Below are 115,343 nucleotides of genomic sequence, written 5' to 3'. Positions count from 1 at the left end.
GGTAACCGGCCAGCACACCGGCGACCGGGCTCAGGTCGGCCGCCTTGGCCAGCCGACCGGCCAGTGCGCACAGGCAGTCGAACACCGGACCGTACGGGAACGGCTCGCGCAGCGGCTGGCAACGACCGACCGTGAACCGGTACTTGCTCGGATTGGTGGCCCGCATGAGCTCGGCCACCAGCCTCGTCTTGCCGATTCCGGCCTCGCCCGCCACGAACAGCACCGAGGGCGGACGGGCCAGGACGGCCACCATCGTGCGCAGTTCCGCAGCCCTGCCGACCAGTGCCGTTGCGCGGTCGCGAATCGAAACAACGCTTCGACTATCCGGCGCCATGACATTCCGTGTCTTTCGTGCGGAGAATTTCCAGCATAGCGCCGGAAACCCGGACACGGCACCACTATTCAATTGCCGAATCGCCGTACCTATCGCAACGAACAAGCACCCGCATCGTTCGCGGGGCAGCCCGGACCTTTCGCCTGGGTTGTGGTCTGACGCCTAGTCGGCCACGTCGACGAAGATCGGGTTCGTGTAGAACCACAGGTCGCTCCAGGGGTCGCCCTGGCCGGGACCGTGCCGCTGCGGCCCGCAGGGGTCGATCGCGGCACCCAACGGTCCAACACCGGTGCGGTTGCCGTCGCTGCCTCGTAGCCGCACGTAGAACGGCGCGTCCACCCGCCCCAACGGGATCCGCAGCGTGAAGGTGCCGCGCCGGTGCGAGACGTCGATGTGTTCGACCACTCGGGTGTTCGGCGCGCGCCACGAGTCGCGGTCGGCGACCGGACCGGTCACCGCGCCTCGGATCACGTCCACGGTGGCCAGTTTGGGCAGGTCGCCGCGCGGGTTGCGGCGGGAGGCCAGCGTGATCGTCACCTCCAGGCTGACGTGGCGCCCGCGCCGGACGCGCAGCCGTTGCCCCAGCGTCACCCCCGACGGGTCGACACCGTCGCGGCGCAGCCGAACCTCGATGCCGTCGAGCAGGTGCCCGTGGTCCACCCACACCCGGCCCGCCCGCAGCCCGGCCATCACCTCCCGATAGCCGAAGTGGGTCACGCCGACGTGGGTGCGGCTGAACTGGCCGGGCCAGAAGTCGCTGCCGTTCTGCGGAGTCCCGGTGTCGTACGGATCGGGCTTGTGCCCCACCGAGTCGAAGTCCGTCCCTGGCGGGAAGTCGCCGTCGTGCCAGGTGTCCCGCACCGTGCGGTGGTTGTCTGAGTTGGAGGTGATCCAGAACGGCTTGCCCTCGGCCAGCATCGCGTCCCACATGCCGCCGACGGTGGCCGTCATCCAGTCGAACCCGCCGAAGGTCCGGTACGCCTCGGCCGGGTAACCCGGCCAGGACTGGTCCGAAGGCGAGTTCTGGTACTCGCCCCGGACGCTGTCCGGGGTGCTGTTGGTGGCGATCGCGGCGGCCTGCGCCCCGGGCGCGCCCTCCATCCCGATGAAGATCTCCGGCGCGGCGTCGCGCCAGGCGCGCAGCTCGTGCGGGGAGTCGATGCCCAGCCGTGACGGGTGGTTGGCCAGCACCAGCACGTCGGGCACGGAGCCGTCGCGGCGCTGCCGGGCCAGCCACTGGATGGCGGCGATGGCGGCCCGTTCGTTGTCCGGGGTGGACTTGTCGCGCTTGGTGAGCTTGCCGTCGTGAGCCAGTTCGAAGCGGGTGAGCAGATCCACCTCGTGCCTGCCGGGTGGGGACATCACCGTGGCGTGTTCCGCGGCCGGGATGTACCACTCCAGGCCCTGGAAGACCAGCAGTCGCGGCTGGGCGGCGCGCACCCGCAGGATCTCCTCGTGCTCCCGCGCGGCACCACCGGCGGTGGCGTGCCCGAAGTTCGAGTGCTCGGTCAGCACCATCCAGTCCAGACCGAACTGAACAGCGTGCTCGGTCTGTTGCAGCAGCCGGTACTTCGCGTCGTGGCTGTAGAGGCTGTGCACGTGGTGGTCGCCGACGAGGTAGCCGTACCGCCGTGCGCCGCCGCAGTCCGCGGTCGATTCGGCAGCCCTCGCGGTGCCGGCGCCCAGCGTCGTGGTGGCCAGGAAGCCAGCACCGAACAGGCCCGCCCCACGCAGCAACGCCCGCCGGGAGACACCCTGCGCGTCCAGCCTGTCCTGTGCGACCTCTGGGTCGGCCCACCGGGGAAGCATTCTCTCGTCGTCAGCCACGGGGCCGGACGCTACGACGCGTAGCAAGCGGGTTTACGACAAACGGGTGACAACTGCCTGTACGGCACGTTACAGGTCCGACCAATGACCGACGGCGCCCACCGCGGCCAAGCAATGCCGCGGTGGGCGCCGTCAGGTCCGCTACCAGGGCACGACCTGCCCCTGGTAGTCGAGGAAGTGCAGACCCCGCTTGCCGCTGTGGCCTTCGATCGTGCGCGCCACACCGGGGATGCTCTGGTCGATACTGAGGTCGGCGTCCGGCCCGCCCAGTTCGGTCCGCACCCAGCCGGGGTCGATGAGCAGCAGCGTCCGCGTGTCCTCGACGTACCGAGCGGCGTAGCAGCGCATCAGCTGGTTCAGGGCGGACTTGCTGGCGCGGTAGGTGTCCTGGCCGCCATCGGTGTTCAGGGAGACGCTGCCCTGGCTCGAGGACATGACCCCGATGGTCCCGGTCGGCGCGACCAGCGACCGGAAGGACTCGACCACGCGCATCGGACTGAGCGCGTTCGTGACCATGACCTCGACGAACATCTCGGTCGGAACCTCACCGATCGGGATGTCGCCCTTCGCGATGGCTGCGTTGACGAACAGCAGGTCCAGAGTGCGCCCCGCCAGTCGTTCGCGCAGTGCCGAGACCTCCTCGGGCTTGGTCATGTCCACCGACTCGACGAGGAGTCGGCCTTCGGCGGATTCGGCCAGCTCGTGCAGGCCCGTGCGTTGGCTACCGCGAACAGTCGCGATGACCTCCCACCCGCGCTGCACGTACTCGGCGGCGAGGGCGAGCCCCAGGGCGCGGGACGCACCGATGATGAGGGCGGTCTTGCGAGTGCTGCCGGTCATGTTGCTCCTATTGTGGATCAAGCTTCGAGAGAGGCCGCCAGGCGACTGACCGCCGTCTGGCGACGCTGGGCTACTTGTGTTCAGGCGAGCACGGCAGGCTTGAGCACCTGCTCGCACCACTGGCCGAAGGTCGTCGGGCTCGCGGTCTGCGCGGTGCGCGGCACACCGTCGTCCAGGCCCTCGTCCTTGGCCCGCTTCATGTCGACCATGCCCTGCACGAACGCCGCACCGATGCCGTGGCCGGTGAGCGCGGCGCCGAGGTCCTCGAGCGACTGCCGTTCGTAGCGCACCGGCCGGTCGAGCACCTCGGACATGATGCGCGCCATGTCGTTCGGCGAGAGGTCCTCGGGGCCCAGCACCGGGACGCTGCCCGTCCCCGTCCAGGACCGGTCGAGCAGCAGGCCGGCCGCGGTCGCGGCGATGTCCCGGGTGGCGGCCGACGGCGCCTTCCGGTCGGCGGCCACGGAGTCGGTGAACACGCCGTTGTCGCGGATCGAGCCCACCTCGCGCAGCAGGTTGTCCATGAACGACGGGAGGGCGAGCGCCCGGTAGGCCACGCCCGTGCCCGCGATGAGGTCGTCCATGGCCAGCGAGGCCGTGACGAGCCCGGCGCGGTCGGCGAGGGCGGTGCCGCGGCCGAGCGCGGAGACACCGACCACGTGTCCGACGCCGTGGGCCGTGAACGCCTGCGCGACGGCGCGGGTGAACCCGGAGTACGCGATCTCCAGGCTCGGCGCCTGGGCGTCCAGCGGGACGACCCAGAAGACGGCGTCCGCACCGGCGAAGGCCCGGTCGACGATCTCGGGGTCACCGTGCGAGCCGGACACGACCTCGACGCGCTCGCGGACCGAGTCGGCGAGCTTGGCGGGGTCGCGCACGACGACGCGGAGTTCCTCGCCGTGTTGAGGGGCCCCCTCGAGCAGGACACGCAGCACCTGGCTGCCGATGTTGCCCGTGGGTGTCGTGATGACGATCATGATTCGAGTCTCCGGGGCGGCCCGGCTGGACGTCCAATACCCTTCCCCGAGGATTGATACCCTGAGGGCATGGATCTCGATCTGCGCAAGCTCCGCTACTTCGTCGCGGTGGCCGATCACCGGCACTTCGGTCGGGCGGCGGAACAGCTCTACATCGCGCAGCCGGTCCTCAGTCGACAGATCCGGGCTTTCGAGCAGGAGCTGGGGTGCGCGCTCCTGCTCCGGACCACCCGCAGCGTGGAGCTGACCCCCGCGGGCAAGCAGCTCCACGAGGAGGCGCAGGGGATCCTCAAGGCCGTGGACGCGGCGGTTCGGCGGGTGCACGACGTCGATCAGAGCGTCGAACGGCTCGTCGTCGCCTTCTCCCCCGGTCTGCACGTGTCGGAGGCGATCCGCGCGTTCACGGCGCGCCACCCGGAGGTGGAGATCGACCTCGTCCCGTTGCACTGGTGGGAGCGGGACGCTCCGCTGCGAGACGGGCGGATCCAGGTCGGATACCTCCGGCGACCGTTCAACGACTCGGGGCTGCGGACCATCCACATCGGCCACGAGCCCAAGGTCGTGTGCCTGTCGGTGACCCACCCGCTGGCTCGCCGTCACGCGCTCACGTTGGCCGACCTCGACGGTGAGCCGCTCCTCGACGCGCAGGCGCGGCGGACCTCCTCGATCGAGGAGAAACTCGAACTCGTCGCCTCCGGGCACAACATCGCGCTCGTCCCGCAGAGTGTTGCGCGGTCCTACTCCCGCCCCGACATCGTCTACCTCCACGTCACGGACGCGATGCCCGTCGAGACCTGCCTGGTCGTGGCCGAGGACAGGCGCGAAAGGCGACTGCTCGACTTCCTGGAGATCGCCACCACCACGCTGCTCCAGCACTCGGCGAGGACAACAGCCGTCAACTGAACCGGTCCCGCTTCACCGCCGAGCGCCGCTCGGTTGCGGCGACTTCTTCGGGGTGATCACTCCTCACAATCCCGCATGCGCGATCGTGGATGCCTTGGAGCACAACGATCCCCGTCGCGCGCGCCCGCAGACCGCCCTCTTCGAACTCTTGAGAGTCAACCCCCCGATCGTCGGGTGACGCGCACCCGCGCCCTCGCTATATTCCGGTATATCCGAGGTTAAAACCAAGTGAGGTAAACAGTTTTCCCTTCTCCTCGGACAAGTCCACTGTGGATCATCCCTGTCATCGCAGTCCTGCCATCCCTGCACAGGAGGACAGCTCATGATCAGCAAGAAGGCACTCGTCGGCGTCGCGGCACTGGCCGTCTCGGCGCTCGGCGTCCCCGCCGCCAACGCCGCCCAGCCCGGCACGGCCGAGTTCGCCCAGGCCCAGAACTCCGCGATCGCCCAAGCCGAGCAGGTCTCGGGAACGCTCGGTGCGGCCACCGGCGGCTACTACCTCGACGGCACCACCGCGGTGGTCACCGTGCTGGACTCGGCCGCGGCCAAGGTCGTGCGGTCCCACGGCCTGGTCGCCCGGACCGTCAAGCACAGCTTCGCCGCGCTGACCAGCGCCAAGAACAGCATGGACTCGGTCACCGGCGTGCCGCAGACCACCTGGGGCATCGACACCGCGAGCAACCAGGTGGTCGTCACGATCTACGACGCCGCCAGCAAGTCCAGCAGCGACAAGGTGACCGCCGCGGCCCAGCGCCTGGGCGACGCCGCGCGCATCGAGCACAAGGCGGGGCGGCTGGACCTGCACATCGCCGACGGGGACGCCATCCGCAACGGCGGGAGCCGCTGCTCGCTGGGCTTCAACGTCGAGCAGAACGGCACCCCGTACATGCTCACCGCAGGGCACTGCACCAATTTGGGCGGCACCTGGTCCGGTGGGGACGTCAGCGGGGCGGAGGTCGTGCACAGCGACTGCCCCGGGGCCGACTCCGGGGTGCTGACCCGGCCCAACGGCACCGGCCCCGGCCAGATCAACACCGGCCAGGCGATCACCAGCGCCGGCTCGCCCACCGTGGGCCAGCGCATGCAGAAGCAGGGCTCGACCACCGGCGGCGGCAGCGGCCAGATCACCTCGGTGGACCAGACGGTCAACTTCGACGTGGGCGTGCTGGAGCACGAGTTCGGCACCACGGCGCACACCGACCACGGTGACTCCGGCGGCCCGGCCTACAGCGGCTCGGTCGGCCTGGGCACGCTTTCCGGCGGGGACACCCAGACCAGCTACTTCTACCCGCTCGAGTTGGAGTTGCAGTCCTACGGCCTGACCCTGGCCTGATCCACAAGACGACGAGACCGCCCCGTTCGGCCGACTCAGGCCGGGCGGGGCGGTCTCGTCGTAAACAACTGGACCTGTTGGCTCCGATGGAAATGCCCGCACCCGAGCGGACGCGACCACTACTCCGGCCGTATTGCAGTCGCCACAGATGTGCAACAGTGCTTTCCGGTATTCGTCACCCCCTCTGACGACTGCTGTTAGTCACTTTTTCCGAGTACTTCTCACTCGACTGGACGCCAGCCGGAACGGCTATTGACGGCACGAAGAGCGCTTGCTTACATACGATCAGATTACTTTCTTTGCAAACATCTGGTTAATCCTTTGCATTGTGCTGTTCGCACCGAGGAGGGTCCGTGTTCACTGGGGGAACCGGCCGCGAGCGTGTGGCTGTGGTCGGAATGGGCGCCACCGGCGTCATGACAACCATTCACCTGATCAACGAACTGCTGCGGCGAGGCATGCCCGAGGCGGTGGAACTGCACCTGATCGAACGCGACACACGCTTGGGCGCGGGGGTCGCCTACGGCACGACGCTGCCCGAGCATCTCCTGAACATGCAGGCCGGGACGATGAGCCTGGTGCCGGAGCGGCCCGATCACTTCGTCGACTGGCTCGGGGGCTGCCGATCCGCCTACGTGTCGCGTTCGGACTACAGCCACTACCTGTCGCACTGCCTGGAGGACAAGCTCGCCGAGGCCGCGCGGTCCGGTGTCGAGGTGGTGCGCACCCGCACCGAGGTGGCCGACTGCGAGGTCGACGAGACCCACCTCGAACTGGTCGCCGACACCGCACTACCCCGGTTCGACCGGGTGGTGCTGTGCCTGGGCGATCTGACTTCCACCTCCTACCAAGGGTTTCGGGGACACCCCAGCTACGTCCACTCGCCGTGGCGAGCGGCCGGGCTGTCCTCGATCTCCACGGGGGCACGGGTCGGTGTGCTGGGTACCAGTCTCACCGCGATCGACGTACTGCTGTCGCTGCGGGCACAGGGACACCAGGGCGAGATCGTCTGCCTTGCCCGGCAACGGGGTCTGCCCGCCGTGCAACCGGAAGTGCTGCAACCGCACCGACTGCGGCACCTCACCCACGACGCGGTGCGCGCGATGACCCACGACCACCGCAGGAAACTGAGTCTGCGCGAGGTCGCGGGGCTGTTCGCGCGCGAGTTGGACGGGCTGGGCGCGGTCGACCTGGCCACCGCGCACGCGCACGGTGCGACCGACGCGCTGGAGCTGCTGGCCGAGGACGTCCACCGCGCACGGACCGGGCAGGTGCGCTGGTACTCGGCGCTGGACGCGACCTCCGAGCTGACGCCCACGCTGTGGCGGCACCTGGATGACGAGGCCAAGGCGGAGTTCCTGGACAAGCACATGTCGGTGTGGAGCCGGTTCCGCCACCCCATGCCGCTGGTCAACGCGCAACGGGTGGCCGCCATCGCCGAGACCGGTCGCCTGGCGGTGCTCACCGGACTGCGCGCCATCCACGCCACCACCTCCGGCGGTTTCGACGTGCAGCACGGCAGCGCCTCGGCCCCGTCGGTGCGCACCGTGGACCACTTGGTCAACGCCACCGGAACGGGCGCGAACCCGTGGCTGGTGGACTCCCCGCTGCTGCGTTCGCTGTTGCGCCGCAACCACCTCAGCGCGCATCCCTTCGGCGGCGTGGACGTCGACTTCGACACCATGGCCGCGCGCGGACCGGACGGCACCTGCTCGAACCGGTTGTTCTTCATCGGCCCGCTGACCAGGGGCGTGCACTTCTACACCAACTCGATCGAGACGAACCTGGCCAACTCGGTGCGGCTGAGCGCGCACCTGGCCGACCGGATCGCCGAACCGGCGCAGCTGGTGGCCGGAGGCGCCCGGTGACCGCGACCCGGGCCGGGCAGACCACCGAGACGGCCCAGTCGGTGGCGCGCTGGGTCACCGTGCTTCTCGCGACCGCCAGCGCGATCGTCTCGTCCAACATCTACTGCAACCAACCCCTGCTGGGCACGGCCGCGGCGGCGCTGGGGGTGCCCCCGGGCGTGCTCGGCCTGGTGCCGACGGCCGTGCAGTTCGGGTGTGCCGCCGGAATCCTGGTGTGGGTCCCGGCCGGGGACCTGCTGTCGCGCCGTCGGCTGATCCTCGCACTGACCTCGGTGTCCGCGCTGGCGCTGGTCGCCGCCGGACTCGCCCAGAACGTGCCGTGGCTGGTGGCCGCCAGCTTCGCGATTGGCGCGCTGTCACCGATCCCGCAACTGGTCGTGCCGCTGGCGGTCGCGCTGGACGGCGGGGTCCGGCGAGGTCGGGTCGTGGGCACCATCCAGGCCGGGCTGCTGGTGGGTGTGCTGGTCTCGCGCACCGGATCGGGCTGGCTGGCGGAATGGGCCGGGTGGCACACGGTGTACTGGGTTTCCTGCGTGCTGACGATCGCGCTGGCCGTGGTCCTGTGGCGGTCGCTGCCCGACGATCCGGCCCCCAAGGGCGCGCCGGGTGGGTACCGGGCGGTGATGGCTTCGCTGCCCCGGTTGCTGGCCAGGCCGCTGGTGTGGCGGATCACGGTGTCCGGTGCGCTGGTGGGCATCTCGCTGGGCGCGTTCTGGACCACGCTGACGTTCCTGCTCGAACAGGACTACGGCCTCGGCGCGGGCGTGGTCGGTCTGTTCGGCCTGGTCTCGGCGGTCACGGCGGTGGCCTCCCCGGCGTCAGGGCGACTGGCCGACCGGGTCGGACACCGGCGCGCACTGGCCGCGCTGGTCGGGCTGGTGCTGGCCGGGTGGCTGGTGTTGTGGCCGGGCGGGCAGGTGCTGCCCTGGCTGCTGGTGGGTGTGGTGCTGTTGGACGTGGGGATGTGGGGCAGCCAGGTGATCTGCCAGGCGGCGCTGTTCACCCTGGAACGGGCCACGCACAACCGCTTGAACGCGCTGTACTTCGTGCTGCGCTTCTCCGGCATCGCGGCCGGTTCCTCGATCGGGTCACTGGCCTGGAGCACCGGTGGCTGGACGGCGGTGGTGCTGACCGGCCTGCTCACCGGTGTGGCCGCACTGGTGATCGGGGTCAGTGCGCGCACGGGTGCGGCGCCGTCCGGGACTCAGCTGGCGGTGGCCGCCGGGCGGGACTGATCGGCGCGCGGTGGTGGGAGCAGGACCGCCTGCTCCCACCACCACGCCGCAGATCACGGCCAGATTGTGCTACAAAGTTGCCGCCCTGCGTTCCGCACTGGGAGGATGCGGCCCAGGCAGACAGGGGGCGCGAGCATCAGATGGCACTGGCACCGTCGCGAACGAACGGACTGTCGACCGCGCCCGAGCGGGTCGCCGCCGCCCTGCGGGACGAACTGCTCGACGGTGCCCACCCGGTGGGCACCCGGCTGCGCGAGGAGGAACTGGCCGAACGCTTCGACGTCGGCCGACACACCATCCGCGCGGCGCTGCGACTGCTCGTCGAGAACAGCCTTGTCGTGCACGAACGCCACCGAGGGGCCGTCGTCGCGCCACTGACCAAACGCCGCATCGACGAGGTGTTCGACTACCGCAAGATCCTCGAACTGGGCGCGCTCCGCGTGGCACTGGCAGCGGGAGCGGACCTGACCCCGGTGCGCGCGGCGGTGCAGCGCTTGGAAGAGCTGGCACGGCGGTCGCCAAACCCCTCGTGGCGTGACCTCACGGCAGCGCACAGCGCCGTCCACCGCGCGATCGTCGCCGCAGCGGGCAACTCCCACGTGCTCAGCGCCTACCACCGCTGCGAGGACGAGGTTCGGCTGCTACTCACCTTCGTCCGGCCGGACTTCGACGCCGTGCGCCTGGCAGCCCTGCACCGCGAGCTCGTCGAACGCCTTGAACTGGGCGGTGAGGCCGCGGTCGAGGCGCTGGACGAGGACATCGAACACGGGGGACGCGCGGCCCTGCTGGCAGCCCTGCGCCGCGCCGAGGACGCCGCACGCATGTTGGGGCGGTGATCCGCTCCTCACCCCACGCAGTTGTCCGCGACCGTGCTGTTCGTGCTCGGCACAAGCGCCGGGCCAACCGGGTTGCCCACCCAGGACACCTCCGGCAGGACCGGCATGACGTCGGCCCCGTCCGACTCCGCAAGTGCGGAACGGGCGGCGACCATCCCGGACTCCGCTGACACAGACCCGGGCCAACACGGGCCACGACCACCACGCACCACGGAGGAACACAGTGCAGCGCATCGGCATCATCGGGGTAGGCGAGATCGGCCGGGCCATCGTGGCCGGTCTGTGCGAGGGAGACGACCAGTCGACCGAGGTGTTCCTCTCCCCACGGGGAGCCCGCATTGCCTCAGAGCTGTCCGAGCGCTACGAGGGTGTGCAGGTGTGCGCCGACAACCAGGAGGTGGTGGACCGCTCCGAGCTGGTGATCATCGCCGTGCGCCGCCAGGACCGGCACGATGCCCTGGCCAGCTTGCGGGTGGACGATGACAAGATCGTGGTCAACGTCATGGCCGGCGTCGGCAACGACGACCTGCGTCAGACACTGGCCACCGACGCCCCGCTGGTCCGGGCCATCCCCCTGCCGGCCGTACGCGAACGCCGCTCCGTCACGGTGGTGTACCCGTCGCAACCGGCGGTGAACTCCCTCTTCGAGCACCTGGGCGGGGTGCTGCCGGTCGCGGACGAGGCGGCCTTCAACGTCTTCTCCGCGCTGACGGGGACGCTGACCGCCCACTACTGGTATCTCGCCACGCTCACCTCGTGGGCCGCCGGCCAGGGCATCGCCTTCCAGGACGCCGACCGCTACGTCCGCAGCCTCTTCCAGGGCCTCGGCCGCTCCCTGAACGACGAGACCCGCAGTCTGCGTCAACTCGCGGCCGACCACGAGACCCCCAACGGAAGCAACGAACGCATCCGCACCACCTGGTTCGACCAGGCCAACTCCGAAGCTCTCCAGAAGGCGCTCGACGACCTCCTCGCCGATCTCCAGTAGCCCGGGTCAAGGGCTCGCGCCCGAAGCCGCCCCGTGAGCTGACCGCGGACCCACGGGGCGATTCCGCCGTGCTCAGGTCTCGGACCGCTTGTCCCGCAAGCACTGGAGGGTCCGGTCGACCTGCTCATGCGGACAATCCGTCCGGATGTTCACACGCCGGAACAGCCGTCGCTCGCCGCTTGCTGAGCGCCCCCACTACTCTGTGATACCGTATAGTGGTACTCGGTGCCACAGAGTACTAGCACAGCCAGGAGGGCCGGGATGGACGACCTGACGGAGATGCTGAAGGGCACGCTCGAGGGCTGTGTGCTTGAGATCATCGGCAGCGAGGAGATCTACGGGTACGCCATCACGCGTCGACTGAACGAACTCGGCTTCGTCGACGTCATCGAGGGCACGGTGTACACCATCCTGCTGCGATTGGAGAAGAACGGGCTCGTCCAGGTCACGAAACGACCGTCCGAGGTAGGGCCGCCGCGCAAGTTCTATGCACTCAATGACGCGGGGCGCGCAGAACTCGCGACGTTCTGGGCGAAATGGGAGTACATCTCATCACGGATCAACAAGCTCAGGGAGGGCGGGGAATGAACTTCTGGGAGACCATCACGGGCAGCGATATCACCAGGGAATGGAAGACGTTCGAAGCCCGGGCCGCGGCATTACCGGCCGACTACCAGGCGGCGTGGGAGAAGATCAAGGTTCATCTTTCCTCCTACTCGGACTTCACTGGCCGCAACCTGGTGCCGATTCTCGACGGCGCTCTGGGACTACTCCAAGAGACGGCGTCCGAGGGGCAGAGCGTTCACGAGGTGCTGGGTGACGACATCGAGGGCTTCTGCGCGGCGCTGGCCGGCGGCGAAGGAGCCCCGAGCTATCGCGACCGGTGGCGCGAGCAGTTGAACAGGAACGTCGCAAGAAAACTGGGCCAGCTAGGAGGTTGACGTGGGTATCCAGGACATCATCGAGGGCAAGAAGCAGTGGCGGGCGCACATGGCCCGGGTCAAGGCGCTCCCGCGGGACTACCAGATCGTCTACAGGGAGATGCAGAGGTACTTCTTCAAGGTCGGGCCGGTCGGGCTGGCTGACGGGTCCCTGCTCTCGGGGATCCTCGATTTCTTCGAGGAGGGCGTTGTGGCCGGCAAGGGAGTCCTGGAGCTCATTGGCAACGACGTCGCGGCCTTCTGCGACGACCTGGTGAAAGACTCGCGCACCTACGCGGACATCTATCAGGAATCCATCAGCGGGGAACCCGGCACGGCCGAGAAGTAGCACCTGTCGACCCAAGGCACTGGCGGGCGCTCCCTAACCACCGGGTTGCCCCTTTCTCCCGCATCCCGGCCGGGCCCGTTGATCGGGTGCACGCTCATACCGCTCACCAGCAGGAACTGGTGCAGTCAACCGAACAGCGGCACCGGGGCTCCGGTACCGACCTCTTCGCGTGTCCCGCCTTGGCTTTCTGGGACAATCGCCGTCATGGTCATCCATCGCGAGGTGTCAGTCAACGGACTCACCATGCACATCGCCGAGCAGGGCACGGGCCCGTTGGTCCTGCTGCTGCACGGCTTCCCGGAGAGCTGGTACTCCTGGCGGCACCAGTTCCAGCCGCTGGTCGAGGCGGGCTACCGCGTGGTCGCCCCCGACCAGCGCGGCTACGGCGGTACCGACGCGCCGAGCGCGGTTGATCAGTACACGATCATGCACCTGGTCGGCGACGTGATCGGGCTGATCGACGCCCTGGGCGAACAGCAGGCGGTCGTCGTCGGGCACGACTGGGGTGCGCCCATCGCGTGGAACACCGCACTGATGCGGCCGGACCTCGTGCGCGGCGTGGTCGGCCTGAGCGTGCCGCCCGCTCGTCGTGCTCCCGCGCCGCCGCTGGGACTGCTGGAGAAGCGGTTCGGGCCGGATTTCTACCAGATCTACTTCCAGCGTACCGGGGTCGCCGACGCCGAACTGGAACGGGACCGGCACGACACCTTCCGCCGTTTCCTCGTCGCCGCCTCCGGTACCGGTCAGGTCTCGGCGTCGGCCGCGGCGGGCGGCGGGTTCCTGGATCGGATGCCGAAGGTGGAGACGCTGCCGAGCTGGCTGACCGAACAGGACATCGACACCTTCGCGGAGCAGTACGCGCGCAACGGCTTCACCGGTCCGCTGAACTGGTACCGCAACATCGACCGGAACTGGGAGCTGACCGCGCCCTGGGCGACCGCGAAGATCACCGTGCCCTCGTACTACATCACCGGTGAGCGGGACGTGGTGCGTACCTTCGGCGCCCCCGACTTCCTGGATCACCTGCCCTCGATGCTCACCGATCTGCGCGGTGTGCGCGACATCGCGGGCAGCGGGCACTGGATGCAGCAGGAGTACCCGGCCGAGGTGAACGCGGGTCTGCTGGAGTTCCTCAAGGGGCTCTGAACTGATCGCCGGTGCAGGTGGGTTCCGCCTCGGTGCGGGCGGAACCCACCTGTCGGTAATCCAGGTGTGCCAGGCGGATCAGGCCGCCAGCCAGGACTCCACCAGTTCCACGGCGCGCGGCACGCCACCGGCCTGTGCGATGTGGTCGCGCATGGTCTCGGCCGAGTTCCGGTACCGCGCGTCGGAGGCCACCTCGGAGATCTCCGCGCGAATGGTCTCGGCACCAGCCCGCGACCGGTCCACCATGCGACCAAGGCCCAGGCGGACCACCTGCTCGGCGGCGACGACCTGATCAGCGTGGTGCGGGACGCACATCATCGGGACGCCCGCGCTCAGCGACTCCATCACGCTCCCGATCCCGCAGTGCGTCACGAACACGCTGGCGTGCCGGAGGACGGACGAGTTCGGCAACCAGCGGTGGACCTCCACGTTCTCCGGAAGCTCCCCCAGGACCTCCGCGTCGAGCCGGTCCCCCAACGTGATCACCACGTGCCACGGGGTGTCGGCCAGGGCCTCGACGCAGCGGGCGAGGAACTCAACCCGGTCGGGGCTGTGCGAGGTGCCGAGCGAAACCAGCGCCACCTGGTCCTTGCCCTGCGGGGGCGACCACTCCGGGGACGAGGTCGGCGCGGCACAGGGCCCGACGAACCCGAAGCGCTCCGGGAACTGTTCGCCATTGACCTGGAACTGTCGGGGCAGGAACACGAGATTGGGCGCGCTGTTGCCCCCGAACCCCTCGATGTCGACCTCGGCCAGGCCCAGTTCCTCGATCAACCTGGTCTGCGCGGCGAAGAATTCCAGCACCTCGGGGTCGGACACCTCGATGTGCGCATGGGGCTGCTCGGCCTGGGACTCGTTGAGCGAGAAGGTGTCGCTCGACGCCAGGTTCGGACAGCTCTGCGCGATTGGCCTGTCCCAGTGCTTGGCGAGTATTCGAGCCGTCTCCGAGGCGGCCAGGTCGTGCACGAAGAGGTCCGGGACGTCGTCCGCGAAGTGGGCCAGCGCCTTTTCCAGCGGTGCGAGCCCCTCGCGCACGAAGCTGAAGACCGTCTGCTTCATCCCCTGCTGCGTCTGCCCGGACGGCAGGCCGTCCTCCCACCGCACGGCGGATTCGTAGGCCAGGACCTCGGCACCGGTCCGGGCCACCGCCGCGGCGTGGTGGTCGGCGACGACGTAGGTCACCCGGTGACCTCGTTCGACCAAGCCGGTGACCACAGGCAGCGTCGGCGCGATGTGCGAGTAAACAGGGAAACTGAAGAACGCGATGTGACCAGTCAATCGAACCACCCCAGTGTCAATCACACTCCGCTCCCCGCACGCCCCGGGCACCAGCAAGCCCGCGGAGTGGAGGAGCAACAATTTCTCAGGTTCTGACGATTGCTCACATGTGATCACAACACGCGTTCCCAACCAGCACAAGCGGCGTAGTCGAGTTCTGCCTGTGATCTGCGCCGCCCGCCATGCATCCCATACCACCACACCGAAGTCCCATTACCAACCCGCACAAGTACTCCTGCGTGAGCGGTCGACCTCCGCGCCAAAGATCAAGCCGAAGGAAACTCAGGGGCAGACTTTCGGACCGCGCCGTTTCCGATCAACGGTCCGATGGGCTATCCATTCCGGAAACCGATTCCGGACCCGCGCCCTCCTCGGTTCCCGACCGTCCAGTCGACTCGCCGGAACGAGCGGAGCCCGGCGCCTCAGGATTGTGACACAAAGTATCTACCTATTGTGTACCATGACCGCACGCGGGTGAGAGGGGACGTTGTGCCAGTGTCAGAGCCGAGCGCGAACTGGACGAAGAAGCCGTCGACGACCCGGCGGCGGCTGCCCCGGTGGTCGGAGATCAGTCCCCTGCTCAACCCCAGACTGCCCGAGACCAACCCGGTGCGGCGGCGGCTGAACAACGCCCACACCATCGCCGACCTGCGGCTGATCGCACGCCAACGCACCCCGCGATCGGTGTTCGACTACGTGGACGGCGCCGCCGAGGGTGAGGACAGCCTCCGGGCGGCGCGCAAGGCGTTCCGCGAGTTGGTGTTCCACCCCCGTGCACTGCGCGACGTGTCCACTGTGGACATGCAACGGCGGATCCTGGGCCGCCCGGCCCAGCTGCCGCTGGTGCTGGCGCCCACCGGGTTCACGCGGTTGATGCACCACGAGGGCGAAGCCGCCGTCGCGCGCGCCGCGGCCCGGGCGGGTATCCCCTACACGCTGTCCACGATGGGGACCACCTCGATCGAGGACCTCGCCGCGGCCGCGCCGCAGGGCCGCCGCTGGTTCCAGCTCTACCTGTGGCGGGATCGCGCGGCCGGTCAGGACCTGATCGACCGTGCCCGTGCGGCCGGGTACGACACGCTGGTGCTCACCGTGGACACGCCGGTCGCGGGCGCCCGGCTGCGCGACGCCCGCAACGGCCTGACCATTCCGCCGAAGCTGGGCCTGCGCACCCTGGCCGACATGGCACGCCACCCGGCGTGGTGGATGAACCTGCTGACCACCGAGCCACTCGAGTTCGCCTCACTCAGGCACTGGCAAGGCACCGTCGCCGAGCTGGTCAACCACATGTTCGACCCCTCGGTCACGCTGGCGGACCTGCGGCGGCTGCGGGAGAACTGGGAGGGCAACCTGGTCGTGAAGGGGATCCAGCACGTCGAGGACGCGCGGGCCGTGGTGGCTGCGGGCGCGGACGGTGTAGTGGTGTCCAACCACGGTGGCCGCCAACTCGACCGGGCCCCCTTGCCACTCGCGCTGCTGCCCGAGGTCCTCGACGCCGTCGGCGACCGGGCCGAGGTGTTCCTGGACACCGGGGTGCTCAGCGGGGCCGACGTGGTGGCCGCCGTCGCACTGGGCGCCAGCGCCGTGCTGGTCGGGCGCTGCTACCTGTACGGGCTCATGGCGGGCGGTGAGCGCGGCGTGGACCACGCGCTGGGCATCCTCGCGGCCGAGACCAGGCGCACCCTGCAACTGCTCGGCGTGCCCTCGGTGAACGATCTCGGCCCCGAGCACGTGACGCGGGCGCCCAGCAGGTAGGCGCGCCTGGTCACGGCCTTGGCCGCCCGGTCGTGACCCGGATGACGCCCCGCATCGGTGCCAGAATGGGCTATGTGACCGACGCCGCGATCACGGCCCGCCGCCTCCGGGCGCTGCGCGAGGCGCGCGGCTGGTCCCCTGCCGCGGCCGTTGAGCAGTTGCGCGCACACGTGGCCGAGGAGCTGCCCGCCGCGGCCGAACTGCTTGGTGCCTGGCAGGCCTGGGAGTCCGGCGGCACCCGACCACCCAGCCACTACCAGTCGGCCATCGCCACCGCGCTGGGCACCGTCACGGCCGCCCTGTTCCCACCGGACCGACCGGAGCACGAACTCACCTCCGCCGACCTCGACCAGGTGCGGGCCCGGCTGGCCCGGCGCGCGGTCGACGAGGCCACCCTGGACGGCGTGCGGCTGGTCGTGGAGCGGCTGTGCACCGACTACGGCCGTGCGCCCGCCGAACAGCTGATCGGCCCGAGCAGGCAGTGGCTGCACCGGGTGCTGGCAGCCCGGGACACGGCCCGCCGGGTCGAGGTGCTCGACCTGGCGGGGCGACTGGCACTGCTGGTCGGCTGCCTGGAGTACGACCTCGGCGATCGGGTGTCGGCCGAGGCGAGCCGCCGGGCAGCTGCGGACATCGGCCGCGAGATCGGCAGCGGCGAGATCCAGGGGTGGGCCTACGAGATGCTGGCGTGGTTCGCGCTGACCTCGGGCGACCACCTGGGCGTGCTGGCCGCCACCGAGGCGGGGCAGGCCGTGGCCGGACAGCACTCGGTCGCGGCACAGTTGCTCGCGCAGCGGGCGAAGGCGCTGGCCCGGCTGGGCCGCGGGCGGGACATGGAGACGGCGCTGGAACAGGGTCGGCGGTTGCTGGACCACCTGCCGTACCCGGCGAACCCCCGCAACCACTTCGTGGTCGATCCGGCGAAGTACGACTTCTTCGTGATGGACTGCTACCGGCGGGTCGGCGTCGACCGGCGGGCGGCCGCGCTGGCCGGTGAGGTGATCGCCACCGACGCCGGGGCGGGGCGGTCACCGATGCGGCTGGCCGAGGCACACCTCACGCTCGGCGTGGCCGCGGCACGGGCCGGTGACCTGGAGCAGGCGCTCGCCCACGGCCGAACCGCCCTCGGGTTCGAGCGCAGGTCACTGCCCTCGCTGTCGATGGTCGCCCAGGACCTGGTCGCCGTGCTGGCTCAGCGCTACCCCGGAGAAGAGGCGGCCGCCGCGTACCTGGCCGAACTCTCCAGGTGCACGGCGGCCGGTGCCTAGGCGCCGCTCAGCTGTGCTCCGCCATCCCCTCGGTGGCGGAGCTCTCCAACGCCTTGGCGCGCAACACGGCCCGCAGCCGGCCGACGCCCTCCAGTGGGTCGAGCTCGTAGAGCTCCCCGGTGGGCAGCCGCAGGGTGACGCGCCCGCCCCCGGTCGCGTGCACCTCGATCTGCGTGCGCCTGCCCTGTTCGTCCCGGCACGCCACCTGTTCCGGACCGGTGTCGCGCCTGGTCAACCGCCACCACCTGTTCACGAACAGATCCGCCGTGCCTGGTGCTGGGTGAAGGAGAAGGCCCGCACCGTGTCGTCACCGTGCCGCGAGCTGGCGGCACGCACCAGCACGGGCAGCAGGGTCAACGCGTCGGGCAGTTCGCGCAGGGCCAGGTCCGGTTCGACCACCCAGCGCACGCTCTGGTCGGGCAGCATGGACGGCGGCGCGACCAGCAGGTCCCCGAGGCCCAGGTAGCGCAGCTTGAGCTGGGGCGCGGACTGGCCCAACGCCTTGAGCGCGCCGTACACCGAGATCGACGCCCCCGGCTTGACCAGGAACTGGTAGCGGTCGGCCAGGCCCAGCACCGGCCCCAGCGCGACACCCTCGGTCCGCAGGGAACGCAGCACGGCGGCGCCGGCCTCCGCGGAGACCTCCAGCGCGTCCACGAACTGGCCGGTGGGCAGGCCGAGGTTGTACGGGGCTCTGGACCACCACTCCGACAGGGTGTCGGCCTCTCTGCTGGCTCCGACGTCGACCGGGTGGCTGCTGGGCCGCGCGCACGTGATCTGACCGCACGAGCACCCGGTTACCAGGGAGTGCCGCAGCACGAGGTGGGTCAGCGGGATCACCGGCCACCCCATACCGCGGGCGTAGAACAGCGCCGCACCCAGGAGGGTGGACCGGCTGTACTCAGGCCGCTGGAGCATTGCCCCAGGTTGGCCCTTGTGCCCGAATCGGCAAACCTCCAGTTCCCCGCCCCGGATTCCCACCGTCACCCCAGCTCTGAACTGCGCAAATGCCCTTCGGTGCGCGCTGGATTACCCCAGCTGTCCACGCTGGGTAACCCAACCTGGCGTGTCCGGGCGACTACGGAGGAGAATGTCCGCAGCCCGTAGGACAGTCCGAATCAGTTGGGGGCAGTACCGGATGGCCACAGATGGCCACAGCGGCGACGCGGCATGGTGCCACAACCGGGCGCGCGAGCTCCGCGCGAAGGGGTTCACCTGGGCTCAGGTCGTGGACGTGCTCGCACTGGACCGCAAGGCCAGCCCGCTGCGGCTGCACCGGCTCGCGCACAACCGCAGCGGCACCGACGTGGTGGACGAGATCAACCAGCGCGATCCGGCCAACACCGCGGCCCTGCGCGTGCAGCGCCTCTACGACTACGAGATGTGGCCGGACGGCGGGCGCAGGCCCTCGGTGTGGACCCTGCCGGTGCTGGCCAGGATCTACCAGACCTCGGCCCGCAGGCTGATCACCGACGCCGTCTACGCCAGCTACGGCCCCGCCGACCAGGGCAACCTGGACGCCGCCGACTTCAGCCACCTCGACGCCAACCACCCGCGCCGGGCCGCCGCCCCGCCCGCGGAGCCCGCCAGGCAGGGCGGCGAGGACGAGTCGGCCCGGCGGCCGTGGCTGGGCCCGGGGCAGGCGGCCGAGTCCGACGAGGTCACCCGGCTGGCCAGCTCGACCAGCGAGGACTCGGTCGCACTGTTCCGCGCGGTCGTCCAGCTGGAGACCGAGCCGCAGCGGCAGGAGACGCTGTTCCGGCTCGCCCTGGGCATGGGCGGCGTCTCGGGGCTGCCGCTGGTGCACAAGCTCAGCCCGGAGGAACGGGACCGGCTGGCCGGGGTGACCCTGGATCCGAGGCGGGCCGACGCGAGCACCGTGCAGATCTTCAAGAAGCTCACCGAGATGTGCCGCCACCTCGACGACGCGCGCGGGCCGGAGACGGTGATCAGGGCCATGCTGCACTACCGGGCGCTGGTCGCGGAGATGCTGCGTGACGCGGCCCGCACCAGCCTGTGGCAGAGCCTGGTGCGGGTCTACGCGGAGCTGTCCCAGTTCACCGGGTGGCTGCTCTACGACGTCGGGCACTACGCCGCCGCCAACCGGCACTTCCAGGAGGGACTGGCTGCCGCGCAGGAGGTGCGCGACATCGGCACGGTCACCTACATCCACTGCTGCCTGACCCACATGGCCTGCTTCCGAGGCGAGATCCCGACCGCGCTGGACCACGCCTTCGCCGCGCGCGGGTGGGCGAGCCAGTCGGGCAGCCCGCTGCTGGCCTCCTACACCGAGCAGATGGCGGCGTGGGCCTACTCCCTGGAGGGCTGGGAAGTGCCCACCGCGAAGGCCATGCTGCGGGCGCAGAAGCTGCTGCCCGACACCCTGGGCGAGGCCGACCCGCCCTACCTGTACTTCGTCGACCGCGGCTTCACCGTCGGGTTCGGCGTGGGCTGCTGGCTGCGCCTGGACCGGACCAAGCGGGCGCTGGTGGAGTCCGCGGACGCCATCGCGCTGACCGACCCGCTGCTGGCCCGCAACCGCGGGTTCCGGCTGCTGGACCGGGCGGGCGCGCTGATCGCGCAGCGGGAGTTCCCGGAGGCGGCCACGGTGGCCCTGGAGATCGCCGACCTCGCGGCCCGGCACAGTTCGGCCCGGCTGAGCAGGTGGCTGCGGAACCTGCGCGACCAGATGCAGCCGTGGGCGGCCCTGCCGGAGGTGCAGTTGCTTGACGAGCACATCGCCGCACAGCACCAGGCGGCCTGGTGAGCGCGGGGGCACTGCTGCTCAGCGGGGCACGGTTGGCCAGTGGGGCGTTGGGCGACGTGCTGCTGACCGACGGCCGGATCGCGGCGGTGGGCGAACCGGGCACCCTGCCCGCGGCCGCCCAGTGGCTGGACCTGCGCGGTTACCTGCTGCTGCCCGCACCGGCCGAGCCGCACGCCCACCTGGACAAGGCGTTGACCCTGACCGCGGCGCCCAATCCGAGCGGGGACCTGGCCGGGGCCATCGAGGCGTGGCAGCGCTACAGCCCGAGGATGCAGCACGAGGACATCGTGGCCAGGGCGACCGAGGCCGTGCTGCTGTCGCTGTCGCATGGGGCCACGGCGGTGCGCAGCCACGTGGACGTCAACTCCGCGGTCGGGCTGAGGTGCCTGGAGGCGCTGCTGGCCGTGCGCGAGGCGGTGCGCGGGCAACTGGACCTGCAACTGGTCGCGCTCACCGGGATACCGGTTACCGGCGCGGCCGGGGCGGACAACCTGGCCCTGCTGCGCGGTGCGCTGGAACTGGGCGCCGACGTGGTCGGTGCGTGCCCCTACCTGGACCCGGATCCCGAGCAGTGCCACCGGATCTGCCTTGAGCTGGCGGCCGAGTTCGGCGTGCCGATCGACCTGCACACCGACGAGACGATCGACCCGCAGGTGCTGACCCTGCCCTACTTCGCCGAGCTCGTCGCCAGCACCGGGTTCCCGCACGGCGCGACCGCCAGCCACTGCGTGAGCCTGGGCGTGCAGGACCCGGAGGTCGCCCAGGACGTGGCCGAACGGGTGGCCGCCGCCGGGATCGCCGTGGTGTGCCTGCCACAGACCAACCTGTACCTGCAGGCGCGGGCGTGTCCGTCGGCGCCACCGCGCGGGCTGACCGCGCTGCGCGCGCTGCTGGCCGCCGGGGCGACCGTGGCCGGTGGCGGGGACAACGTGCAGGACCCGTTCAACCAGGCCGGTCGCGGGGATCCACTGGAGACGGCCTCCCTGCTGGTCACGGCCGGGCATCTGCTCCCGGAGCAGGCATACACGGCGATCAGCACCTCGGCGCGGGCGGCGATGGGCCTGCCGGAGGTGCGGGTGGCCGCCGGGTTCCCGGCCGAGCTGATGGCGATCCGCGCCAGCACGGTCGGCGAGGCGGTGGCCGGGGCGAGCCCGGACCGGATCGTGCTGCACCGCGGCCGGGTGGTCGGCCGCACCTCGGTACGGCGGGAATTCCCACTACTCAGGACAGACGAACTGTTGGCGGAGAACGGATGACGGCCGAACCGCTGCTGCGGCTTGCCGAGGTCGGGATGCGGTTCGCGGACGGCACGGCGGCACTGCACGAGGTGGATCTCGAGGTCTCGGCGGGCCAGTTCCTCGCCGTGGTCGGCCCCTCTGGCTGCGGCAAGAGCACGCTGCTGCGGCTGGCGGCCGGGCTGGCCAAGCCGTCCTCCGGCGCGGTGCTGCGGCGTACCGACGAGGTGGCCTACGTCTTCCAGGACCCGGCGCTGCTGCCGTGGCGCACGGTGCGCGCCAACGTGGAACTGGCCGCCGAGTTGCGCGGCCTGCCCAAGCCGGAGCGCCGCCGTCTCGCCGCGCAGGCAATCGAACTGGTTGGACTGGAACAGTTCGCCGGGCACCGGCCTGGCGCGCTGTCGGGCGGCATGCGGATGCGGGTGTCGCTGGCCCGGTCGCTGACCCTGCGCCCGGAGCTGTTCCTGTTCGACGAGCCCTTCGGCGCGCTCGACGAGATCAGCCGGGAACGGTTGGGCGACGAGGTGGCCAAGCTGTTCGGCGCCCGCGGGTTCGGCGCGGTGTTCGTCACGCACTCGGTGACCGAGGCGGTGTTCCTGTCCACCAGGGTCATCGTGCTCTCGGGCAGGCCCGGCCGGGTGGTCGGCGACTTCCCGGTGCCCTTCGACTACCCCAGGCCGCCCGAACTGCGCTTCGACGAGCGGTTCGCACACCTGGCCGGTGCGGTCTCGGCCTGCCTGCGCGGGGAGGCGGCATGAGCCGGGTGCGCAGGTACGCCCCGCCACTGGTGGTGCTCCTGCTCGTGCTCGCGGCCTGGTACGCCGTCAGCTACCTCGGGCTGAGCCCGGAGCGCCGGTTCCTGCTGCCACCTCCGGACGAGGTGCTGCGGGTGGGACTGCTGGACCCGGACAACCTGGCGCCGCTGCTGGACGGCCTGGCGCTGTCGGCCGAGGTGGCCATGATCGGGCTGGTGCTGGCCTTCGTGCTCGGCGTGGCGGCGGCGGTGGCGATGAGCCAGGCGCGCTGGGTGGAGCGGTCGCTGTACCCGTACGCCGTGGTGTTGCAGACGATCCCGATCCTGGCCCTGGTGCCGCTGTTCGGCTTCTGGTTCGGTTTCGGCCTGCCCAGCCGGATCCTGGTGTGCGTGCTGATCGCGCTGTTCCCGCTGATCGCCAACACGCTGCACGGCCTGCGGTCGGCCGAGCGCGTGCACCACGACCTGTTCACCCTCTACGGCGCCGGTCGGCTGACCCGGCTGTGGAAACTGCAACTGCCCGGCGCGCTGCCCTCGATCTTCACCGGGCTGCGGGTGTCGGCCGGGCTGTCGGTGGTCGGCGCCGTGGTCGGGGACTTCTTCTTCAAACAGGGCGAGCCCGGTATCGGGATGCTCATCGACCTGTACCGGGCCAACCTCCAGTCCGAGCAGATGTTCGCCGCGGTGCTGCTGGCCTCCGGGTTCGGCGTCCTGGTGTTCTGGGCGTTCGGCCTGCTGGCCCGGCGGGTGGCGGGCAGCTGGCACGAATCGGTCGCGGACTCGCCGGACAGGTGACCACAGACAAGGAGATCGATGTTCAACGCTCACCGCGGTAGCCGGCTGGCCCTGGCCACGGTCGGCGCCGTGGCCGCGCTGGCCCTGGGTGCCTGTGGCGGCGGCGCCACCACCGGCACCGCCACCGCGTTACCGGCGGCCCCGGACGGGCCGTTACGGCTCAAGGGGGCCTGCCCGGACACGGTGGTCATCCAGACCGACTGGTCGCCGGAGGCCGAGCACGGCGGCCTCTACCAGTTGCTGGGACCGGACCCGACCGTGGACTCCGAGCACAAGCGGGTCACCGGCACGTTGGCCGCGCAGGGCCAGGACACCGGGGTCCGGGTGCAGATCCGCGCGGGTGGCCCGGCGATCGGGTTCCAGACCGTCAGCTCGCAGCTGTACCTGGACCAGTCCATCACCCTCGGCCAGGTGGTCACCGACGAGTCGGTCAGCCTGTCGGCAGGACAGCCGACCACCGCCGTGCTCGCCACGCTGGACCTGTCCCCGCAGATGATCATGTGGGATCCGGCCGCGCACCCGGACTGGCACAGCATCGCCGACATCGGCCGCACCGACACCAAGGTGCTGTACTTCCAGACCTCCACCTACATGCAGTACCTGCTCGGCGCGGGCGTCCTGCGCCGAGGTCAGGTCGATGGCAGCTACGACGGCTCGCCCTCGACCTTCGTGGCCGAGGGCGGCAAGATCGCCCAGCAGGGCTTCGCCACCAACGAGCCGTACCTCTACCAGGAGAAGCTGGCGCAGTGGCACAAGCCGGTGAAGTTCCAGCTGGTCAGTGAAACCGGCTACCCGGTCTACCCGGCGCTGTCGATCCGGTCAGCGCAGAAGGCGGCGCAGACGCCGTGCCTGCGCAAGCTGGTGCCGATCATCCAGCGCGCCCAGGTGGACTACCTGCGCTCACCCGAGGGCTCCAACAAGCTGATCACCAGCCTGTCCGCCAAGTACAACCTCGGGCAGAGCTACACCGCGGCGCAGGCCAAGTTCAGCGTCGAACAGCAACTCGCGCTGCACATCGCGGGCAACCAGCCGGGCACCAGGACGCTCGGCGGGTTCGACCAGGCCCGCCTGCAACGGGTCATCGACATCCTGCGGCCGATCCTGGCCGCGCAGGGCAAGGCGCTCGGACCGGGTCTGGGCCCGGCCGACATCGCGACATCCGAGTTCATCGATCCGAGTATCGGGCTGGCTCCGTGAGGCGTGCCATGACAGAAGAAGCCGTGCGGACCTCCTCCGCGCTGACCGCACTGGTCGCTGACCTGACGAGCGCGCTGGGCGCCGAGGCCGTGACCGAGGAACCGGCCGCCCGCAAGGTGGCCTCGACCGACTGGGCGCACATGTCGCCCATCCTGGCCGCCCGGCTGCCCGCCGGTCTGGCCGACGTGGTGGCCTATCCGGCCGACCCCGAGCAGATCGCCACCGCCGTGCACCTGGCCCACCAGCACGGGATCCCGGTGACCCCGCGGGGCCAGGGCACCGGCAACTACGGGCAGGGCATCCCGCTGTGCGACGGGCTGGTCGTGGACACCAGCCGGTGCAACCGGGTGCTGGAGGTGGGCGAGGGCTGGGTGCACGCCGAGGCGGGCACCTCGTTCGTCGCCATCGAGTCCGCCGCCCGCAAGCAGGACCAGGAGATCGCGATCCTGCCGTCCACTGTGGGCAGTGCGATCGGCGGCTTCCTGGCCGGTGGGTCCGGCGGCACCGGGTCGATCGAGAACGGCTTCATCTGGGACGACTACGTGAGCGAGCTGCGGATCGCGGCCTGCACCGACCGACCCGAGCTGGTCACCGTGCGGGGCGCCGACTGCCGACCGCACCTGCACGCCTACGGGGTGACCGGGGTGATCGCCACCGCCACCGTGCGCCTGGTGCCCCGGCGGGACTGGATCGGGCTGCTCGCCTCGTTCGGGGACGAGGCGAGCGCGGTGGCCGCGGGCCGTGAGCTGATGCGGCTGGACCCGCTGCCCCGCATCCTCTCGGTGGACGAACCGGCTGTGGTGGCCACCTTCCCGGCCGATCCGGCGATCCCGCTCGGCCGGTTCAGCGTGCGCGCGGTGATCGACCGGCCCACCGAGACGGCCGCCCGCGCCGCCGTCACCGCGCACGGCGGGGTCGTCGAGGACGTGCGCGGCAACGGTGCCGCCTACCTGGCCTCGCTGTCGTTCAACCACATCACGCACCGGGCGCGCAAGGCCCGGCCGGAGCTGTGCCATCTCCAGATCGCCGGTGACGCCATGATCACGCGTGGCGAGGAGCTGCGCGCGCTGCTGCCGGACACCATGGTGCACCTGGACGGGTTCACCATGGACCGAGCGGAGGGGCCGACCTTCGCGGGCATGCTGCTGTGCCGGTTCGAAAGCGCCGAGAAGCTGTACGCGGGCATCGAGCGGATGCGCGAACTCGGTGTGCAGGTCGACGACCCGCACACCTGGCTGTTGGGTGGGGACCTGACCGCCACCAGGGCGGCTGCCCGCCGCTTCGATCCGGCCGGCCTGCTCAATCCCGGCAAACTGCCGTCGGAGTAGCAGACCGCGAGGTGCGGACCGGCGGGCAGCCGGGCCTGGGTCAGGTGCCGACGTAGGCCGCGAGGTGCTCGCCGGTGAGGGTGGAGCGGGCCGCGACGAGGTCGGCGGGGGTGCCCTCGAAGACGATCCGGCCACCGTCGTGGCCCGCGCCGGGGCCGAGGTCGACGATCCAGTCGGCGTGCGCCATGACCGCCTGGTGGTGCTCGATGACGATGACCGACTTGCCGGCGTCCACGAGCCGGTCGAGCAGTGCGAGCAGCTGCTCGACGTCGGCGAGGTGCAGGCCGGTGGTCGGCTCGTCGAGGACGTAGACCCCGCCCTTCTCGGCCATGTGGGTGGCCAGCTTGAGCCGCTGCCGCTCGCCACCGGACAGCGTGGTGAGCGGCTGGCCGAGGCTGAGGTAGCCGAGCCCGACCTCGGCCAGGTGGGTCAGGATCCGGTGGGCCGCCGGGGTCTTGGCCTCACCGGCGTCGAAGAACTCGGCAGCCTCGGTGACCGACATGGCGAGCACCTCGCTGATGTCCTTGCCGCCGAAGGTGTAGCCGAGCACCTCGGTCTGGAAGCGCTTCCCCTCACACTCCTCACAGGTGGTGGCGACCCCGGCCATCATCGCCAGGTCGGTGTAGACGACCCCGGCACCGTTGCAGCCGGGGCAGGCGCCCTCGGAGTTGGCGCTGAACAGCGCGGGCTTCACGCCGTTGGCCTTCGCGAACGCCTTGCGGATCGGGTCGAGCAGTCCGGTGTAGGTCGCCGGGTTGCTGCGCCGCGAGCCCTTGATCGCCGCCTGGTCGACCGACACCACCCCGTCCTGGCCGGAGACCGAGCCGTGGATCAGGGAGCTCTTGCCCGACCCGGCAACGCCGGTGACCACCACCAGCACGCCGAGCGGTAGGTCCACGTCCACGTCCCGGAGGTTGTGGGCGCTGGCGCCGCGCACCTCCAGCACGCCCGATGGCGTCCGCACCGAGGGCTTCAAGGAAGCACGGTCGTCCAGGTGCCGCCCGGTGAGCGTGCCACTGGCCCGCAGTCCCGCCACGGTGCCCTCGAACACCACCTCGCCGCCCTTGGTGCCCGCGCTCGGGCCCAGGTCGACCACGTGGTCGGCGATCGCGATCGCCTCCGGCTTGTGCTCCACGACCAGCACGGTGTTGCCCTTGTCCCGCAGTTGCAGCAGCAGGTCGTTCATCCGCTGGATGTCGTGCGGGTGCAGCCCGATCGTCGGCTCGTCGAAGACGTAGGTCACGTCGGTGAGCGCGGACCCGAGGTGGCGGATCATCTTGGTGCGCTGCGCCTCGCCGCCGGACAGGGTGCCCGACGGGCGGTCGAGGCTGAGGTAGCCGAGCCCGATCTCGACGAAGGAGTCGAGGGTGTGCCGCAGCGTGCCCAGCAGCGGCGCGACGGACGGTTCGTCCAGATCACGCACCCACTGGGCGAGGTCGCTGATCTGCATCGCGCAGGCCTCGGCGATGTTGATCCCGTTGATCTTCGACGACCGGGCCGTCTCGCTGAGCCGGGTGCCCTCGCAGTCGGGGCAGGTGGTGAAGGTGACCACCCGCTCCACGAAGGCGCGGATGTGCGGCTGCATCGCGTCGACGTCCTTGGACAGCATCGACTTCTGGATCTTCGGGATCAGACCCTCGTAGGTCAGGTTGATGTTGTCGACCTTGATCTTCGTCGGCTCCTTGTACAGCAGGTCACGGAGCTCGGACTTGGTGAACCTGCGAATCGGCTTGTCCGGGTCGAAGAAGCCGCAGCCGTTGAAGATGCGGCCGAACCAGCCGTCCATGCTGTAGCCGGGGATCGTCAGCGCGCCCTCGTTGAGCGACTTGCTGTCGTCGTACAGCGCGGACAGGTCGAAGTCGGTGACCGAGCCCCGGCCCTCGCAGCGCGGGCACATGCCGCCGACGATGCTGAAGGTCCGCTTCTCCTTGACGGTCCGCCCGCCGCGCTCCATCGTGACCGCGCCCGCCCCGCTGATCGAGGCCACGTTGAAGGAGAACGCCTTGGGCGAGCCGATGTGCGGCTGCCCGAGCCGGCTGAACAGGATGCGCAGCATCGCGTTGGCGTCGGTGGCGGTGCCGACCGTGGATCTGGGGTCGGTACCCATCCGCTGCTGGTCGACGATGATCGCGGTGGTCAGCCCGTCGAGCACGTCCACCTCGGGCCGGGCCAGGGTCGGCATGAAGCCCTGCACGAAGGCGCTGTAGGTCTCGTTGATCATCCGCTGCGACTCCGCGGCGATCGTGCTGAACACCAGCGAGCTCTTGCCCGAGCCCGAGACGCCGGTGAACACCGTCAGCCGCCGCTTCGGGATCTCGACGCTGACGTCCTTGAGGTTGTTCACGCGCGCGCCGTGCACGCGGATCAGGTCGTGGCTGTCGGCAACGTGCGGCGCCGGCGACTGCGTGTCCGTCCTCTTGGCCTTGCTCATCGTGTCTCCATACTGTTGCCAGCTGCCGTCGCGCACCAGCTCGCGGTCGGCAGGTCGTTCACTGCGGCGGCGAGGGTCGGCCTCATCGGTCCTGGAGCAGCCCGAGGACGTTGCCGTCGGGGTCGGTGAAGGTGGCCACCAGGCGGCCGCCGCCGACATCGTGCGCGGGCTCCTTCACGGTGGCACCGGCCGCGGTCACCTCGGCCAGCTTCGCCTCGATGTCGGAGACGTGCCAGTAGGCCACCGGCGAGGTCATGCCCTGCGGTCCACCGCCCGGCACCAGCCCGATGTGCTGGCCCTCGACATCGAAGCCGACGTAGTAGGGGCCCTCGGCCTGCGGCGGCACGCCGAGCAGGGCGGTGTAGACCGCCTTGGCTGCCGCCAGGTCGGACACGGGATGCAGCACGGTCTTGATGCCCTGGGTGGAAGAGCCGGTCATGGTCACTCCTGAAGACGAACGGGAAGCCCCGAGGTGGACGCGCCGGGCTGGTTGGCGGGGCCGACCGCGACCCAGCGCATCCCGGCGCATGTGCATGGCGGTCACACTAGGTGCGGCTCGGCGGACGCGCTTCTCGATTCCTGATCGGTCTGCTCACCCGTTTCGCTACACGCGGCACACTACGCAGCGTGACCGTTCCCGCACCCACCCTTTAACATCATTAAATTCGCCGAGGTCGAGCAGGGAAGAGACCCGGTCACCGTCGCAGCCAGTCCACCGCCCGCTCGGCGGCGAAACCGATGAAGGCGTCCCGCTGCGGAACCGCCGACCGGACGTCGATGGCCTGGGTGAAGACGCCCACCGCGTAACGGCCGCCGTCGGGGTACTCCACGACGCCGACCTCGTTGCGCACCGAGGGCAGGGTCCCGGTCTTGCCGCTGACCCGCACCTCGTCGGCGGAGAAGCCCGACCGCAGCCGGTGCGGCCACACCTGGAGTCCCATCCAGCGTCGTACGTCCGCGCAGGCCGCCGCGGGTGCGGCCTCGTCCCGCCAGATCATGCCGAGCAGCCGGGTGATCTCCGCGGCCGTGGTCCGACAGGTGTGCTCGGGCCGCAGCGCACGCAACTCGGCGAGGCGCTCGGGCGGCAACCCCGCCAGCTGCCGCTCGTCGTCGGCGTAGCACTCCCCCAGGTCCTCACCGATGGTGCGCAACAACTCCCCGCAGTCCTGGGGAACCGCCGTGTGCGCGAACCCGAGCCGCCGCAGCAGGGACGCGACCGCCGACTTGCCCACCTTGCCCATGATCAGGTCGGTGGCCACGTTGTCGCTGATGCCGATCATCAGGACGGCGAGGTCGTACCAGGACATCGTGACCGCGTGCCGGAAGGTCGCCAGTCCGTAGGGGCTCGCGGTCGGATGGCCCGGCGCCACCCTGACCTGCTCGGCGAGGTCCAGTTCACCGACGGCCCCCTGCCGGGCCAGCTCCAGCGCCACGGGCACCTTGAACACCGAGGCCGTGACCACCGGCGTGGTCGCGTCGATGCCCACCTGCCGCGATCCGTCCAGGTCCACGGCGTGCAACCGGACCCGCACACCCACCTCGGTGGCGCGGTCGGTGATCGTCCGGATCAGCTCGGTCTCAGTGACCATGTGTCTGGCCGCTCCCCTCTGGTCGGGTCAAGTGGTTGCCGTTCACCTGTTCTCCGCCGGTGCCAGGACCGGTTTGCCGCCCTGTGCCCCGGGGAAGGTGAACTGCGCGGCGTTCTGCGGGACCCAGAAGGCGATCACGACGGTGAGCAGGGTGGTGCCGATGAGGAAGCCGAACGCCGCGCCATAGGAGAACTTGTCCGCCAGCCACCCCATCGCCACCGGGGCGATGACACCGGCCACCTGGCCGCCGAAGTTCATGACCCCGCTGCCGACCCCGATCAGCGCCGGCGGAAGCACCCGGAACGGGAGGCCGAAGATGCACATCATCGCCATGCTGAACACACCGCTGGCCAAGGTCTCGTAGACGGTGAACTCCGTTGTGCTACTGGCGGAAACCATCAGAACCAGCAGGACCACGGTGGCCGTCGCGATGGACACCAGGTACCACCTGGCCCGGTCGTGGAAGTACCGGTCGAACAGCCAGCCGCCCAGGATGGTCGTGCCGATGCTGACCAGCATCGGGATGGCGGCCAGCACACCGGTCTGGTCCATCGACAGGTGCCGGTCCTCGATCAGATAGCTGGGCACCCAGGTGACCAGGCCGTAGCCGAGCATGTTCATCACGCAGAACAGCAGGGCGAACTTCCACACGTGCAACGACTTCAGCACCTGCACGCGGGAGATCTCCGGTGTCGGCGCGACTTCGCGGGGCAGCCGGCTGAGGTGTTCCGGCAGCGCTCTGGGCAGCATCGCCCACATCGCGATGCCGATCACCGCACCGCAACCGGCTATCCAGAAGAAGGTGTGCCGCCAGCCCACGGCCATCAGCAGCGGGCCGACGATCAGCGGCGCGAGACCCGCACCGATCCCGCTGGCGGACAGCACCACTCCGGTCGCCGTCGCCCGGTTGGCCGGGGTCGTCCGCTCCGAGACCGCCTTGAGCGAGGCGGCGGGAAAACAGCCCTGGCAGACTCCGAACAGGCCGCGGATCACCAGCAACATGCCGAAGGTACCGGCCGTCCCGGTCGCCGCGGTGAACACCGACCACAGCACGAGCGTGATCAGCATCGGCCTGCGGGCGCCGTACCGGTCGGCCAGGAAACCCGCCGGAATCTGGCTGACCATGTAGACCAAGGCGAAAACCGTGACCAGCAAGCCCTGTGCGGTCTTGCCGAGCCCGAACTCCTGACCGATCGACGGCAGCGCCATGCTGATCGAGAACCGGTCGATGTAGTCGACCGCGTAGGCGAACAGCAGGACGATCATCGTTGTCAGTGCGGTTTTCCTGATTCGCCGCGGTGTCCATGTGACGTCCGCTGTCCCCGCCGTCATGGCAACCTCCGTGCTGATAGGTTGGCGCGAAAGGTACTTCAGGCACACACGACGATCGGACAGCGCCGGACTGCCGTCGCGTTGAGGTCTCATTCTGCGCAACCGGAGAATTGGCGAGTTCGTGCGGTTTCACGAACCTCTGGTCGCTTTTCGGGCCGAACCCACCAACCGGAACCTGGCCTGGTGTGGCCGCGCTCAGCCCTCGTTCCTCGCTGCTGGCCGCGCACCCGCGGCCGGGGCCATGCCGCCAGCCAACAGCCGCAACTGCACCATCGCGGCGAACCGCTCCCCCGGGTTGGTCAGATCCATCTCGCCGACCTCGGCCACTCGCCGCAATCGGTACCGGAAGGTGTTGGGGTGTACGAAAGCCATCGCGGACGCGGCGACCACGTCACCGAAGGCGTCCAGCCAGCACCGCAGGGTGTGCACCAACTGGGACTGGTGCTGAGTGTCGTAGTCGAGCAGCCGCGCGACGGGACCGGCGACGAGGTCCCCACGCGCGGCGGCGAGGTCGGTGAGTTCCAGCATGAGCGCGTCGATGTGGACCTCTTCCACGGTGGCGACCCGTCTCGGTCCCCCGTTGGTGAGCAGCACTCTCAGCGCCCGGTCGGCGCCCTCGCGGGATCGGCGCAGGCCCGAGCCGTCCAGGGCGAGCGGTCCGATCCCGATCGCCGCGGCCACCCGCTGGCCGGTGCGTTCCAGGAACGTCGATGCGATGCGGAGCGACCTGTCGCCGCAGTCGGCCTGGTTGCCTGGCATCGGCACGATGCCGTAGGCGAACTCGCCCACGAGTGCGACGGCCGAACGCGGTTGCACCGCGCTCAGGTGCATGGCCAGCGCGTCCGCGATGCGCTGGCGGTCGGCGATCCGGCGTAGGTCCTCCTCCGGCGAGGGCTCCCCGGTCGAGCCGCCGAGCAGTCCCATGGCGAGCACGATCGCCGGTTGGCCCAGCAGGCCGAGCCGGGCGATCGCCTCCGGCGCCGCCGCGCCGCCCTCCAGTGCCGTGCTCACGAGGTCGGCCCGCAGCCGCCGTTCCACATCGGCGCCCGCGCGCAGCCGGAGCATGTGCAGCGCGACCAGTTTGCTGGCGTCGACGAACGCCTGCGTCCGCTCCTCGGTCAGCGGCCCGTGCACTGCCGCCCAGATCGAGCCCAGCACCTCGTCCCCGGCACGGACCGCGTGCGCCACCCGCGGCATGACCCCCTCGGTGCCCTGCGACTCCGGCTCGACGTAGACGGGCACGTTGTCGCGGTAGAGCCGTTCGAAGACGCCATTTCGCTGCAAGGCCCGGGTGAACCGCTCCGGTACCTGGCGCCCCAGGATGGTCTCCACCCGGCTCTGGTCGGCCTCGTCCTGGCGGCCGGAGAACGCCAGGACCCGTGAGCTGCGGTCCTCGATGGTCACCGGCGCGTCCAGCAGCGCGGCCACCGCGTTGGCCAACGCGAACAGGTCGCCCGAGGGCATGCCGCCCAGCGTCTGGGGCGACACGTCGCCCACGTCCTCCTCGGCGAGCAGGGTCCTGAGCATGGCGGCGACCTGCGTCCAGGAGGCGCCGCGGGCGAGGCCGAGCAGGGCAACACCGGAGGTGGTCGCGGCCTGCCTGATCTGCGGCGTCGAGGCGAACGGTGCGCGGACCACGAGCGCCGCGGCGCCGCACCCGCCGAGTTCGTGCAGGAGCCGGACCACCTCGTCCGGATCGTGCACGCCCACGCCCAGCACGACTGCCCGCGCCGGGAGTTCCGACTCGTCCAGCGGGTCGTGGATCACCACACCGCCGAGGAGCTGCCGCGCGTTGCGGCCGTCGGCGATCGACTCGAGCAGGACCTCCCCGAGGTCTTCGAGCACTCGCGCCAGACTTGTGTGCGGCTTGCCAGGCACCGGAGTCAGCACCACCCGACGGTAGGCTCAGTCGGGCCGAACCCGTTGGTTCGGCCCGACCAAATCTAGCACCGGATTCGTTCGCGGCTACGAACCGATCCACTCCTGTGCCGTGCTGACCTCGTCCAGCAGCTCGGGAATCGGGGTGACGCCGAGGCCGGGTCCCGTCGGCACGGGCAGGTGACCGGACTCCAGCACGAACGGCTCGGTGATGTCCGTCCGGTAGAACCGGTCGGAGGCCGAGGTGTCGCCGGGGAGCGTGAACCCCGGCAGCGAGGCGAGTGCGACATTGGCGGCCCGGCCGAGGCCGGTTTCGAGCATGCCGCCGCACCACACGGGAACCCCGTGCGCCGCACACACGTCGTGCACCCTTCGCGCCTCCAGGTAGCCGCCGACCCGTCCGGGCTTGATGTTCACGATCCGGCAGGCGCCGAGTTTGATCGCGTCGGCCGCCGAGCGGGCGGAGACGATCGACTCGTCCAGGCAGATCGGAGTTCGGATGTGCCGGGCCAGTTCCGCGTGACCGAGCACGTCCTCCTCGTCCAGGGGCTGCTCGACCAGCAGCAGCTCGAACGGGTCCAGGCGGGCCAGTTGGGGCACGTCGGACAGCGTGTAGGCGGTGTTCGCGTCGACCTGGAGCAGCAGGTCGTCACCGAAGCGCTCCCGCACCGCGCGCACCGGCGCGAGGTCCCACCCGGGTTCGATCTTCAACTTGATGCGCACGTAACCGGCGTCGAGGTAGCCGCCGACCACGTCGAGCAGTTGCGGGATCGAGTCCATGATGCCCACCGAGACGCCACAGGGCACACGGTCGCGGGTGGACCCCAGCGCCGCGCCGAAGGACTGGCCGTGCGTGCGGAGCTCGGCGTCGAGAACCGCCATCTCCAGGGCGGCTTTCGCCATCCGGTGCCCCTTGTACTTCGCCAGGTGGACCGCGACGGAACTCGCGGTGACCTCCCCGACATGCAGGAGAGCCGGAACCAGGAAACGCCGCAACACGTGCTCGGCGGCGTCGACGTACTCCGAGGAGTAGAGCGGGTCCTGCATCGCGACGCACTCGCCCCAGCCCTCCGCCCCCGGCGTCACGACGCGGATGAGCAGCACCTCGCGCACGGTCTGCGTGCCGAACGAGGTCCGGAACGGCGCCACCAAAGGCATCCGCACACGACGGAGTTCCACACCGCTGAGTTTCACCAGGACCGCTCCCTTGAGATCACGTACCAACCGGCACGGTCGAATCCGAGGACCTCGCCCCCTTCGGCCATCAGGCCGCCCAACACCTCCCGCAGGGCCATCCGCCACGACCTGCCCTGGGCCGGGTCGGTGCGGCGAAGCGCCTCGATGTCGGGTGGCACGGCGACGAGCAGGGTGGGGCCGTCTGCCGAGCCGATCACCGGTCGCCCGTCGGAGGCGGCCGACAGGGCCAGCGCCGCACCTCGCTCACGAAGCGCGGCGGCGTCACAGCGAACCGGTTCACCCCGCGCGGCGGCGCGGACGGGGGAACCGGTGAGCTCCCAGGCGACCATGAGCCGGTCGGTGTCGTCCGATCCGTTGATGCCGTCCCGCATCGGGCCGTAGAAGTCGGGCAGGTACCGCGCTGGACGGGCGCCCAGCTTCGAGAGGTTGAAGTGGGCGTTGCGCCGCACCAGAGGATCGAAGGTCCACGTGATCACGGTGACCTCCTGGGCCAGTGCCCAGGCACGCTGGTGCAGTTTGAGGGCGAAGCCGAGTCCACGCCCGTGCGCCTTCGGCGCCACCCCCGCGATGTGGCTGTGCAGGCTCCCCTTCGACGGTCGGCCGAAGAACCCGAAGCAGGCGCCCAGAAGTTCGTCGCCTTCGTACGCGCCGGTGACGTAGTTGCCCGCCGCGGTCATCGCCCGAAGCAGTTCCCCGGTCACCGGCGCGCTGCCGGGATCCGTGCGCCAGATCGACTCGAACAGGGTGGCGACCGCAGTCAGGTCGGCAACCTCGGTCAGTTCCCGGATTTCCACGCCCGCAGCTGAGGCCGCAGCGATCGCCGCCGCGATCGCCTCGTCCCGCACTGCCGCGGAAACGAGGTCTGCCGCATTCGTTGCAAGATCCGTCACGGGACTGTTCGTCATCGCGGCTCACCCCGCACCGGCCGACCGGGCAGGGCGTCGGTCCGCAACTGCCCCTCGCTGACCACGGGGACACCGGCGACGAACAGGTGCCGGACGCCGACCGAAGGCCTGGTGGGGTCGAAGTAGGTGGCGGCGTCGGTGATGGCGGCGGGATCGAGCACGACGAGGTCGGCGTCCGCTCCGGCGGCGAGATGTCCCTTGGCGCGTGCGCTCGGCGCCACCTCGTCGAGAACGCGCGCGGGTAGGTAGGAGCACCGGCGGAACGCTTCCAGCCAGGTCCAGGCACCGCTCTCGCGCACCATCAGGCGCAGTGTCTTGGCGTAGGTGCCCGCGGTGCGGGGATGCGTCCTGCCGCCCGATGGCAGCGGCCACTCAGTGCTGTCACGACTGCCGTCCTGCCAGTAGACAGGCAGCGCGTCGCTGGCGACGATGGCGTCCGGGAAGGCAAGTGCCCGGTGCAGCATTCCGCGTTCGTGCGGGTTCTCCTCGTCGAGGAACTCCAGAATGCAGGGTGCTCCCGGATCGCTGTGCCGCACCTGACGCAGGCGAGCCTCGTCCGCGATGCGTTCCCCGGATTCGAGCATCACCACGCTTGACGGGGAAAGTCCCTTCATACGCAACCGATCCGGTTCGATGAATGCGGCACCGACCGCCGTGCTGCCCGCCCCGTACGGATAGGCCTCCACGGTCACCCGGGACCCGGCCGCCCGCGAGCGGTCCAACGCACCGAGCACCCGGTCGATGTGGTGGCCCGAGGTGCTGTTGACGTGGCAGTGGTGCATCGCGGCCCCCGTCTCGGCCGCGGCGATCGCGATCTCCTCCGAACCGTCGGCCGGGGTGCCGGGGTCCACTTCGACCAGCTCGCGGACGTGCGTGTACGTCGGGACCCCGGCAACCGCGGCCAACCGCGCGACGGCGAGGAACTCGCTGGGGTCGGTGCCGGGTGCGTACCCCAGCAGGACGCCGATGCCGAGCGCCCCCGCGGCCAGCTCACCGTCCAGCGCGGACAGCCATGCGGCGAGCTCACGTGCTGAGGAGGAGCGTTGCCACGCAAGGTTTCCCAGCACCGCGAGGCCAGAATCGATATTCGCGTCGGGCTCGATCCCGGCGAGCACCTGCGCTCGGGCGGAACCCCATGAGGCGGAAAACCCGTAGTGCAGCGGACGGCCCTGCGCGGCGGCCTCGGCGTACGCCCGCTCGATGGGCATCAGGCCGGCTTCCAGGTCGAGTGCGGTCGTGACGCCGTCCATCGCCTGCAACCGTTGCCCCGCGATCGAGTGCACGTGGCTGTGCAGGTCGATGAACCCTGGACCGACGACAAGGCCCGTCACGTCGAGGACGGTGCACCCCGGCGGCTGGGCGAGTCCGGCGCCGACGGCCGTGATCACGCCCTCGGACACGAGCACGTCGGCAACCCCGTCGAAACCAGTACCCGGATCGACAACACGTCCACCGCGCAAGAGCGTCTGCATGCTTCGTCTCCTCACGAACGCGCCGGTGCCGCGTCCGCAACCTCGCCGACCCCGTTCGAGATCACCCTAGGACGTCTCCCGGCAAGGCCGTTCGTTCGAGACGACGAATCCGCGACGGTGCGTCCATCCGCCCGGACGAAGCGCACCGGTCGGACAAGGCCCCGCACCTGGGCGGGCACCCGGTTCGGACTACCAGGGCAGAGTGCCCTCGGCGTCGAAGTAGCCACCGGTCGGGCCGTCCGGGCCCACCTGTGCCATGCGCACGATGATCTCGGCGCCCTGCTCGACTGTCTGGGTGCCGGAGTTCCCGTTCAGGTCGGTCCGGGTGAAACCGGGCTCCACCGCGTTGATCCGCATGGCCGGGAACGCCTTCGCGTACTGCACGGTGATCATGTTGACTGCGGACTTCGAGGCCGGGTACGCCACACCCGTGTAGCCGTAGGCCGGAGTGCCCGGGCTGGTGACCCGGGTCAACGAGGCCAGGCCACTGCTGACGTTGACCACGACCGGAGCAGCGGATCGGTGCAGCAGCGGGAGAAACGCGTGGATCACGCGCACCATGCCGATGACATTCGTCTCGAAGGTCTGCCGCATGATGTCGGCGGTCACCTCCGCGGCACCGATCACGGTGTTGTCCGCACTCCGCCATTCGCTGGCGATGCCAGCGTTGTTCACCAGTACGTCCAGTCCCCCGTCGGCCTCGATGGTCCGCACCGCGGCCTGCACGGATACGTCATCGGTGACGTCGAGCTGGACCGCCCGCGCACCCAGTTGCTCGGCGGCCCGGCGCCCGCGCTCGGCGTCCCGGCTGCCGAGGTAGACGGTGTGCCCCGCGGCAACGAGTCGGCGCGCGGTCTCGAAGCCCAGCCCCTTGTTCGCCCCGGTGATCAGTGTTGTGGTCATGCCCGCACGCTACGAACTGGAGCGCGCTCGAGGTCAAGCCCGGTCGGCCAGTTCGTGCGTGCGAGAGGTCAGGAGGCGAAGGCCCTTTCCAGCCTGGGGATCAGGTCACGGAGGTCCTGTTCCCAGCACCCGCTGTTGTGGCCACCGTTGCACTGGGTTCCCCACGCGGAACCGTCGCCGTAGTCGACGTAGTAGTAGGGCATCCGCAGGGCGTCCATGGCCGCCTTGGTGTGCTTGGCCGCACCCTCGATCCAGAATTCCGGTTCAGTGGCCCTGCCACCGCCGTTGCCGACGTAGAGCGAGACCCCGACCCCGGCGAGCTTGTCCATGTGCTGTGAGGGATCGGCCTCGTTCCACCGCCAGTCGCCGTTGAGCACCGGGTAGGGCGTGCCGAACAGGGCGTCGCTGCTGACCCCTGGCTTGTAGGGGTCGTTGGCGGGATCGCAGGCACCGGAGGCCGAGCCGCAGAGCGCGCCGGTCGCGTCGATGAGGGAGGCGACGACCGCCATGCGCAGGTCCATGGAGTTGACCGACAGATCGGTGTCCCCCGACAGGGAGGCGGTCTGGCCGAACAGGTCGGGGTGGTCCTGGGCGTAGTGCAGGGCCCCGAACCCGCCCATGGAGACCCCGGCCACGGCCCTGGCCTTCTTGCTGGCGATGGTCCGCAGGTTGGCGTCGATGAACGGGATCACCTGGTTGATGTGGAAGTTCTCCCAGTTCTGGGCACCGACCGCGGTTTTCTGGTCGAGCCAGTTGGCGTACCAGCCCCGCGCACCGCCGTCCGGGATGACGGTGATCATCGAGTTGGACGTGCTCAGCGCCGGGTAGTTCTGCGCGGCCGGGTCGTCGGGCGAACCGTGCAGGAAGTACATCACCGGGTAACGCCGGGCCGGGTCCTCGTAGTAGCCGCCCGGCAGAATGATCTTGATGTGGTGCTGCCCCGACACCTGGGGCGTGGTCACGGTGAGGACGAAGTTGGTCGCGGTCCCGGTCGCGGTCCCGACCTGGGTGAGACCGTAGCCGTCCGTCAGTGGCGGCGGCGCCGTGTCGCCGGCGGCCTGTGCCGTGCCCGCCGTCATGACCAGCCCGGCGGCGGCCAGCAGTGCCACCGCCCTTCGCCAGCGGCCTGAGTTGCTCATCGCGGAACGCCCCTTCGGATGTCGTGACCGCACAACGTGGTTCTCAGGCAAGGACCTTGACCTCCAGGGCCGGTGAGGCCGCGATCTGGTCCTCGGTGAACCGCTCGGTCACCCACTGCCCGGCCGAGAACAGCTTGGTCTGGTCGGCGTGGTGCGGCGAGTTCGGGTTGGCCGACTGCGAGTAGGTCAGCAGCGAGGAGGTCTGCGGCGGGCCGTCGGCGGTGAACCGCACCTGCTGGATGAAGCTGGACCCGAAGACGATGTCCAGCTTGCCGTCCGCGCCCTGCCCCGGAGCGATCACGTTCAGCACGCCCAGTTCGGACAGCGAGCCGTGGATCGGGATCTGCTCACCGTTGCGGGTGACCTTCTGGACGTCCGACAGCGGGGCGTCCAGCGGGATGCCCGCCTTGCGCAGCGCGAGGACCGCTCGGCCGAACGCGGCGCGCACCGCCGAGTTCCCGGTGTCCAGCGAGTTGGGCGTGTGCACCGGGTCCGCGGGGTCGAAGGGCACCCGCCACGGCGCGCTGTCGATCGACTTCCCGCCGAGCAGGTAAGCCCAGTAGTTCTCGAACAGCCAGGACCCCCGGCTGTCCAGCGTGTAGTCGTGGCCCTTCCATGCGGCCAGGATCGGGCACGCCTCGCTCACGTTGACCAGGGTGCCGTCCACCAGGATGAGCCCACCGAGCAGCCCCTTGCACATCGTCACCGTGGCGTCCAGGGCCAGGTCGGCCGCCCGACTGTGGTCGGCGAACAACGACTGCCGCATGTTCTCGGGGGTGAAGCCCTTGCCAGGCAGGCCATCGGTGCCGTTCAACCGGTTCTGCGCGGTCAGGATCAGCTGCTGGGTCCGCAGCGACCGGGGTGCCGCCGCATCGCCCATCACCCTGGGGTAGGACAGCGGCTGCTCGGGGTTGGCCAGCCACGCGCTGTCGTTGGCGTTGCCCACGAAGTCCGAGCGGATCAGACGTGGCTGCTTGTGCGGGTCCAGCAGTCCGGGCGCGGCCGCGTTCGGGTCGTTGGGCCAGTCACACTCGCTGCGCTTGCCGTCGAAGATGGAGATCGGCGGCACGTTCGGCAACCGCACCTGGTTGAACAGCAGCTGGCCGGTCAGGGTGAGGCACGACTTCGCGTGCTCGTCGGTGATGTTCGGGGCGGCCTGGATGTCCGCGTACAGCGCCTTGCCCGTGCGGTCGGTGGCGATGGTGTTGAAGAAGGGGACGCCCTGCGTGGTCTCCAGGGTGTGCACGACCTCGTTCACGTCCCTGGCCTGGTCGAGGTGGAACCAGGTGTTCATCGCCCGCAGGTTGTCCATGTTCGCGTCGCGCACCGCGTGCGCGCTGACCACCCAGGGCAGCGGAACGCCCTGCACCGAGGTGGTGATCGGGCCGTAGCGGGTGGACCACAACGTCCTGGTGACCTTGCCGAGAGAGCCGTCCTTGTTCAGCACGTCGACGCTGACCTGCTGCGAGGTCATGTCCGTCCACTTGCCGTCCACCAGGTACTTGGTCGGGTGCAGCGGGTCCACCTGCACGTCGAACAGCCCGAACGGGGCCACCGTGGCGACCGTGTGGCTCCAGGCGACCTCGTTGTTGTGCCCGATGTTCACCGCGGGGAACCCGAGCAGGCTGGCCCCGGACACGTTGATCTTCCCGGGGATCGTCAGCTGGCTCTGCCACATCCGGTTCTTGCCCTGCCAGGGAAAGTGCGGGTTGGCCAGCAGCATCGCGGTACCCCCGGACACGCCCTGCGAACCGACCGCGAGCGCGTTGCTGCCCATGCCCTCCCGGTGGCTGGCAGCCATCGCGTCGGCGATCTGCCCGCCCACCTCGTCCGCTGAACGTGGCTGCTGCGCAGCAGCCGAAGCCCCGGCCGGTGCCGCGTTGACCTCGCCGTCCAGCAGCGGATCGGCGCTGCCCATGATGATCTCGGCGTGCGCGTGCCGGTAGACGTCCAGCTCGGTGATCGGCCGCACCCAGGCCGCACCACGGCAGGCCGGATCGGAGATGTTGTCCGCCCCGGTCTCGGCCAGGTACCGGTTGTACCCCTGGACGTAACCGCGAATGGCCTCCCTGACCTCCGGCTCCGGCCCGTTGGGGGCGGGCTGGTCGACCAGCCGCTCCACCACGCGGTTGTCGTTGATCCGCTGGAAGTACAGGTCGCTGTTGAGATTGGTGGTGGTGTTCTGGTTCTGCCCGGGACTCGCCTTGCCATCGGGCCCCAGGTACCGGGACCGCTGGGCGTTGACCATCAGGTACGTGTCGGCCAGGGTGCAGATGTTGTCCTTGGCCGCGGCATAACCGTAGCCCGCGCCCAGCCCCACCCAGTCCGCGGCGATGATGTGCGGGATCCCGTACTCGGTGTACCGGATCGTCGGCTTGTCCGGCCCGCTCGCGGCGGCTGTCGGCAGCACCTGCACCGCCGTCGCGGTCACTGCCAGCACCGCGACCGCGACCGCCATCGGCAGCCGCCGGCTCCCTGTCCCCCTGCGCGGCATCGAGCCGTCCCCCCTCTGCCCAGGCGTTCCTCGAACGCGGGAACCCTACAGAGGGCCGATGAAATCTCGATGAATCCCGGCGCGTACGTGGCTGGTCTGCCCGGGCGGCGGCGCCCGGGCAGACCAGCGGCGGTCAGGCCTTGCTGATGGCCTCGATGATCCGCGGACGCAGCTCGGCGGCGCTCACCACGGCGTCCACCGAGCCGACCTCGACCGCGCGGTGCACGCTGTGCACCCGGTCGAACTCCGTGGCCACCTCGGACAGCTTCTCCGCGCGCACGGAGGTCCGCACCTCGGCCAGCTTCGCGTTCAGCTCGGCACGTTCCGCGCCCGTGGTCTCGGCCAGCCGCGCCTCCAGGTCGGCGACCCGGCTGTCGGCGGAGGTGCGGCGGTTCACCTCACCGGTGAACACCACCGCCGCCGCGGGCGCGCCACCGATCACCGAGGCGAAGGACCCCTCGATGGCGAACACCGTCATGTTCGGGTTGAGCGCCTTGGAGAACACCACGAACGCGCCGCCGTGGTACCGGGAGATCACGCTGAACACGATCGGGCCCTCGAAGTTCACGATGGCCCGGCCGATCTCGGCGCCATACTCCAGCTGGAGTTTGCGCATCGACTCCGGCGAGCCGTCGAAGCCGGACAGGTTGGCCAGCACCACCAGCGGCCGGTTGCCGCTGGCCGCGTTGATCGCCCTGGCCGCCTTCCTCGAGGACTGCGGGAACAGGGTGCCCGCGGTGTAGGTGTCCGGCCCGTCGGTGGGAGGGAAACCGCGGCGCTGCACCGAACGGGACTCGATCCCGAGCAGGCACACCGGCCGGCCGCCCAGGTGCACGTCCTGCACCACGGCGGTGTCCGCGTCGGCCATGCCCGCCCAGCGCTCCAGCACCGGGTGGTCCTGGTCGGCCACCGCACGCATCACCGTGCGGATGTCGAACGCCTTCTTGCGGTCCGGGTTCGCGGTGGCCGAGAAGATCTCGCCCACGGTGCTGAAGTCGCTGCCCGGAGCCGAGTGCGGGAAGTCCGAGATGTCCCGGTCGTGCGGGTCGGTGGTGTCCGCGTGCCGCGGACCCTGCTCCCCCGGCACGACGTAGGTGTGGTCGTAGTGGGCCATCAGCACGTCCCGCGCGGCGGTCAGGTTCGGCGCCCAGTACTGCGCCTGCCCGTTCGGGCCCATCACCCGGTCGTAACCGCCGATGCCGAAGTTGTCCTCGGCCGACACGCCACCGGAGAAGTCCAGCGACTGCTTGCCGGTCAGCACCATCGCCGAGTCCGGGGTCATCACCAGGACGCCCTTGGTGTGCATGAGCATCGTCGCCTCGGCGTTCCAGTACGGCTGCGCGCCGACGTTGATGCCCGCGACCACGACGTTGATCTCGCCGCCGTCCTGGGTGAACTCCACGATCCGCTTGAGCGCCGCGGCCACCCAGTCCATGTTCTCCGTGCCGGACTCCATGGAGATCCGGGCGCCCGCGGACAGCGCATACCACTCCAGCGGCACCTGCATCCGCTCGGCCAGGTCCAGCGCGGCGATCACCCGGCGGCACTCCGGCTCCGACAGCGCGCCCAGCGCCTTCGTCGGGTCGCCGAGCAGCACCACCCTGGTCAGGCCCTCCGGGTGCCGCTTGGTCTGCGTGGTGACCACACCGGCGACGATCGCCGCGGTGTTGCGCCCCTTGGGCCGGTCCACCGGCACCAGCACGTGGTCACCGTCGAGGTCGTGCTCGACGAAGTCACCGAGCAGCCCGGTCAGCTCGTACGGGTACACCGTGTTGCGGCTGCTCGCGCTGAGCACCTTCTGCCGGTAGCCGTCGAGCGGCTCGACCGGCTCCGCCGAGGGCTCGCCGACGGTCAGCTCGGTGCCGCCGGTGGCGTCGAAGGAGATGCGCACGGCGGTCTTGGTCAGCTCGCCGGTCTTGCGGTCACGCTGCCGCGCGATGAGCAGGATCTCCTCCAGCCCGGCGCCCACGGTGGTCGGCAGCACGCGCCCGACGATCATCTCCAGCTCCGCGCGGGTGATCTCGCTCGGCGGCCAGACGTAGAGCACGATCCGGTTGGTGTTGAAGCGCTTCTTCGAGGTCCGCTGGGACTGCGCGCGGCGGATCGAGTCCAGGCAGGTGGCGATGGTGTCCTCGGCCGTCGGCAGCGCGACCAGCCTGCCGTCGTGCTCGCGCAGCTCGGTCAGGTCACGCACCTGCGCGAACGCCACGAGGCGGTCGTCGGAGGGGTTCTCCCGCGCCACGCAGTGGAAGAGGTAGACCTCCTCGTCGGAGGACGGCAGCCGGGTGAGGTCGAACTTGTTCAGCCGCTCCAACTGCATGCGCTGCGCGATGTAGGGGTGCAGGCCGCGGATCAGCCGCTCCTCGGTCATCCCGGTGGTCGACGGGCGGAACGTGAAGTGGTGGTGCATCACGGCCCCACCGCTGCCCGCCACGGTGGTGGTGAGCCTGCGGACCTGGGTCGGCAGCGGGTGCGCGCTGACGACCTCCTGCAGCGCCGCCGCCATCGCGCCGGAGTCCTCGGGCTGCTTCTCCCAGGCCAGGTAGATGTCGGCGTCGATGGCGTCCTCGCCACCGGCCAGCTCCGCGAGCCCGCGCAGCGCGCTGCCCAGCGCGTCGAAGCGCACCGCAGCGGAGACCAGGCTCGAACCCGCGCGCTCGGCGACCACGAACGTGCAGCCCGCGACCTCGCTGGTGCGGACGCCGGTGAGCCCCTTGTTGCCGTAGTACCGCCGGGTCAGCACCTCCAGCATGATCGCGTTGTCCAGGTTGTCCCGGATGAGCCGCTGGCCGAGCAGCCGCACCAGCGGCTCGGTGCTGCGCACCATCTCGGCGACGCGCTCGGCGCGGTCCGCCGACTGCGGGTGCGCGTCCAGGTGGCGAAGGTGCTTGCGGACGCCTGCGTAGACGCGGGCGCGGTTGCGGCGCAGCAGCGGCTGGCCGAGCCAGGCGAACACCACGCCGCGCGCGAGGTCGGCGACCACGGGGAAGCGGATCTGGGTCGCGGCCACCAGCCGCTCCAGCGTGAGGCCTGCGGGCTCGCGCAGCGTCTCGCTCGGCGGCAGTTCCCGCAGCCAGGCGCGCAGCAAGGTCGTGATGACGGTGGCGTCCGCGGACGCGCGCTGCTGGGCCAGGAAGATCCGGAACACCGCGGCCTCGAGCTCGGGGGTGCGCTCCAGGTCGGTGACGCCGTAGTGCCCGAGCGCCTTGGCGAGCTTGGCCTGGAACGCCTCGGGCAGGCCGGCCCGCTCGACGTCGAGGCTCTGCAGGTAGGTGTGGAAGTACTCACGGGCGCTGTGCACGTGGCTCTCGGCGCCGCCGTCCTCGCCCGTGGACCGGTTGCGGCTCAGCTCGGCGAGGTCGGCGAACACGTCGAGGAGTTCGAGTTCCTCGGCCAGCGGCCGGTGGCCGTCCTCGATGGCCTCCCGGCGCGCGGCGAGGTAGTCGTCGAGCACCCGGCGCTCGTCGTGCGGGTCGACGTCGAAGCCCAGCAGCAGGCTGCGCAGGTCCTCCTGGCCGCGCGTGGTGCGCTCCAGCACCGGGGTCTGCGCGGGCGCGGCGGGCAGGTCCAGCTCGACGGGCTCGGCGGCCGAGGTGTCCTCCGCGGCGCCGTCGGCCAGCGGCTCCAGCCGCAGCAGCGGCGCACCGGTCTCCACCTGGCTGCCCACGGAGACGACGCGCTCCTTCAGGCGAGCCTTGAACGGCGCACGCAGCACCGTCTCCATCTTCATGCTCTCCAGCACCAGCACCGGCGCGCCCGCCTCGACCTCGGCGCCGACCTCCAGCGGGGTGGCGACGACCAGCGCGGGCGCGGGCGAGCGGACCACGCCGCCCTCGTCGAGACTGACCCGGTGCGCCACGCCGTCCACCTCGACCAGGTGGATCGGCCCGTGCGTGCCGATGAGCAGGGCGTACCGGGCGCCGTTGACGAGGATCTGCCCGGTGTGCTGGTCGAAGCGGTCGAGCTCGACGTCGGCGGTACGGACCTGCTCGCCCGCTTCGAGGCCGACCCGGAACCGGTGCGCGCCGATCCGTGCGACGCGCACGCGGTAGCCGACGCCGCGCAGCTTGAGGTCCAGCGGCCGACCGCTCTCGTGCTGCACCTGCGGGCGCCCGCCGAACGCGGTGGACAGCAGCCGCTGCCGCTCGGCGCGCTCCTCCTCCTCGTACGCCTCGATGGCGGCGGCCGCCAGCGCGACGGCGGAGTGCCGGTGCGAGACGAGCCTGCCCTCGCCGCGGACGCGGTCGATCCAGCCGGTGTCCGCGCTGGCGTCGATCACCTCGGGCTGGTCGAGCAGGTCGAGCACGAAGCTCTTGTTCGTCGCGCCGCCCTCGATGATCACCTTGGTCTGCGCCATCGCCCGGCGCAGCCTGCCCAGCGCCTCGTCCCGGTCGCGGCCGTAGGCGATGACCTTCGCGATCATCGAGTCGAAGTCGGCGGGGATGGTGTCGCCCTCGCTGACGCCGGTGTCCACCCGGATGCCCGGCCCGGCGGGCAGGTCCAGCCGCACGATGCGGCCCGGTGAGGGTGCGAAGTCGCGGTCCGGGTCCTCGGCGTTGAGCCGGGCCTCGATGGCGTGCCCGAGCTCGGCGGGCGGCCTGCCCTCCAGCCGCCCGCCCGAGGCCACGTGCAGCTGCGCCTTCACCAGGTCCATCCCAGTGGTCAGCTCGGTGATCGGGTGCTCCACCTGGAGGCGGGTGTTGACCTCGAGGAACGCGAACAGCTTGTCACCGGGGTGGTAGAGGAACTCCACGGTCGCCGCGCCGCGGTAACCGACCGCGACCGCCAGCCGCTCGGCCGAGGACTTCAGCTCGGCCGTCTGCACCGGGCTGAGCACCGGCGAGGCCGACTCCTCGATGACCTTCTGGTTGCGCCGCTGCACGGAGCAGTCGCGGACGCCGAGCGCCCATGCGGTGCCCTGGCCGTCGGCGATCACCTGGACCTCGACGTGCCGGGCGCCGGTGACCAGGCGCTCCAGGAACACGACGCCGCTGCCGAACGCGCGGGCGGCCTCCTGGCTGGTGCGCTCGTAGGCGTCGACGAGCTCGGCCTCACTGGTGATCACGCGGATACCGCGCCCGCCACCGCCCGCGGTCGCCTTGAGCATCAGCGGGTAGCCGACCTCGGCCGCCGAGGCCTTGGCGGCGTCCAGGGTCTCGACCGCGCCGCGGCTCCACGGCGCGACCGGCACGCCGACCTCCTCGGCGATCAGCTTCGCGCCGATCTTGTCGCCGAGCTTGCGCATGGCATCCGCGCTCGGTCCGACGAACGTGACCCCGACCTTCTCGCACAGCTCCGCGAACGCCGGGTCCTCGGCGACGAACCCCCAGCCCACCCACGCCGCGTCCGCGCCGCTCTCGCGCAACGCCCGCTCCAGTACCGCCAGGTCCAGGTAGGGCCGGGCGGAGGCCGGGCCGAGGTCGTAACCCAGGTCGGCCTCGCGGACGAAGGTGGCCGTGCGGTCGGCGTCGGTGTAGAACGCGACGGTCTCGATCCGCGTCCCGGTCTCCGCGGCGAGCTCCCGGACGGCGTGGATCAACCGCATCGCGGCCTCTCCGCGGTTGACGATGGCGACACGACTGAACACCGACCGAGCCTCCTGCGATAGACACGTGGTGGGCTGGCACGCCCACGCCTGCAGTGAACATTCTCGTGTACCGGCCGCTAGCGGAATGCTGCAATCGACCGTGTCGGGTGCCGGATTTTGTGGAGACCCGCCAAAGGATGATCTCGATCACGTGCGGGCGGAGGTGCGCCGCCGGTCTTTGACGGGGTTTTCGGCGCAGGTGACCGTCATCCCGTCCGCCCTGGTCAGTGGCCGCTCGTGCGCCGTCCGGAGCCACACCTCCCCGGCCGGCAACGAGACAATCCGGACAGGGGTGCCGTCACGGCTTGAGCTGGTCGGCCTCCCGGACCTCGTGGAGGTGGATCAGCACCTTGAAGGCGCGGGCAAGCGCGAGGTCGGCGGGATCGACGGGGTACATCGTGCCGATGTTGCGCGTGGGTCGGGCCAGGTCCAGCCAGGCGCGCGCGGCGGCCGGGGCGTTGCGGAGGTCGAGGTAGTAGTTGCGGTAGCGGACCTGGTCCAGGGTGTACTCGTTCGTCCCGGGCTCGGCGGCGCCCACGGTGAACTTCTTCCAGTCGCCGCCGAGGGCCGCGTCCTTGGACAGGAAGGAGCCCTGGTTGAAGGTGAGGCCGATGGCGAGGTAGTCCGCGCCCATCGTGTCGCGCAGGAAGGACCCCTGCGTCTTGGGGTACATCACAGGATCGCTGGCGAGGTAGCCGACGTGGCTGTTCTGCGCCGACAGCAGCACCTTGTGGCCGGTCCGCCGCTGCCACCAGGTGACGTTCTGAGCCATCACCTCGTCACGGAAGCGCTGGGCAGCGGCCACCGAGTCCGGGTCGGCCACGTCTATGGTGAGGAACCTGGCGGTCTGGGCGATGGACCGGGCGTTCTGCACGGCCCACTCGGAGGCCTCCGCGTCGGAGCCCTGCTGGCTACTGACCAGTTCCAGCGCCTGCTGTGCGTTGACGGCGAGCCGCTGTCGTTCCACCAGCGGCTTGCCCAGGTAGGCGAAGACGTCCTCGATCGGGCGCAGACCGGTGTAGAGCTCGTTGAGCCGAGGCAGCGACTCCGGGTGGTTCTGCCGCACGTAGCCGGTCACCCGGCCGAAGAACTCCTCGCTCAGCGTGGGGGCTCCGACGTCGTCGCCGATGAAGTGGACGGTGTGGCCCGGGTGGCGGCGGTTGTAGTCGCGCATCCACTCGATGAGGCTCAGGAACTCCTCGCGGTCCCACGGGGAGTTGGCCAGCGTCTCCTTGGCGATCGCGCGGGCCTCGCCCTTGCCGGTCTGGAGGTACTCGTCGATCCGGAGGCCCGCGGACCAGCTCAGCTCCAGGGCGAAGGTGGTGAAGCCCCTCTCCTCGACGAGGTAGCGGAACACCCGCTGCTTCATGGTGAAGAACTCGTGCGAGCCGTGGGTGGCCTCGCCCAGGCCGACTACCTTGGCGTCGCCGATCATCACGCCCAGGGCGCGCAGGTCGGCCGTGTTCCTCCCGGGCTCGGTCGAGCGCAGCGGGTGGGCCGCCCGCTGGAGTGCGCGGACCGGGTTCTGCTCCCCGCCGACCGGGGCAGCCTGGGCCGCTGTCGGGGCGAGGACCGCTCCCGCGGCGATCACCGCCGCCGTCAGCAGTCCCCGCCGCCTGATGCGCTTCCGGTTCCCAGCCATGCTGTCTACCCCTCACCGTGCGTGTGCGAACTCGGGAAGGAGCATCGCCTGCGATTCCACTGCCGCGCGCTGGGGCCAGCTTGCGTCTTCCTCCGGGGGCCAGCCCCAGGTGCCGAGCCGCTCAGGAGGATCGCGTGAGCTGGCGCCTGAGGGCGGTTCGGCCGCCGAACTCCGCCATGACCACCTGGCCCTGCTCGTCACGCAGGAAGCGGGTACCGGGCCTGCGGGTGTCGGCCGCCCTGGCCACCACGTCCTCGCCGACGAAGGCGACCTCGAAGGCGGGTGGGGAGTCGGCCAGGTTCTCGCCCAGGACCATCCGCGCCCACAGCGAGCCGTCCCGGACGGTGAACTCGCACGCCAGCTCCCCCGTTTCGTACCGTCCGGCGTAGTGGGCCAGTCGCTCCGGTGACCGCGGCAGCGTCGGCTGGCTCTCAACCGGGGGCAGGCCGACCAGGTTCTCCAGGCACCAGTCGACCACCTTGGGCCCCAACTCCGAGCCACCGGCGCTGTTGGTCAGCACGGTGACGGCGAACTCCTCGCTGGGCAGCGTGACGAACTCCGACACCTGGAGGTTGCTCACGTTGCCGCCGTGCCGAACCAGTTCCGCGTCGCCGTGCCGGGTGCGCAGCCAGCTCAGCCCGACCTCCTCGAAACCGAGTGCGGCCCTGCGTTGCGGCCGCCACAGTGCGGCCCTGGTGGAGTCGCTGATCGGTGGTGTGCCGTTGGCCTGCCCCGTCAGGAAGAACCGCGCCCAGCTCAGCTGATCGCGAACCGAGGACCACAGTCCACCGGCCGGCCCGGCCGCGCGTGACAGGCCCACGGTGTGCGCGACGGCGGGCAGCCCCTCGCGCACCGTGTGACCGACCGCGTGCCTGCGGGTGAGCACCTCCCACGGCAGGAACATCGAATCGTCCATACCCAGCGGTTCCAGCAGCCGAGCACGGACGAGATCCTCGAACGGGGTGTCCGCCACCACCTCCGCCACCCGGCCGGCCAGCATGAACCCGGTGTTGCTGTAGGAGAACACCGCACCGGCCGGGAACACCTGCGGCAGCACGTCGAACTGCTCGACGGCGGCGGCGAGGGCACCTGTCCCCCAGCCGGTGTCGATGTCCACGTCCCCCAGGAATCCGGCCGAGTGGGTGAGCAGGTGCCGCACTGTGATCGTCTTCCGCGCGAGCGGATCGGCCAGCCGGAGGTCGGGGAGGTACTCCACGATCGGCTTGTCCAGTGCCAGCAGGCCGTCCTCGGCCAGGGCCAGCACCACGGCCGCGGTGAACGTCTTGCTCGTCGAGCCGATCATGAACAGCGTGTCGCCGTCCACCGGCAGCGCGGTATCCACATTGGACACTCCCGTGGCCAGCACCGACTCCTCGCCGCCGTGCAGGACGCCCACCACGGCTCCCGGCACGGCGGCCTCCGCCGCCCACTGGTCGAGCAGGACCTGGAGTTCCTGGCTGGCCTTCGGCATTCCCGCCGCCCCTCACACCGTTGTTGTGCTGACCTCGCCATCGTTTCACCGAGGCGCCGCAACCGGTTCGTTGGCGACGAGGAATCGAGGCGGTCCGCTTCGTCGGTCCACGCGAGGATGTCGCCGCGTTGGACAGGTAGGCGGCTGCCGTACTAGTGTCCTGCGCCGGAAATCCGCCTACAAAATCGGGCGAGTGACTCGAGGATCTCTTCGGCGGTCTTGGTCCAGATGAACGGCCGTGGATGGGTGTTCCAGTCAGCGATCCAGACGCGGATGTCCTTCTCCAGCGCTTGGACGCTGCGGTGGGTACCTCGGGTGATCTTCTGGTCGCTGAGAAAGCCGAACCAGCGTTCGACCTGGTTGATCCACGATGATCCGGTCGGGGTGAAGTGCATGCGGAACCTGGGGTGCTTGGCCAGCCAGGCCTTGATCGCCGGGGTCTTGTGAGTGCCGTAGTTGTCACAGACCAGGTGGACGGCCAGCTCCGCCGGGACCGTCTTGTCGATCGTGATGAGGAACTTCTTGAACTCGGCGGCCCGGTGCTGACGATGCAACTCGGCGATCACCGTGCCATCGGCGACGTCGAACGCGGCGAACAGGCTGGTGATGCCATTGCGGGCGTAGTCATGTGTGCGCCGCTCAGGCATACCCGGCATCATCGGCAGCACCGGCTGGGAGCGGTCCAGTGCCTGGATCTGACTCTTCTCGTCCACGCACAGCACCACCGCCCGCTCGGGCGGATTGTGGTACAGGCCAACGACATCGACGACCTTCTCCACGAACAATGGATCGGTCGAGAGCTTGAAGGTCTCGGCACGGTGGGGTTTGAGCCCGAAATCGCGCCAGATCCGGCCGATGGTCGACTTGCTCAGCCCGGACTTCTCCGCCATCGACGCCCGAGACCAGTGTGTGGCGTTGCGCGGGGTCTCCTCCAGAGTCGCCACGATCACCTCTTCGACCTGGTCCACCGTGATCGACGGCGGACGGCCCGGCCGTTCCTCATCGACCAGGCCCTCCAGCCGATGCTGGAGAAATCGCCTGCGCCACTTGGTCACCGTCGACGGGTGAACCCGAAGATCCTCGGCGATCTGCTTGCCTGGCAGGCCGTCCGCGCACGCCAGCACAATCCTGCACCGCTGTGCCAGCACCTGCGACGACTTCGCCCGCCGCGCCCACCGTTCCAGCGTTACCCGCTCCTGCTCGGTCAACGTCACCTCAGCAGGAGGACGTCCAATCCGCGCCATCAACCCAGACTAGACTTATGTGGCGGATTTCCGGCGCACGACACTAGTCGGCGGGGTTGATCGATGGTCCTTCGTAGAGGAGCACATCGGCGCTGTCGTAGACCCGAACCCTGACCTTCGACATTTCCGTTCGCGACTCCGACATCAGCTTCTCGAACTCGGCCCGGCCCTCCTCGGAGGTGCTCTCAGTGGCCTCCAGCCTTTCCCTGGCGTTGCGCAGGCACACCATGTCCACGACCATCTGCACGGCGAAGGTGTGGTCCACGACCTCGGCTTGGGCGACCGCGCCGTCCTCACTGACCAGTTCCACCCGGGCGGCTTCGGGAGCGAGTGCTCCCAACAGCCGAGTGGGCTGGCCGTTGTAGGACGGCATCCACTGCCAGACCGAATACGGCCGCTGCCTGAAATCCCGGCTGTGGCCACGGGGTTCCACGTTCAGCCACACACCGCGACCGTCCTGCAGGATGCAGATGCCATCAGCCCCGGAGTCGTTGTAGGCCACAAGTGATCCGCTTGCCGCGGTGGCCCCGATCCGCGCACCGGGATGCCATCCCTCCACGGGGTACGGGTCCACCTGGGAGCGGCGTGTGCTGTGGCCCTCAATGGTCGCGGCGAGGGCAGAAGCGAGTTGCTCAGCTGGTGATGTCAAGGTGGACTGTCTCTCCTCAGTTCAACGAGTATCACAACGCTCAGGCACAGGACGATCGTTCGTCCACATTGGCACTGCTCGACGGCAGCCACATCCGGGACATTCCCTGAGTTTCCCAAACCAAGGCCGGATTCCCGCTGCCCGCCGATTCCACGAACCGCGGCCGCACTGCCAGCACCCTCGTTCGCCTGAGACACCTTCGGGTGAATGTGTGAGTTCGGATCCGTGCACGAGACCGCGACAGGAGCAACGCCAGCCACGACCGCGGGCGCCGACACGGGCCGTGTCGTGAAAGTGCCGTTCAGGACACTGGGTGCCCTGAACGGCACTTTCACGACACCGCAGCCTCGGCCCGGACCGGACAGACCGGTCAAGCGAGCGCGACACGCCCAGTTCGCCCGACAACTTGATTGATTCCAGAAACTGGGCCAGACTCCGGCACGTGCCCACCACTTCGGACTTCGAGCGCATGTTGCGCGGGGCTGCTTTGCGTGTGACACGTCCCAGGGTGGCGGTGCTGACCGCGGTGTACGACCACCCGCACGCCGACACGGACTCGATCCTCGGTGTCGTGCGTGGGGATCTCGGTGAGGTCTCGCACCAGGCCGTCTACGACGTGCTGCGAGCACTGACCGCGGCGGGCCTGGTCCGGCGAATCCAGCCGGCGGGCTCCGTGGCGCGCTACGAGTCACGGGTCGGGGACAACCACCACCACGTTGTGTGCCGGTCGTGCGGTGCCATCGCCGACGCGGACTGCGCCGTCGGTACCGCACCCTGTTTGGCCGCGTCCGAGGACCACGGCTTCACGATCGACGAGGCCGAGGTCATCTACTGGGGCCAGTGCCCCGACTGCTCCGCCGCACTCGGTTCCTGAGTGCACACTCTGATCCCGGAAGGACTCCCGTGTCTGACAGCCCTGACGCCGTTGTTGGCGAGATGAACGACGAGAGCGCAGGTGGGTGCCCGGTCGGTGCCGGACGCCTGAAGCACCCGACTGAGGGCGCGAGCAACAGCGACTGGTGGCCGAACCAGCTCAACCTGAAGATCCTCCGGAAGCACCCCGCCGTGGCCAACCCCATGGGCGAGGACTTCGACTACGCCGCGGAGTTCCAGACCGTCGACCTCGACGCCCTGGCCAGGGACGTCGACGAGGTGCTGACGACCTCGCAGGAGTGGTGGCCCGCCGACTTCGGCCACTACGGGCCGCTGATGATCCGGATGGCCTGGCACAGCGCGGGCACGTACCGCATCCACGACGGCCGCGGCGGCGCGGGCGCGGGCATGCAGCGTTTCGCCCCGCTCAACAGCTGGCCGGACAACGCCAACCTGGACAAGGCGCGCCGGCTGCTCTGGCCGGTGAAGCAGAAGTACGGCCGCAAGGTCTCGTGGGCCGACCTGATGATCTTCGCGGGCAACCGCGCGCTGGAGACGATGGGTTTCACGACCTTCGGCTTCGCCGGCGGCCGGGCGGATGTCTGGGAGCCCGACGAGGACGTCTACTGGGGCCCGGAGCGCACCTGGCTCGGCGACGAGCGCTACACCGGCGACCGGGACCTGGAGAACCCGCTGGCCGCCGTCCAGATGGGCCTGATCTACGTCAACCCCGAGGGCCCGAACGGCAACCCGGACCCGCTCGCCGCGGCCCGCGACATCCGCGAGACCTTCGGGCGGATGGCGATGAACGACGAGGAGACCGTCGCGCTGATCGCGGGCGGGCACACCTTCGGCAAGACCCACGGCGCGGGTGACGCGGACCGGCACGTCGGCCCCGAGCCCGAGGCCGCTCCCCTGGAGGAGCAGGGCCTGGGCTGGAAGAGCACCTTCGGCACCGGCAAGGGCCGGGACGCGATCACCAGCGGGCTGGAGGTCACCTGGACCTCCACGCCGACCAGGTGGAGCAACGGCTTCTTCGAGAACCTGTTCGGCCACGAGTGGGAGCTGACCAAGAGCCCCGCCGGGGCCAACCAGTGGCAGCCGAAGGACGGCGCCGGGGCGGGCACCGTGCCCGACCCGGAGGACGGCTCGCTGACGCGTCCCCCGACGATGCTGACCACCGACCTCGCGCTGCGCTTCGACCCGATCTACGAGCCGATCTCGCGGCGCTTCCTGGAGAACCCGGACCAGTTCGCCGACGCGTTCGCCCGGGCCTGGTTCAAGCTGACGCACCGCGACATGGGCCCGATCCAGCGCTACCTCGGACCGCTGGTCCCGCAGGAGACGCTGATCTGGCAGGACCCCGTCCCCACCGTGGACCACGAGCTGGTCGGGGCCGAGGACCTCGCCGCCCTCAAGGACAAGATCCTCGCCTCCGGGCTGTCGGTCGCCCAACTCGTCTCCGTCGCGTGGGCCTCGGCCTCGACCTTCCGCGGCAGCGACAAGCGCGGCGGGGCGAACGGGGCGCGCATCCGCCTCTCGCCGCAGCGGGAGTGGGAGGTCAACGACCCGGACACGCTGGCGACGGTGCTGCGCACCCTGGAGGGGATCCAGGAGGGCTTCAACAGCTCGCAGACCGGCGGCAAGCGGGTCTCCCTCGCCGACCTCATCGTGCTCGGTGGGTGTGCCGCGGTCGAGCAGGCCGCCAGGAACGCCGGTCACGAGGTCCAGGTCCCGTTCAGCCCGGGCCGCACGGACGCCTCGGCGGAGCAGACCGACGCGGAGTCCTTCGCCGCGCTGGAGCCCACCTCGGACGGGTTCCGCAACTACCGCGGCAAGGGTCACCGGCTGCCCGCCGAGTACCTGCTGGTCGACCGCGCGAACCTGCTGACCCTGAGCGCGCCTGAGATGACCGTGCTCGTGGGTGGTCTGCGCGTCCTCGGCGCGAACCACAAGCAGTCCACGCTGGGCGTCCTCACCGCCACGCCGGAGTCGCTGACCAACGACTTCTTCGTGAACCTGCTCGACATGGGCACGGAGTGGAAGCCGGTGTCCTCGGACGCGGAGACCTTCGAGGGCCGCGACCGCGCCACCGGCGAGCTCAAGTGGACCGGCAGCCGCGTCGACCTCGTCTTCAGCTCGAACTCCGAGCTGCGTGCCCTCGCGGAGGTCTACGCGAGCGACGACGCGAAGGCGAAGTTCGTGCGCGACTTCGTGGCCGCGTGGAACAAGGTCATGGACCTCGACCGGTACGACCTCGTCTGATCCCGGTGTCCAGGTCGGCCGCTCGTCGGCCGACCTGGACATCCGCGGTTCCGTGTCGACCTGGCACGGAGTCCGGTCAGCCCTGCAACCTGCGGCGGGCCGCGGCCTCGCCGACCGTGACGGGGTTGAGGCCGTTGTGCAGGCGCGTGGCCTGCGCCCAGAGGTCGGCGGCCTCCTCGGGTCGACCGGCAACGGCCGCGAGATTGCCCAGACCGGTCTTGGCGCGAGCGACCTCGAAGGGGCTGCGGCCGCGCTCGCCGAGTTCGGCGGCCTGTTCGTAGTGCGCGGCCGCCTCCGCATGCCGGTCAGCGCGGAAATGCACCCAGGCCACGCAGTTCAAGGACATGGCCAAGTCCAAGTCGGATCCGCGGAAATCCTCGTGTGCCCGCTCGGCGTGGCGCAGCGCGTCGGTGAAGGCGCCCAGTTCGACCTCGGTCAACGCGATCCCGCGCAGGGTGATGGCGGCGTTGCGCGCCGAACCGGTACGCCGGTAGGACTCCAGGGCCACCTTCATGTCCCGCAGGGCGGCCTCGTGTTCGCCGAGGTAGAGGTTGACCCAGGCGAGGTTGGACAGCGCGCTGGTGGTGCCGTTGTCGTCGCCGGCCTCGCGGAACAGGGCCAATGCCTGCTGGTAGTGGTCGCGGGCGAGGCCGAGGTCACCGCGGTCGGCGTAGGCCATGCCGAGGTTGTTCACCGTCATGGCCACGGCGGTGGTGTCGCCGATGGCCCTGGCCGAGGCGGCGGCGTGCCGGTGGGTCTCGATCCACGGGTCCCACAGCTTGGTGCGGAAGAAGAAGTCCCGCAACAGGAAGGCCAGTCGCCAACAGCGTTCGTGCTCGCCGCGGGCGGCAGCCATCCGGCACATCGCGACCAGGTTCGGCCATTCCAGGTCGAGCCAGGACAGCGCGGTGTCCCACTCGGGGAACCCCTCCTCCGCCGACAGCGGTTCCACCCCGGGCACCGGTGTGGGCCGGAACCGTTGCGGGGCAAGCAGTTCGTCGCAGGCTCTCGCCCGGGACAGGGCGAGCGTGAGCAGCCTGCGCACCGCGGTGTCGCGATCAGCGCTGGGCACCTCGCTCAGCGCGTGCTCAGTCGCGAACATCCGCACCAGATCGTGGAACTGCCAGTACCCGCCGGGCCGCGGCATGATCAGGTGCGCGTCCGCCAACTGGTCGAGCAGCCGCTCGGCCTCCCCGACCCCGACCCCGGCGAGGGCGGCGGCGCTGTGCGTGGCGATGTCGCGACCGGGGTGCAGCGCCAGCAGGCCGAACAGGCGGCGCAACTGCTCGGGCAGCCGCTGGTAGGACAGGGCGAACGCGGCGGCGACACTGCGCTCGCCGTCGTCGAGGGCGTTCAGCCGCGCGGCCTCGCCCGCGAGCCGGCTGGCGAACTCCTCGAACGTCCACGTAGGACTGGACCGGAACCGGGCGGCCGCGATCCGCACCGCCAGCGGCAGTCCACCGCAGCACGCGACGACCTCGGCCACCGGTTCGTCCTCGGTGGGCATGCGTTGCCGCTCCCCCACGACGGATCTGAACAACTCGACGGACTCCGCCGTGGAGAGTTCGGCGATCGGCACATGTGCCGCGTCGTCGAGGGCGTTCAGCCGGTTCCTGCTCGTGATGATCACTCGGCACCTCGGTTCAGCGGGTAGCAGTGGTGCGACCTGCTCGGTGCTGCGGACGTTGTCGAACACGAGCAGCATCCGCTTGCCCCGCAGTCGATCGCGATACAGGTTGGCTCGACCGTCCTGGTCGGGCGGGATGTCGGCACCGGGCACCCCCAGAGTGCGCAGGACCCGGTCCAGCGCCTCAGCACTGGACACCTCGGCGCCGTGCAGGTCGAAGAACAGGCAACCGTCGGGAAAGTCCTGTTCGGCGTTCCAGGCGGCGCGCACGGCCAGCGCGGTCTTGCCCACGCCGGCCATGCCGGTCAGCACGCTGCACCCCGTCGCGGTCGCCTGGGCCAGCGCCGTGCCGATCAGGACCAGTTCCCCGTGCCTGCCGGTGAAGTGCGGTGTCGCCATGGGCAAACCGGAAATGCCGCCGCCCGGACTCGGCGCCGCGACGCGCGCCAGCTCCGAGAGCGCCCCCGCCGCACCGAGCACGGCATCACAGGCTTCCGCGAAGTCCCGGCTGGGCCGCGCGAGCCCGTTCTCGACCTTGCTCACGTGGCCCTTGCTGAAGTGGATTCGCTTGGCCAGGTCTGCCAGCGAGTACCCGGCGGTCTCGCGCCCCCGCCGGAGTCGTCTGCCGAACTCGCCCGCCCCCTCGCTCATGGCAGCATTATGCCCGTTCAGCCACGTGGAGAACTCAACTCAGAACAGCAGGAAAAAATGCGTGTGCACGGTCAGTTCACCTCCCCCGAGGGGCCTTTCGGCGCCACCTGAAATCGAGGGAAACCCTCGGCGGTGACGATCCTGGGCCCGAAGACCTCGTAGCTATTGTTCCCGAACCCCGCGGGACCAGTCCCGATGGCTCAAGTGTGCACGCCAGGTACCCGCCAGCACAGGGCGCGAGGGTTTCCAGAACGAGTGGAAACCCAGGAAACCACCATGAACAGCGGCGATGCGATTCGACTCGCGGCAGGTCACCCCGGTACCGCGGCACACACGCACCCCCTAGAATCCTTCCCAATTCCGATTCGGAGGAAGCCGATGGACCCGACAATCATCGAACTCAAGGCCGAACTGCGGGGTTTGTGCAGGGGAAGGGGGGTGCAGGACGCGGATATCGGCGAACGGGTCGGCCCGCACCTGGCACAGCTCTGCGGCATCGGGCCCGGTGACCGGACAGTGCGGGTGCGCGGCCTGCTCGTCGACTACCTGCGGAATTTGATCAAGGACCTGCCCGACGAGTTCCTGCTGGTCACCGTCGCGGCCTTCGGGCTCAACGACACCCTGCGCGGACCGTACCTGGACGCGCGGCTCGCGAAGGTCAAGGACCAGGTCGACCGGGAGAAGCGCACAGTTCTGCGCTGGCTGGACAAGGCATGCCTGCTGCTCGCGCAGGGTGCGGTCGAGCGGGCGGAACCGGAGCGGACAGCGCCTGGTGCCACCGGTCCCTGGCACACGGCCGAGCTCCAGGCCTCGGTGGTGCTGGACCTGCCGGTGCCCGAGGTGATCGAAACGCGCAGGATCGTCGCTGATCAGGACGATCTGGAGGCGGTCGAACTCTCCATGACCCTGGAACCCCCGCCAGGGTGGACCGGGGAGGGATCGCCGCGGGAGCTCGGGCTGGACGTGCTGTACGGCGGCTTGCTCGCGAAACGGGTCATGAAGTCGACCAGGCGGGTGGGGTTCGTGCTCCGACTGCCCCACCCGCTCGGCCGGAACAAGGAGCACGAGTACGCGGTGCGCGTGCGGTTCTCCCCGAACCAGCCGATCGCGCCGTACTACGTGTGCACCCCGAGCTACCCCTGCCGCCTGTTCCGGCTGCGCGTCCGGTTCGGCCCCGAGCGCGTCCCGGGATCGATATGGCGGCTCCACGAGGCCTTGGCGACCGAGGTCGGCGACTCGCCGGAGAACCGGAAGCAGGTCTTCGCGGATCCGTGCGGGGAGGTGTACTCGGAGTTCTCCGACCTGGTGCCGCGCTCCTCGTACGGGATCGCCTGGAGCCAGGACCTCAGCCCCGTCGGGGGCGCAGGTGGCCGATCCCCGAGTTGACCAGCTTGTGGATCATCTCCGGGGGCAGTCCGGAGTACCCGTTCGTGCGGTAGGTGGTCCGGCAGACCGTTCCGTCGCTGTCCCAGGTCTCCAGTTCGACCTCGAGATCGATCATGCTGCCCTCGGTGATGTGCAAGGCCGGAAGCGGCTGGTCGGCGATCTCCTGCCCGCGATGGCGCAACTGGTAGTGGAAGGTCAGGCCCACCTTGCCGCCCAGTTCGGTCACCTGGTCCGGAAGCGCGAGCGACGTGCGCACGGCTTTCTCCAGTTCTCGGCCGGTGGCCGAGGAGGGCACCGCGACCGTGTGCGCCACGGACAGGGCCCGGTTGCGCACGTAGAGCACGCTCGTCGGGCCCTCGCCCAGGTCCACGCCCACGGGTGCGGGCAGCACCGGCAGCCCGACAGCCTGGTCCCGGCGCCAGGCCCCCGCGAGTTCGTCCGCGACCGTCTCCCAGCTGCCGAAGGCGTCCAGGTACCGGCGCATCGTCAGGATCAGCGGCAGCGGGGTGTCGTCGAGCCGCACCACGAACAGGAAGCAGCGCCGGTCCTCCAGGTCGCGCGCGAGCGCCGCGGTCCACTCCAGGTCCACCCAGCGGCGGCCCACCGTGTTCCGCGACCACAGCAACACGAAGTAGTCGGACTGGGTGAGGGCGTCGTTGATGGTCAGCACGAGGTCCTGGCCCGGCAGGATGTCCCGCGCGTCCACGAACGGGGTGACACCGCGTTCCCCGAGTTCCCTGCCGAGCCGCTCAGCCATCGGCCGATCGTTGCCCGCGAAGGAGATGAAGACCTTGGGTCGGCCGGACCTTGCGGTGAAAGGCAAAGCTCCTCCACTTGTCGAGTTCCCGCCGCAGGCGCAGGCGGGTCGGGCCCACCCCGGTCTGCGGGCCGGTGTCGCCGTGCAGCGTCCAGCAGGCCCACCAGGCAGGGTGGTCGTGAGCGGTCAGGTCCGTCCGGGTGCGCAGGGCGCCCGCCTGGACGTCGAGCAGGGCGCGCTGGAGCGCCACGTCACGCGGCAGGTGGCGGATGTACCGCCCGAACCTGTCGAGCACGAAGGCCGCCACCCGGTCCTCGGCGACCCACCTGGACGCCAGCACCGAGGCGGCACCCGCGACCACCGCGGCACGCACCAAACCAGTGCGTTCCTCCCGGCCGCGGCGCTTGGCCATGCCGGACTCGCAGGCGCCGAACACCACGGTTCCACAGTGGCTCAGGTCCATCCCCTGCAGGGATTCGGGCCTCAGGTGCCCCTGCGGGCCTTCCGGGGCGAGCTCCAGGTACGACTGCGCTGGGTCCTCGTGCGCGTGCTTGCCGTGGCTGTCGATGCGCACCCAGTGGTGGCGGTGGGCTCGCAGGCGCTCCCGCAGCTCACCCGGCGTGGCCTTCTCGCCCTTCAGCACGTTCCACCACTTCCAGGTGAAGTACCGGCTGGCCTTGGTCAGATCGGAGGCGGGCGGCCGCACCAGCAGCGGGCGGTCACCGCGTTGCCGCTGGGCGCGCCGCCGGAGCGGGCCCAGCGCGGAAAGGCAGGGCAGGTCGGACAACGCGTACCGCAGACCGAGGCGCTCACCGGTGCCCGGCACCGGCAAGCCCGCGAACGGGACGTCGGACAGCGCGCCACCCGCCACGATCGCGATCCGGCTGATCCCCGGCGGGATCACCCGCCCGACCACCTCGGCGACGCCGTTCCTCTCGGCGAGCACGGCGAGGGAGCGTTCGAAGCTGCCATCGCTGATGGCGTGGTCCAGGGTTTCCTCGCCCCAGAAGGCCTTGTGGCTGTCAACCGCTCCTTCGAGGTCTTTCCGTTCCACCGCAACGCTGACGTAGTCGACCCGGTCGCGGCTGACAATCGCGTGGTGGACCTGGCGCCGGGTCACGTGCATCATCCAGACGGCCTGGGATTCGGGCAGCTCACGGGTTGTCCCGCACAGCCACCGCCACGAGCCCACGGGGTCGTTGGGCCGGGGCAGGCCCCGGGTGAGCGCTGTCGCGTCGGGGTCGATGGCGCTGAGGATCGTCGCGCCCCGCGCCGCTTCCATGGCCACGACGACACCGGCCGCGGCTTCGTCTCTCGCTCGGTTGCGGCTCGCTTCCCCGCCAGGGGGCGAGGTTCCGGCGTGGCTCCGGTACGCCGCGGCGGCGGCGATGACCTTCTCGTCCTGTTCGGTACGGGCGGCCTGGAGCATCTCGACCCGCACCTCACTGCGCTGCCGGGCGGCCACGTCCTCCTCGATGCGGTGCGCCTCGTCCCAGCACTGTGCGGCGCGATCATCGCCTCCCTCGTCCCCGGCCAGCCGGAAGTACGCGTGGCCGAGCAGGCGCAGTGCGAATGCCCTGACCTCCGCCAGCGGGGTACCCTCGGCCCGGTCCATGACCGTGGCGAGGTGCTTGACGGCTTCGACGAGGTGGACGCGTTCGCCGGTGAAGTTGTACCCGGCCAGTTCGAGTTCGCCCGCGACGAGGTGCCAACTGGTGACAGCCCGGTCACCGCACGCCCAATCGCGGACCCGTAGCAGTGTGCTTTCAGCCTCGTCCAGCCGCGAGGCACGGTCCTCGTCGCCGAGGTGGCGATCGTGTTCGAGGTCGTTGAGCCGGGTCTCGGCGATCAAGCGGTGGGCATGCCAGAGGCCGCTGTGGAAGTGCGGTGTGGCAGGCAGGACCGTGCTGTTCACCCTGGCCAGCATCTCCTCCGCCGCCGCGCGGTCGGGTGCCTGCGCGGCGGCCTCCGCCAGCCGTGCGTACAGCTGTTCGGCCGCCGCGTACTGGCGGATCATCCGGAGCAGCACGATGAGTTCGCATACCACCGGCAAGCGCTGGGCTCGATCGACACCCGCATCGTCCACGCCGCGCCGAAGTACGTCAGCGGCTTCCTCGAAGCGCAACTCGCGCTTGAACGCGAGAGCGAGTCGCAGGTAGTCGGCGGCGGTTCGCGGCGGCGTGTCCCGGAGTTCCTCGGGCGATGCCGTTGTCTCGCCCTGGTGCAGTCCGATCAGGACCCGGTCGTGGTCGATCCGCGCGACCCCGGTCTGGTTGCCCGCCGAACCAAAGGCGTTCTCCGCTTCATCCAGCCGTTGCCTGGCCAGGTCGAGGTCCCCGCGGTCGGCTGCGGCCAGACCCTCGACCCTGAGCAGTCGAGCGTGGTTGTCGGCGCTCAGCAGCCAGGTCTGGTCGCCGAGCGCGGCGCGAACCGACCGGGTGTCGGCCGTGGCGGCGGCGTGGCTGCCCAGCTTGCTGCGGATCTCAGCTCGCACCAACAGGATCACGGGATGCTCCCGGTCGGAGCGGCCGAGGTGCTCCTCACAGCGGCGCAGGGCAAGCGTGGTGTCCCCGAGCGCGAGCAGTTGCGCGAGGTGTTCGATGACCAGCGCGGTCCACAGCTCCTTGTCGGCGGCCAAGGAGCAGGCCCGGCGGTAGGCGTCGTCCGCACCGCGCAGGTCCTTGCGCTCGCACGCCAGCTTGGCCGCGGTGACCGCCCGCGCCAGCGGACTGCCCTCCACGATGGGGATCGGCCCTCCGTTGCGCGGAGTCCTCGGTGCCGTCACTGCTTGCACTCCGGGACATCCGGGGTGTTCTCCGGGCAGACGAGCAGGATCGGCACGACACCGGTCGTCTGCCCCGCGGCGGCGGAAGTTGTGGGGCTCGGGCTCGTGGTCTGCACCGTGCTGGTGGAGACCCTGCCCACGGTGCCCGTGGTGCCGCGCAGTGGCGGGCCAGAACCGCCGGAACCGCCGGCGCGGACCAGCTGCCACCGCTTGCCCGCGTACTCGCGGAGGTCGGGGTGCAGGTCCACGGCCTTGGCGGTCTGCTCGGCCACAGCCGGAACGACGACCACCTGCGCGTCGCGGGACACCTCATCGGCCATGATCGAGCCTTCCCGCAGGCTGTAGGCCACACGGGCGCTCTCCAGCAGGTACACGTCCCTGTCCTGCCCCAGCGCTTCGCCGAGCTTCTCGTGTTTGACCTGTCCACCGGGTTCGGTGCTGACCTTCGTCTGGCCGACGTGCAGGATGCTCTTGCCCTGGATCTGGAACAGCGGTGCCGCTTCACCGGGGACGATCGCGTGGAGCGCGATGGGTGCCCAAGGCTCGAAGTTCGAGACGAGGACCACCCGGTCCGCACCGACGAGGGCCACTCCGTTGCCGTCCAGCGCGAGTGCGCGGTAGTAGCCGTCCTTGGCCTTCGCCGCCTGCTGCATCGCCGCGTCGATGACCTCGAACTTCGCGAGCGCGGCCGCGTTCTCCGGCTTGCCCGCCAGGTCCTTGTGCTGCACTGCCCAATGATCGTCCTCCCGGTACACGGTGAAGCCGTGGCCGTCCGGGGTGGTCACCGAGATCTGCCTGGCGTTCTTGTCGGGTGCACCGGCAGGCGAGATCCTCGCGGGTTGGTCCTTGGTCGCCAGGCTGACCCGCAACCACTGGTCGGGCCCACCGAGATCGGGCGGCCCGCGCAGGGTTGCCTGGCTGAACTCGGCCGTACCGCCCTGCTGGCGCGGGGCACCGAGACGGAAGGTCAGTTCGCTGCCCGGCGGCTTCGCCCCCGGGGTGGTCTCCAGCCAGGGGCCGTCGATCCCACCCAGCTGGTACTGGACCTGCCCGGACGCGTCCTGGTGGCTGAGCACGGCACCGGAGCCCGGTTCCACCCCCGGCCGGCTCTGTTCCGCGTTGAGCAGCCGCAGTGCGTTGTCCACGACGCTGGACTGCCACGCGAGGGTGACCGAGTCGTGGTCCTTGCGCACGTCGAGCGCGCCCAGTTCCTTGCCCTGGACCTCGACCCGCTGCGTGATGTGCCCACGGTCGGCGGACGTGTCGTTGCGGACCTGCCGAGGAGTGCCCGCGTCGAGGTTGACCTTCACGCCGCCGAGCGAGCCCACCTTGCGGCCGCTGGCGGTGGTCTCCACTGCCGCCCCGCCCTGGGCGGGTGCCGAGAACGTGTACTGGCGGTAGCTTTCGGCCTTGCCCGCGTCGTCCAGCGACACCTGCTTGAGGTGACCGGTCCCGGTCGCGGGGTCGTAGGCGGATCCCTGATCGTACACCCCGGCCCGGCCCACCGAGGAGGGCAGGTCCGGGTGGTGGTCCCGGGTGCCCTGCCGAGTGAGCAGGTTGCCGAGCGAGACGCCGCCGTTGATCGCCGTGAACCCGCACTCCTCGAAGGTCTTCGACGGCTTCGACAGGACCGCTTCCCTGTCGCCGGCCGAAGGGGGCGACACGAAATCGATCGCGGACCGTTCCCGCAGTTCGGTGTGCTTGGCGTACCAGTCGGCGAACTTGAGCCCGGGGCCCGCCGTGCCGCCCGAGTCCGGAAGTCGCTTGCCCGCCTTGGTGACCAGCCACTCCAGCGCACCGCTCCAGCGCATGATCTGATCGATGCGCTCGAACTGGGGCTCGTAGCTCGCGACGGCGTCGTAGTGCTGGTCCCACCACCCGAGGCCGCGGCCGAACGCGTAGCTGGGTTCCACCTCGCCCGCGTCGCCGTTGGACTTGGCGAACAGCCGCGTCGCCTGGGCTCCGATGGTGACGCGGTTGGCGGTGTAGGCGAACCCGGATTCGTTCTGGCCGAACCACAGCCTTCCCGACTCGCTGGTGGGTTCGCTGCCCTCGGGGCAGTGTCCCCAGGGGATCGTCGCGTCCGGGTCGGCGACGAATCCGGGGACGGCCTTGTCGGGCACGCCGCCACCCACGCCGGTGGACCACTGCTTGGCGATGTAGTCACCGTAGTAGAGCGTCATCCCGACTTCGGTGCCCGCGAGCGGTCCGTCGTACCGCGCCTGAGAATAGCCCGGCTGCCCGTCGAGCAACTGCTTGAGCGCCCACAGCCGGGTGCGGTCCGCGGGCAGACCCGCAGGTGGCGGTGTGCCGCCGAAGAGCGCGTCGAGGACCTCCTGCCGGAGCTGGCTCAGTGCGGGGGTGTCGCTCCTGGCAGCCACCGCCTCCGCCACGCTCGGGCTCAGCCCGGGAACGAGCGCCAGCACGTCGGCCGCGGTCTTCACCGGACCGGGATCCAGGGAGAAACCGGGCGACGGACCGGAAGTCGCGGTGTAGCCGCGCTGGATGACGGTGACGTCCTCGGCGCTCAGCGGTGCGGCCGGTACGTCCGGCCAGTTCCAGCCCTCCGCCCAGACCTCGTTGCCCCGCAAGGACAATCCGGTGAGGTGGCGGGTCTTGGCCAGGAAGCCGGTCAGCCCGCCCGCCTCGTCGACGCGCTGGGCGACATACCCGTTGGCCGCCCGGACCTCCGGCGTCGCGACGGCCTTGCCGAGCGACACCGAGACAGCCCGCTGACTGGTGAGCAGCTCGTAGTCGTGCACCTGGACCTGCGGCGGATCGTCGCCCGCATCGGCGCTGTACTGGTCCACCAGCAACCCGATGGTCCGGGCCCGATGCGGGTCACCACGCGGCACCAGCAGGTGCAGCACGCCCTTGCCGTCGTAGAGGGCACGTCCCGGCCCCGTGGGCTGCCGGGACAGGTCGCTCAGACCTGGGTCGCGCACCGGCAGGGAGTCGTAGGTCGCGTCGCGCAGCCGAGCCGCGTCCATCTCCAGGTACGAGGCGAGCCCGGTGCGCGCCCAGTCTCGGAGCTGGCCCTCGGCCGTAGCCGGGTCCAGCCCGTCGAGCCGTGCCGCGGCCGCCGCATAGGACAGCACGAATCCCGGCTCCGCGGGTGGCGCGGGATTGCCCGCGGGTGGCGGCACCGACGAACCTGTGCACCCGGCAACCGCGGTCAACAGGACGCAGAGGATCGCAGCGACCAGTGTTCGGTTCCCACGGAACCGGCTTTGCTGGAACATGGAATTCCTCGGGTTCACTGAGATCGCTCAAGGGAATGTCGACGATAAGTCGTTTCGAGCGGTGTGCACGCAGCATAGTCGCCAGACGCGCCGCTGAACTGGTTTGTCATTCTTGTGTCTCCGTTGTGCCACAGGCATTGCACACTGTTTCGGCGGCATACTTCCGCGCCAGTTCCCCGGTGGATCGCGCCAGCACCTTCCGCAATCCCCGGTCGTCCTGTGCGCCGAGGGTGCCCGGCAGCGCGGCCGGGTCGCCGCTGAACACGAGGCGCCCCTTCGTCCCGATCACGACCACCTGGTCGGCGAACCTGAGGTCCGCCACGGAGCGCGCGGTCATGAGCACCGTGCAGCCGAGGGCGGCCACCTCGCGGAGGCCGGACATGACAGGTCGGGACATGCGGAGACCGAGACCGGAGATCGGCTCGTCCAGCAGCAAGAGCCGTGGCTCGGCGAGGGCCTCGACCGCGATCGACAGCTGCCTGCGCTGCCCCTTCGAGAGCTGATCCACCCTCTTGTCCACAAAGGACTCCAGGCCGAGCAGGCGGCACACGCGGGCGACCGGGGCGCGCAGCTGCCCGGACCGGTCCGGCCGGATGTCCGACGGGCGCTGCACGCGGTCCGCGTGCTCGAGCTCCCTGCGCACCGTCCACTTCCCGCGCAGACGGGGGTGTTTCGGCACAAACCCCGTCCAGGTCCTGATCTGGTGCAGGTGCGTGCGCATGTTCAGGCCGTGCAAGTGCAGAGCGCCGCTGGAGGGCGACTCCCCCAGCAGGGCCGAGAACAGCGCGACCGAGCCGGGCTGGGTTGGTTCGAGGATCGCCAGCACGGTCCCGGCCCGCTGGGCGAAGGACACCCGGGTCAGCTCGGGCACCACCTTGTCGCCGTGCACCACCTGGCTGGACAGAGCGCGGACGAGGAGCCCGAACCGGTCGACCGGGGTCCTGATCAGGTGCTCGCCGTCCGCGCTGACCCGGAAGCGGTGATCGGCGAGGTAGAAGTCCGAACCGGGTTCGAGGTGGACCCGTCGCGCAGGCCTTCCGGCGTGGCAGGTCCGGCTACCGCGACCGAGGTCACGCAGCAGGGTGCGATCGCCTTTCCTGGTCAGCACGGCATGTCTTGCCGCCACGCCGTAGCCAGGCACGACCAGGTCGGCGTGGTCCGCGCAGGATCCGATGACCAGCCCGTCGCGGATCGGGTGGATTTCGCCGTCCAGCTCGGGTCTGGGCGCCTGGTCCGCGGCGGGCGCCAGGTCGGGTGCGGGCGGCAACGGGGTTGGCTCGGCGAGCCCGGCCTGCTCCCGCAGCCATTCGGGCAGGGTGGGTTCGAGCAGGTCCATCGCCTGCGCCACCAGCCCGGCCCGGGGATGACTGCGGACCAGCTCGCTTCGGTACGACGCGAGTCGCCGGTGACAGCGCGCCTGCACGACTCGTACCCGCTCCCCCACGCCCTCAGCCTGTCTTCGGAGCCACGTCTGGGTGGCCGCCAGTTCCCGCTTGCTGTCTTGGACTTCAGTCCGCGCGGCCCGCACGGCTTGCCTGGCAGTCAGCAACCCGCGTGCGTGCTCGCGCAGCCTGCGTCGCCGGATCTCCGGCGCGGCACGGCGCTCCTCCCCCGGCCTGCGGTGGGTCAGCACCCCGTCCTCCGGCTGGACCGCCAGTTCGCGAGCCCGTTCCCTGGCTCGCCCCAGTACGGACTCGGCCTGCCGTAGCCTGTCCAGCGCGCGGGCACGTCGGCGCTGGTAGTCGGCGTGGATCGCTTGGTAGCGCAGGCGTTCCTGCTCGTACTGGGTGCAGGCCCAACCGGTCAGGCGATCGCGGTGCGGGGTGGACAGCGGTGCACGACCGGGCAGCGGTATGCCCGCGCTGCCGTCGCGCCACCCGTGCCACCGGTCCGCCAGGCGCGCCACCGGGTCGTAGGAGGTCATCGGCCCTCGCTCGCCTCAGGCCGAACAGGTGATGTTCATGATCACCTTGCGGTTCTGGCCCGCCGGTCCCGGCAGCAGCCGTCCGTCCGGACCGACGTCGGCCAGGTGACCCGGCCAGTCGGTGCCGACCCCGCGGGCGGTCAGGTGATCGGCCGCCACCTGGAACTCGACCAGCACCGCCTTGACCGCCTCGGCTCGCCGCATGGACAGCTCCACCCGCCCGGCCATCGGGCCGTCCGTGGCGGTCGTCCCGATCAGCTCGGCGCGGTGCCTGCCGTCCCGCAGTACCTCGGCGAACTTCCTCAGGGTCTCCCGCGCCGCCTGCGGGTCCCGGAAGGTGTCGGTGTCGGCGTTGAACGAGATGTTGTCCCGCTCACCGAGTTCCACCGTCCCGCACAGCTGGGGAGCCGGTGCCGGTGGCGGCGCGACGACCGCGACCTCGGGTTTGTCCCCGACGGACTTGTCCGTGTTGCCCTGGGCAATCGTGACCACGCAGGCGCCACTGGCCTCGGCGACGGCCTTCCACGTGTCCACCACCTTGGCGCGCAGGTTGTTGTCCAGCACCGGTTGCGGCGGGGCGGTGTTGCCCAGTCCGACCAGGAGCACGGTGCGGCCGTGCAGGTCGGGCAGCAGCCTGCCCTCGGTGAGGTACTTGGCGACCTCCGCCGGGTTCGCCTGGAGCAGGCCGTCCTTGGCGAAGTCCAGCGGGGCGACGGTCTGCAACCCCGAGTCGACCAGCACGACCGTTCCGCCGGGCTGGGTGGTCCTGGCACCGACGGACAGGGCCGTCAGCACGTCCGCCTGCGGGGAAACCGCCGTGATCTGTTTGCCGAACGCCGACTGCGCCGCGGCGAGGTAGCTGGTGACGGCCTGCTTCTCGGCTTCGGGGTTGCCCGCGGTGGGCGGCGGCGCCTGGTCGAAGACGATCCGCGGTTGCCCGTCGACCCTGATCAGGGTGAGCCGCTGGTGGTTCTTGGCCGCCGCCCGCATCAGGTCCTGGACTTCCGGGGGCAGCTTGGGCTTGGGCACGTTGGCCCGCGCACCGACGGCGACGGCCAGCGGTGCCGAGTTGGACAGCGGGCAGGGCGAGGCCGGTGTGACGGGCTGGACCGTGGAGGGAGCCGGCGCGCAGCCGCACGTCAGCAGCGGCAGAACGGCCAGCAGGGCGGCGGAGAACACGGCGGTGCGCTTCATGATCCTGTCCTGTGTCTACGCGCTTGCGGGATAGGTAGGGGCTTGGCCACCGGGAGCCGGTACGAGGTGGATGAGCGCGTCGGTCAGCGCCGGGTCCTGTGCCTTGGCCGCGATGAGTTCCCGCGCATAGCTCTTGAGCTCCTTGGCGAACGCGAGAACGATCTCCCGGTGCCGGTCGCGCTTGTCCTCGGCGGCGGCCAGTGCGGACAAGTGCGTTTCCGCCAGGGCCTTCTGCCGCTGGTACGCGGCGGTGCTCACCGCGACCCGCTGGACGGCTCGATCGTGCACCTTGGCTGCTTTCAGGTAGGCGCTCTGCAACCTGTTCGTGGTGAGGTAGGCCCCCACCCCGGCCACCAGCCCGCTGCCCAGGTAGAGGGCGAGGAAGGTCGCGGCGGCGGGAACGGCGAAGGACTCCCCCGACTGCGACTGGTCCGCCTCGCCCAGCGAGAAGTCCCCAGAGGTGACCGGCACACTACCGAACTTCAACCGCACCCAGGCGGCGAGCAGGCCCAGCAGGAGCCAGAGCAGGGCGCACAGCGGCGCACCGGCCGCGGGCACCCACCGCACCCCGGCCTTGCGGTCGCGCAGCATCATTCCGGCGCAGTGCGCGAGGGCGAGCACGATCGCGGTGAACCCCAGGACCAGTACCAGCGCGACGGCCTGGGCCTGGTCGCGCATCACGAGTTGGATCACCTGGAAGAACGCGGAGATGTCGGCGCCCACCGCGAACAGCAGCGCGATGAGGTAGGCGTAGCTGCCCCTGGTGCGACCGGCCAGCAATGCCGTGTCGGCGTAGCCGGAGTCCGCGTACGGCACGCTCGGCGGTGCCTGCGTGGCACCGGGCTCCTCGGTGGCACGCGGTGCGAGCGCTCCCGGCGAGGCGTTGCCGTGCAGCCTCGCCTCGGCGGCGTCGCGCGCCTTCCTCAGTTCTGCCAGGCGGAGTTCCTCGTGCCTGAGCTGGATCTCCAGCCTGGGCAGGGCCGCGTTCGCCCGGCCGGCCCGCACCTCCGTGTGCAGCCGGTAGTCCTGGTAGTCGCAGTCGAGCTCCCCCAGCCGCTGCTCCGTCCTCGCGTCGATCCACGAGTCCAGGACGTCACCGCTGGCCTCGTCCACCGCGCCGGGCGCCAGCCGGTCCACGTGTTCGGCGATCTCCCGGTACGCCGCGGTGCGGCCGACCGCCGCGGGCTCGAACTCACTCACCCTCGCACCAGTGGAGTCAGCACGCCGACCACGACGAAACGCCACGCGCGGAAATTTCATGATTGCCATCGGCTTTCTCATGTTTGCTCAGCCACTTCCGTCGGCGAAGGAACCGCCGGAACGAATCGCTCGTTGACCTCACCACCCTGCGGATGGCTCCGGACGAAGGACGCCCAGTAGTTGAAGATCCTTCTCGTTCCGTGCGCGCAGGCCTGCTGGACGCGGCTCCTGGTCACGTCGTCGAGGATCGTCATTCCGGATTCGACGGCGGCGACCCGCTGGAGCAGTTCGCCGAGGCGCTCCTTTTCCTTCGTGTAGTGCTCGACCGCCGCCACCCGGCACCGTTCGAGCTCGGCGAGCCGCCGTCGCCGCACGTAGCACTCGGAATGCAGCACATCCGCCCCACGCGCCCACCTGGTCAGGTCCTGGTCCTTCTCGAGGTCGGCAAGCGCCTGGGCGGCCAACTCGGTGCGCTCGATCTGCGCGTCCAGCGGCGCGAGGTGCTTCGACCGCAGCCGCTGCATCCAGGCCTGCTCCCGGTGGTGCCGCGCCACCTCCCAGGACATGCGCTGCTCGGTGAGGCTCACCAGTTCCGCCACTCGTGGCGTGGTCACGGTGCGCCGACCTGCCTCGGGAGCGGTTTCCGGCACCCCCACGATGCGCCTGCGGCCGTCGCGACGGCCGGCGCGCGCGTCAGCCCAGCGCGCCGTGGGCCAATAAGCGACTTGCCGAACCGACCGGCGCCGCCACCCGAGATAGGGGTTGTGCAGCGCCAGCCAGGACGGGACCAGAAACGATCCAGAAATAGCATCCCCCAGGCGAATGGCAAATACGTACTCGTGGGCAGATTCTGCATCTCGCACCATTTGCACATCAAGTACCAAATCAGTGCCATTGCTAGGACACGGTAGTGACATCCGCCCGGGCAGGCGGATCGATGACACTTCCACGCCACTTCACGGACCTTCCTGTCCCAAGCCGTCACGGGTCATAAGCTCCCGTTCAATCGAAGCGCGCGGAGGGGATGCGAGGCGTGGTCACCACGGAACGAGGTCTGGTCAACCCGGATCTGCCCGGACTGTTCGAGGCCGCGGACTCCGCTTCGCTGGCCGGACAGCGGCAGTACGCCGCAACGGTGCGGCTGCGCCTGCTGCTCGCGATCCTCGCCGCCATCACGGGGACGATCAGCTTGCGGACGGGCCCGGCCGGGGTCGACCTGGCCGCGGTGTGCACCGCGATAGCACTGACCGCCATCTCGCTGACCCAGCTCAGTCTCAAGACCAACCGGCCGGAGGAAAGCTGGTACGACGGGCGGGCTCTCGCCGAGTCCGCCAAGAGCCTCGCCTGGCGCTACAGCGTCTGCGGGGTGCCGTATGCCAAGCAGGACAACGAGAAGGACGCCGAGCACCGGCTGGTCGAGCAGCTGTCCCGCTTGTTGGACGAGGCACCGACCACGAGCGTCAAACTGTCGCGGCGGCCCGCGGTCACTGCGACCATGCACGAGCTGCGCGCCGGGGACCTCGCCACCCGCAAGGCCGCGTACCTGCGGTTCCGCATCGGCGACCAGCAAGCCTGGTACGCGCGCAAGGCCGAGTTCCACGAGCGTCGCGCGGCCCGGTGGCACACCGCGCTGCTGGTCATCGAGATACTCGGCGTCACGGCGGCGTTGGCCAAGGCGGCCCGGTTCATCGACCTGGACCTCGCGGGCGTCGCCGCGGCACTCATCGCCTCGGGCACGGCGTGGATCAACCTGCGCCAGCACGCCACGCTCGCGCGGGCCTACACCTTCGCGGCCAACGAGTTGACGATCGCCCACTCGCGCCTGGAACTGGTCGAGGACGAGCAGAGCTGGGCGGGCGAGGTCGCCGACTCCGAGGAAGCCGTGAGCAGGGAGCACACCATGTGGCGGGCATCCCGGTCGCGCCCGCAGGACTGAGCGCGGGCCTGGCCGTTCAGTCGAAGGCGCTGCGCATCCAGTCCTCCATCAGAGCCGCCGTGTGCGGGGCGTGTTCCTCCAGCATGGTGAAGTGGTTGCCGCGAGTCACGGCGGCAGTGTGCTCGAAGGGCCACACCGGCTCCCAGTCCGGCGGCCACCCCTCCAACGGGCTGCCCGCACGCACGAACAGCGATGGGATCGGCAGGTCGGTGGGCGTCCAGTCGAACCTCTGGTAGTGCAGCATGGCGGTGATCCAGCCGTTGTCGCCGGACAACGCGTAGTTCGGGTCGTCCAACCGGTGCTGGAGTTCCTCCCCGAGTCCGGGCAACAGGCGGACCAGCCGCTCGTACTCGCTGGGGATGTAGCTGTCGAGCATCGCCACCCCGGCGGGCGGGGTGCCCTGCTCGTACAGGTGCCGGGCGAGTTGGTGGGCGACCAGGCCGCCGGAGGACAGCCCGGTGAGCACGAAGGGCCGGTCCCCCAGTTCGGCGCGCAGTCCCGCGGCGTGCACCTCCAGCAGCAGGTCCCGGGTCCTGGGCAGTGCCTCGTCGCGGAGGAATCCCGGCTGCCGCAGCGCGAAGACGTCCCGCGTACCGTGGAACGGCCTTGCCAGGCGGGAGTACTGCACCGGATCGGAGGTGCCGACAACCGCGGTGACGCACACCAGCGCCGGTCCTCGGGCGCCGGTGGCCAACCGGACCGGCCGGGGCGGTCGCGGCAGCTGGTCCAGCGAGGTGAACCAGGCGCGCGACTGCTCCCAGTCAGAGGTCCCGGCTCGGATGATCTGCTGCCTGACGTCCTCGCCCTCGTCCGCCGCGATGGCGTCGTCCTCGCCCCTGGCCAGCAGCTCCGCCAGGTATCGGGCCAGTACCACCGGGGTCGGGTGGTCGAAGGTGGCGGTGGCCCGCAGCCGCAGTTCCAGCGCCTCGGCGAGGTGGTTGCGGATGCGGACCGCGGCCAGCGAGTCCACCCCCATCTCCAGGAACCCGGCGTTCGGGCTGAGCTCCGCGGTGCCGTCATGCCCGAGGGCCAGCGCGACCTTGTCCAGCACCAGGTCCACCAGTGCCCGTTCCCGCTCCACACCGGTGAGCGGGTCGAACAGCGGGCGCAGGCTCCCGGCCGGGGTTTCCCGCCGGTCCACCAGTTCCCGCAGCAGCGGCCGGTCCTGGGCGCCGTCCAGGGTGAGCCGGGCGGGCACCAGCACGGGGTTGGCGAGGCCGACCGCGGCGTCGAACAGCGCCAGTGCCTCCTTTGTGGAGAGTTCGTCGACCGCCGGGTCGAGGTGGCGGGTCATGTCGCTGCGCTCCGCCCACAGGCCCCAGGCCAGCGAGATCGCGGGCAGTCCCTGGGCGCGGCGGTGGTGGGCCAGCCCGTCGAGCACGGCGTTGGCGGCGGCGTAGTTCGACTGGCCCCCGCTGCCCGCGGTGGCCGCGGCCGAGGAGAACAGCACGAACGCCTTCAGCGGCAGGTCCCTGGTCAGCTCGTGCAGGATGAGCGCGGCCTCCGCCTTCGGCCGCAGCACGGCGTCCAGGCGCTCCTGGGTCATGGTCAGCACCACGCCGTCGTCGAGCACCCCGGCCGCGTGCAGCACGATCGTCGGCCGGTGTTGCTCGAGCAGCCGGGCCAGCTGCTCCCGGTCGGCCACGTCGCAGGCGGCCGTCGTGGCGGTGGCGCCCAACTCGGCGAGCTCGTCCACCAGGTCCGGGGCGCGGCCACCGCGGCTGACCAGCACCAGCCGTCGCACCCCGTGCGCGGTCACCAGGTGCCGGGCCAGCAGCCCGCCGAGCGTGCCGGTGCCGCCGGTGATCAGCACGAGGTCCTCGGCCCCGGCGAACCTCGCCGGGGCGGGCGGGTGGACCCGCACCAGGCGGCGTGCCAGCACCCGGCCGCCGCGCAGGGCGAGCTCGGGTTCGTCGGCGGCCAGCGCGGCGGTGATCGTCAGCGGGGTGATCTCGTCGGCGTCCAGCAGCACGAAGCGGCCGGGTTCCTCGGTCTGGGCCGATCGCACCAGACCCGTGACGGCCGCGCCCGGCAGGTCGCCGACGTCCTCACCGGTCACGGCCGCCACCGCGCCCGAGGTGAGGAACACCAGCCTGGACGCGGCGAATTCCGGGCGCGTGATCCACCGCTGGACCAGCGCCAGCGCGCGGTGCGCGGCTTCCCGCACCGATCCACCGGACCCGGCGACGAGCACCGCCCTCGGCGCGGGCAGGCCAGCCGAAACCACGTTCTCCAGCGCCTCCAGATCCGCGAACACCGGGAAGTGATCGGTCTCGATCCCCACGGCCGCAACGACTTCCGAGGCAGTACTGCTCGCGGCGCGCACTTCGACCCACTTGCTCCGGAACAGCGCGTCCCGCGGTGCGTCACCCCGTGCGGCGGCCGGTCGCAGCACCAGCGAATCCACCGACAGCACCGGTGCACCTGTGCCATCGGTCACGGTCAGCCGCACCGAGTCGTCCACCGAGCCCCGGAGCCGCACGCGCAACACCGCCGGTTCAGTGGCGTGCGCGGTCACCCCGGTCCAGGCGAACGGCAGCACCGCTCCATCGGTTGCCGTGACCTCACCCCCGAACCCGATGGCGTGCAGCGCCGAGTCCAACAGCGCTGGGTGGACCACGAACCCGCGGACGTCCACCGGGCAGGCCACCTCGGCGAAGACCTCGTTGTCGCGCCGCCACACCGCCCGCAATCCCTGGAACGTGGGACCGTAGCGCAGACCGCGCCCGACCAGTGCCGGGTAGAGACCGTTGTGCGACACCGATTCCGCGCCCGCAGGCGGCCACTGCCCGATCGGCTCGGGCTCGGCGTGCTCGCGGCTCAGCACGCCTTCACCGTGGCGCACCCAGTTCGCACCGTCCACTTTGGCGTGCAGGAGCAGGTTGCGCCGCCCGGTGCCGTCCGGTGCGCCGACCCGCAGCTGGACCGTGGCCGCGGCGTCGTCCGGCAGCACCAACGGCCGCTCCAGGGTGAGCTCCTCGACCACTGGGCAGTTCGCGGCAGCGCCCGCGCGCAGGGCGAATTCGAGCCACGCGGTGCCGGGCAGGACCACCTCGTCCAGCACCCGGTGATCCGCCAACCACGGCGAGGACGGCACCGACAGGCGGCCGGTCAGCACCAGTTCCTCGCTGTCGGCCAGTTCCACCGGCGCGTCCAGAACGGGGTGACCACTGGTGCGGGTCTCCCCCGGTGTCAACCAGAACCGCTTGCGCTCGAAGGGATAGGTCGGCAGCTCGACGAACCCGGGAGCGTCCGGCCCCGCCCAGACGGTCCACTTCGGACGCAGACCGCGGACGTGGAGTTCGGCGAGCGCGGCGAGAAACGCGCCACGGCCGCTTTCGGCTCGGCGCAACGTCCCGGTGACCACGGCCTGGTCGCCGACGGCCGCCAGCACGGCGGGAACGAGCACGGGGTGCGGGCTGACCTCCACGAAGAACGAGTGCTCGGGCACGGGGAGCCCGGCCACGGCCTCGTCGAACCGCACCGGCATGCGCAGGTTCCGGTACCAGTACCCGGCGTCCAGTTCAGTTCCGGCGAGCACGGTCGCGGTCACCGCGGAGTGGAACGGGATGTCCGCGGCCTTGGGCGACACTGGAGCCAACTCGGCGAGCACCCTCTCGCGGACCAGCTCGACCTGGGGCGAGTGGGACGCGTAGTCCACCGCGAGCTTGCGCACCCGGACACCGGATTCGGCCAGTTCCGCCAGCAACTGGTCGAGCGCGTCGAGGTCCCCGGCGACCACCGAGGACTCCGGGCCGTTGACCGTGGCGATCGCCAGCCGCTCGTCCAACCGGGGCCGCAACTGGTCGGCGGGCAGTTCCACCGAGGCCATGCCGCCGCGACCGGACAGCGTGGTCAGCGCCTTCGCGCGCCGGGCGACCACCAGCGCGGCGTCCTCCAGCGAGAGCGCACCGGCGACGTGGGCGGCGGCGATCTCGCCCTGGCTGTGCCCGACCACCGCTTCCGGTTCGATGCCGCTGGCCCGCCAGAGCGCGGCGAGCGAGACCATCACCGCGAACAACGCGGGCTGCACCACGTCCACCCGGTCCAGCGATGGCGCGTCCGGCTGCTGCCGCAGCACCGCCAGCAGGTCCCAGTCGACGTGCGGTGCCAGTGCGCGAGCGCAGCGGTCGACGTGCTCCCGGAACACCGGAGAGGTCTCCAGCAGGTCCCCGGCCATGCCCGCCCACTGTCCGCCCTGCCCGGGGAAGACGAACACCACCTTGCCGGTCAGGTCGGCCACGCCTGTCACCAGGCCAGGCACGGCGGCGCCCCGGCTCAACGCGGTCAGCCCGGGCTTGGGGTCGGCGTCGAGCACCACGGCGCGGCGCTCGAACGTGCCGCGCGAAGTGACCAGTGCGTACGCCAGTGCCGCCGGATCCCTACCGTCCACATGCGACAGCAGCTGTCCGGCCCTGGCGCGCAGCGCGGAATCGGTGCGCGCCGAAAGCACCCACGGCAACTGCTCCACCGCGACGGACGCGGCTGACTCGGCCTGCGGCGCCTCTTCGATGATCACGTGCGCGTTGGTGCCGCTGATGCCGAACGAGGACACCCCGGCGCGCCGAGGTCGGCCCTCGACCGCCTGCCAGGGACGGTTCTCGCTGAGCAGCTCCACCCCGCCCGCACTCCAGTCCACTTGGGACGTTGGGCGGTCCAGGTGCAGCGTCTTGGGCAAGGTCCGGTGGCGCAGTGCGAGCACGACCTTGAGCACCCCGGCGATCCCGGCCGCGGCCTGGGTGTGCCCGATGTTGGACTTCACCGAGCCCAGGGCCAGCGGGGTTTCCCGGTCACGGCCGTAAGCGGCCTGCAAGGCCGAAGCCTCGATCGGATCGCCGAGCCGGGTACCCGTGCCGTGCGCCTCAACGGCGTCCACGTCCTGGCTGCGCAGCTCCGCGTTGGCCAGCGCGTCGCGGATGACCCGCTGCTGCGCGAGCCCGTTGGGCGCGGCCAACCCGTTGGAGGCGCCGTCGGAGTTGACCGCGGTGCCCCGCACCACGGCCAGCACCGGGTGACCGTGCGCGAGGGCGTCGGTGAGCCGCTCCACGACCACGACCCCGCCGCCCTCGCCCCAGCCAACCCCGTCCGCGGCCTCGGCGAAGGCCTTGCAGCGGCCGTCAGCGGCGAGCGCGCCCTGGTGCTGGAAGGCGCTGTACAGGCCGGGGGTGGACATCACCACCACGCCCCCGACCAGCGCGAGGTCGCACTCCCCGGTACGCAGCGACCGCACCGCCAGGTGCAGGGCCACCAGCGAGGAGGAGCACGCGGTGTCGATCGAGACCGACGGCCCCTCCAGCCCGAACAAATAGGCGACCCGGCCGGACAGCACGCTCGCCGCCGTGGCGGTCGCGAGGTGATCGGTGTGTTCCTCCATGTTGGCGCTCAGCAGTCGACGGTAGTCCTGGTCGCTGGTCCCGGTGAACACCCCGGTGCGGGAACCACGCAGGGTGGCCGGGTCGATCCCGGCCCGCTCCAGCGCCTCCCACGAGATCTCCAGCATCAGCCGCTGCTGCGGGTCCATGGCCTGGGCCTCGTGCGGGCCGATGCCGAAGAAGCCCGCGTCGAACCAGGCCGGGTCGGACAGGAACCCGCCCGCGCCGGTGAGCCCCCGCGGCCAGCCGCGGTCGGTGGGGAACGGGGTGGTGGCCTCGCGGCCAGCCTCGATCAGCCGCCACAGCGCGTCCGGGTCGTCCGCCCCGCCGGGAAACCGGCAGCCCATGCCCACGATGGCGATGGGCTCGCGGGCACCGGACTCGGCCGCGCGCAGGCGTTGCCTGGTGTCCCGCAGCGCCGTGGTCAGGCGTTGCAGGGTGTCGAGCACCTTGTCGTCAGCCATCGAGGAGACCCTCCGCTGCCAGGGAGATTTCCCGTTCGGCCCGGCTGAGCGCGTCGTCCAGGTCTGTCGCCTCAGCCTGCGCCGCCGGGGGTTCCGGTGCCGGTTCGGGGTGCGCGTCCGGGGTCAGCTCGGCGTCCAGGTACCCGGCCAGCGCGGTGGGCGTGGGGTGGTCGAACAGGGCGCTGGCGGGCACCCGCAGCCCGGTCCGCGAGCTCAGCTGGTTGCGCAGCTCCACCACGCCCAGGGAGCTGAGTCCCTGTTCGTGGAAGGGTTTGCCGGGCTGGACCTGCGCGGCCGAATCGTGTCCGAGGATCAGGGCGGTGTGCTGGCACACCAGTTCGCGCAGCGCCCGGACGCGTTCGGCCTGGGACATCCCGGCCAGCCGCGCCACGAGCTCGGACGCCTCCGCCCGCGGCTCGGCCTCCTTGCTCTGGCGCACTTCCGGCAGCTCCGCGAGCAGTGGGCTGTGCCGGGTGGTGGCGAACACCGACAGGAACCGGTCCCAGTCCACGTCGGCGATCACCAGGCCGGACTCCTCGCGCGCGAAGGCCGCGGCCAGCGCGGCGATGCCCAGCTCGGGGTCGAGCACCGTCATGCCGTTGCGGCGCAGCCGGGTGCCCACGGCCGCCGCGTCCGCCCCGTCCACGGCCATGCCACCGGCGCCCCACGGTCCCCAGGCCAGCGAGGTGGCCGCCAGCCCCTCGGCGCGCCGCTGGTCGGCCAGCGCGTCGAGGTAGGTGTTGGCCGCCGCGTAGTTGGCCTGACCGGCGTTGCCCACCGCGCCGGTCGCGGAGGAGAACAGCACGAACGCGTCCAGCCCGCCCGCGAGTTCGTGCAGGTTCCTGGCGCCGCCGACCTTGGCGTGCAGGACCCGGGCCAGCCGCTGCGGGTCCAGTGCGTCGATCACGCCGTCGTCGAGCACCCCGGCCGCGTGCGCGACTGCGGTCAGCGGCCGGTCCGCCGGGATCCCGGCGAGCAGGGCCGCCACGGCCTGCCGGTCGGCCACGTCGCAGGCGACCGCGTCGACCTCGGCGCCGAGCGCGGTCAGCTCCGCGACGAACTCGGGATCGTTGGCGTGCCTACCGGTCAGCAGCAGACGTTGCACGCCCTCGGCGGCCAGCCACCGCGCCAACTGCCTGCCCAGCGCACCGAAGGCGCCCGTGATCAACGTGGTGCCACGCCGCGGCCACTCGCGCGGTGCCAGGTCCCCTCGGGTTCCGGCGGGCGCGCGCAGCAGGCGCCGGGCGAACACACCGGAGGCGCGCACAGCAACCTGATCCTCCGAGGCCGAGAGCACGCCGGCCAGGCGTTCGGCCACAGCGAAGTCCAGTGTCGAAGGCAGATCCACCAGCCCGCCCCACCGCTGCGGGTGCTCCAGCGCCGCGACCCGGCCGAGCCCCCACACCATGGCCTGCACCGGGGAACCGAGCCGATCACCGTGCCCGGTGGACACCGCCGCCTGCGTCACACACCACAGTGGCACCTCGAACTCGGTGTCCCCCATGGCCTGGATGAGCGCGGTGGTCAGTGCGAGCCCGGCAGGCACCTCGGTCGCGCCCGGGTGCGGCCGCTCATCCCAGGCCAGCAGGGACAGCACCCCGTCGACCGGTTCGCCGTACCGCCAAGGCGCGAGCAACTCGGCGATGTCGGCGCGACCGGCACCGGCCTGGACGGGCAGCACCACTGCGCTGAGCGCCGCGCGGATGGGCTCCGGCACGGGCAGGTCCGCGGAGTGCACGACGATCCAGTTCCGCTTGCGGGCAACCTGGTCGGCAACGGGCTGCCAGGTGATCCGGTACCGCAACCGGTCCACCGCGGCGTCCTGGTCGTGGCTGCGCCGCCACCGTGCCATCGCGGGCAGCAGCTCGGTGACCTTCGGGTCGGCGCCGGTGCCCAGCAGGTCGCCCAGGCGCTGGAGGTCCTCGCTCGCCACGGCCTCCCAGAACACCGAGTCGGCCTGTGGGGTGCGGGGGTGGTGCACCTCCTCGGGCATCAGCCAGAACCGCTTGCGCTGGAAGGCATACGTGGGCAGGTCCACCCGCCGTGCCCCGCTCCCGGCGTACCACGCCGACCAGTCCGGGCCGTGGCCGCGCACGTGCAGTGCCGCCACGGCGCCAAGCACGTCCTCCTCGCGCAGGCCGGGGATCACGGCCGAGTCGATGGCTTCGGTGAGGCAGTCAGCGGCCATCTCGGTGAGCGTGGTCTGCGGCCCCAGCTCCAGGTACGTCGTGACGCCCTGGTCCTGGAGGGTCCGCATGCCGTCGAGGAACCTGACCGTGCCGCGCACGTGGTCGACCCAGTACTCGGGGGAACACAACTGTTCGTCGGTGGCCAGCCGACCGGTCAGGTCGGACACGATCGGGATCCGGGGTGGCTGGTAGTCCAGACTCCTTGCCACGGAACGGAACTCGTCGAGCATGGGGTCCATCAGGGCGGAGTGGAACGCGTGGCTGACCCGCAGGCGCTTGGTCCGGCGCCCCTGCGCGCGGAAGCGCTCGGCCAGCGCGGCAACGGCCTCCTCGGTTCCGGAAAGCACCACGGAGCGGGGGCCGTTCACCGCGGCCAGGGACACGCCCGGGGGCAGCTGCTCGACCTCGTCCATGGAGGCCGCCACCGCGTACATCGCGCCCTGCGGCGGCAAAGCCTGCATGAGCGAGCCCCGCGCCGCCACCAGCCGACACGCGTCCGGCAGCGACAGCACCCCGGCCACGTGGGCGGCGGCCAGTTCGCCGATGGAGTGGCCCAGCAGCAGATCCGGCCGGATGCCCCAGCTCTCCAGCAGCCGGAACAGCGCGACCTCGAAGGCGAACAGGCCAGTCTGCGCGAATTCCGTGCGGTCCAAGGTGTTCTGGTCCGCGCCGAACACGACGTCCCGCACCGGCAGGTGCAGTCCCGTGCACACCTCGTCGAAGGCCGCGGCGAAGACCGCGTACCGCTCGTGCAGCCCGCGTCCCATGCCTGTGCGCTGGCTGCCCTGTCCGGTGAACAGGAAGGCCAAGCCGCCCTCTGCAACCGCGCCGACGGTCAGGCCGGGATCGGTCCTGCCCGCGGCCAGCGCCGTCAGCGCACGCCGCAGCTGGTCGCGGTCGCCGCCGGTGAGCACGGCCCGGTGCGCCAGCGCGGAGCGGGCCGTTGCCAGCGAGAAGCCCAGGTCGCGCTCGCCGAGCTCGGGGTGGGCCTCGCAGTGCGCGGCCAGCCGTGCCGCCTGCGCGCGCAGTGCCGCCTCCGACCCGCCCGAGACAGTCCACAGTGGAGGAACATCGGCACCGGGTTCCGCCGGGGCCTCCGGTTCCGCCGGGGGCTGTTGCAGGATCACGTGTGCGTTGGTGCCGCCGATGCCGAACGAGGACACCCCGGCCCGCCGGATCGGACCCTGATCGGGCCACGGGGTGGACTCGGTCACCAACCGCAGCCCAGCCGCCCAGTCCACATGGGAACTGGGCCGATCGACGTTGAGGGTGGCCGGGACCGTGCCGTGCCGCATGGCCAGCACCATCTTGATCACGCTCGCCGCCCCGGCCGCGGCCTGGGTGTGCCCCAGGTTGGACTTCAGCGACCCCACCAGCAGCGGCCGGTCCGGCGGCCGGTGCGCGCCGTAGGCCGCCAGCAGCGCACCGGCCTCGATCGGATCGCCCAGCTGCGTACCGGTGCCGTGCGTCTCCACAACGTCCACATCGGACGGTCGCAGCCGGGCGTCGGCGAGCGCCGAGGCCAGCAGCCGTTGCTGGGCGGCGCCGTTGGGCGCGGTGAGTCCGTTGCTGGCTCCGTCGGAGTTGACCGCGGACCCCGTGATCAGCGCGAGCACCGGGTGGCCGTTGCGGCGTGCGTCGGAGTACCGCTCCAGCAGGAACATGCCGCCGCCCTCGGCCCACGCGGTGCCGTCGGCGCCCTCGGCGAACGGTTTCGCCCGCGCGTCCGGCGCCAGGCCGCCCTGCCTGCTGAACTCCACGAACACCATGGGCGAGGACAGCACGGTCACCGCCCCGGCCAGTGCCAGCGAGCACTCGCCCCGGCGCAGCGCCGTGGTGGCCAGGTGCACGCCCACCAGTGAGGAGGAGCACGCCGTGTCGATGGACAGGTTGGGGCCCTGCAACCCCAGGGTGAACGAGATCCGGCCGGAGGCCACGCTGGCCACGGTCCCGATCGCCAGGTGCGGTCGCCCGGTGACACCGGCGTGCCCGGGACCGGTGCCGTAGTCGCTGTGGGTCAGGCCCGCGTAGACCCCGGTATCGCTGCCGCGCAACGTGGCCGGGTCGATGCCCGCCCGCTCCAACGCCTCCCAGGACAGTTCGAGCAGCAACCGCTGCTGCGGGTCCATCTCCAGGGCCTCGTGCCCGCCGATGCCGAAGAACGCGGGATCGAACTCGGCGGCCTCGTGCAGGAATCCGCCCTCGCGCACGTAGCTGGTGCCCGGCCGCTGCCGCTGCGGGTCGTACAGGGCGGCCAGGTCCCAGCCGCGGTCCTCGGGCATCGGCGCGATGACGTCACGGCCGGAGGCGACCAGCTGCCACAGATCCTCCGGGGACTGCACGCCGCCGGGGAAGCGGCAGCTCATCCCTACGATGGCGATCGGTTCCTCCGATCCGGTGCGGCGCGGCACGACGGCGGCGGGCCGGGGCGCGCGGCCGTCCAGGTGTGCGGCCAACTGGTTCGGGGTGGGGTGGTCGAACAGCGCGGTCGCGGCGATCCTGAGCCCGGTTCGCCTGCGCAGCCGGTTCACCAGCTCCACGGCCGCCACCGAGTCCAGCCCGAGTTCCAGGAACGACCGGTCGGGCCGGTAGTCGGCCTTGACCAGCGACTCGGCCTCGGCCCGGATCAGCCGCGGCAGGTCGGCTGCGCGGGATTCGGTGCGGGCGGGCTGGGCCACCTCGGTGGGTAGGTGCGCGCGGCGGCCGCCCCAGCCGCGGAACACCTCCGACCAGGCCACCGGGACCCCGTGGCCGTGCAACTCCCCCAGGGTGCCCAGCACCGCGCGCAGGTCGGACTGGCCGCCGCGCAGCGCGGCGGTGACGAGCACGTCCCCTGCGGCGGCCTCGGGCAGGGTTTCCTCGACCAGGGCCGCGAGCACCCCGTTGGCGCTCATGTCCACGTAGGTGTCCACGCCCGCCGCGGCCAGGCCGGTCACGCAGTTGAGGAAGTGCCCGGTGCCGCGCACCTGGGCGCCCCAGTACTCGGGCAGGCACACCACCGCTGGGTCCGCACCGAGCCCGGTGTGCACCGGGATGAGCGGGATCCGCGGCGGTCGCGCCGACAGGCCGCGCGCGAACTGCTCGAAGTCCCCGGCCATCGCGGCCATGTGCGGGGAGTGGAAGGCCCGGTCCACCGGGAGCTGCTTCACCTTGCGGCCGCGCTCAGCCCACAGCCCGGCCACGCGCAGCACCGCCTCGCGGTCACCGGAGACGACCACGGAGTTGGGCGCGTTGACCGCGGAGATCGCGGCCAGGTGCTCAAGCCCGGCCAGCGACTCCCGAGCCTCGGCCTCGGTGACGCGCATGGCCACCATCACGCCGCCGACCGGGGTCTTCTCCCGGAACAGCCGGATCCGCTCGGCCAGCAGCGCACACACGTCCGGCAGCGAGTACACCCCGGCCGCCGTGGCCGCGGCCAGCTCGCCCACCGAGTGGCCGACCACGAAGTCCGGGCGCACGCCCCAGTGCTCGAACTGCCGGAACAGCGCCACCTGCAAGGCGAACAGCGCGTCCTGGGTGTACAGCGCCTCGTCGGCGGGCGCGACCTCGGGACGGCCCTCACCCAGCAACAGCTCGCGCACCGACCAGGTGGACACCGCGTCCAGGTGGTCGCACACCTCGTCGAGCGCGTCGGCGAACACGTCGAACAGCGGGTACAGCTCGCGGCCCATGCCCGGCCGCTGCCCGCCCTCGCCGGGGAACATCAGCGCCACCTTGCGCTCGGTCCCGGCTCGCACCGCACCGCCCCGGCCCGCGGCCAGTTCCGCGAGGCCCGCGGCGAGCTCCGCCCGGTCCCCGCCGAGGACCACGCCCCGGTGCGGCAGGTGCGACCGCGCCAGCGCCAGGGTGTGCGCGGCGTCCAGCAGGTCCGGGGCTTCGGGTCCGGCCAGGTGGGCTCGCAGGGTTTCGGCCTTGCCGCGCAGGGTCTCCTCGCTGTCGGCCGACAGCACCAGCGGCAGCACCGGCACCGAGGCCCGCGCCGGGGGCAGCGGGCGCGCGGGCGGTTCGGACAGCACCAGCGCGCAGGCCGTACCGGCACCGTCAGCGGAGCTGAGCACCGCGGTCAACCGGCGGTCCAGGTCCAGCGGCACGCCGGGCACCGGGATCTGCCTGCGGTTGAGCAGCACGGGCAGTTCCAGCAGCGCGGCCGCCGCGTCGTCCTCGTCCAGCGGCTGCTCGCCGTCGAACAGGCCGTCCAGCACGGCCTCGCCCGAGTGGTACCCGCGCCGCCACAGGAAGTGGATCCCGTCCTGGTCCACCCCGGCGCGCTCGCAGGCCTGCCGCACGACCGGTCCCCGGCCCAGCGCACTGCCGTCGAGTACGCAGTGGATCGGATCGCCGTCCGCGATCGCGGATGCAATCCGTTTCAGTACGAGGAATCCGCACACGTCCGATAAAACCCCGGCCAGCGCCAGTTCGGATTCACCCATGTGAACACTCTGTACGGCCAGATGTACTACCGCGGCGGGCTGGATATCAGCCGACAGCACGGGACCCAGCACACCGATCTCAGCGGCGATCAGATCGGCCTGCGCCGTGCTGAACACGCCGACCGTCGCGTTCCCGAGCGATTCGGGAACGATTCCGGCGTTCTCCAGGGCACGGCGTGCCGCTTCGGCGGGCGGCACGGTCCACGGGCCGCTCGACATGCCGATCAGCGCGATCGAAGAGGGAGGCGTGGTGCTGCCGAACCGCATTGGACCACCTGTCCTGTCGTCATACACCCTCGGCCGAAAAGCGCCGAACCGTGCCGCGGACACGTCATCTCCGGGAGATGTCACACATTTCCCGTTCCCCCGACAAAGGGCAGTGAGATTTCCACCCTAGTCAGGCCTATTAAATGCCTTCAAGGCCATTCACCCACGCTGAGTAGTCATTTTAGTGAATCCACTAGTCTTACCGACCGGGCACTCGACGGTAAGCGCTCTCATGCCATGGTGGGATCTCTGGCACAGACGAAGTCCGGCTCGAATAGTCGAATTGACCACTCAAAGCCCTCACTGAGGGTCTGCTGCCCACGAATCCGGTCTTCGATCCCTGATGTCCGCGCCAACACACCGGAAATCCGAGGGCGAACCCCACCGACCACCGAGGGGAATCAGCGTGCGGCGAACCATGCGACCTGCCCTGCTGGACGGGGAGACCCTGGGCGAGAGCCTCGCCCGGCTGGCCAAGGCCTCACCGGACTCGCGCGCGAGATTCCCCACCGCGGGCGACGAGATCACCGCGGCCCAACTGGACCTGGCCGCCACGGCAGCCGCGCACGAATTCCTGCGCGCGGGGATACGCCCCGGGGAGGTCGTGGGCGTGCTGGTGCCCACCGCCGCCCGGTTCCTCACCACGATCTACGGGCTCTGGCGCGCCGGGGCCGCCATCAGCGTGCTGCCGGTCCAGGCCGGGTTCGGCGACGTGGGAGGCACCGCGCGCCGGCTGGCCCGCATCGCCGGCGCCGCCGACATGCGCCACCTCGTACTGGATCCCAGCCATGACGACCTCGCCCGCGCCCTCGGCGAACTGCGCACCGGGGTGGCCCTGGTGCCCCCGCCCGCACCCGATGGCACCGGCGACCCGCGCGCCCTGCCCACCGTCGACCCCGAGGCGCTGGCCATCGTGCAGTTCACCTCGGGCAGCACGAGCCTGCCCAAGGGCGTGATGCTGCCGCACCGGACGACCATGGCCGGGTTGCGGTCCTGTGTGATCGCGGGTGCCTTCAGCCCCGACGACGTGTTCGTGCAGTGGGTGCCGACCTTCCACGACATGGGCCTGATCGGTCTCCAGTCGCACTGGCTCAACGGCGCCGACGTGCACGCCTTCGCCCCGACCACCTTCCTGCGGCGACCGGGCGCGGTGCTGGAGCACTTCGCGGCGCACGGCGGCACGGTGATGACCGGGCCCAACTTCTCCTACGACTACGTGCTGGACAACGTGCCCGCCGAACAGTTGGCCGCGCTGGACCTGTCCAGCTGGCGGCTGGCGTTCAACGGGGCCGAACCGATCAGCGCGGCCACCGTGCGGCGGTTCACCGAGGCGCTGGCACCCAGCGGGGTGGACGCGTCGGTGATGTACCCGGTGTACGGCATGGCCGAGGCCACCCTGTCGATCAGTTACCCCGAACCCGGTGCCACCGCGCGCATCCGTGCCGTGGACCGCAACGAGCTGGCCAGGACCGGGGAGGTGCGCGCGGTGGCCGAGACCGCGCCCGGCGCCAAGCCGGTGGTGTCGGTGGGCCGCCCGGTGCACGGCATCGACCTGCGCGTCGTGCGTGAGGACGGCGCGGTGGCCGCCGACGGCGCGCTCGGGGAGATCCAGATCAGCGGGGAACCGGTGACCACCGGGTACTTCCGCAACCCCGAGGCGACCGCCGAGGCGTTCGACCAGGGCTGGCTGCGCACCGGGGATCTGGGCTTCCTGCTCGACGGCGAGCTGTACGTCACCGGGCGGTGCAAGGAGATGGTCGTGGTGCACGGCCAGAACTTCTTCCCCGACGACGTCGAGAATCTCGCCCGCACCGTGCCGGGGGTCTACCGCCGCCGCTGCGTGGCCTTCTCCGACCTCGACGCCGAGGGCGGCGAGCGGATCGGGGTGATCGTGGAGACCGGGGAGGACCCCGCCGCGGTGTGCGAGGAGGTGCGCAGGCGGGTGGCCGCCGAACTGGACCTGTCCCAGGTTCAGGTCTACGCGGTGAAACCGCGCTGGATCCCGCGCACCACCAGTGGCAAGTGGCAGCGCGTGCTGGCCGCGCAGCGCGTGACCTCGGGCGAGGCCGAAGGGGTGTTCCCCAACACCGCAAGTGCCGATCAAGGAGAACGGGTGTGAACAGCAAGACGACATCGCCTGCCGGAGTGCCCCTGCTCGCGGACGAGCGGATGCACAGCGCTCGGGTGTTCGCCGGCTACCAGCACGCGACCTGGGAGATGCACCACATCCCGTGGCAGGAGTTCCGGCCGGACCTGGTGCTGCCCGAGCACATCGTGTTCGCCAAGGGCGCCATCGTGGGCGAGTCCAACGTCATCGCCGCGACCCACGGCCTGCTCAACGAGTTCGGCATGGACTACGACTTCTCCCAGTTCGCCTGCATCTGGGGCTACCAGGAGATCCAGCACCACCTCGCGTTCCAGACCTGGCTGCAACTGGCCGGGCACAGCATCGACCACGGCACGATCGCCTCGATGCGCGAGGCGTACCCGCCGGGCGTGACCAGGGCCGCGACGCTGGCCACCAACGTCATCTGCGAGGTGCTGGCCACCCACGCGTACAAGTGCGTTGCGCGCAGCATGCAGGAGCCGGTGCTCGCCGAGATCCTGCGCAAGGCCAGCGGGGACGAGGCCCGGCACGCGCGCGAGTTCGTGCACTACACCGCCCAGCAGTTGGCCGAACGGCCCGAGGAGTGCGCCTCGGTGGTGGAGACCCTGTACATCTACATGGGCACCACCCGCGACCTGTACCGGCACCCGGTCAGCCGGTTCAAGGGCAACCTGCCCGAACTGGCCAACCACGAGACCATCGACGAGATGTTCGCCTACTTCGCCGAGGTGGACGAGGGCGGCACCGAGTGGGCCAAGTGCTGCGAGCAGCTGTTCAAGTACTTCTCCGCGCTCACCGGCTACAAGCTGACCAAGATGGCCGACGTGCGGCGGGCGATCGCCGAGGAGTCGCTCAAAGGCGGGGTCCCGGTATGAGCACCGTCGCGCACACCGCGGGCGAGGAGATCGAACTCCCCTGGCACGCCGAACCGTCCTTCAACTGCTTCGGTTGCTCCCCGCGCAACCCGGTCGGGCTCAAGCTGCGCATGCGGCGGCTGCCCAACGGCGACCACGCGGCCGAGACGGTGTTCTCCGCGGAGTACGCCTCCTACCCGGGGATCGTGCATGGCGGCATCGTGCACGTGCTGCTGGACGAGGTGATGGGCGACACCCTGGCGCTGGTGCACGGCATGCTCGCGTTCTCGGTGACCCTGCGCAGCAAGATGCTGCTGCCACTGCGGGTTGGCCTGCGGTACCTGACCACCGCGCGGATCACCGGCCGGGGCAACGGGGTGCTGCACACCGAGGCCGAGATCACCGGGCCCGACGGCGAGGTGCACGTCATGGCCAGCGGGACCTTCCAGCCGATCCGCTCCGAGCAGGCCAGGAACCTGATGGAACTGGACGAGGCCGCGTTCGGCCGCGTCCGGCACTACTTCGACCACGGAACAGGAGAATCATGAGCGCCGAGTCCACCACCCGCGAGCAGATCGCCTCGGTCACCGCCGAGTACCTGGCCACCGAGCTGAAGATCTCCGCCGACGGGATCAGCGGCGCCGACGCGCTCCGGGACCTGCCCGGCGCCGACTCGATGAAGCTGCTGCGCGTGGTGTCCAAACTGGAGCGTCAGTGGGACGTGGAGTTCGAGGACGAGGCCATCTTCGCCGTGAAGACCGTCGACGAACTGGTCGCACTGGTGGAGAAGAGCGTCGGCGGGGACCTGGCGAAGTCATGACCCTGACCCCGCAGGAGGCGTACCAGGCGACCAACAAGCACTACGAACTGCCTGCCGAGCTGTTCGCCATCTACCTGGACCGGCGGTTGAAGTACAGCTCCGGGCTGTACACCGACGAGCACACCGACCTGGACCAGGCGCAGACGAACAAACTGCACTTCGTCGCACGGCAACTGGGCCTGCGCGGTGGCGAACGGCTGCTCGACATCGGGTGCGGCTGGGGCAGCCTGATCCTGTTCATGGCGCAGGAATACGGCTGCCACGCCACCGGCGTCACCCCGTCCCGGCCACAGGCGGACTACATCCGGGCTCGGGCGGAGGAGACCGGTGTCACCGACCTGATCACGCTGCGGCCGGGCTCGTTCACCGAGGTGGAGGTGGCCGGGCAGTTCGACGCGGTGACCATGCTCGGTTCGATCGTGCACATGCCCAACCGCACCGAGGTGCTGCGCAAGGTGCACGGGCTGTTGCGGCGCAACGGATCGCTGTACCTGTCGGAGAGCTGCTTCCGCGACCACGCCACCTACCGGGAGTTCTCCCGGCGGCCGGGCACCACGCACGTCACCGAGGCGATCTTCGGGTTCGCCGACATGGTGCCGGTCTCGGTGCTGGTGGAGGCCGTGGAGTCGGCCGGGTTCAGCCTCACCGGGCTCACCGACCTCACCGCGCACTACCACCGCACCATCGAGCAGTGGGAGCAGCGGGTGCAGGAGCAGCGCGAGCGCGTCGAGCAGGTGGCGCCAGGTATGGGCGAACCGCTGATCCGGTACCTGCGGACGGCCAACGCGGGCTGGGGCTACACCACCAAGCACTACGCGCTGAGCGCGCTGAAATCCCGGATGGGTCCGACGGAGGCACCATGAACGACCCCCTGGCCGAACCCCCGGCGCACCGGGTGCACCCGGGCATCGACCCCGCGCGGATGCGCGAGCTGACCAGCAGGGCCGTCAGCCGCGCGAGTACCCGGCAGTGGTCGATCGAGGAACTGCCCTGGGCCTCGCTGCGGCCGGAGGAGCTCACCGACACCGATCGCTCGGTGGTCCGGTTCATCACCTTCATCGAGGACCACATCCCCGGCTACCTGACCTACTTCCTCGAGGCGTTCCCGGTCTCCGGCGGGGACCTGGCCATCGAGGAGTTCTGCTTCAACCGGGAGTACTTCCGGTTCCTGATCTCCTGGGCCAACGAGGAGGAGCGGCACGCCTCGGTGCTGACCAGGTACCAGGTGGAGGCGGGCATCAACGATCCCGACACGCTGATGTGGGAACTGGCCGAGGAGGGGCGCAAGAAGTTCGCGCTGCCCTACGAGACCCCGGTGCAGGCCTTCACCTACACCCTGGTGCAGGAGAAGGCCACGCAGCTGTTCTACCAGCGGTTCAAGGCCGTGGTCACCGAGCCGGTACTGCGCGACCTGCTGCACCGGCTGGCCAGGGACGAGGCCAGGCACTTCGCCTTCTACAGCGAACTCGTCGGCGCCTACGTGCAGCGGCACGGGCTCGCGGCGACGGTGCCCGACATCAAGGACGTGCTGGCCACCTTCCGGATGCCGTTGGCGGACACGCTCAAGGGGTACTGGCGGTGGTCGATGAAGATCACCGACGCCACCTCCTACGACCACACCGAGGCCTACGACGCGCTGGTCCGGCTGGTCGACGACTTCGCGACCGCGGGCGGGCGCGCGGCCGGTGCGGACCTGACCGAGTTCGTGCACCGGATCCGCGCGATCTGAGCACCCGCCGTCCCGCTCACCCGTCCGCGCGGACCGGCAGGCGGGCCAGACCCCGGAGGAGGATGCTGTTGTGCCAGCTCAGTTCGCTGGGGTCCACGGCGAGGGTGAGCGTGGGAAACCGTTCCAGCAGAACGCGGAAGGCGATTTCCCCTTCGAGCCGGGCCAGCGCCGCACCAAGGCAGTGGTGGATGCCGTGGCCGAAGGCCAGGCTGCCGCCCCTGGCGCGGTCCAGGTCCAGTTCCCCGGGCCGCTCGAACAGTTCCGGATCCCGGTTGGCCGAACCGATGCCCAGCAACACGACCTCCCCGGCCGGGATCGTCGTGCCGCCGATGGTCACCGGTTCGGCGGCGAACCGCATGGTGGCCACGTTGACCGGGCTCTCCAGCCGGAGGAACTCCTCCACGGCCCCGGGCAGCAGCGCCGGGTCCGCGCGCAGCCGCGCCAACTGCCCGGGATTGCGCAGCAGCGCGAGCACCCCGCTGCCGATCAGGTTCACCGTGGTCTCGTGCCCGGCCACCAGCAGCAGCGAGGCCATCGCGGTGGCCTCGACGTGGGTCAGGCGGTCGGCGTCCTCGTCGGGAGCCAGGATCGCGGAAAGGATGTCCGCGCCGGGGTTGGCCAGCTTGTCGGCCACCAACTGGTTGAGGTACTCCCCCATCGCGGCCGAGGCCGCCGCGTGCTGCTCGGGCGAGGCGGCGGACAGGATCGTGTGCGACCAGCTGCCGAACTCCCTGCGCCGGCCCTCGGGCACGCCCAGGATCTCGCAGATCACGGTCATGGGCAACGGGAACGCGTAGTCCTCGACCAGGTCGACGGCCTGCTCCCCGGCCGCCAGCCTGGCCGCCATCGCCTCGGTCAGCTCGGTGGCCAGCACCTCGATGCGCGGGCGCAGCTGGCCGATGGCCCGTCCGGTGAACGCCTTGTTGACCAGCTTGCGCAGCCGGGTGTGCCTGGGCGGATCGGAGTTGAGCATGTGGTCGTGCAGCGCCATGTCCGCGCTCGCGGCGTCCTCGGGGATCCCCGAGGCGCGGCGGATGACCTCGGCCAGCCTGCCGGCGTCCTTGACCAGCCGGGGATCGGTCAACCCGGCGCGGACGTCCTCGTACCGGGTGACCAGCCAGAACGACGGCCCCAGCGGCATCCGCGCCCTGGTCACCGGCCGCTGGGTGCGCAGCAGCTCGTAGAGGGGGTACGGGTCGGCCGTGAAGCTGTCGTCGAGCAGGACCACGCCATCGGCCGGGTCCAGCACCAGGCTGGTCGACCCCGGGTTCTGCGCTGGGCACGAAGGTGTCGGCATACCGACGGTTCTCCTCTCGGTCGAGGTCGAGAAACCAGCTCTGCCAGCGGAATTCCGGCGGCAGCGGTGACCGGGCGCCATGCACGAGTCCTGCTCGGGAGCAGGAGCAAACCCCGCGACGGTAGCAACAGCGGCCCCGGACACCGTTCGCACGAAAGGCTTTCTGGGGCTTTCCCCAGTCCCGGCGCCGCCCGCGGACGGACCCACCGACACAGGACAGGATGGACATGACCGCACTCTTCGATCCGCGCGATCCGGCGGTGCGCACCGACCCGTACCCCATCTACCGGCGGCTGCGCGAGACCGATCCGATCCACCAGTCGCACTTCGGCTACTGGGTGCTCTCGCGCTACGCCGACGTGGACGCGGTGCTGCGCGCGCCCGGGGTCTCCAGCGAGTTCTACCGGAACACGACCTGGGCCCAGCGCCGCGGCGGCGTGGACAGCCCGCTCGTGCGCAGCGTGCGGAACTGGATGCTCATGCTGGACGGGCCCGCACACCGGCGGATCCGCGGCGTGATCAGCAGGGTGTTCACCCGCGGCGCCGTGGAACGGCTACAGCCGCGCGTGGCCGCCGAGGCCAACCGGCTGCTCGACGCCGTGGGCGAGGGCGAGACCGACCTGATCGACAGCCTCGCGCTGCCCCTGCCGGTCACCGTGACCTGCGAGCTGCTCGGCCTGCCCACGGACAACCGGGACCAGTGCAGGCACTGGACCGAGCAGATCAGCCGCGTGATCGACCCCTCGATCACCGCCGAGGACACCGTGGCGATGAACCGGGCGGAGACCGAGTTCCGCGAGTACGTCACCGGTGAGCTCGACCGGCGCAGGTCCGCGCCCCGGGAGGACATCCTGTCCCTGCTCGTGCACGCCGAGGTGGACGGTGTGCGCCTGACCGACCACGAGATCATCGCCAACGTGCTGTTCCTGTTCGTCGCGGGCCACGAGACCACGGTGAACCTGGTCGGCAACGGGTTGCTGGCGCTGCTGCGTCACCCCGACCAGCTCCAACTGCTGCGCGAGGATCCCGAGTTGATCCCCGGCGCCATCGACGAGATCACCCGGTACGACGCACCCGTGCAGATCGTCTCCAGGCTGTTGGACGAGGAGGTCGTGCTCGACGATGCCGTGCTCCCCGCCGGGGCCAAGGTGATGCTGCTGTTCGGGGCGGCCAGCCGCGATCCGGCGCGCTACGCCGACCCCGAGCGCCTGGACGTGACCCGCACCGGGATCAAGACGCTGGCCTTCAGCGGCGGCCCGCACTACTGCCTCGGCGCAGCCCTCGGCAAGATGGAGACCGCCGTCGTGCTGGCGGAACTGCTGCGGCGCTACAGCAAGATCGAGCTGACCGGCGAGGAGTTGGGCTGGCGGCCCAACGTCAGCTTCCGCGGCCTCCAACGCCTGCCGCTGCGGCTCATGCACTGATCCCCGCGCGCCCTCAGCCTGCCTAATACCTTTAGGTATATGCTTAATAGGTGGTCCCATTTGGCGAGCACCTGTAGACTGCTGCCTATGAGACCGGCCAGTGAACCCGACATCCGCGCGTCCTTCGTCAACTGCACCAAGGGCGAGGCGAAGCGGCTGGCCGTGCCCAGGGACCTGGCCGCGCGGCCATGGGAGGACCTGGACTTCCTCGGGTGGCGGGAGCCCGCCGCACCACAGCGGGCCTACCTGGTCACCGAGTCCGGCGACGGGTTCGTGGGGGTCGCGCTGCGGCTGGCCGCGCCCTACGCCGGGCGGGGACGACGCAGCATGTGCTCGCTGTGCCTGACCACGCACCCGGGGGACGGGGTCTCGCTGATGACCGCGCGGCGAGCGGGGCAGACCGGGCAGCAGGGCAACTCGGTGGGCGCCTACATCTGCACCGACCTGGACTGTTCGCTGTACCTGCGCGGGAAGAAGCGGGTCGACCCCGGCGGGCGGCTTCGTGAGTCGATCACGCTGGCGGAGCAGATCGAGCGGACCACGGCCAACCTGGCCGGTTTCCTGGGCAAGGTGCTCGGGTGACCGCGCGCAGGCCGGGACTGACCACGCGACGCCTGGCCCAGGCGGGCGCCGAACTGGCCGACGAGGTGGGCTTCGAGAACGTGACCGTCTCGGCGCTGGCCAGGCGGTTCGAGGTCAAGGTCGCGAGTCTGTACTCGCACGTGAAGAGCTCGCAGGACCTCAAGACCGAGATCGCCCTGCTGGCACTGGAGGAGCTCGCCGACCGGGGCGCCGCCGCGCTGGCCGGGCGGGCGGGCAAGGACGCCCTGACCGCCCTGGCCAACGTCTACCGCGACTTCGCCAGGGAGCACCCCGGCCGCTATGCCGCGGCCCAGCTGCGGCTCAGCCCGGAGGCGGCGGCCGCCAGCGCCGGTGGCAGGCACGCACAGATGACGCGGGCGATCCTGCGCGGCTACGACCTGACGGAGCCGGAGCAGACGCACGCGGTCCGGCTGCTGGGCAGCGTCTTCCACGGCTACGTCAGCCTGGAACTGTCCGGCGGGTTCAGCCACAGCGCCCCGGACTCGCAGGTGACCTGGACGAGGATCCTGGACGCCCTCGACGCCCTGCTGCGGAACTGGCCCGCACCGGCGGAGCCGGACCACGCGAACACTTCGACCAACAGGTAGAGCGATGCACAGCAAGCACGACTGGATCACCACGCCCGTCACCGCGGACCTCCTGCGCGGCGCCATCGAGGTGGAGCGCACCGAGCACGGCGTGCTGCCGCACCGGCTGCCCGCCTGGGCCCGCGCCCAGTACTCCGACGGGCAACTGGCCATGGCCGAGTCCCAGCCCTCCGGGGTACGGCTGGTCTTCCGCACCAGGGCCACCGCCGTCGAACTGGACGCGCGGCCCACCAAGCGGGCCTACGTGGGCGTCCCACCCCTCCCGGACGGCCTGTACGACCTACTCGTCGACGGCCGCCTGGTCGGCCAGGGCAGCGTTCCGGGCGGAAACACGCTGACCATCGACATGGCCACCGGGACCGCCGAGCACCAGCCCGGCACGGCCGGCACCCTGCGCTTCACCGGCCTGCCCGAGGGCGTCAAGGACCTCGAGATCTGGCTGCCGCACAACGAGACCACCGAACTCCTCGCCCTGCGCACCGACTCGCCCGTCGAGCCCGCACCGGACCGGGGCCGCCGGGTGTGGCTCCACCACGGCAGCTCGATCAGCCACGGCTCCAACGCCGCCAGCCCCACCACCATCTGGCCCGCGCTCGCCGCCTCGCTCGGCGGCGTGGAACTGGTCAACCTCGGCATGGGCGGCAGCGCCCTGCTCGACCCGTTCACCGCCCGCACCATGCGCGACACCCCCGCCGACCTGATCAGCGTCAAGATCGGCATCAACCTGGTCAACGCCGACCTGATGCGCCTGCGCGCCTTCATCCCCGCCGTGCACGGCTTCCTTGACACCATCCGCGAAGGCCACCCCAGCACGCCGCTGCTGGTCGTCTCGCCCATCCTGTGCCCCATCCACGAGGACACGCCGGGTCCCAGCGCCCCGGACTTCAGCACCGGCCAACTGCGGTTCCGGGCCACGGGCGATCCGGCGGACCGTGCGAGCGGGAAACTGACCCTGGGCGTCATCCGGGACGAACTGGCCCGGATCGTCGCGCAGCGGGCCGCCCAGGATCCGAACCTGCACTACCTGGACGGCCGCGCGCTCTACGGTGAGTCGGACTCCACCGAGTTGCCGCTGCCCGACGACCTCCACCCGGACGCCGCCACCCACCGCCGCATCGGCGAGCGCTTCGCCAAGCTGGCCTTCACCGCCAACGGCGCCTTCGTGGGCCTCGGCGCCTGAAACCTGGTTGGTGGGCCCGACCAGCTACTGGTGGCCGATCCCCTGGCCGAACCGCGTGGTCCAGCGCTGTTCCACCCCGGCGATCCGCCAGTAGGCGATGGCCACCGCCCACACCGCGACGAACAGGCCCACGATGACGAACCCGACGTTGTTGAGGTCCAGGTCGGCGATCCAGCCCGTGACCGGGTCGGTGAGGCCGAGCTTGTCCCGCAGCAGGCCGATCAGCTCGATGCTGCCGATCAGCAGGGCGACGGCCACCGACAGGCCGGTGATCACGATGTTGTAGTAGACCTTGCGCACCGGGTTGGCGAAGGCCCACTGGTAGGCGAAGTTCATGAACGTGCCGTCCAGCGTGTCCAGCAGGGTCATGCCCGCGGCGAACAGCAGCGGCAGCACCACGATCACGTACCACGGCAGCCCGCTGGCGGCCCCGCTGCCCGCCAGCACCAACAGCGTGACCTCGGTCGCGGTGTCGAAGCCGATCCCGAACAGCAGCCCAACCGGGTACATCTGGCCCGGCCGGCTGATCGAGCGGGTGACCCGGCCCAGGAAGCGGTTGAACAGCCCGCGCTCGTTGAGCCTGGCCTCCAGTTCGGCCTCGTCGAAGCGGTCGTGGCGCATCGAGCGCCAGACCCGCACGATGCCCACCAGCGCCACCAGGTTCAGCGCGCCGATCAGGTACAGGAACAGCCCGGACACGCTGGTGCCGATCAGCCCGAGGACCTGGTGGGTGCTGGAGTCCTCGTCGGTGAGCGTGCCGACCACGCGGGTGCCGACCGCGATCAGCACCGCGAGTACCAGCACCACCGTCGAGTGGCCGAGGGCGAACCAGAACCCGACCGACACGGGCTTCTTGCCGTCGGCCATCAGCTTGCGGGTGGTGTTGTCGATGGCGGCGATGTGGTCGGCGTCGAAGGCGTGCCGCAGCCCGAGGGTGTAGGCGGTGACGCCCAACCCGATGCCGAACACCTGGGTGCCCACCGCGTAGTGGCCGGGGATGACGGCGAGCAGCAGCATCCCCCAAGCCACCACGTGCAGCAGGGCGATCACGGCGAACACCCCGCCGATGCGCACCCAGTCCCGCCGGGTGCCCAGCATCGGGGTGCGGGCGGGAGCGCGGTCAGTCGCGGACATGCCGACCGCCTCCCGTTCCGGGACGGGTGGCGGCGAGCGGGGGCTGGCGCACGGCTCTCTCCTCGTGAGCGTGGGGAGAGGTCCGGTGACCGGTCGCGACCGTGAGCCCGCCCGAGCGACTCCGGACCTCGCGCGCGCCGGGCGGCACACGCACCGGTGGCAGGTCTTCGGACTCGCGGGCACCCGCCGGATCACTCCGGCGGTCCTACTGGCCGTCGCTTCCCAGGCCGTGCGGCCCAGTGCTCGATGACGGCGGTCGTTCCCACTCACCGCTGCGGGGCAGTCCCGGTCTCACACCGGGTTCCCTGTTGCCTCACCAGCTCGCGGGGAACTGGTGAACCACTGGCGGAGGCAGCCTAGCTGCCAACCAGTGGCAGTTGACAGGCCGCGGGTCAGAACGGCCTGGCCGTAGCGGCGGCCGGGGGCTGTGCCCGAGCCGGGTTCGGCCCGGGCACAGCGCTGGTCAGCTGTTGGCGGCCATCTGCTCGCGCAGGCTGCGCGGGCGCATGTCGGTCCACACCTCGTCCACGTAGCTCATGCACTCCTGCTTGCTGCCCTGCTTGCCCACTGCTCGCCACCCGGCGGGCACCTCGTTGTCCAGCGGCCACAGCGAGTACTGCTCCTCGTCGTTGACCAGCACCTGGTAGCTGATGTCGTCTCGCACTGTCGTCACCTTTCTTGTTGAGGCAGAAACCCGGCCAGTGGTGTGGCTTCGGCCTGTCGGGGGAATCGGCGCAGCGTCCTGTTCGCCGTAGCCAGCACGGCCAGCAGCGCGATGCCCCCGGTACACACCAGCACGGCGACCTCCCCGCCAGCCAGTTCCACGAGCAGACCGCCCACCGCGGGTCCGGCCGTGCTGGCGATGCCCGCGACGACGCTCATCACCCCAGCTGTGCGGCCCCGGAGTTCGTCGGGGGTGAGCAGCAACTGGTAGGTCATGATCGTCGTGTTGGCGGTCGGGGTGAGCAGGGACATGCCGCAGAACAGGGCACCGAGCAGGTAGCCGTTGTGCAGCACGAGGGCCAGCGGGGTGAGCGCGACCAGCGCCCAGAACACGCTGATGATCGACAGGTACGGGCTGAGCACCTTGAGCAGCCAGGGAGCGAGCAGGGCGCCCAGCATGCCCCCGACCCCGAGCACGGAGGCCATCAGCCCGATCTCGAACTCCGGCACCCCGCGCTGCCGGGCCAGGGCGACCACGACCAGGTAGTAGGCGTAGAAGAAGAAGTTCAGGCTGACCGCGCACAGGGCGATCACGCGGAGCAGCGGCTGCCGCACCAGCCAGCGCAGGCCCGCCGCGATCTCCAGGTGCAGCTCGCGCAGGGGCGCGCGGGCACGCTCCTGCTTCGGCATCTTCAGGAACAGCAGGCCGACGAAGGCCAGGGTGTGCGTCACGGCGTCCAGTGCGAACGGCAGCCACGCGCGGATTCCGTACAACACACCGCCGAGCGCGTTGCCCGTCATCTGGCCGAAGTACCCGCGCGCCGAGTTCAGCGCGACGGCCTGCCCCAACTGCTCGGCGGGCACCACCCTGGGCAGGCTCGCCTCCTCCGCGGGTTCGAACAGGGCACGGCAGGTCCCCATCACCGCGGCGACCCCGGCCATCAGCGGCACGTCGGCCACGCCCAGCCACAGCGCCACGACCAGCGCCGCGACGGCCACGGCCTGCGCCGCCTCGCAGCACAGCATCAGCCGCTTGCGGTCCCAGCGGTCGGCCAGCGCCCCCGCGGGCAGACCGGCCAGCAACTGGGCCGCCGAGTCGATGCCCATCACCAGGCCAGCCGCCACCGGGGACTGGGTCACCGCCAGCACCAGCAACGGGAAAGCCAGCACCGAGGCGCTGAACCCCAGCTCGGCCAGCGCCTGGCTGCCCCACAGCACCTGGTAGTTGCGGTTGCGCGAGAGCGGGATCATCGGGCACCGCCCCGGCAGTCACCGGCGATGTGCCGCAGCGCGGTGGCGAAGTCGGCGGCGACGGCCTCGATGGTGGCCTCGTCGAACAGGTCGGGCTGGTAGTACCAGGCGAAGCCGAGCCGTCCGCCGGTCACCCCGCCGACCACCTCCACCGGGTGCGAGCCCCGGTCGGCCGGGTCCTGGTCCTGACCGAGGGATCCCAGCGAGGCCCGGTACAGCCCGTCGAGCTCCTGGTCCCCGGTCGCGTCCCACTGCCCGAGGTAGTTGAACGCCAGCCGGGGGCCGGTACGGGTCAGCCGTTCCCGTACCTGTGGGGCACCGAGGTAGCGCAGCGCGCCGAACCCGAACCCGTTACCAGGTGTGGCGCGGAGTTGCCTGCGCACCGACTTGACCAGTCCCCGCCACTCCCCCGCAGTCACGTCGAGGGCGACCGGGAACACGGTGGTGAACCAGCCCACGGTCCGGGACAGGTCGATGTCGTCGAGGATGTCCTCGCGCCCGTGTCCTTCCAGGTCGATGCTGATCCGGTCGCGCCCGGTCCACCGTGTCAGTGCCCAGGCGAGCGCGGCGAGCAGCACGTCGTTCACCCGCGTGCGGTAGACCGTGGGCGCCCTGCGCAGCAGCGTGTCCGTGTCCTCGGCGTCGAGTTCGACCGAGACCGCCCGGGACGCCACGCCCCGGACCGGCACGTCGCGATCCAGTGGCAGGGCGCCGTCATCGAGTGCGGCGGCCCAGTGTTCGACCTCGCCGTCCAGTGCGCCGCTCACGGCGTACACGCCACTGCGCCGCGCCCACTCCCGGAACGAGGTGGACTTGGCGCCGAGGTCGATCCGCTCGCCACCCGCCGCCTGCCGGTAGCCGGTGTCGAGGTCCTCCACCAGGATCCGCCACGAGACCCCGTCCACAACCAGGTGGTGGGCCACCAGCAACAGGTGCGACCGCAAGTCCGCGCCGAGGTCGAACAGCACCGCCTTGAGCAGTGGACCCCGCCCCAGGTCGAAGCCCGCGTGCACCTCGTCGGCGATCTTCCGCATCGCGGTCGACCGCTCGCGTTCGTCCAGTGTGGACAGATCGTGCACTTCGAGTAGTTCCACCGGCTCGATCGCGGCGTTGTGCTGACGCCACTGACCGTCGACCTGCTCGAACCGCATGCGCAGCGCGTCGTGCTGGACCACCAGGGCCTGCAACGCATCCCGCAGCGCGGGCACGTTCAGCGGGTCGGCCAGCTCCAGCAGGTTGGCTTGGTTGAAGTGGTGCGGGTTGACCGTGTACGCCTCGAACAGCCAGTGCTGGATCGGGGTCAGCGGGACTTCGCCGACGACGACCTGGTTGTTCACCGCCGAGGTCTGCGCCGACGTGACGGCCGGGGCCAGCGCGGCGATCGTCTGGTGCAGGAAGATGCTCTTGGAGGTCAGTCCGAGTCCGGTCTGTCGGCACCTGGCCACGACCTGGATGCTCAGGATGGAGTCGCCGCCCAGCTCGAAGAAGTTGTCCTCCACGCCGACACGATCGACCCCCAGCACCTCGGCCCACACCTCCGCCAACCGCCGCTCGATCTCATCGCGCGGCGCAACGTATTCGTGTTCAGCACCAGTGAACTCAGGCTCAGGCAACGCCTTACGGTCAAGCTTGCCGTTGGCGTTCAAAGGCATTTCACCAACCGTCACGAACACCGCAGGCACCATGTACTCCGGCAACCGGTCTCGCAACCAGTCACGCACATCGGTCGAGCCCACCACGTAGGCCACCAGCCGCTTGTGACCGTTGTCCTCACGAGCGATCACCACCGCGTCGCACACTTCCGGGTGCTGCCGCAGCACCGCTTCCACCTCACCAGGCTCGATCCGGAAACCACGGATCTTCACCTGCTCATCGACCCGACCCAGATACTCCAACACACCATCAGCCGTCCAACGAACCCGATCACCAGTCGCATACATCCGCGACCCCACACCACCAAACGGATCAGCGACAAAACGATCAGCCGTCAACCCCGCACGCCCCAGATAACCCCGCGCGACCTGACCACCAGCCAAGTACAACTCACCGACCACACCCACCGGCACCGGACGCAAGCCCGCATCCAACACATACGCCCGCACATTCGGCACCGGACGACCCACCAGCGGCCGATCACCCCGAACCGGCCACCACAACGCATCCACCGTGCACTCAGTCGGACCATAGAAGTTATACACCGCAACATCCTTGGCGGCAGCCAAGGTCGCCCACAACGACTCCGGCAGCGCCTCACCACCCAACATCAACACCTTCGGCCGCCACTCACCGGCCAACAACCCGGCCGCCACCAACTGCGCCGCGAACGACGGAGTCAAATCCAGGAAATCAATCCGGTTCGCCGACACATACGACACCAACGCCTCAGGATCACGACGGATCTCATCATCAACCACATGCAACTCATGACCAGCAGCCATCAACACCGGACCCTCCAACGAGGTGTCAAACGAAAACACCGCCGTCACCGCAACCCGCGCCCGCCCCGGCAAATCCCGCACAAACCCCACGCGATGACCCCACAACAGGTTCACCAAACTCTGATGCTCAACCACCACCCCCTTCGGCAACCCCGTCGAACCAGACGTGTAAATCACATACGCCGAACTCGACGGACCGATACGGATGGGTGGGTTCGTGTCGGGCCAGTCTTCGGCGCTCACGTCCGTCAAGACCGCGGCGACCTGCGCGTCCCGCAGCAGGAACTCGACCCGGTCAGCAGGGAGGTCCGGGTCCACCGGCACGTACACGCCACCCGCCTTGAACACCGCCAGCATCGCGACCACGAAGTCCGCCGAACGAGGCATCATGACCGCCACTGCCTGTTCCGGCTCGACCCCGTCGGCGATCAGCTTGTGCGCCAACCGGTTCGCCCGGGCATTGAGTTCCGCGAAGGTCAGGCTGGTGCCCTGGAAGACCAGCGCGGTCGCGTCAGGAGTACTGGCCACTTGCGCCTGGAACACCTCGGTAAAGGTCAACTCCGGCACTGCCAGCGCGGTGCCGGTCCACTCCGGACGGACATCGGACAGCCAGGGCAGTTGCGCGAGCGGGCAGTCCGGGGCGCGCACAACAGCGTCCAGCAGGGCGAGCAGGTGTCCGGTCATCCGCGCGACCGTGCACTGGTCGAACAGATCGGTGTTGTACTCGACCGCCCCGAGCAGCACGCCGTCCCGTTCCTGGAACTCGAAGGTCAGGTCGCAGGTGGCGGTGACCATCGGCAGCGCCACCTCCTCGACGCGCAGCCCGGCCAGCTCGGGTGCCCGGTCGGGCGCGTTCTGCAGGGTGACCATCACGTCGAACAGCGGGCTGCGACTGGTGTCGCGCTCCAGGTCCAACTCGTCCACGATCCGTTCGAACGGAACGTCCTGGTGGGCGAACGCGGCCAGCACCGTCTCCCGGACCGCGCGCAGCAGGTCGCGGAAACCCCGGCCACGGTCCACTTCGGACCGCAGGACCAGGGTGTTGACGAAGAACCCGATCAGGTTCTCCAATTCGGCCCGGTCTCGGCCAGCCGTCACCGTGCCCACTGCGATGTCCTGCTGGCCGGTGTACCTGGCGAGCAGCACCTGGCATGCGGCGACCAGGGTCATGAACAGCGTGCCGTCCTGCGCACGGCCCAGGTCCCGGAGTCCGCCGGTGATCTCTTCGGGCACCTGGAACGCGTGCACGGCACCTGCCGAGGTGCGTACCGCCGGGCGTGGCCGGTCGGTCGGCAGGTCCACCGGTTCCACCGAGGCCAGCTGCCTCGTCCAGTAGCCGAGTCGATCGGCCAGTTCGGGCCCGGACAGGTGCTCCCGTTGCCACACCGCGAAGTCCGCGTACTGGATCGGCAGTGCAGGCAGGTCGGCCTGTTCGCCGCGCACGGCGGCCTGGTAGAGCTCGCCCAGTTCGGCGGTCAGCACATCGCTGGACCAGCCGTCCGTGATGATGTGGTGCTGCACCAGGATGAGGACGTGCTCCTCGGCGCCGAGCCGGAGCAGCTTGACTCGCAGCAGCGGACCGGCGGCCAGGTCGAACGGCCGCGTACTCTCCTGCGCCACCACTCGATCGACCGCGTCAGCGGACAGTCCGGCCATGTCGAGCACCTCGACCTGGAACGGTTCTGGCTCGTGGATCCGCTGCACGCCGACTCCGTCGACGGAGCCGAACGTGGTGCGCAACGACTCGTGTCGGACGATCAGCGCAGTGAACGCCTCGCTGAGCGCGGTGACGTCGAGCGTGCCGTGAAGCCGGATCGCGGCAGGCGTCACGTACTCGGTGCTGTCCGGTTCGAATTCGTTCAGGAACCACAGGCGCTGTTGGGCGAACGACAATGGCAGCGCCTCACCACGTTGTGCGGGTGGAATCCTCTCGGTGGTGCTCGTGGTCATCGGGACGACCTGGGCCAGCCCGGCGATGGTCGGCGTGCTGAACACTGCCCCCGGGGAGATGTCGGCGCCGATGGAGGTGCGGATCCGAGATGCCATGCGGATGCTCAGAATGGAGTCGCCGCCCAGCTCGAAGAAGTTGTCCTCCACGCCGACGCGATCGACCCCCAGCACCTCGGCCCACACCTCCGCCAACCGCCGCTCGATCCCATTGCGCGGAGCCACGTATTCATGCTCAGCACCAGTGAACTCAGGCTCGGGCAACGCCTTGCGGTCAAGCTTGCCATTGGCGTTGAGCGGCATTCGCTCCAAAACTACGAACACTGCGGGCACCATGTACTCCGGCAACCGGTCTCGCAACCAGTCACGCACATCGGTCGAGCCCACCACGTAGGCCACCAGCCGCTTGTGACCGCCGTCCTCACGAGCGATCACCACCGCGTCACGGACCTCAGGATGCTGCCGCAGCACGGATTCCACCTCACCAGGCTCGATCCGGAAACCACGGATCTTCACCTGCTCATCGACCCGACCCAGATACTCCAACACACCATCAGCCGTCCAACGAACCCGATCACCAGTCGCATACATCCGCGACCCCACACCACCAAACGGATCAGCGACAAAACGATCAGCCGTCAACCCCGCACGCCCCAGATAACCCCGCGCGACCTGACCACCAGCCAAGTACAACTCACCGACCACACCCACCGGCACCGGACGCAAGCCCGCATCCAACACATACGCCCGCACATTCGGCACCGGACGACCCACCAGCGGCCGATCACCCCGAACCGGCCACCACAACGCATCCACCGTGCACTCAGTCGGGCCGTAGAAGTTATACGCCGCAACACCGTCGGTAGCGGAAAGAGTGGTCCACAGTGACTCCGGCAGCGCCTCGCCGCCCAGCATCAACACCTTCGGCCGCCACTCACCGGCCAACAACCCGGCCGCCACCAACTGCGCCGCGAACGACGGAGTCAGATCCAGGAAGTCGATCCGGTTCGCCGACACATACGACACCAGAGCGTCGGGGTCCCGGCGGGTCTCGTCATCGATCACATGCAACTCGTGACCAGCAGCCATCAACACCGGACCCTCCAACGAGGTGTCGAACGAGAACACCGCCGTCACCGCAACCCGCGCCCGCCCCGGCAAATCCCGCACAAACCCCACACGATGACCCCACAACAAGTTCACCAAACTCCGATGCTCAACCACCACCCCCTTCGGCAACCCCGTCGAACCAGACGTGTAAATCACATACGCCGAACTCCACGGACCGATACGGGACACCGGCGCCGACGCGGGCCAGTCCTCCGCCGCCACGTCCTCGATCACCGCGACGGCGCCCGCATCGCGCAGCAGGAACTCGATCCGCTCCTGCGGCAGGGACACGTCGATCGGCAGGTACACGCCACCCGCCTTGAACACCGCCAGCATGGCCACGACCACGTCAGCCGAGCGGGCGAGCCGCACGGCGACCACTCGCTCCGGCCCAACCCCGTCGGCGATCAGCTTGTGCGCCAACCGGTTCGCCTTCTGCTCCACCTCGGTGTAGGTCAACTCGGCGCCCCGGAACACCAGCGCGGTCGCGTCAGGAGTACTGGCCACCTGCGCCTGGAACACCTCGGGGAAGGTCAACTCCGGCACTGCCAGCTCGGTTCCGGTCCACTCCGGACGGACATCGGACAGCCAAGGCAGGTCACCGATCAGCCCATCCGGTTCGAGGAGCAGCACCCGCACCAGGTTGCACAGCTGACCGAGGACCCGTTCGACGGTGGACGCGTCGAACAGCGTGGCGTCGTACCCGAGTTCGAAGCACAGCTTGTCGGTGAGGTGTGCGCTGAGCATGAGCGGGAAGTTCGTGGTGTCCTGCGCGTGCACCTCGCGGACCCCGATCGACCCGCCGCCCGACTCCGCACCGATCGGGAAGTTCTCGAAGACCACGGCGCTGTCGAACAGGCTGGTCCCGGCGGCCACCGAGCTCCAGCCCCGCAGCTGGGCCAGCGAGACGAAGTCGAAGCGGCGGGACTCGGTCTGGGCCAACTGCAACTCGCGCAGCCACGACAGGATCCCGGCTCGATCGGACACCCGGACCCGAGTGGGCACCGTGTTGATGAACATGCCGACCATCGACTCCACGCCGGGCAGCTCGGCGGGCCGCCCGGACACGGTCGTGCCGAACACGACGTCCGGCTCACCGCCGTACCGGGCCAGCAGCAGGGCCCAAGCCCCCTGGACGAGGGTGTTGAGGGTGAGCCCGTGCCGCCGAGCCGCGTCACGCACCTGCGCCGACGCCTCTGCGGACAGTTCGACGCGGACCGCCTGCGCGGACTCCGTGCTGTGCGAACGCAGCGGCAGCCGGTCGTAGGGCAACGGCGTGGCCGCGTCGAACCCGGCGAGCACCTCGCGCCAATGCCGTTCCGCCTGCTCCGCGTCCTGCCGGTCCAACCAGGTCAGGTAGTCGTGGAAGGGTCGGCGCGGGGCCAGCTGGGGCGCCCGGCCACTGGTGTCCGCCGCGTACTGCTCGCAGGCCTCGGCGAAGACCTGCCCGGTGCTCCACCCGTCCAGCAGCACGTGGTGCGAGGTCCAGACCAGTACCACCTCGTCCTCGGTGACCCGGGCGATCACCAGCCGCATCAGCGGCGGCTTGGCCAGGTCCAGGCCGAGCGCCCGGTCACGGGCCAGCACCGATTCCAGTTCGGCGGCGACATCCGCTTCGCGCCAGTCGTACTGGTCGACCGGCACCACCACCTCGCGGTGCACCACCTGCACCGGATCGTCCAGGCCGGCCCAGGCGATCCGGCTGCGCAGCACCGGTGTCCGATCCACCACCCGCTGCCAGGCCGCTGCCAGCGCCGCCGGATCGTCCACTCCGGACAGTCGCATGTGGACCTGGTTGAAGTAGGCGCCCGCCTCGGGGTCGACCAGCCCGTGGAACAGGATTCCCGCCTGGAGCGGGGTGAGCGGGTAGATGTCCTCGACGTCCCGGCCGTCACCGGCCACGAGGTCCAGTTGCCGCCGGTCGAGCCGGGCCAACGGGAAGTCGGAGGGGGTTCGGCCACCGGTGTCGGGCCGCGCGCAGTGCGCCACGATCTCCCGCAGCGCCTCAACCGTCCGCTCGGCGAGCCGACGGACCGTGGCCTGCTCGTGCACGGCGGTGGAGTAGGTCCAGCCCAGCTCCAGCTCGCCCTCGGCCACGATGCCGGTGATGTCCAGGAGGCTGGTGCGGGTGCTGTCGGGATCGATGTCCTGGCCGATACCGGGCAGCCACCGGCGGTACAGGCCCTCGCTGCTCTCGCCACCCCACTGCCCGTGGTAGTTGAAGGTGACCTGCGGCTGCACCTCGGGGGCGGTTCCGGCCAGGTAGCGCAGGGCGCCGTAGCTCAGACCCCGGCTCGGCACGGCACGCAGTTGTTCCTTGACGGACTTGAGGGTCACGCCCCAGTCGTCACCGGGCACCTCGAGTGCGACCGGGTATTCGCTGGTGAACCAGCCGACGGTGCGGGACAGGTCGAGCCCCTCGATGATCTCCTCGCGGCCGTGGCCCTCCATGCCGATGAGCACCCGCGCCGCGCCGGTCCACTCGGCCAGCACGCGGCCGACCGCGCTGAGCAGCACGTCGTTGACCTGAGTCCGGTACGTGTCCGGTACCTGGTGCAGCAGAGCGTCGGTGTCCCGCTTGGTGAGCCGGACCGACACCGTCTCGGTGGACTCCACGGTGTTCGGGCCGCTGCGGTCCACGGGCAGCGCAGGGACGTTGCGGTCCAGCGCGGCCCAGTACGCCAGGTCCCCGTCCAGGTGTCCGGCCCGCACGTGCTCGGCGAGCCGGGTCGCCCAGGTGCGGTACGAGGTCGTCGACGGGGCCAGTCGTACGGGCTGGCCGGAACAGACCTGGGTGTAGGCCGTTTCCAGGTCCTCGAACAGCACGCGCCAGGACACCCCGTCGACCACCAGGTGGTGCACGGCGAGGAACAGCTCGTGTCCAAAGAGGACGGCCCCGACCAGTGGACCGGTAACCGGGTTGAGCCCCGCCTGCACCTCGGTGGCCCTGGCCTGCCGATCCTCCCCGTCATACCGGACCAGGACGTCCGCGCAGCCGACCACGTCCTGCACCCAGTGCCCGTCAACCAGGGTGAACCGGCTGCGCAAGGCCTCATGGTGGTCGATCACGGCTGTCAGCGCGGTGCGCAGTGCGGCCTCGTCCACGTCCTCCGGCAACTCCACCAGCATCGACATGGTGAACCTGTGCGTGCTGGAGGTCTCGAGGAACCAGCGCTGGATCGGGGTGAGCGGGGCGGGCCCGGTGACCTCCAGTGCCGCTGGGGCCTCGGCGAACCGGGTCTCGGCGGCGAGTTCGGCCACGGTCTGCCGCTGGAAGATGTCCTTGGAGGTCACCCGGAGGCCGGACTGCCGGGCCCTGGCGACCACCTGGATGCTCAGGATCGAATCCCCGCCCAGGCCGAAGAAGTTGTCCCGCACCCCGACCCGCCGCACGCCGAGCACCTCGGCCCAGATCCTGGCCAGTTCCCGCTCCACCGCGGTGCGGGGCGCCAGGTAACCGGTGTCGGTGCCGCCAAAGTCAGGCTGCGGCAACGCGCGCCGGTCGACCTTGCCGCTGGAGTTGGTCGGCAGCCGGTCCAGCGGGACGAACACCGAGGGCACCATGTAGTCGGGCAGCCCGCGCTTGAGCCAGCCACGCAGGTCCGGCTCCCCGCTGACGACCACGTAGGCCACCAGCCGCTTGTGCCCGCCGTCCTCGCGAGCCACCACGACGGCCGCGCTGACCTCAGGGTGCCCGAGCAGGGCCGTTTCGATCTCCCCTGGCTCGACGCGGAAGCCGCGGATCTTCACCTGCTCGTCGACGCGGCCCAGGTACTCCAGCACACCGTCCCGGGTCCACCGGGCGCGGTCCCCCGTGGCGTACATCCGTGATCCCGGCTCGCCGAACGGGTTCGCCGTGAACCGGTCGGCCGTCAGCCCAGGCCGGTTCAGGTAGCCCCGTGCGACCTGGTCACCGGCCAGGTACAGCTCACCCGGCACGCCGACCGGCTGCTGACCTCCCCACGGGTCCAGCACGTAGGCCCGTACGTTGGGCATCGGGCGGCCGACCATCGGCTGACCGCCCTGGATCGGCCAGCGCAGCGCGTCGACCGTGCACTCCGTCGGCCCGTAGTAGTTGTGGCTCGCCGTCCCCTCGACCGCCGCGAGTTCCCGCCACAGCGCCCGCCCCACGGCCTCGCCGCCGAGCATGAGCTGGCTCGGTTGGTGCCGGTCGCCGCTGAGCAGCCCGGCGTCGATCAGCTCCCGCGCGTAGGTCGGCGTGAGGTCCATGAAGTCGATCCGGTGTCGCGCCACGTAGTCCACCAGCGCCTCGGTGTCCAGCCGGACGTTCTCGTCGATCACGTGCAGCTCGTGCCCTGCGGCGAGCAGCAGCAGCCCTTCCAGGGAGGTGTCGAACGAGAAGGCCGCGGTGAGCGCGCCCCTGATCCGTCCGGGACGGCTCCGGCGCAGCAACTCGTGCCCGGCGAACAGGGTGATCAGCTGGCGTTGCTCGACCACCACGCCCTTCGGTCGTCCGGTCGACCCGGAGGTGTAGATGACGTAGGCGGGGTTCGAGGGCCGCACCTGGGTCGCCGGGGCGGTGTCCGGCCAGCCCTCGGCAGCGGTGTCCGTCACCACCGCGACGGGTTTGGCGTCGCTGAGCAGGAACTCGATCCGCTCCGCGGGCAGGGACGTGTCCACCGGCAGGTACGCGCCACCGGCCTTCAGCACCGCCAGGATCGCCACGACGACCTCGTGCGATCGGGGCAGCTTGATCGCCACGAGTCGCTCCGGCCCGACTCCGGCGGCGATCAGCTTGTGCGCCAACCGGTTGGCCCGGTGGTCCAGCTCCTCGAAGCTCAGTGCCGTGTCACCGAACACCAGCGCGGTGGCCTGCGGGGTGCGGGCCGCCTGCTGCGCGAAGACCTCGGCCAACCCCAGCTCGGGTACCGCCGTGGCCGTGTCGTTCCAGTCCTCGGTGAGTTGCCGCGCCTCGGTCCCGGTCAGCAGGGACAGCTGGTCGACGGGCCGGTCCGGGGCCTGGGCCACGGCGGTCAGCAGCAGCACGAGGGCCGCTGACATGTGCTCGATCGTGGCCGGGTCGAACAGGTCCGTGTTGTACTCGATCGCGCCGACCAGGCCGCCCTCGAACTCCTGGAACTCCAGGGACAGGTCGCAGGTCGTGCTGACCACCGGCAGTTCCAGCGGCTCGACCGCGAGCCCGGGCAGCTCCGGCGGGGCGCCGGGGGCGTTCTGGAGCAACACCATCACGTCGAACAGCGGGTTGCGGCTGGTGTCCCGCTCCAGGTCCAGGTCGTCCACCAGGCGTTCGAAGGGGACGTCCTGGTGTGCCAGCGCGTCCAGTACCGTCTTGCGAACCTGCTTGAGCAGCTGGGTGAACCCGGCTCGTCCGTCCACTTCGGACCGGAGAACGAGGGTGTTCACGAACAGGCCGACGACTCGGTCCAACTCGGCGCGTTCCCGGCCGGACACGACGGTGCCGACCGCGATGTCGTCCTGGCCGGACCAGCGGTGCAGCAACAGCTTGCACGCCGCAACCAGCGTGATGAACAGGGTGGCGTCCTGCCTGGTGCCCAGTTCGCGCAGCTGCCTGGTCACCGCGGCCGACACCTCGAACTGCTGGGTGGCACCGGCCGAGGTGCGCACCGGCGGCCGGGGTCGATCGGTGGGCAGCTCCAGCGGCTGCACCCCGGACAGCTTGCACCGCCAGTACGCCAGCCGCTCCTCCACCGCCGGACCGGACAACTGGTCCCGCTGCCACACGGCGAAATCCGGGTACTGAACCGGTAGCGGCGGCAGCTCGGCGCCCGCGTAGAGCGCGCCGAGCTCCTCGATCAGCACGCCCATCGACCAGCCGTCGGTGATCACGTGGTGCAGGGTGATCGTCAGTACCTGCTCGGCGGGCCCCAGCCGCACCAGCGAGGCACGCAGCAGCGGGCCCTCGCGCAGGTCGAACGGACGTGTGCCGTCGGCGAGCAGCAGTGCGGCCAACTCTTCGTGACGGCCGGTCAGGTCCACCACCGGCAGCACGAACTCCGCGGCGGGGTGCACCACCTGCACGCCACGGCCGTCGATCGAGTCCAGGGTGGTGCGCAGCGACTCGTGGCGTGCAGTGAGCGCGGTGAACGCCCTGTTCATGGCGTCCACGTCCAACTCGCCCCGCAACCGCACGGCGAACCGGGTGACGTACTCGGTGCTCTCCGGCTCGAACTCGTGCAGGAACCACAATCGCTGTTGGGCGAAGGACAGTGGCAACGCGGCGTCCCGTGCCACCAAGGGAATCGTGTCGGCCCGCTCCGCGCCGAGCTGGCCCGCCATCCCGGCGACCGTGGGGTGGCTGAACACCGCACGCGGGGACACCTGGACGTCCAGGGCCGACCTGAGCCGCGAGGCCACCTGGATGCTGATGATCGAGTCGCCGCCCAGCTCGAAGAAGTTGTCCTCGACGCCGACCCGGTCGACCTTCAGCGCCTGCGCCCACACCTCGGCGATCAGCCGCTCCGTGTCGTTGCGCGGGGCCACGTACCCGGCGGTCGCACAGGGCGAGTCCGGGGCGGGCAACGCCGCCCGGTCGAGCTTTCCGTTGCGGGTCAACGGGATCGACTCCACCGTCACGAACGCCTGCGGCACCATGTGTTCCGGCAGCGAGGCAGCGGCCAGCTCACGCAGCTGCGCCGTGGTCGGCGGGACGCCGTTGGGGACCACGTAGGCCACCAGCCGTTTGCGGCCCGGGTCGTCCTCCCGGGCGATCACGGTGACCTGCGCGGCTGCCGGGTGTGCTCGGAGCACGGCCTCGATCTCGCCCAGCTCGATCCGGAACCCGCGGATCTTCACCTGGTCGTCGGACCGACCGAGGTACTCCAACTCGCCGTCCGCGTTCCAGCGCACGACGTCCCCGCTGCGGTACATCCGCGATCCGGCCGCGCCGAACGGGTCGGCCACGAACCGTTCGGCGGTCAGGCCCGCCCGGTTGAGGTAGCCGCGCGCCAGGCCGGCACCGGCCACGCAGAGCTCACCGGGCACGCCGGGTGGGACGGGTCGCAGCTCGGGGTCGAGCACGTAGACGCGCAGGTCGGGGATTGGCACGCCGATCACGCTGGCGGCCCTGCCGCGGTCCAGCGCCACGTAGGAGACGTGCACGGTGGTCTCGGTGATCCCGTACATGTTGACCAGCAGCGGGGCGTCCTCGGCATGCCGCGAATACCACTGCGCGAGCCGCCGGGGGTCCAGCGCCTCGCCGCCGAAGATCACGTACCGCAGCGCCAGTTCCGCACCGTGATCGGCTCCGATCAGCTGGTAGAACGCCGACGGGGTCTGGTTGAGCACCGTGACCCGTTGTTCGGCGAGCAGCCGCAGGAAGTCCTCCGGCGACCGGGACACGGCGTGCGACACCACGACGAGCCGACCGCCGTGCAGCAGCGGCCCCCACAGCTCCCACACCGAGAAGTCGAAGGCGTAGGAGTGGAACAGCGTCCACACGTCCCGGTCGTCGAAGCCGAACCAGTAGCTGGTGGCCGTGAACAGCCGCACCACATTGGCATGCGGCACCACCACGCCCTTGGGTCGGCCGGTGGACCCGGAGGTGTAGATCACGTAGGCCGGATTCTCCGGCAGCAGCGGCACCTCAGTGAGGTCCTGGGACCCGTAACCGTCCAGATCCAGTTCCTCGCCGGTCAGCACCAGCACCGGATCGGTGTCCGCCAGCATCGCGGCGATCCGCTCGGCCGGGTAGCCCGGATCGACGGGCAGGTAGGCGGCACCGGACTTGAGCACCGCGAGCACGGCCACGATCAGGTCAACCGAGCGGTCCAGGATCAGCGCCACGAAGCGTTCCGGACCCGCGCCCCGCTCCACGAGGTACCGCGCCAACCGGTTGGCCCGCGCATTGAGCTCGGCGTAGGTGACCGCCGTGTCCCCGCAGGTCACCGCGATCGCGTCCGGTGTGCGGCGCACCTGCCGCTGGAACAGCTCCGGCAGCGAGATGTCCACCTGGGTGGACTCGGCCCCGTTCCAGCTCACCAGCACCTTGTGCCGGTCGGCCTCGTCGAGCAGCGGCAGCCGCGCGATCGGCCGGTCGGGCTCGCTGATCATCTCGGTGAGCAGCGTGCGCAGCGTGGCCAGCAGCTGCCGGGCGGTGCCCGCGTCGAACAGCCTGGGGTCGTAGGACAGGTCCACGTGCAACTGCTCGGCCAGGTGGGCGCGCACGCTCAGCGGGAAACTGGTGGTGTCGACCGCGTCGACCCGGCGGACCCGCAGTCCGGCCGCGGCGGTGGAGGACTCGTCGAACGGGTAGTTCTCGAACACCACGGAGCTGTCGAACAGGCTGCTGCCAGCGGGCAGATCACTCCAGGAACGCAGCTGTGCCAGTGACACGAACTCGAACCGCCGCGACTCGGTCTGCGCCGCCTGCACCCCGCGCAGCCAGGCCAGCAGGTTCTGGCCGTGGTCGACCCGGACTCTGGTCGGCACGGTGTTGATGAACACGCCGACCATCGACTCCACACCGGGCAGGTCGGCGGGGCGCCCGGACACCGTGCTGCCGAAGACCACGTCCGGTTCACCGCTGTAGGCCGCCAACAGCAGTGCCCATGCGCCCTGGACCACGGTGTTCACGGTCAGCCCGTGCCGCCTGGCCATCGCGCTGACCTCACCGGTGACCTCGATGCCCACCGATGCCGTCGACTCGGCGCGGTGCGCCTCCTGCGGCGGCCGGTCGTAGGGCAGCGGGGTCGGCACCTCGAACCCGGCCAGCACGCCACGCCAGTGCGTCTCCGCCTGGGTCAGGTCCTGACCGGCGAGCCATTCGAGGTAGTCCCGGAACGGCCGGCGGGTCACCAACTCCGGCGCCCGGTCCCGCACGATCGCCGCGTACTGCTCGCAGACCTCGGCGAACACCTGGCCGAGGCTCCAGCCGTCCAGCAGCACGTGGTGGAAGGTCCAGACCAGTAGCACCTCGTCCTCGGCCACCCGTTCCACGGCCACCCGCATCAGCGGCGGGCTGGCCAGGTCGAGTGCGGTGTCCCCGCCGCGCTCACTGATCGGGGCCACGGCCTCACGGTGGATCACCAGGTGCGGCTGGTCCAGGCCCTCCCAGACCACGCTGCCGCGCAGGATGGGGGTCCGGTCGACCACGCGCTGCCAGGCGAGCCCCAGCGCACGTGGGTCGCTGACCCCGGACAACCTGATCCTCGCCTGGTCGAAGTAGGCGCCGGAGGAGCTGTCGACCAGGCTGTGGAACACCATGCCGGTCTGCAAGGGGGTCAACGGGTAGATGTCGGCCACTGACCGGCCGTCGCCGACGATCCGGTCCACGGCAGCCTGGTCCAGCCGGGCCAGCGGGAAGTCCGACGGGGTCCGCCCACCTGCCCCCGGGGCGGCGCAGTGCTCGACGATCTCCCGCAGCGCCGCGACCATGCGGTCGGCCAGGCGGCGCACGGTGCCGGCCTCGTGCAGGTTGGCGCTGTAGAGCCAAGTCAGCTCCAACCGGCCGTTCTCGACCACGCCGGTCACGTCGATCAGGTGCTCGCGCGTCCGGTCCTCGGGCAGGTCCCGGCCAGGGGTGTCCAGGCGGGCGCGGTAGAAACCCCGCTCGGCGGTCGCGACGTCCCACTGGCCGTGGTAGTTGAAGCTCAGCTCCGGGTGCACCTCGGGCGCGGTGCCGGTCAGGTAGCGCAGCGCGCCGTAGCTCAGCCCCCGGTGCGGAACGGCCCGCAGTTGTTCCTTGGTGGACTTGAGAACCCGGCCCCACTCCCCCGGTTCGGCCGTCAGCGCGACCGGGAACAGGGTGGTGAACCAGCCGATCGTGCGGGACAGGTCAACCCCCTCCAGCACGTCCTCCCGGCCGTGGCCCTCCATGGCCAGCAACACGTTCCGGTGTCCGGTCCACTCGGCGAGTACCCGGCCCAGTGCGCTGATCAGCACGTCGTTGACCTGGGTGCGGTACACGGCAGGCACTTCGCGCAGCAGCGCGTCCGTGGCCTCGGCGTCCAACCGTACTGTGACCGTCCTGGTCGACCCCACGGTGTTGGGGCCGTCATGATCGCGCGGCAAGGCGGCCGCACGGGTGTCAGCGGCCTCGGTCCAGTACGGCAGATCCGCGTCGAAGCCACCGGCCCGGGTGTACTCGTCCAGCCGAGCCGCCCAGCCGGTGAACGAGGTGGTCTTCGCACCGAGTGCAGCACCGCGGTAGGCGGATTCCAGGTCCTCCAACAGGATTCGCCAGGACACGCTGTCCATGACCAGGTGGTGCACGACCAGCAACAGCCGGTTGCCGGACATTACAGCGCGCAGCAACGGACCCGCACCGAGGTCCAGGCCGGTCTGCGCGGCGAGCGCCGCGGACTCCGGATCGGCCTCGGTCAGGTGAACACGCTCTGCCGGGGCTGGTTCCTGCTGCCACACACCGTCGTGACAGGTGAACCTCATCCGCAGCGCGTCGTGCTGCGCGACAACGGCTTCCAGTGCTCCGCGAAGCGTGTCGGGGCAAAGCTCCTCGGCCAGTTCCACCAGCACGGACATGGTGAAGTGGTGGCGACTGTCCGATTCGGACTCGAAGAACCAGTGCTGGATCGGGCTCAGCCCGACCGGCCCGGTGATCACCGGCTCGGCCTTCTCCTGCTCGACGGCTGTGGTGTTGGCCGCCAGCTCGGCCACCGTCGGGTGGCGGAAGATGTCCTTCGAACTGACTCGCAACCCGGCCTTGGCCGCCCGCGCGACGACCTGGATGCTGAGGATCGAGTCGCCGCCGAGCGAGAAGAAGTCCTCGTGCGCACCGACTCGCTCCACGCCAAGGACCTCGGCCCAGATCCCGGCCAGTGCCTGTTGAACCGGTCCACTGGGGGCGACGTACTGGCTGGTCGGCTCCTGCGGCGCGGGCAGTGCCCTGCGGTCCACCTTGCCGTTGGCGGTCAGCGGCAGCTCGGCGAGCCGGACGAACACGCTGGGCACCATGTAGTCGGCAAGCACCCGCTTGGCCCACGCCCGCAGGTCGGCCGACCCGGTGCCCACCACGTAGGCGACCAGCCGCTTGTGCCCCTCGTCGGTCCTAGCCACCACCACGGCCTCGGTGAGGTCGGGGTGCTGGACCAGTACCTTCTCCACCTCGCCCAGCTCGATCCGGAAGCCACGGATCTTCACCTGGTCGTCGGCCCGGCCAAGGAACTCGATCGTGCCCCCGGACCGCCAGCGGACCACGTCGCCGGTGCGGTACATCCGTTGCCCCGCAACAGCGAACGGACAGGCCACGAACCGCTCGGCGGTCAGCCCGGCCTGACCGAGGTAGCCGCGGGCCAGCCCGGCACCCGACACGTACAGCTCGCCGGGCACACCGGCTGGCACCGGGTTCAGGTCGCCGTCCAGCACGAACGCGCGCATGTTGTCCAGCGGGCGGCCGATCGGCACCGGCTCGGGCACCTGCCCGCTCATCCGGTGCGCGCAGGCGAAGGTCGTCGTCTCGGTGGGGCCGTAGCCGTCCACCACGGCCAGCCCCGGATTGGCCGCCAGCACACGGCGCACCGCCCAGGCGGGCACCACGTCGCCACCGGTCCACAGCTCACCGAGCCCGCTCAGGCACTCGGGCCGCTCCTGGGCGACCAGGCGGAACAGCCCGGCGGTGAGCCACAGCGCGGTGACCGCGTGCTCGGTGATCAGCCGTTGCAGGAGGTCCACGCCCAGTTCGCCGTCCGGCGCGAGCACGGCGCGACCACCGCGCAGCAACGGGACCCACAGCTCGTACGTCGAGGCGTCGAACGCCAACGGCGAGTGAACCAGAACCGACCGGTGCGCCTCGCCGTCGAATCGGCGGTCCCGCG

The 115,343-nt window shown here is 70.4% G+C and carries 71 protein-coding genes and 1 riboswitch (2 of these 72 cut by a window edge); of the genes, 32 read left to right on the top strand and 39 right to left on the bottom strand.

Annotated features, from left to right (window positions below; all coding sequences use genetic code 11):
* The 4 genes from KALB_RS19830 to KALB_RS19815 form a co-directional block, all read right to left on the bottom strand.
* Positions 1-334: the 5' end (the start) of an ATP-binding protein gene (locus tag KALB_RS19830; protein ID WP_030111109.1), read on the bottom strand. The gene continues 2,477 nt to the left of window position 1, outside the view; only the first 334 of its 2,811 coding nucleotides appear in the window; the start codon lies at positions 332-334; its stop codon lies off the left edge, out of view.
* Positions 335-496: 162 nt separating this feature from the next.
* Positions 497-2,161: a PHP domain-containing protein gene (locus KALB_RS19825; protein WP_201771942.1), complete on the bottom strand. Its 1,665-nt coding sequence runs from the start codon at positions 2,159-2,161 to the stop codon at positions 497-499.
* Between the two features lie 141 nt (positions 2,162-2,302).
* Positions 2,303-3,001 (bottom strand): SDR family NAD(P)-dependent oxidoreductase, encoded by a 699-nt coding sequence (locus KALB_RS19820; RefSeq protein ID WP_025357457.1) that lies wholly within the window; start codon positions 2,999-3,001, stop codon positions 2,303-2,305.
* Positions 3,002-3,081: 80 nt separating this feature from the next.
* Positions 3,082-3,978: an NAD(P)H-binding protein gene (locus KALB_RS19815; protein ID WP_025357456.1), complete on the bottom strand. Its 897-nt coding sequence runs from the start codon at positions 3,976-3,978 to the stop codon at positions 3,082-3,084.
* A 69-nt stretch (positions 3,979-4,047) separates the two neighbouring features.
* On the opposite strand from KALB_RS19815, the gene KALB_RS19810 reads away from it, so the two are divergent.
* The 5 genes from KALB_RS19810 to KALB_RS19790 all read left to right on the top strand — a co-directional run bounded on the left by KALB_RS19810 (position 4,048) and on the right by KALB_RS19790 (position 10,153).
* Positions 4,048-4,881: a LysR family transcriptional regulator gene (locus KALB_RS19810; RefSeq protein ID WP_025357455.1), complete on the top strand. Its 834-nt coding sequence runs from the start codon at positions 4,048-4,050 to the stop codon at positions 4,879-4,881.
* Between the two features lie 322 nt (positions 4,882-5,203).
* Positions 5,204-6,214 carry a S1 family peptidase gene (locus tag KALB_RS19805; RefSeq protein WP_025357454.1) on the top strand — a complete coding sequence of 337 codons (1,011 nt, stop codon included), beginning with the start codon at positions 5,204-5,206 and terminating at the stop codon, positions 6,212-6,214.
* Positions 6,215-6,612: 398 nt separating this feature from the next.
* Positions 6,613-8,082 (top strand): FAD/NAD(P)-binding protein, encoded by a 1,470-nt coding sequence (locus KALB_RS19800; RefSeq protein WP_268872274.1) that lies wholly within the window; start codon positions 6,613-6,615, stop codon positions 8,080-8,082.
* Positions 8,079-9,317, top strand: a complete 1,239-nt coding sequence (locus KALB_RS19795; RefSeq protein WP_025357452.1) for an MFS transporter — start codon at positions 8,079-8,081, stop codon at positions 9,315-9,317. Before KALB_RS19800 ends, KALB_RS19795 begins: the two co-directional genes overlap by 4 nt.
* A gap of 140 nt (positions 9,318-9,457) precedes the next feature.
* Positions 9,458-10,153, top strand: a complete 696-nt coding sequence (locus KALB_RS19790) for a GntR family transcriptional regulator (protein WP_025357451.1) — start codon at positions 9,458-9,460, stop codon at positions 10,151-10,153.
* Between the two features lie 8 nt (positions 10,154-10,161).
* Here KALB_RS19790 and KALB_RS47635 read toward each other — a convergent pair whose 3' ends face one another.
* Positions 10,162-10,308: a hypothetical protein gene (locus KALB_RS47635; RefSeq protein ID WP_158510772.1), complete on the bottom strand. Its 147-nt coding sequence runs from the start codon at positions 10,306-10,308 to the stop codon at positions 10,162-10,164.
* Between the two features lie 68 nt (positions 10,309-10,376).
* On the opposite strand from KALB_RS47635, the gene KALB_RS19785 reads away from it, so the two are divergent.
* The 5 genes from KALB_RS19785 (at position 10,377) to KALB_RS19765 (ending at position 13,556) form a co-directional block, all read left to right on the top strand.
* Positions 10,377-11,141: an NAD(P)-binding domain-containing protein gene (locus KALB_RS19785; RefSeq protein WP_025357450.1), complete on the top strand. Its 765-nt coding sequence runs from the start codon at positions 10,377-10,379 to the stop codon at positions 11,139-11,141.
* A gap of 261 nt (positions 11,142-11,402) precedes the next feature.
* On the top strand, positions 11,403-11,729 hold the full coding sequence (locus tag KALB_RS19780; protein WP_025357449.1) for a PadR family transcriptional regulator: 327 nt from the start codon (positions 11,403-11,405) through the stop codon (positions 11,727-11,729).
* Positions 11,726-12,082 carry a DUF1048 domain-containing protein gene (locus KALB_RS19775; RefSeq protein WP_025357448.1) on the top strand — a complete coding sequence of 119 codons (357 nt, stop codon included), beginning with the start codon at positions 11,726-11,728 and terminating at the stop codon, positions 12,080-12,082. The genes KALB_RS19780 and KALB_RS19775 overlap by 4 nt, the downstream gene beginning before the upstream one ends.
* Before the next feature lies 1 nt (position 12,083).
* Complete coding sequence (locus tag KALB_RS19770; RefSeq protein ID WP_025357447.1) at positions 12,084-12,410, top strand: DUF1048 domain-containing protein; 327 nt, start codon at positions 12,084-12,086, stop codon at positions 12,408-12,410.
* Between the two features lie 204 nt (positions 12,411-12,614).
* Positions 12,615-13,556 carry an alpha/beta fold hydrolase gene (locus KALB_RS19765; protein ID WP_025357446.1) on the top strand — a complete coding sequence of 314 codons (942 nt, stop codon included), beginning with the start codon at positions 12,615-12,617 and terminating at the stop codon, positions 13,554-13,556.
* A gap of 78 nt (positions 13,557-13,634) precedes the next feature.
* On the opposite strand, the gene KALB_RS19760 is transcribed toward KALB_RS19765, so the two are convergent.
* Complete coding sequence (locus tag KALB_RS19760) at positions 13,635-14,843, bottom strand: macrolide family glycosyltransferase (RefSeq protein ID WP_268872258.1); 1,209 nt, start codon at positions 14,841-14,843, stop codon at positions 13,635-13,637.
* A gap of 486 nt (positions 14,844-15,329) precedes the next feature.
* On the opposite strand from KALB_RS19760, the gene KALB_RS19755 reads away from it, so the two are divergent.
* Both KALB_RS19755 and KALB_RS19750 read left to right on the top strand, forming a co-directional pair.
* Positions 15,330-16,589, top strand: coding sequence for an alpha-hydroxy acid oxidase (locus tag KALB_RS19755; protein WP_025357444.1), 1,260 nt, complete (start codon positions 15,330-15,332; stop codon positions 16,587-16,589).
* A 74-nt stretch (positions 16,590-16,663) separates the two neighbouring features.
* Positions 16,664-17,857, top strand: coding sequence for a tetratricopeptide repeat protein (locus KALB_RS19750; RefSeq protein WP_201771941.1), 1,194 nt, complete (start codon positions 16,664-16,666; stop codon positions 17,855-17,857).
* A 7-nt stretch (positions 17,858-17,864) separates the two neighbouring features.
* Here KALB_RS19750 and KALB_RS19745 read toward each other — a convergent pair whose 3' ends face one another.
* On the bottom strand, positions 17,865-18,092 hold the full coding sequence (locus tag KALB_RS19745; RefSeq protein ID WP_030111101.1) for a hypothetical protein: 228 nt from the start codon (positions 18,090-18,092) through the stop codon (positions 17,865-17,867).
* Positions 18,093-18,106: 14 nt separating this feature from the next.
* Positions 18,107-18,775, bottom strand: coding sequence for a bifunctional DNA primase/polymerase (locus KALB_RS19740; protein WP_025357441.1), 669 nt, complete (start codon positions 18,773-18,775; stop codon positions 18,107-18,109).
* A gap of 220 nt (positions 18,776-18,995) precedes the next feature.
* Between KALB_RS19740 and KALB_RS19735 the strand changes: the two genes are divergently transcribed.
* The 6 genes from KALB_RS19735 to KALB_RS19710 are packed head-to-tail and all read left to right on the top strand — an operon-like array spanning position 18,996 to position 25,933.
* Positions 18,996-20,624 (top strand): NsdA family TPR-like regulatory protein, encoded by a 1,629-nt coding sequence (locus tag KALB_RS19735; RefSeq protein WP_148309540.1) that lies wholly within the window; start codon positions 18,996-18,998, stop codon positions 20,622-20,624.
* Entirely contained in the window at positions 20,621-21,880 is a 1,260-nt protein-coding gene (locus tag KALB_RS19730; RefSeq protein ID WP_025357439.1) for an amidohydrolase family protein, read from the top strand. The genes KALB_RS19735 and KALB_RS19730 overlap by 4 nt, the downstream gene beginning before the upstream one ends.
* The gene (locus tag KALB_RS19725) at positions 21,877-22,617 is read left to right on the top strand and encodes an ABC transporter ATP-binding protein (RefSeq protein ID WP_025357438.1); all 741 of its coding nucleotides are present in this window, start codon (positions 21,877-21,879) and stop codon (positions 22,615-22,617) included. Before KALB_RS19730 ends, KALB_RS19725 begins: the two co-directional genes overlap by 4 nt.
* Positions 22,614-23,408: an ABC transporter permease gene (locus tag KALB_RS19720; RefSeq protein WP_025357437.1), complete on the top strand. Its 795-nt coding sequence runs from the start codon at positions 22,614-22,616 to the stop codon at positions 23,406-23,408. The genes KALB_RS19725 and KALB_RS19720 overlap by 4 nt, the downstream gene beginning before the upstream one ends.
* An 18-nt stretch (positions 23,409-23,426) precedes the next feature.
* Entirely contained in the window at positions 23,427-24,605 is a 1,179-nt protein-coding gene (locus tag KALB_RS19715; protein ID WP_025357436.1) for a hypothetical protein, read from the top strand.
* 8 nt (positions 24,606-24,613) lie between these two features.
* Entirely contained in the window at positions 24,614-25,933 is a 1,320-nt protein-coding gene (locus KALB_RS19710) for an FAD-binding oxidoreductase (protein WP_030107825.1), read from the top strand.
* A gap of 40 nt (positions 25,934-25,973) precedes the next feature.
* On the opposite strand, the gene KALB_RS19705 is transcribed toward KALB_RS19710, so the two are convergent.
* From KALB_RS19705 to KALB_RS19630, 16 genes are all read right to left on the bottom strand, one after another.
* Positions 25,974-28,364 (bottom strand): ATP-binding cassette domain-containing protein, encoded by a 2,391-nt coding sequence (locus KALB_RS19705; protein WP_025357434.1) that lies wholly within the window; start codon positions 28,362-28,364, stop codon positions 25,974-25,976.
* An 82-nt stretch (positions 28,365-28,446) separates the two neighbouring features.
* Complete coding sequence (locus tag KALB_RS19700; RefSeq protein WP_025357433.1) at positions 28,447-28,803, bottom strand: VOC family protein; 357 nt, start codon at positions 28,801-28,803, stop codon at positions 28,447-28,449.
* A gap of 256 nt (positions 28,804-29,059) precedes the next feature.
* On the bottom strand, positions 29,060-29,953 hold the full coding sequence (locus KALB_RS19695; RefSeq protein WP_025357432.1) for a serine hydrolase: 894 nt from the start codon (positions 29,951-29,953) through the stop codon (positions 29,060-29,062).
* 42 nt (positions 29,954-29,995) lie between these two features.
* Positions 29,996-31,219, bottom strand: coding sequence for an MFS transporter (locus KALB_RS19690; protein WP_338033865.1), 1,224 nt, complete (start codon positions 31,217-31,219; stop codon positions 29,996-29,998).
* A 261-nt stretch (positions 31,220-31,480) separates the two neighbouring features.
* Complete coding sequence (locus KALB_RS19685) at positions 31,481-33,175, bottom strand: PucR family transcriptional regulator (RefSeq protein WP_025357430.1); 1,695 nt, start codon at positions 33,173-33,175, stop codon at positions 31,481-31,483.
* Between the two features lie 75 nt (positions 33,176-33,250).
* Positions 33,251-34,357 (bottom strand): o-succinylbenzoate synthase, encoded by a 1,107-nt coding sequence (gene menC / locus KALB_RS19680; protein ID WP_025357429.1) that lies wholly within the window; start codon positions 34,355-34,357, stop codon positions 33,251-33,253.
* Entirely contained in the window at positions 34,354-35,265 is a 912-nt protein-coding gene (locus KALB_RS19675; protein ID WP_148309539.1) for a GNAT family N-acetyltransferase, read from the bottom strand. The genes menC and KALB_RS19675 overlap by 4 nt, the downstream gene beginning before the upstream one ends.
* On the bottom strand, positions 35,262-36,737 hold the full coding sequence (locus KALB_RS19670) for an amidohydrolase family protein (protein ID WP_025357427.1): 1,476 nt from the start codon (positions 36,735-36,737) through the stop codon (positions 35,262-35,264). Before KALB_RS19670 ends, KALB_RS19675 begins: the two co-directional genes overlap by 4 nt.
* 189 nt (positions 36,738-36,926) lie before the next feature.
* Positions 36,927-37,640, bottom strand: a complete 714-nt coding sequence (locus tag KALB_RS19665) for an SDR family NAD(P)-dependent oxidoreductase (RefSeq protein ID WP_025357426.1) — start codon at positions 37,638-37,640, stop codon at positions 36,927-36,929.
* Positions 37,641-37,708: 68 nt separating this feature from the next.
* Positions 37,709-38,779 (bottom strand): alpha/beta hydrolase, encoded by a 1,071-nt coding sequence (locus tag KALB_RS19660; RefSeq protein WP_030107828.1) that lies wholly within the window; start codon positions 38,777-38,779, stop codon positions 37,709-37,711.
* Between the two features lie 43 nt (positions 38,780-38,822).
* Positions 38,823-41,237 carry a penicillin acylase family protein gene (locus KALB_RS19655; protein WP_030107829.1) on the bottom strand — a complete coding sequence of 805 codons (2,415 nt, stop codon included), beginning with the start codon at positions 41,235-41,237 and terminating at the stop codon, positions 38,823-38,825.
* A gap of 169 nt (positions 41,238-41,406) precedes the next feature.
* Positions 41,407-46,860, bottom strand: a complete 5,454-nt coding sequence (locus tag KALB_RS19650) for an ATP-binding protein (RefSeq protein ID WP_025357423.1) — start codon at positions 46,858-46,860, stop codon at positions 41,407-41,409.
* Between the two features lie 298 nt (positions 46,861-47,158).
* Positions 47,159-48,502 (bottom strand): erythromycin esterase family protein, encoded by a 1,344-nt coding sequence (locus tag KALB_RS19645; protein WP_030109240.1) that lies wholly within the window; start codon positions 48,500-48,502, stop codon positions 47,159-47,161.
* A gap of 121 nt (positions 48,503-48,623) precedes the next feature.
* Positions 48,624-49,973, bottom strand: coding sequence for a serine hydrolase domain-containing protein (locus tag KALB_RS19640; protein WP_025357421.1), 1,350 nt, complete (start codon positions 49,971-49,973; stop codon positions 48,624-48,626).
* A 152-nt stretch (positions 49,974-50,125) separates the two neighbouring features.
* Positions 50,126-51,217 (bottom strand): IS630 family transposase, encoded by a 1,092-nt coding sequence (locus KALB_RS19635; protein ID WP_025353938.1) that lies wholly within the window; start codon positions 51,215-51,217, stop codon positions 50,126-50,128.
* A 43-nt stretch (positions 51,218-51,260) separates the two neighbouring features.
* Positions 51,261-51,719: a hypothetical protein gene (locus KALB_RS19630; RefSeq protein WP_025357420.1), complete on the bottom strand. Its 459-nt coding sequence runs from the start codon at positions 51,717-51,719 to the stop codon at positions 51,261-51,263.
* Between the two features lie 589 nt (positions 51,720-52,308).
* On the opposite strand from KALB_RS19630, the gene KALB_RS19625 reads away from it, so the two are divergent.
* Both KALB_RS19625 and katG read left to right on the top strand, forming a co-directional pair.
* Complete coding sequence (locus tag KALB_RS19625; protein ID WP_025357419.1) at positions 52,309-52,740, top strand: Fur family transcriptional regulator; 432 nt, start codon at positions 52,309-52,311, stop codon at positions 52,738-52,740.
* 29 nt (positions 52,741-52,769) lie between these two features.
* Positions 52,770-55,004 carry a catalase/peroxidase HPI gene (gene katG, locus KALB_RS19620; RefSeq protein ID WP_025357418.1) on the top strand — a complete coding sequence of 745 codons (2,235 nt, stop codon included), beginning with the start codon at positions 52,770-52,772 and terminating at the stop codon, positions 55,002-55,004.
* Between the two features lie 76 nt (positions 55,005-55,080).
* On the opposite strand, the gene KALB_RS19615 is transcribed toward katG, so the two are convergent.
* Entirely contained in the window at positions 55,081-57,282 is a 2,202-nt protein-coding gene (locus KALB_RS19615) for an ATP-binding protein (protein ID WP_025357417.1), read from the bottom strand.
* Positions 57,283-57,720: 438 nt separating this feature from the next.
* Between KALB_RS19615 and KALB_RS19610 the strand changes: the two genes are divergently transcribed.
* Positions 57,721-58,668, top strand: a complete 948-nt coding sequence (locus KALB_RS19610; protein WP_148309538.1) for a hypothetical protein — start codon at positions 57,721-57,723, stop codon at positions 58,666-58,668.
* Here KALB_RS19610 and KALB_RS19605 read toward each other — a convergent pair.
* From KALB_RS19605 to KALB_RS19575, 7 genes are all read right to left on the bottom strand, one after another.
* Entirely contained in the window at positions 58,628-59,425 is a 798-nt protein-coding gene (locus KALB_RS19605; protein WP_025357415.1) for a toll/interleukin-1 receptor domain-containing protein, read from the bottom strand. The two genes, KALB_RS19610 and KALB_RS19605, sit on opposite strands and share 41 nt — an antisense overlap.
* On the bottom strand, positions 59,418-62,210 hold the full coding sequence (locus KALB_RS19600; RefSeq protein WP_148309537.1) for a CHAT domain-containing protein: 2,793 nt from the start codon (positions 62,208-62,210) through the stop codon (positions 59,418-59,420). The genes KALB_RS19605 and KALB_RS19600 overlap by 8 nt, the downstream gene beginning before the upstream one ends.
* Positions 62,207-65,356 (bottom strand): hypothetical protein, encoded by a 3,150-nt coding sequence (locus tag KALB_RS19595; RefSeq protein WP_148309536.1) that lies wholly within the window; start codon positions 65,354-65,356, stop codon positions 62,207-62,209. Before KALB_RS19595 ends, KALB_RS19600 begins: the two co-directional genes overlap by 4 nt.
* 202 nt (positions 65,357-65,558) lie before the next feature.
* The gene (locus tag KALB_RS19590) at positions 65,559-67,376 is read right to left on the bottom strand and encodes an ATP-binding cassette domain-containing protein (protein ID WP_025357412.1); all 1,818 of its coding nucleotides are present in this window, start codon (positions 67,374-67,376) and stop codon (positions 65,559-65,561) included.
* 15 nt (positions 67,377-67,391) lie between these two features.
* Positions 67,392-68,570 carry an OmpA family protein gene (locus tag KALB_RS19585; protein ID WP_025357411.1) on the bottom strand — a complete coding sequence of 393 codons (1,179 nt, stop codon included), beginning with the start codon at positions 68,568-68,570 and terminating at the stop codon, positions 67,392-67,394.
* Positions 68,571-68,585: 15 nt separating this feature from the next.
* A complete protein-coding gene (locus KALB_RS19580) occupies positions 68,586-69,770 on the bottom strand; it encodes a hypothetical protein (protein ID WP_025357410.1) in 1,185 nt (394 codons plus the stop codon).
* 77 nt (positions 69,771-69,847) lie between these two features.
* Positions 69,848-70,369 (bottom strand): hypothetical protein, encoded by a 522-nt coding sequence (locus tag KALB_RS19575; protein WP_025357409.1) that lies wholly within the window; start codon positions 70,367-70,369, stop codon positions 69,848-69,850.
* A gap of 434 nt (positions 70,370-70,803) precedes the next feature.
* Here KALB_RS19575 and KALB_RS19570 point away from each other — a divergent pair, with 434 nt between their 5' ends.
* Positions 70,804-71,706, top strand: a complete 903-nt coding sequence (locus KALB_RS19570; protein WP_025357408.1) for a DUF4231 domain-containing protein — start codon at positions 70,804-70,806, stop codon at positions 71,704-71,706.
* Between the two features lie 16 nt (positions 71,707-71,722).
* On the opposite strand, the gene KALB_RS19565 is transcribed toward KALB_RS19570, so the two are convergent.
* Positions 71,723-77,542: a type I polyketide synthase gene (locus KALB_RS19565; protein WP_042220560.1), complete on the bottom strand. Its 5,820-nt coding sequence runs from the start codon at positions 77,540-77,542 to the stop codon at positions 71,723-71,725.
* A complete protein-coding gene (locus tag KALB_RS19560) occupies positions 77,535-84,428 on the bottom strand; it encodes a type I polyketide synthase (RefSeq protein ID WP_052360470.1) in 6,894 nt (2,297 codons plus the stop codon). Before KALB_RS19560 ends, KALB_RS19565 begins: the two co-directional genes overlap by 8 nt.
* A gap of 418 nt (positions 84,429-84,846) precedes the next feature.
* Here KALB_RS19560 and KALB_RS19555 point away from each other — a divergent pair, with 418 nt between their 5' ends.
* From KALB_RS19555 to KALB_RS19530, 6 genes are read left to right on the top strand one after another with little or no spacing between them, the layout of a single operon-like run.
* Positions 84,847-86,547, top strand: coding sequence for an AMP-binding protein (locus KALB_RS19555; protein WP_025357407.1), 1,701 nt, complete (start codon positions 84,847-84,849; stop codon positions 86,545-86,547).
* Entirely contained in the window at positions 86,544-87,410 is an 867-nt protein-coding gene (locus KALB_RS19550; protein WP_030111342.1) for a ferritin-like domain-containing protein, read from the top strand. Before KALB_RS19555 ends, KALB_RS19550 begins: the two co-directional genes overlap by 4 nt.
* Positions 87,407-87,937, top strand: coding sequence for a PaaI family thioesterase (locus KALB_RS19545; protein WP_025357405.1), 531 nt, complete (start codon positions 87,407-87,409; stop codon positions 87,935-87,937). The genes KALB_RS19550 and KALB_RS19545 overlap by 4 nt, the downstream gene beginning before the upstream one ends.
* Positions 87,934-88,209 carry an acyl carrier protein gene (locus tag KALB_RS19540; RefSeq protein ID WP_025357404.1) on the top strand — a complete coding sequence of 92 codons (276 nt, stop codon included), beginning with the start codon at positions 87,934-87,936 and terminating at the stop codon, positions 88,207-88,209. The genes KALB_RS19545 and KALB_RS19540 overlap by 4 nt, the downstream gene beginning before the upstream one ends.
* A complete protein-coding gene (locus KALB_RS19535) occupies positions 88,206-89,072 on the top strand; it encodes an SAM-dependent methyltransferase (protein ID WP_025357403.1) in 867 nt (288 codons plus the stop codon). The genes KALB_RS19540 and KALB_RS19535 overlap by 4 nt, the downstream gene beginning before the upstream one ends.
* Entirely contained in the window at positions 89,069-89,938 is an 870-nt protein-coding gene (locus KALB_RS19530; RefSeq protein ID WP_025357402.1) for an acyl-ACP desaturase, read from the top strand. Before KALB_RS19535 ends, KALB_RS19530 begins: the two co-directional genes overlap by 4 nt.
* A gap of 16 nt (positions 89,939-89,954) precedes the next feature.
* Here the strand turns inward: KALB_RS19530 and KALB_RS19525 are convergent, their stop codons facing one another.
* The gene (locus KALB_RS19525; protein ID WP_081789409.1) at positions 89,955-91,235 is read right to left on the bottom strand and encodes a cytochrome P450 family protein; all 1,281 of its coding nucleotides are present in this window, start codon (positions 91,233-91,235) and stop codon (positions 89,955-89,957) included.
* 227 nt (positions 91,236-91,462) lie between these two features.
* On the opposite strand from KALB_RS19525, the gene KALB_RS19520 reads away from it, so the two are divergent.
* The 4 genes from KALB_RS19520 to KALB_RS19505 all read left to right on the top strand — a co-directional run bounded on the left by KALB_RS19520 (position 91,463) and on the right by KALB_RS19505 (position 95,029).
* A complete protein-coding gene (locus KALB_RS19520) occupies positions 91,463-92,659 on the top strand; it encodes a cytochrome P450 (RefSeq protein WP_158510771.1) in 1,197 nt (398 codons plus the stop codon).
* A gap of 87 nt (positions 92,660-92,746) precedes the next feature.
* A complete protein-coding gene (locus tag KALB_RS19515) occupies positions 92,747-93,241 on the top strand; it encodes an FBP domain-containing protein (protein ID WP_025357399.1) in 495 nt (164 codons plus the stop codon).
* Positions 93,238-93,849, top strand: coding sequence for a TetR/AcrR family transcriptional regulator (locus KALB_RS19510; protein ID WP_025357398.1), 612 nt, complete (start codon positions 93,238-93,240; stop codon positions 93,847-93,849). The genes KALB_RS19515 and KALB_RS19510 overlap by 4 nt, the downstream gene beginning before the upstream one ends.
* Positions 93,850-93,853: 4 nt before the next feature.
* The gene (locus tag KALB_RS19505) at positions 93,854-95,029 is read left to right on the top strand and encodes a GDSL-type esterase/lipase family protein (RefSeq protein WP_025357397.1); all 1,176 of its coding nucleotides are present in this window, start codon (positions 93,854-93,856) and stop codon (positions 95,027-95,029) included.
* Positions 95,030-95,053: 24 nt separating this feature from the next.
* Here KALB_RS19505 and nicT read toward each other — a convergent pair whose 3' ends face one another.
* The 4 genes from nicT to KALB_RS19485 all read right to left on the bottom strand — a co-directional run.
* Positions 95,054-96,163, bottom strand: a complete 1,110-nt coding sequence (gene nicT, locus KALB_RS19500) for a Nickel transporter NicT (protein WP_025357396.1) — start codon at positions 96,161-96,163, stop codon at positions 95,054-95,056.
* A gap of 141 nt (positions 96,164-96,304) precedes the next feature.
* A riboswitch (cobalamin riboswitch) is annotated at positions 96,305-96,522 on the bottom strand.
* 104 nt (positions 96,523-96,626) lie between these two features.
* Complete coding sequence (locus KALB_RS19495) at positions 96,627-96,827, bottom strand: MbtH family protein (protein ID WP_025357395.1); 201 nt, start codon at positions 96,825-96,827, stop codon at positions 96,627-96,629.
* A 5-nt stretch (positions 96,828-96,832) separates the two neighbouring features.
* Positions 96,833-98,077: an MFS transporter gene (locus KALB_RS19490; protein WP_025357394.1), complete on the bottom strand. Its 1,245-nt coding sequence runs from the start codon at positions 98,075-98,077 to the stop codon at positions 96,833-96,835.
* On the bottom strand, positions 98,074-115,343 hold the 3' portion of the coding sequence (locus tag KALB_RS19485; RefSeq protein WP_025357393.1) for a non-ribosomal peptide synthase/polyketide synthase. It continues 1,960 nt past the right edge of the window; only the last 17,270 of its 19,230 coding nucleotides appear in the window; its start codon lies beyond the right edge, outside the window; its stop codon occupies positions 98,074-98,076. Before KALB_RS19485 ends, KALB_RS19490 begins: the two co-directional genes overlap by 4 nt.

The sequence above is a fragment of the Kutzneria viridogrisea DSM 43870 genome, assembly GCF_000525635.1.
Classification (GTDB): domain Bacteria; phylum Actinomycetota; class Actinomycetes; order Mycobacteriales; family Pseudonocardiaceae; genus Kutzneria; species Kutzneria viridogrisea.
The sequence above is the reverse complement of the archived record's forward strand: the minus strand, read 5'-3'. Positions and strand labels throughout refer to the sequence as shown.

Bases quoted from the DNA above. Each gene is read 5' to 3' on its own strand.
- KALB_RS19555 (WP_025357407.1), top strand. From the start codon at position 84,847: ATGCGACCTGCCCTGCTGGACGGGGAGACCCTGGGCGAGAGCCTCGCC.
- KALB_RS19735 (WP_148309540.1), top strand. From the start codon at position 18,996: ATGGCCACAGATGGCCACAGCGGCGACGCGGCATGGTGCCACAACCGG.
- KALB_RS19590 (WP_025357412.1), bottom strand. From the start codon at position 67,376: ATGACCTCCTACGACCCGGTGGCGCGCCTGGCGGACCGGTGGCACGGG.
- KALB_RS19670 (WP_025357427.1), bottom strand. From the start codon at position 36,737: ATGCAGACGCTCTTGCGCGGTGGACGTGTTGTCGATCCGGGTACTGGT.
- KALB_RS19560 (WP_052360470.1), bottom strand. From the start codon at position 84,428: ATGCGGTTCGGCAGCACCACGCCTCCCTCTTCGATCGCGCTGATCGGC.
- KALB_RS19545 (WP_025357405.1), top strand. From the start codon at position 87,407: ATGAGCACCGTCGCGCACACCGCGGGCGAGGAGATCGAACTCCCCTGG.
- KALB_RS19675 (WP_148309539.1), bottom strand. From the start codon at position 35,265: ATGACGAACAGTCCCGTGACGGATCTTGCAACGAATGCGGCAGACCTC.
- KALB_RS19655 (WP_030107829.1), bottom strand. From the start codon at position 41,237: ATGGCGGTCGCGGTCGCGGTGCTGGCAGTGACCGCGACGGCGGTGCAG.
- KALB_RS19765 (WP_025357446.1), top strand. From the start codon at position 12,615: ATGGTCATCCATCGCGAGGTGTCAGTCAACGGACTCACCATGCACATC.
- KALB_RS19705 (WP_025357434.1), bottom strand. From the start codon at position 28,364: ATGAGCAAGGCCAAGAGGACGGACACGCAGTCGCCGGCGCCGCACGTT.
- KALB_RS19740 (WP_025357441.1), bottom strand. From the start codon at position 18,775: ATGCTCCAGCGGCCTGAGTACAGCCGGTCCACCCTCCTGGGTGCGGCG.
- KALB_RS19790 (WP_025357451.1), top strand. From the start codon at position 9,458: ATGGCACTGGCACCGTCGCGAACGAACGGACTGTCGACCGCGCCCGAG.
- KALB_RS19565 (WP_042220560.1), bottom strand. From the start codon at position 77,542: ATGGCTGACGACAAGGTGCTCGACACCCTGCAACGCCTGACCACGGCG.
- KALB_RS19775 (WP_025357448.1), top strand. From the start codon at position 11,726: ATGAACTTCTGGGAGACCATCACGGGCAGCGATATCACCAGGGAATGG.
- KALB_RS19665 (WP_025357426.1), bottom strand. From the start codon at position 37,640: ATGACCACAACACTGATCACCGGGGCGAACAAGGGGCTGGGCTTCGAG.
- KALB_RS19490 (WP_025357394.1), bottom strand. From the start codon at position 98,077: ATGATCCCGCTCTCGCGCAACCGCAACTACCAGGTGCTGTGGGGCAGC.
- KALB_RS19780 (WP_025357449.1), top strand. From the start codon at position 11,403: ATGGACGACCTGACGGAGATGCTGAAGGGCACGCTCGAGGGCTGTGTG.
- KALB_RS19585 (WP_025357411.1), bottom strand. From the start codon at position 68,570: ATGAAGCGCACCGCCGTGTTCTCCGCCGCCCTGCTGGCCGTTCTGCCG.
- KALB_RS47635 (WP_158510772.1), bottom strand. From the start codon at position 10,308: ATGGTCGCCGCCCGTTCCGCACTTGCGGAGTCGGACGGGGCCGACGTC.
- KALB_RS19535 (WP_025357403.1), top strand. From the start codon at position 88,206: ATGACCCTGACCCCGCAGGAGGCGTACCAGGCGACCAACAAGCACTAC.
- KALB_RS19605 (WP_025357415.1), bottom strand. From the start codon at position 59,425: ATGGCTGAGCGGCTCGGCAGGGAACTCGGGGAACGCGGTGTCACCCCG.
- KALB_RS19715 (WP_025357436.1), top strand. From the start codon at position 23,427: ATGTTCAACGCTCACCGCGGTAGCCGGCTGGCCCTGGCCACGGTCGGC.
- KALB_RS19505 (WP_025357397.1), top strand. From the start codon at position 93,854: ATGCACAGCAAGCACGACTGGATCACCACGCCCGTCACCGCGGACCTC.
- KALB_RS19815 (WP_025357456.1), bottom strand. From the start codon at position 3,978: ATGATCGTCATCACGACACCCACGGGCAACATCGGCAGCCAGGTGCTG.
- KALB_RS19530 (WP_025357402.1), top strand. From the start codon at position 89,069: ATGAACGACCCCCTGGCCGAACCCCCGGCGCACCGGGTGCACCCGGGC.
- nicT (WP_025357396.1), bottom strand. From the start codon at position 96,163: ATGTCCGCGACTGACCGCGCTCCCGCCCGCACCCCGATGCTGGGCACC.
- KALB_RS19805 (WP_025357454.1), top strand. From the start codon at position 5,204: ATGATCAGCAAGAAGGCACTCGTCGGCGTCGCGGCACTGGCCGTCTCG.
- KALB_RS19635 (WP_025353938.1), bottom strand. From the start codon at position 51,217: ATGGCGCGGATTGGACGTCCTCCTGCTGAGGTGACGTTGACCGAGCAG.
- KALB_RS19660 (WP_030107828.1), bottom strand. From the start codon at position 38,779: ATGAGCAACTCAGGCCGCTGGCGAAGGGCGGTGGCACTGCTGGCCGCC.
- KALB_RS19720 (WP_025357437.1), top strand. From the start codon at position 22,614: ATGAGCCGGGTGCGCAGGTACGCCCCGCCACTGGTGGTGCTCCTGCTC.
- KALB_RS19695 (WP_025357432.1), bottom strand. From the start codon at position 29,953: ATGGTCACTGAGACCGAGCTGATCCGGACGATCACCGACCGCGCCACC.
- KALB_RS19615 (WP_025357417.1), bottom strand. From the start codon at position 57,282: ATGAGCGAGGGGGCGGGCGAGTTCGGCAGACGACTCCGGCGGGGGCGC.
- KALB_RS19690 (WP_338033865.1), bottom strand. From the start codon at position 31,219: ATGATCGTCCTGCTGTTCGCCTACGCGGTCGACTACATCGACCGGTTC.
- KALB_RS19515 (WP_025357399.1), top strand. From the start codon at position 92,747: ATGAGACCGGCCAGTGAACCCGACATCCGCGCGTCCTTCGTCAACTGC.
- KALB_RS19700 (WP_025357433.1), bottom strand. From the start codon at position 28,803: ATGACCGGCTCTTCCACCCAGGGCATCAAGACCGTGCTGCATCCCGTG.
- KALB_RS19725 (WP_025357438.1), top strand. From the start codon at position 21,877: ATGACGGCCGAACCGCTGCTGCGGCTTGCCGAGGTCGGGATGCGGTTC.
- KALB_RS19640 (WP_025357421.1), bottom strand. From the start codon at position 49,973: ATGCCGAAGGCCAGCCAGGAACTCCAGGTCCTGCTCGACCAGTGGGCG.
- KALB_RS19520 (WP_158510771.1), top strand. From the start codon at position 91,463: ATGACCGCACTCTTCGATCCGCGCGATCCGGCGGTGCGCACCGACCCG.
- KALB_RS19710 (WP_030107825.1), top strand. From the start codon at position 24,614: ATGACAGAAGAAGCCGTGCGGACCTCCTCCGCGCTGACCGCACTGGTC.
- KALB_RS19800 (WP_268872274.1), top strand. From the start codon at position 6,613: ATGGGCGCCACCGGCGTCATGACAACCATTCACCTGATCAACGAACTG.
- KALB_RS19645 (WP_030109240.1), bottom strand. From the start codon at position 48,502: ATGGCTGGGAACCGGAAGCGCATCAGGCGGCGGGGACTGCTGACGGCG.
- KALB_RS19540 (WP_025357404.1), top strand. From the start codon at position 87,934: ATGAGCGCCGAGTCCACCACCCGCGAGCAGATCGCCTCGGTCACCGCC.
- KALB_RS19820 (WP_025357457.1), bottom strand. From the start codon at position 3,001: ATGACCGGCAGCACTCGCAAGACCGCCCTCATCATCGGTGCGTCCCGC.
- KALB_RS19810 (WP_025357455.1), top strand. From the start codon at position 4,048: ATGGATCTCGATCTGCGCAAGCTCCGCTACTTCGTCGCGGTGGCCGAT.
- KALB_RS19525 (WP_081789409.1), bottom strand. From the start codon at position 91,235: ATGCCGACACCTTCGTGCCCAGCGCAGAACCCGGGGTCGACCAGCCTG.